76 protein-coding genes and 2 pseudogenes are annotated in these 96,434 nt (G+C 70.7%); 40 read left to right on the top strand and 38 right to left on the bottom strand.

Going from position 1 to position 96,434, the window contains the following annotated elements:
* Positions 1–603: 603 nt before the first annotated feature.
* Positions 604–1,092 (top strand): universal stress protein, encoded by a 489-nt coding sequence (locus tag MMF94_RS37390; RefSeq protein WP_241042203.1) that lies wholly within the window; start codon positions 604–606, stop codon positions 1,090–1,092.
* Between the two features lie 21 nt (positions 1,093–1,113).
* Here MMF94_RS37390 and MMF94_RS37385 read toward each other — a convergent pair whose 3' ends face one another.
* Positions 1,114–1,605 (bottom strand): hypothetical protein, encoded by a 492-nt coding sequence (locus MMF94_RS37385; protein ID WP_241042202.1) that lies wholly within the window; start codon positions 1,603–1,605, stop codon positions 1,114–1,116.
* 109 nt (positions 1,606–1,714) lie between these two features.
* Between MMF94_RS37385 and MMF94_RS37380 the strand changes: the two genes are divergently transcribed.
* Positions 1,715–2,557: an SDR family NAD(P)-dependent oxidoreductase gene (locus MMF94_RS37380; RefSeq protein WP_241042201.1), complete on the top strand. Its 843-nt coding sequence runs from the start codon at positions 1,715–1,717 to the stop codon at positions 2,555–2,557.
* A gap of 19 nt (positions 2,558–2,576) precedes the next feature.
* Here the strand turns inward: MMF94_RS37380 and MMF94_RS37375 are convergent, their stop codons facing one another.
* The gene (locus MMF94_RS37375; protein ID WP_241042200.1) at positions 2,577–3,008 is read right to left on the bottom strand and encodes an Ohr family peroxiredoxin; all 432 of its coding nucleotides are present in this window, start codon (positions 3,006–3,008) and stop codon (positions 2,577–2,579) included.
* A 242-nt stretch (positions 3,009–3,250) separates the two neighbouring features.
* Here MMF94_RS37375 and MMF94_RS37370 point away from each other — a divergent pair, with 242 nt between their 5' ends.
* On the top strand, positions 3,251–4,735 hold the full coding sequence (locus tag MMF94_RS37370) for a GMC family oxidoreductase (RefSeq protein WP_241042199.1): 1,485 nt from the start codon (positions 3,251–3,253) through the stop codon (positions 4,733–4,735).
* A 29-nt stretch (positions 4,736–4,764) separates the two neighbouring features.
* Here MMF94_RS37370 and MMF94_RS37365 read toward each other — a convergent pair whose 3' ends face one another.
* The 3 genes from MMF94_RS37365 to MMF94_RS37355 all read right to left on the bottom strand — a co-directional run bounded on the left by MMF94_RS37365 (position 4,765) and on the right by MMF94_RS37355 (position 11,803).
* Positions 4,765–5,718 (bottom strand): alpha/beta fold hydrolase, encoded by a 954-nt coding sequence (locus tag MMF94_RS37365; protein WP_379660319.1) that lies wholly within the window; start codon positions 5,716–5,718, stop codon positions 4,765–4,767.
* A gap of 199 nt (positions 5,719–5,917) precedes the next feature.
* Positions 5,918–8,674, bottom strand: a complete 2,757-nt coding sequence (locus MMF94_RS37360; protein WP_241042198.1) for an ATP-binding protein — start codon at positions 8,672–8,674, stop codon at positions 5,918–5,920.
* 165 nt (positions 8,675–8,839) lie between these two features.
* Positions 8,840–11,803, bottom strand: coding sequence for an ATP-binding protein (locus tag MMF94_RS37355; protein ID WP_241042197.1), 2,964 nt, complete (start codon positions 11,801–11,803; stop codon positions 8,840–8,842).
* 193 nt (positions 11,804–11,996) lie between these two features.
* Here MMF94_RS37355 and MMF94_RS37350 point away from each other — a divergent pair, with 193 nt between their 5' ends.
* Both MMF94_RS37350 and MMF94_RS37345 read left to right on the top strand, forming a co-directional pair.
* Complete coding sequence (locus tag MMF94_RS37350) at positions 11,997–12,272, top strand: hypothetical protein (protein WP_241042196.1); 276 nt, start codon at positions 11,997–11,999, stop codon at positions 12,270–12,272.
* Between the two features lie 69 nt (positions 12,273–12,341).
* On the top strand, positions 12,342–12,977 hold the full coding sequence (locus MMF94_RS37345) for a GNAT family N-acetyltransferase (RefSeq protein WP_241042195.1): 636 nt from the start codon (positions 12,342–12,344) through the stop codon (positions 12,975–12,977).
* Here MMF94_RS37345 and MMF94_RS37340 read toward each other — a convergent pair.
* From MMF94_RS37340 to fmdA, 3 genes are all read right to left on the bottom strand, one after another.
* Positions 12,952–13,830: an alpha/beta fold hydrolase gene (locus MMF94_RS37340; protein WP_241042194.1), complete on the bottom strand. Its 879-nt coding sequence runs from the start codon at positions 13,828–13,830 to the stop codon at positions 12,952–12,954. The two genes, MMF94_RS37345 and MMF94_RS37340, sit on opposite strands and share 26 nt — an antisense overlap.
* Positions 13,827–14,267: a helix-turn-helix domain-containing protein gene (locus MMF94_RS37335; protein WP_241042193.1), complete on the bottom strand. Its 441-nt coding sequence runs from the start codon at positions 14,265–14,267 to the stop codon at positions 13,827–13,829. The genes MMF94_RS37340 and MMF94_RS37335 overlap by 4 nt, the downstream gene beginning before the upstream one ends.
* A 230-nt stretch (positions 14,268–14,497) precedes the next feature.
* Positions 14,498–15,751, bottom strand: a complete 1,254-nt coding sequence (gene fmdA / locus MMF94_RS37330) for a formamidase (RefSeq protein ID WP_241042192.1) — start codon at positions 15,749–15,751, stop codon at positions 14,498–14,500.
* 414 nt (positions 15,752–16,165) lie between these two features.
* On the opposite strand from fmdA, the gene MMF94_RS37325 reads away from it, so the two are divergent.
* The 3 genes from MMF94_RS37325 to MMF94_RS37315 are packed head-to-tail and all read left to right on the top strand — an operon-like array spanning position 16,166 to position 19,865.
* Positions 16,166–17,674, top strand: coding sequence for a GntP family permease (locus tag MMF94_RS37325; protein ID WP_241042191.1), 1,509 nt, complete (start codon positions 16,166–16,168; stop codon positions 17,672–17,674).
* A gap of 8 nt (positions 17,675–17,682) precedes the next feature.
* Positions 17,683–18,930 (top strand): CaiB/BaiF CoA transferase family protein, encoded by a 1,248-nt coding sequence (locus tag MMF94_RS37320; RefSeq protein ID WP_241042190.1) that lies wholly within the window; start codon positions 17,683–17,685, stop codon positions 18,928–18,930.
* Complete coding sequence (locus MMF94_RS37315) at positions 18,927–19,865, top strand: hydroxymethylglutaryl-CoA lyase (protein ID WP_241042189.1); 939 nt, start codon at positions 18,927–18,929, stop codon at positions 19,863–19,865. The genes MMF94_RS37320 and MMF94_RS37315 overlap by 4 nt, the downstream gene beginning before the upstream one ends.
* 3 nt (positions 19,866–19,868) lie before the next feature.
* Here the strand turns inward: MMF94_RS37315 and MMF94_RS37310 are convergent, their stop codons facing one another.
* On the bottom strand, positions 19,869–20,654 hold the full coding sequence (locus MMF94_RS37310; RefSeq protein WP_241042188.1) for an IclR family transcriptional regulator: 786 nt from the start codon (positions 20,652–20,654) through the stop codon (positions 19,869–19,871).
* 250 nt (positions 20,655–20,904) lie between these two features.
* On the opposite strand from MMF94_RS37310, the gene MMF94_RS37305 reads away from it, so the two are divergent.
* Complete coding sequence (locus tag MMF94_RS37305) at positions 20,905–21,513, top strand: hypothetical protein (RefSeq protein ID WP_241042187.1); 609 nt, start codon at positions 20,905–20,907, stop codon at positions 21,511–21,513.
* 28 nt (positions 21,514–21,541) lie between these two features.
* On the opposite strand, the gene MMF94_RS37300 is transcribed toward MMF94_RS37305, so the two are convergent.
* Positions 21,542–22,798 carry an MFS transporter gene (locus tag MMF94_RS37300; protein WP_241042186.1) on the bottom strand — a complete coding sequence of 419 codons (1,257 nt, stop codon included), beginning with the start codon at positions 22,796–22,798 and terminating at the stop codon, positions 21,542–21,544.
* A 46-nt stretch (positions 22,799–22,844) separates the two neighbouring features.
* Positions 22,845–23,390, bottom strand: a complete 546-nt coding sequence (locus MMF94_RS37295) for a Chromate resistance protein ChrB (RefSeq protein ID WP_241042185.1) — start codon at positions 23,388–23,390, stop codon at positions 22,845–22,847.
* A gap of 389 nt (positions 23,391–23,779) precedes the next feature.
* Here MMF94_RS37295 and MMF94_RS37290 point away from each other — a divergent pair, with 389 nt between their 5' ends.
* On the top strand, positions 23,780–25,150 hold the full coding sequence (locus MMF94_RS37290) for an MFS transporter (RefSeq protein ID WP_241042184.1): 1,371 nt from the start codon (positions 23,780–23,782) through the stop codon (positions 25,148–25,150).
* A 3-nt stretch (positions 25,151–25,153) separates the two neighbouring features.
* Here the strand turns inward: MMF94_RS37290 and MMF94_RS37285 are convergent, their stop codons facing one another.
* Positions 25,154–26,083 (bottom strand): helix-turn-helix domain-containing protein, encoded by a 930-nt coding sequence (locus MMF94_RS37285; protein WP_277398914.1) that lies wholly within the window; start codon positions 26,081–26,083, stop codon positions 25,154–25,156.
* A 254-nt stretch (positions 26,084–26,337) separates the two neighbouring features.
* Between MMF94_RS37285 and MMF94_RS37280 the strand changes: the two genes are divergently transcribed.
* Complete coding sequence (locus MMF94_RS37280; RefSeq protein ID WP_241042183.1) at positions 26,338–27,501, top strand: FAD-dependent oxidoreductase; 1,164 nt, start codon at positions 26,338–26,340, stop codon at positions 27,499–27,501.
* A 99-nt stretch (positions 27,502–27,600) separates the two neighbouring features.
* On the opposite strand, the gene MMF94_RS37275 is transcribed toward MMF94_RS37280, so the two are convergent.
* Both MMF94_RS37275 and MMF94_RS37270 read right to left on the bottom strand, forming a co-directional pair.
* Positions 27,601–29,157, bottom strand: coding sequence for an AMP-binding protein (locus MMF94_RS37275; RefSeq protein ID WP_241042182.1), 1,557 nt, complete (start codon positions 29,155–29,157; stop codon positions 27,601–27,603).
* Complete coding sequence (locus MMF94_RS37270; protein ID WP_241042181.1) at positions 29,157–29,813, bottom strand: nitroreductase family protein; 657 nt, start codon at positions 29,811–29,813, stop codon at positions 29,157–29,159. The genes MMF94_RS37275 and MMF94_RS37270 overlap by 1 nt, the downstream gene beginning before the upstream one ends.
* Positions 29,814–29,917: 104 nt before the next feature.
* Here MMF94_RS37270 and MMF94_RS37265 point away from each other — a divergent pair, with 104 nt between their 5' ends.
* On the top strand, positions 29,918–31,084 hold the full coding sequence (locus MMF94_RS37265; RefSeq protein WP_241042180.1) for an RNA-guided endonuclease InsQ/TnpB family protein: 1,167 nt from the start codon (positions 29,918–29,920) through the stop codon (positions 31,082–31,084).
* Positions 31,085–31,225: 141 nt separating this feature from the next.
* On the opposite strand, the gene MMF94_RS37260 is transcribed toward MMF94_RS37265, so the two are convergent.
* The 4 genes from MMF94_RS37260 to MMF94_RS37245 are packed head-to-tail and all read right to left on the bottom strand — an operon-like array spanning position 31,226 to position 34,483.
* Positions 31,226–32,344 carry a 3,4-dihydroxy-2-butanone-4-phosphate synthase gene (locus MMF94_RS37260; RefSeq protein WP_241042179.1) on the bottom strand — a complete coding sequence of 373 codons (1,119 nt, stop codon included), beginning with the start codon at positions 32,342–32,344 and terminating at the stop codon, positions 31,226–31,228.
* Complete coding sequence (locus tag MMF94_RS37255) at positions 32,341–32,952, bottom strand: NADPH-dependent FMN reductase (protein WP_241042178.1); 612 nt, start codon at positions 32,950–32,952, stop codon at positions 32,341–32,343. Before MMF94_RS37255 ends, MMF94_RS37260 begins: the two co-directional genes overlap by 4 nt.
* On the bottom strand, positions 32,949–33,752 hold the full coding sequence (locus MMF94_RS37250) for an alpha/beta fold hydrolase (protein ID WP_241042177.1): 804 nt from the start codon (positions 33,750–33,752) through the stop codon (positions 32,949–32,951). The genes MMF94_RS37255 and MMF94_RS37250 overlap by 4 nt, the downstream gene beginning before the upstream one ends.
* 5 nt (positions 33,753–33,757) lie before the next feature.
* Entirely contained in the window at positions 33,758–34,483 is a 726-nt protein-coding gene (locus MMF94_RS37245; RefSeq protein WP_241042176.1) for an LLM class flavin-dependent oxidoreductase, read from the bottom strand.
* A 342-nt stretch (positions 34,484–34,825) separates the two neighbouring features.
* On the opposite strand from MMF94_RS37245, the gene MMF94_RS37240 reads away from it, so the two are divergent.
* The 17 genes from MMF94_RS37240 (at position 34,826) to MMF94_RS37160 (ending at position 54,623) form a co-directional block, all read left to right on the top strand.
* Positions 34,826–35,770: an ABC transporter permease gene (locus MMF94_RS37240; RefSeq protein WP_241042175.1), complete on the top strand. Its 945-nt coding sequence runs from the start codon at positions 34,826–34,828 to the stop codon at positions 35,768–35,770.
* Positions 35,767–36,732, top strand: a complete 966-nt coding sequence (locus MMF94_RS37235; RefSeq protein WP_241042174.1) for an ABC transporter permease — start codon at positions 35,767–35,769, stop codon at positions 36,730–36,732. The genes MMF94_RS37240 and MMF94_RS37235 overlap by 4 nt, the downstream gene beginning before the upstream one ends.
* Positions 36,729–37,772, top strand: a complete 1,044-nt coding sequence (locus MMF94_RS37230; protein WP_241042173.1) for an ABC transporter ATP-binding protein — start codon at positions 36,729–36,731, stop codon at positions 37,770–37,772. The genes MMF94_RS37235 and MMF94_RS37230 overlap by 4 nt, the downstream gene beginning before the upstream one ends.
* Entirely contained in the window at positions 37,769–38,818 is a 1,050-nt protein-coding gene (locus MMF94_RS37225) for an ABC transporter ATP-binding protein (protein ID WP_241042172.1), read from the top strand. The genes MMF94_RS37230 and MMF94_RS37225 overlap by 4 nt, the downstream gene beginning before the upstream one ends.
* Complete coding sequence (locus MMF94_RS37220; RefSeq protein ID WP_241042171.1) at positions 38,815–39,858, top strand: zinc-dependent alcohol dehydrogenase; 1,044 nt, start codon at positions 38,815–38,817, stop codon at positions 39,856–39,858. Before MMF94_RS37225 ends, MMF94_RS37220 begins: the two co-directional genes overlap by 4 nt.
* A 42-nt stretch (positions 39,859–39,900) precedes the next feature.
* Positions 39,901–40,698: an SDR family NAD(P)-dependent oxidoreductase gene (locus MMF94_RS37215; protein WP_241042170.1), complete on the top strand. Its 798-nt coding sequence runs from the start codon at positions 39,901–39,903 to the stop codon at positions 40,696–40,698.
* 254 nt (positions 40,699–40,952) lie between these two features.
* The gene (locus MMF94_RS37210; RefSeq protein WP_241042169.1) at positions 40,953–42,305 is read left to right on the top strand and encodes an MFS transporter; all 1,353 of its coding nucleotides are present in this window, start codon (positions 40,953–40,955) and stop codon (positions 42,303–42,305) included.
* A 224-nt stretch (positions 42,306–42,529) separates the two neighbouring features.
* On the top strand, positions 42,530–44,101 hold the full coding sequence (locus MMF94_RS37205) for an ABC transporter substrate-binding protein (RefSeq protein ID WP_241042168.1): 1,572 nt from the start codon (positions 42,530–42,532) through the stop codon (positions 44,099–44,101).
* A 142-nt stretch (positions 44,102–44,243) separates the two neighbouring features.
* Complete coding sequence (locus tag MMF94_RS37200) at positions 44,244–45,035, top strand: SDR family NAD(P)-dependent oxidoreductase (protein WP_241042167.1); 792 nt, start codon at positions 44,244–44,246, stop codon at positions 45,033–45,035.
* 9 nt (positions 45,036–45,044) lie between these two features.
* Entirely contained in the window at positions 45,045–46,292 is a 1,248-nt protein-coding gene (locus tag MMF94_RS37195; protein ID WP_241042166.1) for an LLM class flavin-dependent oxidoreductase, read from the top strand.
* Positions 46,293–46,302: 10 nt separating this feature from the next.
* Positions 46,303–47,076 (top strand): alpha/beta fold hydrolase, encoded by a 774-nt coding sequence (locus MMF94_RS37190; RefSeq protein ID WP_241042165.1) that lies wholly within the window; start codon positions 46,303–46,305, stop codon positions 47,074–47,076.
* A complete protein-coding gene (locus MMF94_RS37185; RefSeq protein ID WP_241042164.1) occupies positions 47,076–47,837 on the top strand; it encodes an SDR family NAD(P)-dependent oxidoreductase in 762 nt (253 codons plus the stop codon). Before MMF94_RS37190 ends, MMF94_RS37185 begins: the two co-directional genes overlap by 1 nt.
* 11 nt (positions 47,838–47,848) lie before the next feature.
* Positions 47,849–48,151: an EthD family reductase gene (locus MMF94_RS37180; RefSeq protein ID WP_241042163.1), complete on the top strand. Its 303-nt coding sequence runs from the start codon at positions 47,849–47,851 to the stop codon at positions 48,149–48,151.
* 30 nt (positions 48,152–48,181) lie between these two features.
* Positions 48,182–49,429 (top strand): LLM class flavin-dependent oxidoreductase, encoded by a 1,248-nt coding sequence (locus MMF94_RS37175; protein ID WP_241042162.1) that lies wholly within the window; start codon positions 48,182–48,184, stop codon positions 49,427–49,429.
* A gap of 316 nt (positions 49,430–49,745) precedes the next feature.
* Entirely contained in the window at positions 49,746–51,692 is a 1,947-nt protein-coding gene (locus MMF94_RS37170) for a helix-turn-helix domain-containing protein (protein WP_241042206.1), read from the top strand.
* Between the two features lie 95 nt (positions 51,693–51,787).
* Positions 51,788–52,552: an SDR family NAD(P)-dependent oxidoreductase gene (locus MMF94_RS37165; RefSeq protein ID WP_241042161.1), complete on the top strand. Its 765-nt coding sequence runs from the start codon at positions 51,788–51,790 to the stop codon at positions 52,550–52,552.
* Between the two features lie 40 nt (positions 52,553–52,592).
* Positions 52,593–54,623, top strand: coding sequence for a helix-turn-helix domain-containing protein (locus tag MMF94_RS37160; RefSeq protein ID WP_241042160.1), 2,031 nt, complete (start codon positions 52,593–52,595; stop codon positions 54,621–54,623).
* Positions 54,624–54,676: 53 nt separating this feature from the next.
* Here the strand turns inward: MMF94_RS37160 and MMF94_RS37155 are convergent, their stop codons facing one another.
* Genes MMF94_RS37155 through MMF94_RS37135 form a run of 5 tightly spaced genes read right to left on the bottom strand, consistent with a single transcriptional unit; the run spans position 54,677 to position 59,453 of the window.
* Entirely contained in the window at positions 54,677–55,474 is a 798-nt protein-coding gene (locus MMF94_RS37155; RefSeq protein ID WP_241042159.1) for an SDR family NAD(P)-dependent oxidoreductase, read from the bottom strand.
* Positions 55,444–56,331 (bottom strand): crotonase/enoyl-CoA hydratase family protein, encoded by an 888-nt coding sequence (locus MMF94_RS37150; RefSeq protein ID WP_241042158.1) that lies wholly within the window; start codon positions 56,329–56,331, stop codon positions 55,444–55,446. Before MMF94_RS37150 ends, MMF94_RS37155 begins: the two co-directional genes overlap by 31 nt.
* Positions 56,328–57,113, bottom strand: a complete 786-nt coding sequence (locus MMF94_RS37145; protein WP_241042157.1) for an enoyl-CoA hydratase/isomerase family protein — start codon at positions 57,111–57,113, stop codon at positions 56,328–56,330. Before MMF94_RS37145 ends, MMF94_RS37150 begins: the two co-directional genes overlap by 4 nt.
* 13 nt (positions 57,114–57,126) lie before the next feature.
* Positions 57,127–58,236, bottom strand: coding sequence for an acyl-CoA dehydrogenase family protein (locus MMF94_RS37140; RefSeq protein ID WP_241042156.1), 1,110 nt, complete (start codon positions 58,234–58,236; stop codon positions 57,127–57,129).
* Positions 58,233–59,453, bottom strand: a complete 1,221-nt coding sequence (locus MMF94_RS37135; RefSeq protein WP_241042155.1) for an acyl-CoA dehydrogenase family protein — start codon at positions 59,451–59,453, stop codon at positions 58,233–58,235. Before MMF94_RS37135 ends, MMF94_RS37140 begins: the two co-directional genes overlap by 4 nt.
* 116 nt (positions 59,454–59,569) lie before the next feature.
* Between MMF94_RS37135 and MMF94_RS37130 the strand changes: the two genes are divergently transcribed.
* A complete protein-coding gene (locus MMF94_RS37130) occupies positions 59,570–60,208 on the top strand; it encodes a TetR/AcrR family transcriptional regulator (protein ID WP_241042154.1) in 639 nt (212 codons plus the stop codon).
* A 2-nt stretch (positions 60,209–60,210) separates the two neighbouring features.
* Here MMF94_RS37130 and MMF94_RS37125 read toward each other — a convergent pair whose 3' ends face one another.
* Complete coding sequence (locus MMF94_RS37125) at positions 60,211–61,236, bottom strand: LLM class F420-dependent oxidoreductase (protein ID WP_241042153.1); 1,026 nt, start codon at positions 61,234–61,236, stop codon at positions 60,211–60,213.
* A 77-nt stretch (positions 61,237–61,313) separates the two neighbouring features.
* On the opposite strand from MMF94_RS37125, the gene MMF94_RS37120 reads away from it, so the two are divergent.
* Positions 61,314–62,456: an acetyl-CoA C-acetyltransferase gene (locus MMF94_RS37120; protein WP_241042152.1), complete on the top strand. Its 1,143-nt coding sequence runs from the start codon at positions 61,314–61,316 to the stop codon at positions 62,454–62,456.
* A gap of 61 nt (positions 62,457–62,517) precedes the next feature.
* Here the strand turns inward: MMF94_RS37120 and MMF94_RS37115 are convergent, their stop codons facing one another.
* From MMF94_RS37115 to MMF94_RS37075, 9 genes and pseudogenes are all read right to left on the bottom strand, one after another.
* Entirely contained in the window at positions 62,518–63,282 is a 765-nt protein-coding gene (locus tag MMF94_RS37115) for an SDR family NAD(P)-dependent oxidoreductase (protein ID WP_241042151.1), read from the bottom strand.
* Between the two features lie 63 nt (positions 63,283–63,345).
* Complete coding sequence (locus MMF94_RS37110) at positions 63,346–65,082, bottom strand: class I adenylate-forming enzyme family protein (protein WP_241042150.1); 1,737 nt, start codon at positions 65,080–65,082, stop codon at positions 63,346–63,348.
* Positions 65,079–66,038, bottom strand: coding sequence for an SMP-30/gluconolactonase/LRE family protein (locus MMF94_RS37105; RefSeq protein WP_241042149.1), 960 nt, complete (start codon positions 66,036–66,038; stop codon positions 65,079–65,081). Before MMF94_RS37105 ends, MMF94_RS37110 begins: the two co-directional genes overlap by 4 nt.
* 54 nt (positions 66,039–66,092) lie before the next feature.
* Positions 66,093–67,088 (bottom strand): AMP-binding protein, encoded by a 996-nt coding sequence (locus MMF94_RS43480; protein ID WP_277398913.1) that lies wholly within the window; start codon positions 67,086–67,088, stop codon positions 66,093–66,095.
* A 76-nt stretch (positions 67,089–67,164) separates the two neighbouring features.
* Positions 67,165–67,653, bottom strand: a pseudogene (locus tag MMF94_RS43900) (AMP-binding protein); the annotation flags it as partial.
* Between the two features lie 46 nt (positions 67,654–67,699).
* The gene (locus tag MMF94_RS37090; RefSeq protein WP_241042148.1) at positions 67,700–69,109 is read right to left on the bottom strand and encodes a phosphotransferase family protein; all 1,410 of its coding nucleotides are present in this window, start codon (positions 69,107–69,109) and stop codon (positions 67,700–67,702) included.
* Between the two features lie 22 nt (positions 69,110–69,131).
* Positions 69,132–69,770: a TetR/AcrR family transcriptional regulator gene (locus tag MMF94_RS37085; protein ID WP_241042147.1), complete on the bottom strand. Its 639-nt coding sequence runs from the start codon at positions 69,768–69,770 to the stop codon at positions 69,132–69,134.
* A 65-nt stretch (positions 69,771–69,835) separates the two neighbouring features.
* Positions 69,836–70,759 (bottom strand): cyclase family protein, encoded by a 924-nt coding sequence (locus MMF94_RS37080; RefSeq protein WP_241042146.1) that lies wholly within the window; start codon positions 70,757–70,759, stop codon positions 69,836–69,838.
* A 5-nt stretch (positions 70,760–70,764) separates the two neighbouring features.
* Positions 70,765–72,024, bottom strand: coding sequence for an acyl-CoA dehydrogenase family protein (locus MMF94_RS37075; RefSeq protein ID WP_241042145.1), 1,260 nt, complete (start codon positions 72,022–72,024; stop codon positions 70,765–70,767).
* A 70-nt stretch (positions 72,025–72,094) separates the two neighbouring features.
* On the opposite strand from MMF94_RS37075, the gene MMF94_RS37070 reads away from it, so the two are divergent.
* The 5 genes from MMF94_RS37070 (at position 72,095) to MMF94_RS37050 (ending at position 78,714) form a co-directional block, all read left to right on the top strand.
* Positions 72,095–72,868: an enoyl-CoA hydratase/isomerase family protein gene (locus MMF94_RS37070; RefSeq protein ID WP_241042144.1), complete on the top strand. Its 774-nt coding sequence runs from the start codon at positions 72,095–72,097 to the stop codon at positions 72,866–72,868.
* Positions 72,869–72,885: 17 nt separating this feature from the next.
* The gene (locus tag MMF94_RS37065) at positions 72,886–73,701 is read left to right on the top strand and encodes a crotonase/enoyl-CoA hydratase family protein (protein WP_241042143.1); all 816 of its coding nucleotides are present in this window, start codon (positions 72,886–72,888) and stop codon (positions 73,699–73,701) included.
* Entirely contained in the window at positions 73,698–75,290 is a 1,593-nt protein-coding gene (locus MMF94_RS37060) for a long-chain-fatty-acid--CoA ligase (protein WP_241042142.1), read from the top strand. Before MMF94_RS37065 ends, MMF94_RS37060 begins: the two co-directional genes overlap by 4 nt.
* Before the next feature lie 64 nt (positions 75,291–75,354).
* On the top strand, positions 75,355–76,944 hold the full coding sequence (locus tag MMF94_RS37055) for a flavin-containing monooxygenase (protein WP_241042141.1): 1,590 nt from the start codon (positions 75,355–75,357) through the stop codon (positions 76,942–76,944).
* Positions 76,945–77,664: 720 nt separating this feature from the next.
* Positions 77,665–78,714 (top strand): hypothetical protein, encoded by a 1,050-nt coding sequence (locus tag MMF94_RS37050; RefSeq protein ID WP_241042140.1) that lies wholly within the window; start codon positions 77,665–77,667, stop codon positions 78,712–78,714.
* 60 nt (positions 78,715–78,774) lie between these two features.
* Here the strand turns inward: MMF94_RS37050 and MMF94_RS37045 are convergent, their stop codons facing one another.
* The 5 genes from MMF94_RS37045 to MMF94_RS37025 form a co-directional block, all read right to left on the bottom strand.
* Entirely contained in the window at positions 78,775–79,539 is a 765-nt protein-coding gene (locus MMF94_RS37045; protein WP_420852493.1) for a crotonase/enoyl-CoA hydratase family protein, read from the bottom strand.
* A gap of 41 nt (positions 79,540–79,580) precedes the next feature.
* Positions 79,581–81,299, bottom strand: coding sequence for an N-acyl-D-amino-acid deacylase family protein (locus tag MMF94_RS37040; protein ID WP_241042139.1), 1,719 nt, complete (start codon positions 81,297–81,299; stop codon positions 79,581–79,583).
* A 37-nt stretch (positions 81,300–81,336) separates the two neighbouring features.
* Positions 81,337–82,926 carry an AMP-binding protein gene (locus tag MMF94_RS37035; RefSeq protein WP_241042138.1) on the bottom strand — a complete coding sequence of 530 codons (1,590 nt, stop codon included), beginning with the start codon at positions 82,924–82,926 and terminating at the stop codon, positions 81,337–81,339.
* 36 nt (positions 82,927–82,962) lie between these two features.
* Positions 82,963–84,555 (bottom strand): long-chain-fatty-acid--CoA ligase, encoded by a 1,593-nt coding sequence (locus MMF94_RS37030; RefSeq protein WP_241042137.1) that lies wholly within the window; start codon positions 84,553–84,555, stop codon positions 82,963–82,965.
* A gap of 145 nt (positions 84,556–84,700) precedes the next feature.
* Complete coding sequence (locus tag MMF94_RS37025) at positions 84,701–85,675, bottom strand: LLM class F420-dependent oxidoreductase (RefSeq protein ID WP_241042136.1); 975 nt, start codon at positions 85,673–85,675, stop codon at positions 84,701–84,703.
* Positions 85,676–85,876: 201 nt separating this feature from the next.
* Between MMF94_RS37025 and MMF94_RS37020 the strand changes: the two genes are divergently transcribed.
* From MMF94_RS37020 to MMF94_RS37005, 4 genes and pseudogenes are all read left to right on the top strand, one after another.
* Positions 85,877–87,079 carry an LLM class flavin-dependent oxidoreductase gene (locus MMF94_RS37020; RefSeq protein ID WP_241042135.1) on the top strand — a complete coding sequence of 401 codons (1,203 nt, stop codon included), beginning with the start codon at positions 85,877–85,879 and terminating at the stop codon, positions 87,077–87,079.
* 162 nt (positions 87,080–87,241) lie between these two features.
* Positions 87,242–91,708 (top strand): NAD-glutamate dehydrogenase, encoded by a 4,467-nt coding sequence (locus tag MMF94_RS37015; protein ID WP_241042134.1) that lies wholly within the window; start codon positions 87,242–87,244, stop codon positions 91,706–91,708.
* 183 nt (positions 91,709–91,891) lie between these two features.
* Positions 91,892–95,899 carry a Pls/PosA family non-ribosomal peptide synthetase gene (locus MMF94_RS37010; protein WP_241042133.1) on the top strand — a complete coding sequence of 1,336 codons (4,008 nt, stop codon included), beginning with the start codon at positions 91,892–91,894 and terminating at the stop codon, positions 95,897–95,899.
* Between the two features lie 50 nt (positions 95,900–95,949).
* A pseudogene (locus tag MMF94_RS37005) lies at positions 95,950–96,434 on the top strand (non-ribosomal peptide synthetase); the annotation flags it as partial.

Raw genomic sequence — 96,434 nt, 5'->3', positions numbered from 1 at the left:
CTCGCCCCCGACATGGGCGAGCGCTACCTCGACACCGTCTACCAGACCAACTGGGTACAGGAGCTCTACGGCAACGACGTACTCGGGTCCGACGACCACACCGGGCTCTACTCGGCCGCCTGACCTGTTGCAAGCCGCAGGTGGCACGTCACGCTCGGGCTCGGATCGCAGTGAATGAGGCACGCCTTCACCTCGAGAATCACACAAGGGCGCCGGGGGATCGACAACTCCCCCGGCGCCCTCACCATGTCCTGCACCGACCGGCAAGCCACACTGTCATGATCGCCACACCGGGACCCGCAACCACGTCACACACGGCTCCGGGGCCCGAACCGATGATCAACGGGTCCGGCCGCCCGCGCCCCGTGCCGCTGCCGGCGCCGGTTCAGGCAGTCCGAACCCGGCTTCTCCTCGCTTCCATGGGGCTGGCCCGCGGCGAGCCCGCGACTCGCACCGTCAGGGCCCGGCAACCGGCCCGCAACCCGGCAGGCTGTGCACCGCCCTGGACGAGGCGGCCGACTCACCGTCGTCGATTCGGCGCCACGATCGTGGGCTGAACTGCCCGAACCCGGTTGTGGCGGCCACTGCGGGGAACTCCGCTCCATGCCCTCTCGTCCGGTCGTGATCGCCTTCGACGGCTCCCCTGCCGCCCTGCGTGCCCTGCAGGAGGCTGCGGAGCTCCTGGCCCCGCGGCCCGGTCTGGTCGTGGTGGTGTGGGAGGCGGGTGTCGCCTACGACTACGCCACGATCCCGAGCACCGGTCTCGACCTCCCGCCTGCACAGTTCGACCTGCGGTCTGCCGCGAAGCTCGACGAGGCCGTCTACAGCAACGCCCTCGAGCTGGCCCGGAAGGGCGCCGGGATAGCCACCTCTCTAGGGATGCCGGCCGAGGCGATGGCCGTCGCCGACGAACTGACCGTGGGCGAGACGCTCGTCCAGGTGTCACGTGATGTCGACGCCGCCGCGCTTGTCATCGGCAGGCACGGGCACAGCGCGCTACGGGATGCCCTGCTGGGCAGCACGACGAAGCACCTGCTCCACAACACCCCGTGCCCACTGCTCGTCGGGCGGCACGCCGAGAACGACACCTGACCAGCGCCCGCCTCGCTCGCGTCAACCGAAGCTACCGACGAACCGATCCGGCGGGCAACCCAGCCGGTACGGCGCCGGCATCACGTCCTCGGGCCGGCCGGACGACGGCAGCACGATTCCCATCGTCTTCCACTGGTCGACGACCAGGCGGGTGCCGCGGCCGTCCTCGATGAGGGCCGTGTCGCGGTCGATTTCACGCACGAGAACGGATCGGCGGAACCGGTCCATCTCCACATGCGGGTAGTTGTCATTCCCGCGGCCCGCCAGGCTGGAGTACTGCGAGCACAGCGACATCTGCGCACGGAAGAAATCCACGGGGCTGGCAGGGATCTCGATCGGAGCGGGGCGAGGCGGGCCGGGCGGCGGGCCGAGTGCCTCGAGCGTGGCGACGACGCTTCCCTTGTCGTTCGCACCACCGGACGCAGCACCGAGCGCGTCCAACGATGGCTCCCCGGCGCACCCCGCAGTGATCGCGGTGGCCACTATGACGAGGGTCGCACCGCGAATCCGCACCCGGCGGACCCTACGGGCAGACGAGCACATGACCGGAAGAGGGTGACGGGGGCACCGCCGTCCTGATCCGATGTCGTCACGAAGGCGGCCGCGGTGAAGGAGATGCGTTGTGACAGAGCTGTCCGACTCGATCGTGCTCGTCACCGGGGCTGCCCGGGGCATCGGGCGAGCCCTGACGAACGGGTTCCTGCGCGAGGGCGCCGCCGTCATCGCGGTGGACCGTGACCCGGGAGGCGTGGAGCCGTTCGACGAGCCCGACCCCCGCCGGGTCCTGACCGTCGCCGCCGACATCACCGACAGCACCAGCATTGCGGCGGCCCGGGACGCCGCGATCGACCGGTTCGGCCGCGTCGACGTGGTCGTCAGCAATGCCGCGCTGCGTCAGCGGAGCCTGTTCGAGCCCACCGGGCTGTCCACGGTGCTCGACGCGAGCGACGCCGACTGGCGGGCGATGTTGGAGGTCAACGTCCTCGGAACCCTCACCGTCCTCCGCCGGTTCGTTCCGCTGCTGATCGGGGCGGGCGGCGGGAGCGTCATCGCCATCGGCACGATCGGCGCGATGACACGAGCGGTGACGCCCGGCGAGTGGCAGGCCTCCCGTTCGGCAGGGCTGAACCAGCCCTACGAGGCGTCCAAGTCAGCGCTTGCCAGCATGGTCCTCTCCCTCGCCGAGGAGCTGCGCGGCCATGACATCGCAGCGAACGTCCTGATCCCCGGTCCGACGATGACGACGGGTTCGGCCGAAATGGCCGCCGCGCGCGCCGCCACCGGGTTCGTGAACCCGCCCTACCTTCGCCCCGAGCACATCGTCCCGGCAGCGTTGCACCTCGCAGTGCAGCGTGGAACGACCGGGCGAACGGCCTCGGCGATCGACGCCGTCGCCTGGAACGACGAGCACGGGCTCGGCGGCCCGGAACTCTGGCACGCCGACACCGCACCGGATCACGGTTGAGGTCGGCGGGGCAAGCGGCTCAGACGACGGTCGCGTCGATGGTCACCGGAACGTTGTCACGGGTGGCCTTCGAGTAGGGGCAGATCTGGTGGGCGCCCGCGCCGAGCTCATCCGCGGTCTGCTGGTCGACGCCGCTGAGCTCGATGTGCAGCGCCGCGCTGAGCAGGAACTCGTCCAGTTGCGTGTCGTGGTGCAGGGTGACATCCGCGATCACAGCCAGGTTCGTCACGGGCACCTTCTTCTGTGCGGCGACGCGCTTGACCGCCCCGAGGAAGCACGACGCCCAGCCCGCGGCGAGAAGTTGCTCCGGATTGGTGGCCCCGCCGACTCCGCCCATCGCCTTCGGAATGGCGAGAGTGACGTCCAGAAGACCGTCATCGGACAGAGCACGGCCTCCGTTGCGACCCTCTCCGGCAGCGGTGACGACAGCGGTGTAAGTGTTCTCGGTCACGGCGAACTCCCTTTTGTCGGATTGATCCAAGGAGCGGACCTTTCCGACCGTAGGCAGCATTGCCCGGTGCTGCGCCCGTCGAACGACGCTGTCGGTGTAAGGCGCCCCCACGAAGTGACGTACACCGGCAGCGAAACCCGGCAGTTGCGGGCGCAAGCCCAACTGCATCTACGGTGCACCGGTGCCCGCGCAGCCGAAGACGCGGGGCATCAGATGCGAGCTGTGGGGGCGGGGGCGCATTCATGTCCAGTTATGACTACGTCGTGGTGGGCGGGGGCACAGCAGGATGTGTGGTTGCCACGCACCTGTCGTCGAATCCGGATGCGCGCGTGCTCCTCGTGGAAGCCGGCGCTCGTCATCCGTTGCCCGAGATGGCCACGCCGCCCGCGTGGCTCACGCTGCTGGGAGGCCCGGCCGACTGGAAGAGCGTCACCGTCGAGCAACCGGGCACCGGCACGGTCGTCCAGGTCCCGCGTGGGCGTGCGGTGGGTGGTTCGTCGAGCATCAACGGGATGGTCTTCGCACGGGGGCACCGTTCGAGCTATGACGCCTGGACGGCCGCGGGGGCGCCGGGGTGGGGATTCGACGACCTGCTGCCGTTCTTCCGTCGCAGCGAGAGCGCGACGGGTCGTGCGGCGGGCGTTCGGGGGATCGACGGACCGATGGTCGTCGCGCCTGCGGCACAGCCCCACCCGCTCGCCGCTGCCGGGTTGGAGGCCGCCCTGGAAGCCGGACACCTGAAGGCCACCGACATCAGTGGCGGACTGGAACAAGGATTCGGCTGGACCGACCTGAACATCGTCGAAGGTGCCCGGCAGAGCGTGGCGGATGCCTATCTCCGGCCCGTCGTCGACCGGCCCAATCTCGACGTCGTCACCGACGCGCTGGTACATCGGATCCGCGTCGAGAACGGGACGTGCGTGGGAGCCGACTACACCGTCGGCGGCGAGCTGATCTCGGCCGACTGCTCAGGCGAGGTCGTGCTCACCACCGGGACCATCGGGACGGCCCACCTGCTGCTCCTGTCCGGCATCGGGCCGCAGGCGCACCTGCATCAGGTCGGGGTCGACGTCGTCGTGGATCTCCCGGGCGTCGGCGAGAACCTGCACGACCACCCGGTTTCCGGAGTGGTCTACAGCGCCGGCCGGTCGGTCCCGATGGGCGTCAACAACCACATCGAGGTGCTCGGGCTGATGCGCAGCGCCGCCGACGTGGACGCTCCTGACCTGCAGGCCTTCTTCCTGACACCGCAGCCCGGTGTCGAGGACCAGTACATGATCGCGTTCTCCGCGATGGCGCCCCGCAGTCGCGGGACGGTGCGGCTGGCACGTGCACGGCCCGACGCGGCGCCGTTGCTGGATCCGAACTACCTCGGCGACAGCCATGACCTCGAGATGATGGTCACCGGACTCCGGCTCGCCAGGGAGATCGGAAACCAGAGCTCGCTGGGCAGCTGGCGCGACGCCGAGGTGGCGCCGGGCCCGGGCGCCGACGGTTCCACCTCGCGCGAGTACCTGCGGGCCGCTACACAGTCCTACTACCACCCCGTGGGCACCTGCCGTATCGGCAGCGACGAGATGTCCGTCGTCGACACCGACCTGCGCGTGCGGGGAATCAGCGGTCTTCGTGTCGCGGATGCCTCTGTGATGCCCTCGATCCCCTCCGCCAACACCCTCGCCACCGTCGTGGCCATAGCCGAGCGAGCGGCGAGCCTGATCCAGGAATGACCTGCCGCCGACGATCAGTGCGCCGACGATCAGGAACGATCGACGTCGATGACGGCCTGGGCGAACTCCTGCGGCGCCTCCTGAGGCACGTTGTGCCCGATGCCCTTCAGCACCCGGTGGGAGTACTTGCCGGAGAACTGTTTGCGGTACGCGGCTCCGTCCGCGGCGGCGCCGTCGAAGTCACTGGCGATCGTGATCGTCGGCACCGCGATGATCGGAGCTCCGGTGAGTTTCTGCTCGAGTGCGTCGAACTGCGGGTCGCCCTTGGCCAGGCTCAGCCGCCAGCGGTAGTTGTGGATGACGATGCCGACGTGATCCGGATTGCTGAACGATGCCGCCGTGCGCTCGAACGTGGCGTCATCGAAGTTCCACGTGGGCGAAGCGGTCTTCCAGATCAGCTTGTTGAAGTCGTGCCTGTTCCTGCTGTAGCCACTCACGCCGCGATCCGTGGCGAAGTAGTACTGGTACCACCATCCCAGCTCCGCTGCCGGCGGCAACGGCTCCAGGTTCGCCTTGAGACTGGTGATCAGATAGCCGCTCACGGACACGAGTGCCCTGCAGCGCTCGGGCCACAACGCTGCCATCACGCAGGCTGTCCGGGATCCCCAGTCGAAACCGCCGAGGATCGCCTTGTCGATCCCGAGGGCGTCCATGAGCGCGATGATGTCGGTGGCCACGGCCGTCTGCTGCCCATTGCGGAACGTCACCGGCGAGAGGAAGGACGTCGATCCGTAGCCGCGCAGGTAGGGGACGATCACGCGGTAGCCCGCCGACGCCAGCACCGGGGCGACGTCCACGTAGCTGTAGATGTCGTAGGGCCAGCCGTGCAGGAGAATGACCGCGGGACCGTCGGCGGGCCCGGCTTCTGCGTATCCGATGTTCAGAACTCCGGCTTCCACCTGCTTCACCGAACTGAACGACGTATGCGTCGGCGGATTCGGCGGCGTCGGTCGAGCCTCCGCACAACCGGTGACCGACGCAATCGATGCGGACGTCACTGCTGCCGCGACAGCCCGCGAAAAGGCTCTCCTATTCAGCACCCCGAACCCCGATGCGCAACTACCGCTCCCACCCCTGACGTCATCGCCACGGAAACAGTCTGAATTCGGCGTGTGACACACAAGTGACCATAGGTACGGGTCAGCCGAATTCGCTACCGTCGGATGACGCTGTCGGTGTACGTCACCTCGCCACCGTCGACGTGTCGGGCGCTTCGGCGGACGGCCGGAGCGCAGCCCCGAGCTCGACACGAGAACTGACACCGAGCTTGGGGAAGATCCGGTGCAGATGCGTGCTCACCGTCCGGTGAGACAGATAGAGCCGCTGACCGATCTCCCGGTTGGTCAGCCCGTCGGCGGCCAACTGGGCGATGCTCAGCTCGTGCGCGGTGAGCTGGTCGTGGGCGTTCGGACTGCGGTTCGGGCTTGCCTCGCCCGAAGCGCGGAGCTCCGCGCGTGCCCGTTCGCTCCACGGGATCACCCCGACGGCGTCGAACGTCTCGCGGGCCGCCCGCAGGTGCACACGGGACTCGGCCGCGCGCCGCTGACGCCGCAGCCACTCTCCGAAGGCGAGCAGGACGCGGCCGCGCTCGAGCGGCCATCCGGTGAGGTCGGCACCGAGCGCAGCCTTGAACAGATCCTCGGCCTCGTCACCCAGCGCGAGAACGGCCCGCACGTAGCGCAGGCCGATGTGCAGCGCCGGCGACGACGTCGTCGGTGCGAACGTCTCCAGCTCCCGCAGGATCTCGCGCATCGCGTCGGCCTGGCCCGTGCGGATGGCGGCCTCCGCCAGTTCCGCGACTGCGTAGCAGCGCAGGGCGAGCTGATAGGCCGGGTCGGCGGGGTCGTGCATCCGCCGCAGGTCCGCGAAGGCGTCGGCGTAGCGGCCTTCTCCGAACGCGGTCAGGCCGCGCGCCACCTGCACCGTGGCCAGCACCGGACGGGCCCCTGCTGCCAGGCCCACCCGTTCGGCCTCCGCGGCCAGCACCGTGGCCGAATCGTAGGTGCCGCGCAGCGCCGCGATCTCGGCTTCGACGGCCCTGGCCAGCCCGTACATGAACGGCTGATCGGTCTCCAGGGCGAGCCTGCCGGCCTCCTCCGCCGCAGGCAGCGCGACTGCGAGGTCACCCAGGCGCACCGAACTCCACGCCTGGACGGCCAGCGCCCTGGTCAGCAACCCGAGCCTGCCCTGCGCGCGCAGGCCGGACAGCGCGCCGGCGGAGAACCGTGCCGACAGGTCGAACGCTCCGACCTGCAACGCGGCGCTGCCGAGAAAGCGCTGCACCTGAGGATCACCGTCGGTGCGGCCCGCCAGTTCGCGCAGGGCTGTCACGACCGTCCCGCCGCGCTCGATCGGGGCGACGTAGGCCGAGATCGCCACCATGCGGGGGTCGGCGTCGTCGATCGGCAGCCGGTCCGCCACGGCCACGATGTGCTCACGCGCCACCGAGCCCGGCTCCGTCCAGAAACACTGCATCCCGGCGCCCCAGAGAATGCGCGTGGCCAGATCGACATCCCCATCGGTGGCGACCGTCTCGGCGAGGGTGGCGAGGTCCATCGGCCTGGCGAAGCCATCGCGCATCCCGTCATCGAAACCGCTGCGCAGCCAGGTGGCCCGGGCGCGTTGCTGCGCCGAGAGCTCCAACGTGGCGACCTGGGCCAACAGGTGCTCCACGACGTCCTTCCGGCCGGACTCGACCGCGAGGTCGGCTGCCCGCAGGAGCCGTTCGGCGCGGCGGGCCGGTGCGTCGCTCAGCCCCGCCGAGCGCTCCAGCGCGGCGATGGCACCGGCCACCCCACCCCGGCGTTGTGCCCGGTCAGCGGCCTGCTCCAGCTCGAAGGCGACACCCTCGTCCGTGCCTGCGGTGGCGGCCGCCCGGTGCCAGGCGCGCCGGTCCGGTTGCCCGCACAAGGTCTCGGCCAACGCCCGATGAGCCGTCTGGCGCTCGCCGGCGTCGGCGGCCTGCGGGATCGCGGAGCGCATCAGCGGGTGCCGGAAGGTCACTGTGCTCGGACCGAGCTCGATCAGCCGGGCTTCGACAGCGGGAGTCAGCACCGCAACGCCGACGGCGGTTCCGAGGGCCGACGCCGTGGCATCCAGCGTCTCGGCGAGGGAGCCGCTGTCGTTGAGCGCCGCGATCAGCAGGCTCGTGCGGGTGTCGGCGGGTAGCCCCGCCACCCGGGCGGTGAAAGCCCGTTCCAGGCGCGAGGTCAGCGGCAGGACGGCCGGCAGCATCGCATCGGCACCACCCAGGCACTGCACGGTGGCGGGCAGTTCGGTCAGCGCCAGCGGGTTGCCCGCCGCCTCCTTCAGCAGCCGCGACCGGACCGCCGGTGCGAGGCCGGGCGCGGCCGCGTCGAGAAGCGCAGCCGCGGTGTCCTCCGGTAGCCGCTCGACCCGCATCGACGGCAGGCCCACATCATCGAGGCGTGACGCCGCACCGTCACGCATGGTCGCGATCAACACGATGGGCTCGGACTCGAGACGGCGCGCCACGAAGGCGAGTACGTCGGCGCTGGACCGGTCCAGCCACTGGGCGTCCTCGGCGATCAGCACGAGCGGGGAGTCGGCAGCCGCGTCGGCCAGCAGGTTCAGTACGGCCAGCCCGACGAGGTAGACGTCCGGCACGGCCTCGTCCGCGAGCCCCAGCGCGGCGCGGAGTGCATCGCTCTGCGGGCCGGGGAGGGTGGTGATACCGGCCCGGATCGGACGCAGGAGTTGGTGCAACCCGCCGTAGGGCAGATGCTGCTCGCACTCCACCCCGGTGGTGGAGAGCATGCGCATGCCCGAACCGGGGACGCGCCGGCCGGCCTCGCTGAGCAGCGCCGACTTCCCGATGCCGGCCTCCCCCCGGACGATCAGAGCGCCGCCTCGCTTCCCCACCCCGTCGATCAGCTCGGCCAGGCACTTCGTCTCCGCTTCCCGCCCGAAAAGCGGCATTCGCCCCCCACTCCTACCTGTCCGCTCATTTACTGCCGCACGATGCGGTACGCGTTTTCGTCAACCGTACCGCCGCCCCGGAACACGGCGACGACCGACGATGAACGTCGACAGAAACCGGAGTCGATCCGTTCATTCAGGTAGGCGAATTCGGCGAGTCCGCTGCTATGCGGACTCCTCCGCTCCCGCGCATTCGGCGCGGTCGAGGGCATTGCGCAGTTGCGCTCGGTTCGCGATGCCGAGACGTGGATAAATGCGGTACAGGTGGGACCCCACCGTCCGGTGCGACAGATAGAGGCGCTCGGCGATCTGCCGGTTCGTGAGGCCGTCCGCGGCGAGCGTCGCGATCTGACGTTCCTGGGCGGAGAGCTGCCCACCGACCCCCAATGTTCGCCGGGAGGTCGCCTCCCCCGTCGCTCGCAGCTCCGCGCGAGCCTCGTCGGCCCACGGTCTGAGCCCGAGCTCGTCGAAGACGTTGCGCGCCCGCCGCAACGGCTCCTTGGCGTCCAACGGTCGCCGACGGCGCCGCAGGCGCTTGCCGTGATGCAGGTGCAGGCGGGCGCGGTACAGGGACCAGGAGCCGACTTCCCCGCGCAGAGCCTCCTGGTACCGGTCGTCCTCCTCCGCTTCCGGGGCGAGGACGGCCGCCGTGTAGCTCGTCGCGAGGAGCAGCATCGGCGTGGGCAGCCGGCGGGCCAGCGCCGGCAGGTCCGCGAGTAGCTCCTGGGCGTGTGCTGTGTTGCCGGAGGCGACGGCGGCATCGGCGAGATCCGGTGCGAGCCACCAGCGGATGACCGGGTGGTAGCAGTCCTGGTCGACGTCAAAGGTGGCTGCCAGGTGTTCGAATGCCTCGGTGGGACGCCCGTCGAGCAGTGCGAGCAGGCCGCGCGCGTGCCGGGCTCCGGCGAGGATGTAGCGCATCCCCGGCACCAGCCGGCTGGATGCGATGTGGTCGAGCTGTCGCTGCGCGGTGTGCTGGTCGCCTCGCAGCGCACTGACCAGCGCGATGTTGGTACGGGTGGCAGCTGCGGTGAAGTGCTCGCCGTTCTCACGGGCGATGGCGTGGGACTCCTGGGCCTCGGCGTGGGCCCGGTCCAGGTCGCCGAGCCAGATCCGCACGTATGCGTTCGCACCGAGCATTCTGGCGAGCATTCCGGCCCGCTCCTGGATCCGGCACACGTCGGCCGCCCGCGTGAGCTGGTCGACGCATCGGGGGAAGTCGCCGAGTACCAGGTGTGCGCTGCCCAGGAACCGCAGGCCGTCGGCGTCGAAGTCCCGGCCGTTCAACCTCTCGAGACGATCGAGGACATCCGGTCCACAGCGCTCGGGCGAGGCGTAGGCGAGAACGGCGAGCGCCAGGGGGTCCTGCTCGACGGAGTCGAGCGCCTCGGCCTGCGCGACGATCTCGGACCGCGCCGACGGCGACGCGCCCTGGAAGAAGCATCGCGTGGCAGCGCGCCACAACAGGCTGCCGGTCAGTTCGCGCTCACCCGCCCCGCTCGCCGTGCCCGCGGCCCGTGTCAGCTGTGTGATCCACCGGTCACCGTCGTGCGGATCGAACGCCACGACCTCGGCGACGTTCAGCAGGCGCGCGCGCCCGACCGCGCTCAGCTCACCCGGGTCTGCCTCGTCGAGCAGCGCCCGGGCCTCCCCGTGGGCACCGACCTCGGTGGCCAGTTCGGCGGCCCGCACGAGCAAGGCGCTTCGGCGTTCCGTGTCCGAGGCGAGTGCGGCCGCACGCTGCAGGGCGGTCAGTGCGACCGTCGCCGCCTGTCGCCCACTCGCCGCGCAGGCCAACTGCTCCAGCTCCTCCGCCAGCTGGTCGTCCGGGCCGAGCGCAGCGGCGGCGCGGTGCCAGATCGCCTGTGCAGGGCGCCGCCGCATCGCCGTGGCAAGTGCCCGGTGGGCAGCGAGCCGGGTGTGGAGTCCTGCGGTCGAGTAGATCGCCGACCGCGTCAGCGGATGCGAGAAGCGAAGACCGGCATCGGCGTACTCGACGATGCCGGCGTCGACCGCATGGTGGATGGCGTCGGTGGTCACCGGCTCCGGTGCGATCATCGACGCCGCGTCCATGACGACCCGAAGGCCGCACGCGGTGTCGGCCGCGAAAGTGAGCAGGAACGCGCGTGCGTCCTCGGGAAGGTCCCGGAGGCGCCCGGCGAAGGTCCGTTCGAGGCGTTCCGTGAGCGGGACAACGCTCCAGTTGCCAGGCAGCAGCGTTCGTGCGCTCGGGTACGTCCCGGGAAGTTCGACGAGCGCCAACGGGTGTCCTGCGGCGTGCGTGAGGATGTGAGTCCGCGCGCCGGCGTCGAGGTCGGGCGCCCGTGCGGTCAGGAGCCGCTCCGCGTCGTCCGGCGAGAGCCGGGACAGCGCGCGCTCGGGTAGGCCGCTGCGCCCGAGCGGTTCCCCGTGGCCGGACCGGGCCGCGACCGCCGCGACGATCCGGTGGCCGCCGAGCCTGCGCGCGACGAAGCCGAGGACCGCGGCACTCAACTCGTCCAACCACTGAGCATCGTCGACGAGAAGCAGAACGGGTCGTGCGGCGGCCGCCTCCGCGAGCAGTTCGAGCGTGGCGAGCGCAACCGTGAACTTGTCCTCCTGCATCTCCTCCACCCGGAAGGCACCGAGCAGCGCGCGACGCCGGGCCGGGCTCAGGCGCTCCAGCAGCCCCGCGAGGGGATACAGCAGCTGGTGCAGCGCGCCATAGGGGAACCGATCCTCCGCCTCCACGCCACTCGAGACCAGCGTCGACATGCCGCGGAGCTCCGCCTCGACCCGCAACGCCCGCAGGAGCTCGGACTTGCCGATTCCCGGCTCACCGCGGATGACCAGCGCCGAGCCCTCACAGGCCACCGCAGAGTCGAGCATGCAGCGCAACGCGGTGAGCTCTGCGGCACGTCCGACGAACGCGGTGCGGTGCTCGCGCACCGTCGACCAACTGGTGGAACGCCCGTCCTCCGGCGCCGCCGTCGCCCAGAGCGTCCTGCCCTCGTCGAGCGCCTCGGGAGCGGTTCGGGGCCACCTGGCGTATGCCACCTGCCCGGCGGGTGCCGGCGCCGCAGCGCCACCGGCATCGACGGCGGCGAGAATCGCACGATGCCGGCCCGGCTCGCTGGACTTCGACGACATGGTGAGCTCCCGACTGTGGACGGCGACGATGCGTCCGGCGCCGGGGGCCGAGGTCCGTCCCGCGGACTTCGGCCCCTGGAGCACTGTCGCGCGTCTCGCCTCACCTCGACCCCGGGCGACTCCCGGGCAGGAACCCTGGCCGCACCCGGGCTGCGGGAACTCGCGCGCCGCCGGAACGCTGTCGAGTTCGGGGATGGCGTCCGGATCGCACGGCGAGCGGCCGGTCGGTTGGTTCCTCGCGCGCGCGTTCGGGGCCCGCGAGCTCGCCATCGCGCTGGCCACCCTGCTCGGACCCACGTACCGCCCGCGGGCCGGCCTCAGGCTCGGGATGATCGCCGACACGGCCGACGTCGCCTCGATCCTGGCTCGGACGACGGCGGCGCGGCATCGCGGCCGGGGCCGCGCTCGTGATCGGTGGCGCCGCCGCACCCTTCGCCACAGCCGGCGCAGGCGTCCTCGCCGACGGTGACATCATCGAGCACCGCGGGCGGCGGGCGGAAGATCGACTCCAGCGACCTCGACAGGAGACCGCGCGGTCATGACCTTCTCCGAGCAAGCACCCAGCCGGGAGTTGCAGACGCCGACCGGCGAGGTGACCGACATCGTGCGCTCGGGCAGGGACAACGGCGGCGCCGACCTGCGTCAGGTGCGTACCCACGACCATGCGGTCTTGGTTCGCGCGATCCAGACCTGGTGGGGCGACTCGCGCACCCCGCAGGAGGCAGTGCAGCTTTCCTTGCTGCTGCCCCGGCTGTTCGTGGAGTTCTTCCGCGAAACCAGCTTCGTCATGGAGCGTGGAGATGTGCTCGCAGGCTTTCTCATCGGACTGCACCCGACCAGTGACCCGGAGGAGGCCTACGTCCACTTCGTCGGCGTGAACCCGAACCTACGGCGCGCCGGTGTCGCCCACCGCCTCTACACCACGTTCTTCGAACGAGCGCTCGCCGCGGGACGCCACCACATCCGGGCCGTCACCTCACCGGCCAACTCCGGCTCGATCTCGTTCCACCGCGCGATGGGGTTCGAACTCGAACCGAGCGACTACGAGATCGACGGTGTGCCGGTGCACCGCGACTATGACGGTCCGGGTCAGGATCGGGTTTGCATGCGGCTCACGCTGAGGGTGCCGGACTCCGGCCCGTCAGGACTCACGCGTGGTGCTCCCCCTGGATGACGCTCGTCAGGAACTCCAGTTCGACATCCGGCTGCGCGGGGATGAAATGACCGACGCCCGGAAGCAGCCGCACCGTCGCGTGCGGGACCGTGTCTTCGAGCCGCCGCTTGGTCTCCGCGGAATCCACCATGACGTCCCGCTCCCCGACGAGTACGTGCACGGGCATGGTCAGCCGTCGCAACGTCTCGTCGTCGAACACGGGAAGCTCGCCCATGCGGTAGCGGTAGTTCTCCGCGACGAGCATCACCTCCTCGACGACCATCGTGGCGACCGCGGGTTCCATGGTCGACAACCCTGAGCCGAGCACCTCTGTCACCGACTTACGCCGGCCCCACCGCCCGAGAGAATTCAGCAGGAGGGCCTTCAGCAGGAACCCCTTCTTCTGCCTGCCGATACCCGTCGGGCACGACAACGCCAGGCGTTCCACCCTGCCGGGCCGCCGCGTGGCGTAGTCCAGCGCGAGCCAGCCGCCGAGGGAGATCCCCATGATCCGGACCTGCTCCAGCCCGAGGAATTCCAGTACCCCATCCAGCCACACCGCGTACCTGTCGGACGCCATGGGCGGGCGGGACGGCGCGCTGAGGCCGCGCTCGCCGATCACGTCGACGGCGTACACCCGGAAATGCGTGGCGAGTTCCGCAATGCTGTCGATCCATTGCGCCGAGTTGCCTCCGGAGCCGTGGAGCAGCACCAGCGCAGGTGCGGTGGCCGGGCCGGATGCGATGACGAAGGTCTCGCCCTCGCGCGTGGGCACGTGGAACCGTTCGTTCTCGACCGGCCAGCGCTCCAGCGCCTGCAGATAGCGCTCGCGTAGCAGGCGGGCCCCGGCTTCCGACCGGTAGATCTCGCTCATGTTTCCGGCTCCTCGATCACGGCGCTGATCAGCCCGAAGATGTCCGCGCTCGTGGACAAGCTGCCGAGCACGACGATCTTCAGGTGGGCGCGCTCTTCGTCGTAGACGATGTTCAGGCGCAACTGCCCGTCGCCGTCGCGGCGATGGGCTGTGGCAGTGGTCAGTACGGTGCTCAGGCGGCTGACCGTCTCGGGGCTGATCGCATCGATCTCCACGATGCTCGACACCCCGACATGGCGACGGCGGACGACCGTGTCGCGGACGGCGGGCTCGGCAGGCCGCCCGGTGAACGCCTCGAGGTCCGCGCGCGCGATGCGGTACTGCTTGCCGATCCGCACGGCCGTGAGCCGCCCCTCGCGGATGTAGTTGCGCACCGTACGCACGTGCAGACCCAGCCGGTCGGCGACTTCGTCTGCCGTGAACAACTCTTGCGTCACGTAAACTACCGTATCAGACCTCAAACTTCGCCATCTCACGGGGCGGATAGGGAAGTTTTCGGTATGATCGACGGCGCGGTGCACGACCTCGATCGGTTCACCACGATCACGCAGGCCACCCTGCTGCTGATCAGCTCAGCGACCGGCGAGGTGCAGTCCCGCCTCATGAAGAGCCTGTCCCGGCCCCGGCCGAAGCCGGAGCCGGGACAGAAGGTTGTCCGTGTGTCAGATCAGAAGCTGGCCTTGGGCACGCCCTGGCCGGGGTCGACCTGGTGCGGCCCGCCCTTGCCCGGGCTGACGTCGAAGTCGAAGATCGCGGTCGGGATGTAGACCGTCGAGCACGAGTTCGGGATGTCGACGACTCCGGAGAGCCGGCCCTCGATCGGTGACGCGCCCAGAATCATGTAAGCCTGCTCCGGCGTGTAGCCGAACTTGACCAGATAGTCGATCGCATGCAGACAGGCCCGCTGGTAGGACAGTTGCGCGTCCAGGTAGTGCTGCTTGCCCTCCAGCGTCACCGAGGTACCCGAGAAGGCCAGCCATTCGCTGAACTGCGGATCCGTGGTGCCGGGCATGAAGATGGCGTTCTCGGAGACACCGTAGGTCTGCATCCCGCCCTTGATCAGGTCGACCCCGAGATCCATGAAGCCGCCCATTTCGATGGCTCCACAGAAAGTGATCTCACCGTCACCCTGGGAGAAATGCAGATCGCCCATCGACAACTTTGCGCCGTTGACGAAGACCGGATAGAAGACCCGGGTTCCCTTGGTGAAGTTCTTGATGTCCTGGTTGCCACCGTTCTCCCGCGGCGGCGCAGTGCGGGCGGCCTCGCGGGCGACCCGGTTGAACTCGTCACCCTCCAGCGTCCCGAGGATGGCCGAGTCGGGCAGGGGTGGCAGCGCGAGCGGTGGCACCCGTGTCGGGTTGGTGTCGATGAGCTCCTGCTCACGTGCGTTCCACTTGGCGAGCAGGTTCGCCGAGGGCGCGGTACCCATCAGCCCGGGGTGGACGATGCCGACGAACGAGACACCAGGGATGTGCCGGGAGGTCGCCACGCCACCGCGGAAGTCCCAGATCACCTTGTAGGCGTCGGGGAACTGCTCGGTCAGGAACCCGCCGCCGTTCTGCGTGGCGAAGATTCCGGTGTAGCCCCAGCCCTGCCCGGCGAGCGGCCCGGAGTCCTCCTGCGGCACGGGGCCGACGTCGAGGATGTCCACTACCAGCAGGTCCCCGGGCTCGGCACCCTCCACCTCGATCGGCCCGGACAGCACGTGCACGCCCGGCAACGGCGCGTTCAACACGTCGTCGGCGGAGTCGTCGTTGTGGATCGCGCCGTCGAACCACTCCCGGCAATCCACCCTGAACGTGTCCCCGGGCTTGACCCGTACATGCGCGGGGATGTCGGGGTGCCATCGGTTGTGGCCGACGATCTGTTGATCGGTGAAGCTCTTGCTGTTGTCCAGCGGGAACACGACCTTGGGCATTGGATCTCTCCGTAGTCTCCGATTCGCTGAAGAGAAATGAACGTGTCCGTCGACCCCGTGGACGCCGAGATGGCAGGGACCGCGGAGTGGATCACGTCGGCCATCGCAACGCTCCGATGGTCACACGGCCGTTGCCCGTGACCGGCTCCGCACGGCTGGCCGCACACGGGCAGCGGCGGCCTTTCGTCCACACAGGTTTCTCCGCCCGACGCCCATGGGCCTCACCCGATCCAGGTGAAATCAGCCGATCATCGACAGCGGCCCGCCCAGCGGCGCCCGATTGCCCACTCACGAGCGCCCCGATCCCGACCGGATCGTCCGATACGCCGTGTCCCGGACGGCACGGCACTCGCCATAGCGGTGCGTCGTTGATACCTACCCCGCGTGTTGCCCACATCGTGGATGTGTGTTCATATGGCGAACCTGACGACCGACTCCCCGCACTCGCTCGACGGCGAGCGACACCCGGATGGGATACCACCCTTGTCCGACACCGCGATCATCATCAACACGGCCGTCGCCGTACTCGCAGCTGTCCTGCTCATCGTCCGGTTCCGGCTCAACCCGGTGATCTCGTTGATCATCGGTGCGGCCTACCTAGGGCTGAGCACGGGAATGGGGGCCGAAGGCACCGTCAAGGCGATCACCACCGGGTTCGGCGAGATCATGGCCGAGGTCGGGCTCCTGATCGCCTTCGGCGTGCTGACAGGCTCCATGCTTCAGGAGGCCGGAGCGATCCAGCGGCTGGTCGGCACGCTGCTGAAGACGTTCGGCCCCCAACGCATGCCGTACGCGCTGTCCCTCACCCTCGCCACGGCCCTGCAGTCGATCTTCCTCGACGTCCTGCTCGTGATCTCGGCACCGCTGGCGCGCAACCTCGCGCCGCGGATCGGCAGCATGGGCACTGCACGGATGGCGACGGCACTCGCGATCGGCCTCGAGTGCGGGATCGTGCTGATGGTCCCCGGTGTCGGGACCGTCGCGCTGGCCGGTCTGCTCGGCGTGCCGCTGGGCAGGATGCTGATCTTCGGGCTGATCCTGATCATCCCCACCGTCGCCCTGTCGGTGGCCATCATGTCCTTCGTGTTCCGGCACGGCTGGTGGGACGCGGCGAAGGACGAGCAGCCTGGCATGTTCGGCGACGAGGCCACCGGTGCTCAGGCCGGGGAGCAGGGCCAGGAGCGGACCCACGAGCAGGCGCAGTCGACAGAAGCCGTGCAGCCGACCGTCGGCGCCACGCAGACCGCGCTGGAACTGCCCGAGGTGCAGCAACGACGTCACATCTCGCTGATCGTGCTGTTCCTGCCACTGATCGGGGCGCTCCTGCTGATCGGTGCCGGCGCCGTGCTCGACGTCGCAGGCATCGAGAACCCGGTCGTCACGTTCGTCGCCGACCCGGTCATCGCACTCCTCGCCGGGCTGATCGGCACGAGCCTCGTCACCCGCTACACGGTGGGCCGCCACCGGGTGGAGCGGTCGATCGCCACGGGGTTCCGCGAGAGCGGACAGATCCTGATCCTCACCGGGGTGGGGGGCTCCCTGGCCGCCACCATCTCGGCTGCCGGGCTGGGCGACATCCTCGGGAAGTACTTCACGGCGAGCACGGCAGCTCCGCTGCTCGTGGTGTGGGTGATCGCGGCCGCCCTCCACATCGCCGTCGGGTCGGTGAGCATCTCGGCCATCACGGCGGCCGGCATCCTCGCGCCGGTGGCGCCCGCCATCGGGCTCGACCCGGTGCTGATCGCACTCGCCGCCGGCGCGGGCTCGCTGTTCGCCGTGCATGTCACGAGCAACACGTTCTGGCTACTGCAGTCCCTCATGGGGCAGTCGACGCGAGGAACATTGAAGACGTGCTCAGTCGGGGTGTCCGTCGCCTCCGTCGTCGCCATCCTGCTGATCCAACCGCTGGCACTCATCGTCTAGGAGTATTCGTGACCGACGGCCCGATCCGGCCCCTGGACGGGGTCCGCGTGCTCGAGCTGGGCAACTACATCGCGGCTCCGACCGCCGGCAGGCTGCTGGCCGACTTCGGTGCCGAGGTGATCAAGATCGAGCGGCCGGGCACAGGCGACGAAGTGCGCAATTGGCGCTTGTACGCGGGGTCGACGTCGATGCTGTACCGGACGCTCAACCGCAACAAGAAGTCGGTCGTGCTCGATCTGAGGACGACGACCGGCCGGGACACCGTTCTCGGCCTGGTGCGCCACTGCGACGTCCTGCTGGAGAACTTCCGTCCGGGCACGCTGGAGAAATGGGGGCTCGGGCCCGACGAGCTGGACGCCGCGAACCCCGATCTGGTCATCTCGCGCATCTCGGCATTCGGCCAGACCGGCCCGCTCGCCGAGCGCCCCGGCTTCGCAGCCGTCGCCGAGGCCATGGGCGGATTGCGTGAGCTCGTGGGGGAACCGGACCGCCCGCCGGTGCGGGTCGGGGTCTCGATCGGCGACTCGATCGCCGGTCTCTACGCGGCGTTCGGTGCGGTGATGGCGCTGTACCGGCGCGAGGCAGGCCGCTCAGGGCACGCGCTCGGCCGGGCGCCCCTGACCGAACGCGTGATCGACGTTGCGCTCAACGAGGCGGTGCTGTCGATGATGGAGTCGCTGGTGCCCGACCACCTGGCCTACGGCGTGAACCGGAACCGGGTCGGTGGCCGGATGGAGGGCATCGCCCCGTCCAACGCCTATCTGTGCGGCGACGGCTCCAGCGCCATCATCGCCGGCAACGGCGACGCCATCTTCCAGCGCCTGATGGCGACGATCGGGCGACCGGACCTGGCCGACGACCCGTCCTTGAGCAGCAACGCCGGACGCTGGGCCCGCCGTGACGAGCTGGATGCCGCGATCGGCGAGTGGACGGCCACGCGGCCGCGAGCCGAGGTGCTCGAGCAGCTCGACAGGGCCGGGGTGCCTGCCGGACCCAGCTACACCGCGGCCGACATCTGCGACGACGAGCAGTACCGCGCCCGCAACATGATCCAGTACCTCCCGGTGGACACCGGTGGGGACGAACCCCGCGAGGTCGGCTTCCCGGGGATCGTCCCCGTGATCGGCGACGTCTCGCTGCCGGTCCGGACGCCCGGACCGGAGCTCGGCGAGCACACATCCGAGGTGCTCGCCGGTGTACTCGGAATGACCGACGAGGAGATCGCGGCGATCACCGCGGGAGAGGAGCAGTCATGACCGGCACGAGCACGGAGGAGGTCATCCTGCGGGACGTCACCCTGCGCGACGGGCTGCAGCTCACCGGCAAGCTGCTGTCCACCGAGCGCAAGGTGGAGATCGTCCGGGAGCTACTGCGGCTCGGGGTCCCCAGCCTCGAGATCGGCTCGATGGCCCGCCCGGATCTGGTCCCGCCGATGGCCAACACCCTCGAGGTGGTCGAGGCCCTGAGCCCCGACGAGCTCGCCAAATGCTGGATCTGGGTCGCCACGCCACGGCACGTGGAACGGGCCGTTGCCGCGGGCGCGCTCAACGTCCAGTACTGCTTCTCGGCCTCCGACGCGCACAACCAGGCCAACATCGGCCGCAGCACCGAGGCAAGCCTGGAAGCCATGCCCGCAGCCGTCGAGACGGCTCGCGCGGCAGGCGGCCGGATCCAGCTCTGCATCGCGACGTCCTTCACCTGCCCGTTCGACGGGCCGGTGCCGGAGGAGCGGGTGCTCGCCATCGCGCGGGACGCCCGAGCGGAGGGCGCCGAGGACATCGTGCTCTGCGACACGCTCGGGCAGGCGATTCCCGCCCAGGTCACGAGCCTCGTCTCGCGGGTGCGGGAAGAGACGCCTGCCCGCCGGATCGTCTACCACGGGCACGACACCTGGGGACTGGGCGTGGCCAACACGCTGGCCGCGATCACCGCGGGCGCCTCGGTGGTCGACGGGTCGCTCGGCGGGCTCGGTGGCTGCCCGTTCGCACCAGGTGCGAGCGGGAACACCTCGTCGGAGGACATCGTCTTCGCGACCCGGCCGTCCTGGCTCACGCCGACCGGCCTCGCGCACATGGTCGAGCTCTCCGAGGACCTGCTCGCCGATCTCGGTGAGCCGAACCGGTCGAAGACCGCGCAGGGCGTGCGGTCGACGGCGTCGGCGTTCGAGTGGGTGGCCGGGCCGCGCCACTGAGCACTAGCTCGGGTAGCGCCCGCCGAGGGTCCTGGTGAGCTTCTCGGCGCTCCCGACCAGCAGATCCACCCACTCCTCGCACCGGGCCAGCGGCATCCGGATCGTCGGTCCGCTGATCGACACCGCTCCGACGAGCTCCGCGGCGGAGTTGAACACCGGGGCCGACAACCCGGACGAGCCGTCCTCACGCTCGGCCGTGGTGATGGCGAACCCGTCGCTGCGCGTCTGCCGGATCAGCTCCCGCAAGAGCTCCGGGCTCGTGACCGTGGTGTCGGTGATCGGTTCCAAGGGCCGCGCCAGCACGGCCTCGGCGAGCTCGGGGTTCCACGCGAGCAGCACCCGGCCCGCCGACCCGGCGTGCAGCGGGAGGATCTTGCCGACGTACATGTCGCGCCGCAGGACGTGCCGGGTGTCGGCCACCGCCACGCAGACCCGGAACCCCTGCTCCTCACGGAAGAAGCAGCTCGTCTCCCCCGTGGCGTCGCGCATCTCGCGCAGCACCGGGTTGACGATCGTCAGCACGTCGACGCCCTTGACCGCTGGGGCCGCCCAGTACGCCATGCGCACGCCGATCCGGATCTGGTCGCCGACGCGGTCCAGCAGCCCCTGCGCCACCATGTTCGTCACCAGCCGCTGGACGGTCGAGGTCGGCAGGCCGGTGGCCTGCTGGATCTCGCTGAACGTCAGTGCCGGGCGGGCGAGGGAGAACGCGTCGAGGATCTCGGTGATCTTGCCGAGCACCAGCAGCGGCGTGTGCCTCGACGAGCCAGAACCCTCGTCCACGGACATGGTCGAGAATCTAGACCGTGCAGTGCCCGGGTTCACGTCACCCGGCTCGGTTGCGCGTGACGAGGGAGACGTGGCGGCGAGGCGTGGCGAGGACGCTTGCCGGACCGCCAGAACGGGAATGGCATGGCCATACAACCCGCGCCTGCACACCGTCTCATCCACTGCCGCGGTGCCCGGGCACGGGTCCGTACGACCGATGCACGCGCAAGTGCCTGCCCTCGCGGGCGGACCGAGAAGGGACGTGACCAGGATGACCGATACCGTGACGCGCACGGCGACACGCGCCACCGGCGGTGTGCGAAAGGGCGCCGGAGGGGCCGGAAGTCGTGTCGCGGGCGAGGTTGCGCGCAAGGCGATGAGCGACGCCGGCACCAAGGTGCTCGGCACCGTGGTCGACATGGCCATCGCGCGGGTCGACAGGGTCGCGAACCGGCTCGACGACTTCGCGGAGAGCGGCGGCACCGGGTTGCGCGAGGCGCTGACAGGCAAGCCCAAGCAGAAGAAGAAGCCCCGCGCGACCGGCACGGCGATGCCGGCGCGGATGGGCGCCGCGTTCAGTCTCGTGGTCGCTCGCGCCATGGCGCTGTTGCAACTCCTGCAGCGCCTGGCGTTGCAGCTGCTCGAGGCGCTGCAGCGGCTCGCCGGCCGACTCCGCACGGGGCCTGCGAAGAAGCAGACAGCCGACGCGGAGGACGCTCGGCCCGAGGCCGCGAACGAGAACGGCGGACCGCGCAAGCGCCCGGAGAGCCGCGGGGAACGCCGTCCGCGCACACAGCGCCGTACCAGGCCGGACGCCCAGGCGGAGCGGGCCCGCCCCCGCCCCCGCCGACGTCCGGCGGCTCCCGGAGGCAACGCGTAGTCCGCGGCGTCGCTGCCACGAATTCTGACTACGAGCGGGTCCGCCGACGTCCGCCGCGGCCGGTCGCGGCCACCCCGATCGCAGCGAGGACGACGGCGAACCCGCCCAGCCCTCCGGCGACCGTGGCGACCGACGCGAGAGCGCCGACGAACAGCGGGCCGCCCCCGTCTCCCAGCTCGCGCCCGACCTCGGCCGACCCCATCGTCTGGCCCAGTCGCTCGGGACGTGACCCGGCGGCGAGGTCGGCGAAGGCGACCGGCGTGATCGTCCCGACGCCCAGGCCGACCGCCACCGCGGCCGGGATCAGACCGCCGAGGCCCGGCACCGTCGCGGCGATGACGAACCCGGCCACGGTCAGCGCGAACCCCGCTGCCATCGCCTGCCGCGAGCTCAGCCGGCCGCGGTCGTGCGCCCGGCCCGCCCGTGGCTGAACCAGGGTCGAGGCCAGCGCCAGGCAGGCCACGACCGCACCGGTGGCGACCGGGGGCAGCCCGCTGCTCACCCCGATCACCGGGAAGAAGCCCACGCCGACGGACAAGGCGGCTGTCGTCGCCGCGAGTGCCGACGTCGGCCGCAGGAAACCGGGCTCGAGCAGTCTGCGTCCGAGGTCGGCCAGGGTCTGCCGGCGCCGCGGCAACGGGGCGACCACCGGAACCGTGACGGCGACCCAGATCGCCACGGCGGCCGCCACCGCGCCGAGGGTGGCGAACAGCGCCGCCAGCCCGCCAAAAGTGATGATCACGCTGCCCAGCAACGGCCCGGCGGTGTACCCGAGGCCTTTCCATGCGCCGTAGGACCCGAAGACCCGGCCCCGTCTCGTCGGGCCGACCAGCCTGCCGACCATCGCCCCGGCCGCCGGGGAGAACGCCGAGGCGGCCGCCCCCTGGCCGAGGCGCACCAGCGCCAGCGCCACGATCGACCCGGAAGCCGAGCTCACCAGGCCCAGCAGGTCGACAACGACGAACACACCGGAGACCAGCGCGAACACCACGAGGCCGCCGAGCAGAACCGGGCGTGGTCCCCACCGGTCCGCCAGCGACCCGAACACGGGCTTCAGCACCACCTCTGCGATGTCGTAGACGGCGAGGGCGAAGCCGAGGGCGAACAACGACACCTGCGCCGTCACGAACTGCGTGCCGAGGCTCGCGGCGACCGCGTGTGCCCCGAACGCGGTGACGAAACCCGCGCTGTACAGCGGTGCCAGCACGCGGAACGGGGTCACCTCGGCGGTAGTCGCGACGCCCGGTGCCCCCCGTTGCTGGCCGGATGCAGGTACGTCGTTCATCGGGTTCCTGGTCTCCTCGTCCCGCCGAATGCGGCGATCTCGCGGATCAGATCTGATGAAGGGCGGCGAAGACCTGCTCGGTGTATTCCTCCAGCCGCTCCGCGCAGTGCTTGAGCTGCTGGTCGGCCTCAGCGCTGTTCGGCGCGCCGAAGACGTCCCGCGTGCGGATGTCGCGGTGCCATCGGCGGAGCCGCTCGAGGCTCTGTTCCTCTTCCTCGAGCTCGGCCAGGGTGAACTTGCGGGTGCGGATCTCCTTGTCGATCTCGGCGTCGAACTTCCTGCAGTCGGCCAGGAACTCCACCCACTCGGCTGTCCGATCAGCGGTGAACAACGCCACCAGACGGGCCCGGTCCTGCTCCGTGCGACCGGCCCCCACGACGGCGACCGCCTCTCCGTCGCCTCGCTCCGCCATGTCCCGCACCCGATCGACGGCCGCGTTCATCGTCTGGACGTCCGGCAGGGCCCAGCACCCCTGCCCGATCGACAGGGCACCTGCCCGCCGCAGCTCGCGCCATATGGCGACGCGGTGCCGTGACGGCTGCGCAGGCACGCGAACCGACAACACCAGCCACTGACACTCCGCCGCCGTCACGACCAGGAATGTAGCAGCTGTTACATCGCAGGAGGTGCCTGCCGGCCGCTGTCTCCACAGCGTGCAGCAGGTGCGCCGGGACGAGGTGGGGTGTTCCGTCTCCTGACCGTTCGAATCCCCGCCACGCCCGCGCACCTCGCCATCGTCGAGGTCGCGGGCGTTTCGGCACGCGGGCGCATCGCTTCGTCTCCGCTTGACCACCCCATGAAGCGGTCGCTATAAAAAGAGGCCATCTGAATGCTGAAGTGGTGTGTTCATTCGACATCCGCGCAGCGTGTCGATCTGCCGCAGGCAGGCTTCTGCCGGTCGTTCGTCCCACCGGGTCCATTGATCATTCCCGTCCGGGAGCACTACCCGGTAGCCACGCTCTCAGGAACGGAAGCAACGGCATGGATCTTTCCGATCGGGCACTGGCCGAGGTACCACGCCTCACCATTCGGGACGTCAGGATCGCAACGTGGATCTGCTTCTTTGCGTGGACCTTCGCCGTCTACGATTTCGTGCTCTTCGGCAATCTGCTGCCCAAGCTCGCCGCTGACCTGGGCTGGACCTCGGCGGAGTCGACCGGCATCAACACCTGGGTGACGGCCGGAACCGCGCTTGTCGCGTTCGCCGTCGGCCCACTCGTCGACCGGGTCGGACGCCGCCGCGGCATCGTCATCGCGGTCGTCGGCGCCGCCGTGGCGTCGGCCCTGACCGCGCTGGCCGGATGGGTCATCGGCATCGTCGGTGGGGTCGGCGTGGTGCTCCTGATCGTCGTCCGGTCCCTCGCCGGTCTCGGCTACGCGGAACAGGCCATCAACGCGACCTATCTCAACGAACTGTTCGCGAACGTCTACCGCGACGACCCTGCCATGGTTCGGCGGCGCGGCCTCATCTACTCGCTCGTGCAGTCCGGGTGGCCGGTGGGTTCGGTCCTGGCGGCGGTGTCGATCTACCTGCTGTTCCCGCTCGGTGGCTGGTCGCTCTGCTTCATCGTCGCCGTGTTCCCTGCGGTGTTCATGCTGTGGGCGGCCCGCTACCTCAAGGAGAGCCCGCAGTTCGCCGCCCGCCACCGCGCGGAGACGCTGCTCAAGCACGGGCGCACCGACGACGCGCACCAACTCGCCGAGAGCGCGGGCGTCGACCTGACCGACCGCTCGGCGCCACTGGCCTCCGCCTTCAAGGGCGAGTCGCTGCGGTCGACCGTCGTGATCGGCACGGCGTTTCTGCTGAACTGGCTCGGTGTCCTCGTGTTCGCCATCCTGGGCACCTCGCTGCTGACGGCTCCCGACGGCAAGAACATCGCCTTCACCAACGCACTCGCGATCCTGATCGTCTCCAATGCCACCGCCTTCGCCGGCTATCTGTTCCACGGCTGGCTCGGCGACCGCATCGGCCGGCGCAACGCGATCGCGATCGGCTGGGTCTTCTCGGCGCTGTCCTTCGGCGCCATGCTGCTGGGACCGTCCGGGAACTTCGGCCTGATCATCGGCCTCTACAGCGCCGGCCTGTTCTTCCTGATCGGGCCGTACTCGGCGCTGCTCTTCTTCAACGGTGAGAGTTTCCCGGTCCACACCCGGGCGACCGGCGGCTCGATCATCAACGCCGCAGGTCAGATCGGCGCCATCATCGGCGGGCTGCTCGTCACCTACTCGTTGAGCAGGGGCGCCGGCTGGACGACCGCGGCGTTGCTCTGGGGATGCCTGCCGATCCTCGTCTCGGGCCTGCTGATCCTCGGAGCGCGCAACGTGGACCCCCGCAGGGCGAGGCTCGACTGACCCCTAGCCGCGCTGCCGGCGCAGCCGCCCCGGCGGCATGCCGTACCGGTCCCGAAAGACCCGGCTGAAATACGCCGGGCTCGCAAAACCCCAGCGTCGGGCGACCACGGCCACCGGCTCGGAGCCGAAGAGCAGGTCGTCGTGGCTGCGGGCGAGCCGCCGGTGCCGGATGTAGCTGCCGAGGCTCATGCCCAGCCCGTCGACCGACGAATAGAGGGTGCGTACCGACACCCCGTGTGCGGTGGCGATCTTGCTCGGGCACAGCAACGTGTCGTCGAGGTTGGCGTCGATGTAGTCGAGCACTCGCTCCCGCAGTTGCAGGGCGGGCCAGCGGGCGCGGTCCGGGCCGTTGCCGCCCTGTAGCCGGTCGAGCGGTCGGAGAAGCTCGGTGACGAGCAACGCCGATGCCTCGCGGGCTCCGTCGGCCATCGTGGGCAGCTGATCGTTCAGCACCGACAGCACCTGCACCAGGGACCGAGTAGGCGCATGGTCGCGAGGCAGCGTCCGAACGAACGACCGGCGGTAGCTCGGCAGTGCGGTAGCGGCCAGTGAGCGCGGCACGATCAGGGTGGTCTTGGTCAGCGGCTCCAGGATCTCGTAGTCGCCGGTGGCTGCGCCGTCCCAGATCATCGCGTCACCCGGACCGAGCACCACCCGCTCATCGTCCGACTCGACGGCCTGGCGCCCGGATTCGATGAAGTGCAACCCGACCACGTCGCGGGTGTTGGCCGTCACCTGCCGCCGGGTGCGCCGCCCGCGATGCGGGAACACCGACGTGCGCAACAGCGACATCGTGCCCATCCGGTTCTCCTGCACATCCGCGGCAAATTCCTGATTCGGGCGGCTGACCATGTCGATGGCGAAAGCCAGATGCGTAGCGGACAGTAGGTCGCACCATGCCCCGAAACGGGCCCGCGGTGGAATCCCGGACATGCTCCACCGCCGCTCGTGGTCCACGACCTCAACGGTACTGACCGACCGGCGCCCACATGGTAGGCCGTGCAGCACGGATCAGGCGCTGGACAACTCCGGCCGCTTCGCCGGCCATGGCGTCGACTCGCGGTGCACTCACGGAAGAATTCGCCGAGAAGCCGCCAGATTGTCCGTTCAACCTGATGAAGGAACTAGTTGGCGAGACCGCGAGAGGTGATCATCGGTAACATCGTTCCACGAACAGAGGGCTGCCGATGCATATAGCGATTGTCGGGGCAGGGCTGGGTGGACTGGCCGCGGCGGTGGCCGCGCACCGGGCGGGACACGAGGTCACGGTTCTCGAACGGGCACCCGAACTGCGCGAGGCGGGCGCCGGGGTCGCCATCCTGCCCAACGGGTTGCTGGCCCTGGACTCGCTCGGCGTCGGCGCGCGTCCGCGGGCGGGTGCCGCCTTGCACGACGGTGGCGGCTTCGCCCTGCGCGACCGTCACGGACACACCCTGCTCGCTCCCGAGCCGGCGGCCGTGGTCCGCCCGACCGGCTCACCGTTCGTGGCCGTGCGCCGGCCTTGGCTGCACGGCCTGCTGGCCGGTGCACTCCCTGCGGGCACCATCCGGACCTGGTCGGAAGTCACCGGAGTGCGGGAAACGGACGTGCACGTCGAAGTGGACGGGGTCCCTGACGTGCAGGCGGACGTCGTCGTGATCGCCGACGGTGCCGGCAGCCTGCTGCGCCGGGCACTGTTTCCCACCCATCCCGGCCTCGCCGGCTCCGGGGAGAAGGCGGCGCTGGCGATCGCCCCTGTCGCTCCCGCGGCCGCGGCGCCGGTCGTCGGTGAGCTGCTGGACGATCGCACCGGCGACCGCTTCGGCTGCCTGCCCATGGTCGAGGGCGTCTACTGGTACTCGCTGTGGCGGGCGAGCGCGGACAACGCGGCGGTCGATCCCGAGCAGCGCCATCGCTGGCTGCTCGATCGGCGCGCCGACTGGCACCCGTCAGTCGCGGCGCTGATCGCGGCCACCCCTCCCACCGGCGTCCACGTGGTCGAGACGGCCCAGCTCGTCCGGCCGCTGCCCACGCTCGCGGTCGGCCGGGTGGCGCTGCTGGGCGACGCGGCGCACGCGATGACTCCCGACCTCGGGCAGGGCGCCTGCCTGGCGTTCGAGGACGCCGTGGCGCTCGGAAAGGTCCTCGTCGACGCGGATCCGGCCTACGTGCCCGCAGCGCTGCAGATCTACTCAGCCCGCCGGCTGCCCCGCACCTCCCAGCAGCAGTGGGAGGCACGCCGGATGAACCGGATGCTGCGGCTCACCGGTGGCCAGGCACAGCTGCGCAACACCGCGCTCCGGTGCGTCCCGCGGTCACTCGCCACGCACGATCTGGCCGCCCAGTTCCGGTTCGACGAGGACGTGCCCTGACCGCGTCACGCAGCCGGGCCGACCCGCGACATGGACACATCTCGCGGAACGCGGCGCGCGTCGAACAGCGATACGTGTCCATGTCGCGGCTGCCGGGGTCTACGCAGGCGTCGCCCGGGCCGTCTCCCGCAGCACGTACTTCTGGATCTTGCCGGTGGAGGTCTTCGGCAGTTCGCCGAAGACCACGCGCTTCGGCGCCTTGAACCGGGCCAGGCGACCCTTCACGTGATCGATGATCTGCCCCTCGGTCACCGACGCACCCTCGTGCACGGTGACGTAGGCGACCGGGACCTCGCCCCACTTCTCGTCCGGCGCAGCGACCACCGCCACCTCCAGAACCGCCGGATGCTCGAAGATGGCCTGCTCCACCTCCACCGAGGCGATGTTCTCCCCGCCCGAGATGATCACGTCCTTGCTCCGGTCCCGCAGCTCCACGTACCCGTCCGGATGCAGCACACCGAGGTCGCCGGTGCGGAACCACCCGTCCGGCACGGCCGCTGCCGTCGCCTCCGGGTCGTTCAGATAGCCGAGCATCACGTTGTTGCCGCGCAACGCGATCTCCCCGATCGTCGTCCCGTCCGCCGGGACGTCCGTGCCGTCCGCGGCCACCACCCGAGCGCGGCACGAGATCATGTTCCCCACGCCCTGGCGTGCCTTCAGCCGGGCCTGCTCGTGGGCGTCGAGGGAGTTCCACTCCGGTCGCCAGTCGCAGATCATCACCGGCCCGAACGTCTCCGTCAGGCCGTACAGGTGCGTCACGTCGAACCCCAGGTCGCCCATCCGCCGCAGGATCGCCGGGCTCGGCGGCGCCCCGCCGGTCGCCACCCGCACGGGCGGCCCGGACAGCGGAGCGGCCTCCGGTGCGTAGGCGATCATCGAGAGCACCGTGGGCGCGCCGTTGAGGTGGGTCACCCCCTCCTCCCGGATCAGCCGCCACACCTGCGCCGGCTCCACCTTGGGCAGGCAGACGTGCGTGGCACCCGCGGCCGTGACCGCCCACGGGAAGCACCAGCCGTTGCAGTGGAACATCGGCAACGTCCACAGGTGCACCGCCGACGGCGAGAGGCCGGTGTGCGCCACCATCGCCAACGCCTGCAGGTACGCCCCGCGGTGGTGGTACATCACCCCCTTCGGCCGCCCTGTCGTTCCGGACGTGTAGTTGATCGACAGCAGCGCCCGCTCGTCGGACGGGGTCAGCGCAAATGGAGCAGCCGCGGCCAGGAGCTCCTCGTACTGCTCACCGGCGCGCACCACCTGCGGCGGCGTCGCCATCCGGCTCAGCACGTGGCTGACCAGCGCGTCGAACGCCGGGTCGTGGACGAGCACCGCGGCCTGCGAGTGCTCCAGGATGTAGGCCACCTCGCCCGCGGACAGCCGGGTGTTCACCGCCACCAGCGGCACCCCCGCCCACGGCACGCCGAAGTTGGCCTCCAGCAACACGTGGGTGTTCGGCGCCAGCACGGCGACCGGCCGGCCACCGGCGACCGGCGCCAGCGCACCTGCCAGGCGCCGGCACCGGTGGTGCAGCTCCGCGTACGTCCAGCGCTGCCCGCCGTCGACCACGGCGATGCGGTCACCGTGCGCGGCCGCCGCACGGTCCAGGTAGGACACCGGCGTCAAGGGCTCGAAGGAGAGCGCCTCGAGATCGGTTCCCATCACCCGGCCTCCTCGCGCGGGCGCTTGGCGCCCCAGCGGTCCCAGTGCACCACGTCCTCGACGGGGAGCCGCTTCGGCTCCGCCCAGCGTCCCTGTGTCGGGTACCCCATCGGCACCAGCGCCATCGTCAGGGCGTCCTCGGGCAGGCCGAGCATCTCCCGCAGCTCCTCCTCGTGGCCGCCGTAGAGCGTGGTCAGCGACGTGCCGAGGCCGTGGGCCCGGGCGGCGAGGCACAGCTGCTGCACCGCCCCGTAGATCGACGACCCGATGCGCGGGTTCGTGGCGTCCGCCACCCCGCGCAGCACCGGGAACACCCAGACCGGGGCCTCCGCGATGTGGTGGGCGAGGTGCTCGGCGCCGAGGAACCCGCGCTGGGAGAGCCCCCGCGATCCGGGCGGAGCGTTGAGGATGTCCTCGCGCCTGCTGCCGTACGCGGCGTCCCAGTTCTCCCGGTACCAGGCCGCGACCCGGTTCTTCACCTCCGGGTCCGTCACGACGACCCATCCCCAGCCCTGCTGGTTGCCACCCGACGGGCCGCGGATGGCGGCGTCGAGCACCGACCACAGGACGTCGTCCGGGATCGGGTCCGGGGCGAGATACCGGCGTGACGGCGTCGAGTGCAGCGCCTCCATGAGCGGAAGGGACTCCGGCGTCATTGGGTTTCCAAACCGGCGGATGCCCCGGCGTTCGCGCCGGGGAGGAGCCGCCCAGGTCGTAGGGGTGAAGGAGAGCTGACACGGTGACGCGTTATCGTGTGAGCGTGTCCGGTCGGGTGGTGAAGCGGGCGTTCAAGTACCGCTTCTACCCCTCCGACCAGCAAGCTGTGGAGTTGAACCGGACGTTCGGCTGTGTCCGCTTCGTCTACAACCGGGCGTTGGCGGCTCGCACCGCCGCCTGGTACGGCGAGCAGCGGCGAGTGTCCTACGTGCAGTCCTCGGCGATGCGCACCGAGTGGAAGCGCGACCCGGATCTGGCGTTCCTGTCCGAGGTGTCCTCGGTCCCGCTGCAACAAGGCCTGCGGCACCTGCAGGGTGCGTTCGCCAGCTTCTGGGACAAGCGGGCCCGGTACCCGCGGTTCAAGTCCCGCAAGCGGGGACGCCAGTCGGCCGAGTACACCCGTTCCGGGTTCCGGTACCGGGACGGGCAGATCACGCTCGCGAAGATGTCCGAGCCGTTGGACATCCGATGGTCGCGTCCCCTGCCAGGGGGTGCCGAGCCGAGCACCGTCACCGTGTCCAGTGACCCGCTCGGGCGATGGCACATCTCGATTCTGGTCGAGGCCACCGTGCACGACGCCCCGACCACGGACGCGACGGTGGGGATCGACGCGGGGATCACCTCGCTGGTCACGCTGTCGACCGGGGAGAAGGTCGTGAACCCGCGTCATGAGCGCCGCGACCGGACGCGTCTCGCCACAGCCCAGCGGGCGCTGGCGAAGAAGCAGAAGGGCTCGAACAACCGAGAGAAAGCCCGCAGGAAGGTCGCCCGCGTCCATGCGCGGATCACCGACCGCCGCCGGGATCACCTGCACAAGCTGTCGACTCGTCTCGTTCGTGAGAACCAAACGATCGTGATCGGAGACCTCAGCGTGCGGAACATGGTGGGTAACCACTCGCTCGCCAGGGCGATCTCCGACGCATCGTGGTCGGAGCTGCGAGCCATGTTGGAGCACAAGGCTGAGTGGTACGGGCGGGACCTCGTCGTGGTCGACCGCTGGTACCCCTCGTCCAAGGTGTGCTCCGCGTGCGGGGTGCTGCGGGACAAGTTGGCGCTGAACGTGCGGCAGTGGTCGTGTCGTTGCGGCAGCGTTCACGACCGGGACGTGAATGCCGCCATCAACATCAGAGCGGCCGGGCTGGCCGTGCTCGCCTGTGGAGACGGTGTCAGACCTGCTCGCGCGCAAGCGCGGGCGGGCAACGGTTGCTGAATCAGGAACTCTCGATCGCGAGGTCGAGAATCCCCGTCCTTCAAGTCGGGGAGTAGTCAAGCATGACCTCCAGTCGAGCAGAGCAGCAGCAGTGAGGAGACGAGTGGACCACGCCGGGAGAGTCCCGGCGCCGAGTGCTCCTCACCCGACCTCGGCCGGGGTCGTGAGCGGGGACCGCACCGGCCGGTGAGCGGCGACGATCACCCCGTATGCAACGAGGTCCGCCGACTCCGCGGGGTCGTCGGCGAGCACGAGCGCGCTCTGCACCCCGATGTCGAGAAGGATCTTCGCCGCGAGAGCGGCCGCATGCCGGTCGCCCGTCCCGCATCCGCGCACCGCCTGCACGCGCCCGACCCCGGACAGCTCTCGCCTGCGCAGGTAGACGAGCACGCCCCGCTCCGCGCGGTCGATCGCCGCGAGCGCTGCTGCGAGATCGGATGCGCAGCCACACCGCAGCGAACCCAGCACGTCCCCGGTGAGGCACTCGCGGTGCACCCGCACGAGCACCGGGCCGGGGCCGGCCGGCTCGCCACGGAGGAGTGCCAGGTGCTCACCGCCGTCGGCATCGCCGTAGCCGACCGCCGTGAACAGCCCGTGCACGGTCGGGAGCGTCGTCGACGGCCCGCGGTGGACGGGCTGCCGGACCGCACGCCAGGCGACGACGTCGGACACGCGCACGACGGTCAGCCCGTGCTGCTCGGCGAGCGCGCCGAGGTTCCCGGATCCGGCGACACCACCGTCCGCGTCGACGGCGGTCGCGAGCGCCGCGGCGGGGGCGAGCCCGGCCGCCAGGCACAGGTCGAGCGCGGCCTCGGCCGGGCGCGGCCGCTCGAGGACACCGCCGTCGCGTGCCCGCAGCGGTAGGACGTGGCCCGGCCGCGCGAGGTCACCGGCCGCCGTCGCCGGGTCGGCGAGCGCGCGCACCGTCGCGGCTCGGTCGCGCGCGGAGATCCCCGTGCTGACCCCGCAGCGGAGATCGACCGACACGGCGAACGCCGCCCCGTCGTCCCGCGAGCCCCCAGCCGTCGGGATCGGCGGGATCCGGAGCTCGTCCAGGCGCGCTCCGGTCATCGCCACGCAGACGATGCCCGTGCTCTCCCGCACGAGCAGCGACATGAGCGCGTTGTCGGTGTGCTCCGCCGCGACGACGAGTGCCCCCGACCCGCCGGCCGGGGGACCCGCCACGTCGTCGATCAGCAGCACCGGGCGCCCGGCGGCGAGGCTCCGGGTCGCGGCCTCGACGCCGGTCGGGGGTTTCACGCACCCTCCGCAGGCTGTGGCCCGGAGAGCACGCCGTGACGGCGGGCGGAGACGAGCTCGGCGAACCGCACCACCTCGTCGGCGACGGTCTGCAGTTGCTCCACCACCCGAGGCTCGGCGCACACGCCGTCGGCGAACCTGGTCTGCAGGGAGTTGACCGCCGCACCGTAGGGAGTGACCCAGCCCCGCAGCGCGTGCACGATGGCCCGCAGCGCGCTCAGCGTCGTCACTGACGCCTGCCAGCCGTACGCCGTGACGACGAGGCCCACCGAGCGGTCGGCCAGGTAGGGCAGGGCGTCGTCCCGCATCTCCTCGGTGTAGTCGAGGGCGTTCTTCACCAGCCCCGATATCGAGCCGTGGTAGCCCGGCGAGGCGACGATGACGCCATCGGCCCGGCGCAGGTGGGCCACGAGGTCACGGGCGACCGGCCCCCCGTCGCCCGCCTCGGGGGCGTACATCGGCAGCGCGGCCAGCTCGCTCCCGCCGAAGACCCGGGTGCTCGCGCCCTGCGCCGCGGCCCGCGCCACGGCGATCCGCAGCGCCTGCTCGCTCGACGATCCGGTGCGCACCGTGCCGCCGAGCCCGACGACGTGCAGGGGTCGGGTCATGGAGCACCGTTGCCGAGATACGCCGTGATCGCGGCGAGCGTGTCGTCGAGATACTCGAGCAGCATCCCGTGGCCGCCGCGGGGCAGCACCTGCAGCGTGGCGTTCGGCATCAGCTTGGCGATCTCCACCGACTGTGACACCGGCGTCAGCACGTCCTCCGCGCCCGCCAGCACGAGCGTCGGGGTGTGCGCCGAGGGCAGGTCCGGCCGGGAGTCGTAGCGGCGCAGCCCGGCGGCCTGGGCCTCGAAGCCCGCGAGCGTCGTCGGATAGGGGTCCTTGCGCGCGAGCTCGGCCTGGGCGGCGGCCACGGTGTGGTCGGACAGCAGCCGCGGCGTGAACGCCCACGGCATCGAGTGCATCCCGATCGCCACGGGGTCGACGCCTGCCCGCCGCAGCGCGAGTCCGGCGTCGAGCCAGCCGTCCTGGATCGCGGTGTAGGACGGGAACGCGTTGAGCAGCACGGCCTTGGAGAGCACCCGCGCGTGCCGGATCACCATCGACTGGAGCACGGAGCCGCCGAGCGACCAGCCGACGGCCGCGACCGGCCCGAGACCGAGGTGGTCTACGAGCGCGGCGGTGTCGTCGGCCAGGTCGTCGACGGCATACGGACCGGGCGGTACCTCGCTGCGGCCGGTGCCCCGGTTGTCCACCGTGATCACGGTGTAACCCTCGCGGAGCCGCGGGACGGCAGCGGCCCACGCGAGGGAGCTCGATCCGAGGCCGGCGATGAGCAGCAACGGCGGCCCGTCGCCCTCGACCTCGTAGTACAGGGACACGCCGTTGACGGTGGTGCTCGGCATGATGCTCAGCTCCCTCCCACGAGCGTCGACGCGCTCGCTCTCGCACCGACGCGCTGCCTGCTCACCTCGGGCGTCCAGTGGTCCGGCTCGTCGGCCCACAGATCACGCAGTTGCGGGATCACCTTGGTGCCGAACAGGTGGGTGTTCTCGGCCGCCGTCTCCTCACCCAGGTCGCCCATGTCCAGAGAGGCGATCAGCTCGGCCTCCGCGTCGGAATCGGCCACGCAGATCAGTTGCGTGAACGCCATGCGGTGCGGATTCAGGTCGCCGTCGTGCGCCGCCACATAATCCCAATAACAGTCGACAGGTGGTTTTGCGGCGCGCAGCCCGGAGAATGAGAGGTGACCGTAACAGTAGTTTTCCCGGGTCACCAGCTCCCAGGTTTCGACGCTGTTCGATCCCGGCACCCACACCGCGGGTCGCTCCTGCACCGGACGCGGCCACAGGTTGACGTAGCGCAGCTGCGTGAACTTCCCGTTGGGCGCGAACGGCTCGCGCTCCCGCCATGCCCGCAGCACCAACTCGCGCGCCTCGTGGAAGCGCTCACGCAGCTCCACAGGGGGCCGGGGGTACGCGAAGGCCGAGTCCATCGGGGCGCCGAAGACGAAGCCCGCAATCTCCCGGGGGTCGGCGAGGTCGACGGGAGCGTCCACCCACGTTCCGGCGCCAGGTGCCGGGAAGGCACCGGGAAGGCCGTCGTAGGTGACCTCCGCGAACCAATGGAACTTCACTGACACACCATCCTCGGCCTCGCGCCGGCTCCGACCCGGGGCCATGATGAGCCTCGCCCCGAAATCCGGACAATGGAGATCGGCACACTTTTCCGCGATGCGCGATGGGCAGCCTCACACATGCCCGTAAAAGCTGTTCGTTATCAGATCGTTATCTGAAGAGCCTGCGTGAGATCGTTGCTTTCCCGGCTTCCGAGCCTTTAGCGTCTGTGTCCGTCACCACAGCGTCCGTACCACCGGAACGTCCGGTGAGCGATCTGGAGAACCGTTACCGGCCTGCTGCCGGATGCGCAGTGTTCCCACCGAAAGAACGCACGACGACTTCATCGAGGAGGTACGCCCGTGCTCAAGTTCTTCCTCCTGCGCGTACTGACGACACTGCCGGTACTGGTCCTCGTGACATTCGTCGTCTTCGGGCTCGTCCTGCTGATCCCGGGCGACCCCGCAGTGACGATCGCCGGCCCCGACGCCACTGTCGCGCAGGTCGCCGCCGTGCGGACCCGGCTCGGCCTCGACCGCCCGATGGTGGTGCAGTACTGGGACTGGGTCACCGGCGCGATGTCCGGTGACCTCGGCACATCGCTGTTCACCAGCCGTCCGGTCGCGACGTCGATCGGTGACGGGCTGCCGGTCACGATCGCGTTGGCGTCGACGGCGCTGCTGATCTCGCTCATCATCGCCGTGCCGACCGCGATCCTCTCGGCCCTGCGCCGCGGCACCTGGCTCGACCGCGTCGCAACGGTCGGCTCGTCGCTGGGCATCGCCCTGCCGTCGTTCTGGCTCGGCCTGATGTTCGTGCTGGTCTTCAGCCTCACGCTCGGCTGGCTGCCGGCCACCGGGTACGTGCCGATCTCCGAGGACCCCGCCGCGTGGCTGTCGCACATCCTGCTGCCCGCACTGACCCTCGGGATCGCGGCCGCAGCCGAGAGCGCCCGTCAGCTGCGGGGCTCGATCATCGGCGTGCTGCAGCAGGACTACGTGCGCACCGCCCGCGCGAAGGGCCTGCGCGCCCGGATGGTGATCGGCAAACACGTCATGAAGAACGCCGGGGTCCCCCTCGTCACCGTGCTCGGGCTGCAGATCACCGCGATGCTCGGCGGCGCCGTGCTCGTCGAGCAGATCTTCGGGGTGCCCGGCCTCGGCCAGGTGGCGATCAACGCGGTCACGACGAGGGACATCCCGGTGATCCAGGGGATCGTGCTGGTCGCCGTGCTGGTCGCCATGGTCTCCAACCTCCTCGTCGACCTCACGTACGGCTATCTGAACCCGAAGGTGCGGCCCCGATGACCCAGCGCGAGCCATCCCCCGCAGACCCCTCCGTCCCCGAGGTGACCGTCGCCCCCGCGGCACCGGCCGCGTCCGCGATGCCGGCCGGGACTCCGGCCGCCGCGGTGCACGGAGGCGGCGCCTGGGCCGACTTCCGGCGCAGGGTCGGCAAGAACCGCGGCGCCGTCATCGCGCTGTGCGTCCTGGCGTTCCTCCTGCTCGTGGCCTTCATCGGCCCGTACATCACCCCGGCCGACCCGAACGCACAGAACCTGCGCGCGGTGCTGCTCGACCCGTTCTCGCCCGGCCATCTCCTGGGCACCGATCAGCTCGGGCGCGACATCCTCAGCAGGCTCATCGTCGGCACCAGGGTGTCGCTGCTGGCGATCGGACTGGCGCTCGTCGTCGCGATGGTGGTGGGCGTGCCGCTCGGCTTCCTCGCCGGCTACCTGGGCGGCCGGTTCGACGGTCTCGTCATGCGGCTGAACGACGCTGCGATGAGCTTCCCCCCGCTGCTCCTGGCGATCGCGCTGGTCGCGGTGCTCGGCCCCAGCCTGCGCAACGCGATGTTCGCGGTCGGGATCCTGATGGCGCCGCGGTTCCTGCGGCTCGTACGCGGCGTGGTGATCGGCCTCAAGGAGGAGACGTTCGTCGAGGCCTCCCGCAGCATCGGCACGCCCACCCACATGATCATCCTGAGGCACATCCTGCCCAACACGCTCTCTCCGCTCACGGTCGCGATCGCCGTGACCGCGGGCTACGCGATGCTCTCCGAGGCGGGCCTGTCCTTCCTCGGCCTCGGCGTCCAGCCGCCCGACGCGAGCTGGGGCTCGATGATCCGCGAAGGCTTCCTCTACTTCGGACGCTCGCCGTGGCTGGGGATCTTCCCCGGCGTGCTCATCGCGCTGACCGTCTTCACCTTCGTCACCCTCGGCGACGGCCTGCGCGACGCGCTGGGCCGGGAGGAGCGCACCGAGTCATGACCGGAGCCGCAGAACACGTACCCGTGGGCCAGACCCTGCTGCGCGCGCAGGAGAACACCCTGGAGGTCGAGGACCTGGTCGTCGAGGTGCTCACGGAGCACGGCTGGGCCACCGTCGTCGACGGCGTGACGTTCGGCGTGGCCCGCGGGGAGACGCTCGGCATCGTCGGCGAGTCGGGCTCGGGCAAGAGCGTGACGTGCCTGGCCGTCGCCGGCCTGATGCCGCCGCGGCAGACCAGGGTGCGCGCCACGACGCTGCGCGTGCTCGACCACGACCTGACCGCGCTCACCTCGCGCGAGATGGACGACGTCCGAGGCCCGAACATCGCGATGATCTTCCAGGAGCCGATGACGAGCCTCAACCCGGCATTCACCGTCGGCGACCAGATCGCCGAGGTCCTGCGCCGGCACGAGGGGCTGTCGCGCAAGGAGTCGAAGGCCCGCGCGATCGCGCTGCTCGAACGCGTCGGGGTGCCCAACCCGGCGCGCCGGTTCGGGCAGTACCCCTTCGAGTTCTCCGGCGGCATGCGCCAGCGCGTCATGATCGCCATCGCGCTGGCGTGCAGCCCTGACGTGATCATCGCCGACGAGCCGACCACCGCGCTCGACGTCACCGTGCAGGCGCAGATCCTCGAACTGCTGAAGGAGCTGCAGCGCGAACACGGAATGTCGGTCATCTTCATCACCCACGACCTGGGCGTCGTCGCCGACGTCTGCGACCGGGTGCTCGTGATGTACGCCGGGCAGATCGTGGAGTCCGCGCCGCTCGACGACCTCTTCGAGCACCCCGCGCACCCGTACGCGGAGGGGCTGCTCGCCGCGATGCCGCGGATGGACGACCCGTTCGCGGCGCTGTCCAGCATCCCGGGCCAGCCGCCGCGCGTCGGCGCCATGCCCGAGGGCTGCCGCTTCCACCCGCGCTGCGCCTACGCGCAGGACCGCTGCCGGACGGGCGCTCCGCCGCCGCTCGAGCTACCCGTCCCGACGCACGCCACCCGGTGCCTGCGGCACCCCGAGCTCACCCTGCGAGGCACGACGTGAGTGCGGATCCGGCTCCCCTCCTCGACGTCCAGGACCTCCAGGTCACGTTCTCCCCGCGCAAGAAGCTGTTCCGTGAGCGGGTCTCCGTCCGCGCGGTCGACGGGGTGAGCTTCCAGCTGCACGACGGCGAGACGCTCGGTCTGGTCGGTGAGTCCGGCTGCGGCAAGTCGACCACGGCACGCGGGCTGCTGCGCCTGGTCGAGCCGTCGGCAGGCTCGGTGCGACTGGCGGGCCGCGAGCTCATCGGGCTGCCGGCCAAAGAGCTGAGAACCGCGCGCCGCGACATCCAGATGGTGTTCCAGGACCCCTACTCCTCGCTCGACCCGTCGATGCTCGTACGGGAGTCGATCGGCGAACCGATCGACGTGCACCTGCGGCTGGGCCGGGCCGAGCGGACCGAGCGGGTGGCCGAGCTGCTGCGCCGCGTCGGGCTCTCGCCCGACTACATGCTCCGCTACCCGCACGAGTTCTCCGGCGGCCAGCGCCAGCGGCTCACCATCGCCCGCGCCATCGCGGCCGACCCGCGAATCCTCGTGCTGGACGAGGCGGTCAGCGCGCTGGACGTGTCCACACAGAACCAGGTGATCGGGCTGCTGGAGGAGCTGTCCGCCGAGATCGGGCTGACCTACCTGTTCATCGCGCACGACCTGTCGGTGGTGCGCCACATCTCCGACCGCGTCGCGGTGATGTACCTCGGCCGGATCGTCGAGCACGGCGACGCGGCCCGGGTGTTCGACGCGCCCGCTCACCCGTACACACAGGCGCTGCTGTCCGCGGTGCCGGTGCCGTCGCCGAAGGTCCAGCGCGCCCGTGAACGCATCGTGCTGGCCGGTGACCCACCCGACCCGTCGAACGTCCCACCGGGCTGCCGGTTCCACACCCGCTGCCCCTACGTCATGGAGGTCTGTCGCACCGTGGACCCACTGCTGTCCCCCGCCCTCGGCTCCGGCGAGGTCGCCTGCCACCTGCACACCGAAGGACCCCGGCTGGGCGGTGCGTCGGTGCGCACGATGCGGTCGGCCCGTCAGGCGCAGGTGCCGGCATGAGGTCCGCGCGGTGGCAGGGCATCGGCTCGATCGGCCTGATCGAGGAGCAGGCGCCGGTGCCGGGCCCGCTCGACGTCGTGCTCGACGTCGGCGCGTGCGGCATCTGCGGCTCCGACGTGCACGCCTTCGCCGAGGGCGCCTGGATCGCCGAGGGCTCCGCGATGGGACACGAGTTCGCCGGCACCGTCAGCGCCGCCGGTGCCGGCATCCGTGACCTGGCCGTCGGGCACCGGGTCGCGGTCAACCCGATGGGCCCCTGCGGCACGTGCGCGCAGTGCGCCGCGGGCCGCACCAACCTCTGCGCCGACCCGCACCGCAGCGCCCGCGGCGGGCTCGGCGACCAGGTGCTCGTCCCGCACGCCGAGATGGACGGCCGGCTGTTCCGCATGCCGGAGGGGATGTCCTTCGAGGAAGGAGCGTTCCTCGAACCACTCTCGGTGGCCGTGCGCGCGGTCCGGTCGGCCGCCCCCGACCTCGACGCACCGATCGTCGTGGCCGGGCTCGGCTCGATCGGCCAGTGCGTGCTGCGCGTACTGCAGGCAGCGGGCGCCCGCGACATGCTCGGGATCGACGTCTCTCCTGCCCGGCTGAAGGTCGCCGCCGCCACCGGTGCGGCTGTGCTCGATTCCCGCTCCGCGGACGCACACGAGCACATCCTCGACCGCTGGGGCACGTCGAACTCGCCGTACCAGCCCGGCAGCGGCAACGTGCGGACGTTCTTCGAGTGCTCCGGGGCCCTGCCGGTGCTCGCGCTCGCCACGGCCGTCACGCGCGCCGGCGGCACGGTCGCGGTGGCGGGGCTGACCAGCACCACACCGCCGGTCGACGTCAACACCATCGTGCAGAAGGAACTGCGGTTGCTCGGCAGCTTCGCCTACACGCCGGTCGACTCCACCGAGGCGTTCCGGCTCCTCTCCGAGGGCCACGTCCAGGTCGCACCACTGGTGTCGCACCGCGTGCCGCTCTCCCGGGTCGCCGAGGCGTTCGCCACCCAGCACGCCGTGGACGGCTCGGTGAAGGTCGTCGTCGTCCCCGACTGAGCCGCCCCCACGTTCATCCGCACGTACCGAAGGGAGACATCCATGGGCAACGCGCTCGAGGGCAAGGTCGCCGTCATCACCGGCGGGGCCAGCGGCATCGGCCAGGCCACCGCCGTCCGCTTCGCCGAGGAAGGTGCCGACATCGTCATCGGCGACCTGGCACCGGCCGACGAGACGCTGCGGCTGGTGGAGAAAGCGGGCAGGCGCGGTATCCAGCTCCGGACCGACACCACGAGCTCGGACGACTGCGATGCGCTCGTCGCGGCGGCCGTCTCCGAGTTCGGCAAGGTCGACGTGGGCGTCGCATCCGCCGGGATCGCCACCGCCGCGGGCCCGAGCAACGTCCAGACCCGCGCGGCGGGCGAGCGGGCGACGCACGTCGTGAACATCGCGACGGAGACCTTCCAGCGCGTGCTCGACGTCAACGTCGTCGGGGTGATGCAGACCGACCGGGCCCTGGCCCGGCAGATGCTCGAGCAGGGCACCGGGGGCTCGATCGTCAACATCGCCTCCAGCGCCGCGCGTATCCCGCTCGCGGGCGCGGCGCCGTACTGCGTGTCCAAGGCGGGCGTCTGGATGCTCACCAAGGTCATGGGCCTCGAACTGGCCGCCACCGGGGTGCGCGTCAACGCCGTCGGGCCCGGCTACACGGCCACGCCGATGATCGCCGGGATCGAGGACAATCGCCCCGCCTACGAGATGGCCATGAGCATCACGCCGATGAACCGGCTCGGCAGGCCCGAGGAGATCGCGGCCACCTGCCTGTTCCTCGCCTCGGCCGAGTCGTCGTTCATGACCGGGCAGCTCCTGCACCCGGCCGGCGGCCAGTTCACCGGCTGAGGCCGCCATCTTCGCCGCGCGGCCGCCCAGCGTGGTGTTCCCCGAGGGCTACCACCCGGCCTACGCACCGGTGTTCCGGGGAGTGAGCTGACCCGGTACCACCCCCCACGTTCCTGATCGCCCGGGCACGCCGGGCGGTTCGACGACCTGATGCCGCGCCCTGCCGGCGGGTGCCCAGCAAGCACCCGCCCCGCTCGAGCGCCTGACACTCGACCGCGATCCGCGGCCGATCCCGCTCCGACCGGAGGACGGCCATGGGAATCACTGCTCCCACTCCAGCACTACGCCTGCTCTCGGGCAGACGCGGGCTGATGCTCGTCACCATTCTCTTCGTCAACTTCGTCGTCTGGCTCGACAGCGCGAAGTTCAGCCTGCTGAACCCGTTCTGGTCGGCCGACCTGCACCTCACCCCTGTGCAGATCTCCAGCGTCACGGCGAGCTACCTGCTCGGCTACTTCCCCCTCCTGCTGCTCGCAGGTGTGCTGGCCGACCGCATCGGTGCCAAGCAGATGCTCATCATCTGCGTCGTCGGCGTCACCGTGCTCTCGGCGACGATGGCGTTCGTCCACACCTACGGCGAGATGTGGTGGCGCAACTTCGTCTTCGGCATCTTCTTCGGCTTCCTGTGGGCGCCCTCGCAGCGCCTGCTGTCGGTGTGGTTCCCGGGTGCGCTCGGGGCCAGGGCGACGTCGACGTGGATGAGCTCCACCCTGATCGCCGGGGTGATCGCGCCGGCGATCGCCCTCCCGCTGGCCAACCACCTCTCCTGGCGGGACGCGTTCCTCATCGTCGCTGCTCTCGGTGTGCCCGCGCTGGTCCTGCTGTTCGTCTTCACCGCCAACCGGCCGGAGAAGATGCGCGGCATCAGCGCGGACGAGGTGCTGCAGATCCGCGCCGAGCACCACGGAGCGGAGGTCCGCGAGAAGCTGACGTTCCGCGAGCTGGCGGCGGCGCTGAAGAACCGCAGCGTGCTCACGATGGTCATCGCGACCGGTCTGGCCACCACGCCGACCTGGCTGTCCGGTCCGTGGCTGCCCTACGGGTTGATCACCCTCGAGGGCGTCAACCCCGACACCATCGCGTGGGTCAGCCCGTTCATCGCCCTCATCCCGGTGCTGTTCGGACTGATCAACGGCAGCCTCGTGGCCCGTTTCTTCGGCGGCCGGACCCGCCCGTGGCTCGCTCTCGGACCGGCCTGCGGCGCGATCGGGTTCATCCTCGGCGTCGTCCTGCACGACTCGAGCTGGGTGGTCTGGGGCCTGTTCATCGGAGCGTTCGCCTTCCTGTGTGACCCGATGTTCTGGGGCACGGTGAACAGCTACTGGGCGGGCATCGCCCGGCCGGAGGTCACGGGCACCCTCAACGGCGCCGCGGCGGCGTTGCAGGTCGCGGTGGGCTGGTTCATCACCGACCTCAGCGGCAACTGGATGGACACCTCCGCCACCGGCAGGGCCCAGCTCGACACCATCTGGATCGTCGGCGCCGTCCTGTTCGCCGTCGCGATCGTCCCCGTGCTGCTGTCGCGGGAGGTCCGCGTCCACCAGGCGGTGGCGGCAGCGCCGCGCAGCGGCCCGTCAAACGTGCGGACGCCGGAAGTCGCCCCGTGAACCCGGCCGGTCACGACGCCCACCCGGCCTGCGGCCCACCCACCCACTAGTGCCGAGGAAACGAGGTCGTCTTACCCGCCTCCGGCGCCCAGGCGGCGCCTCGCGGCGTTGTCGTCGGCGCCGATACAACAGCGGTATCGGCGCCTCCTCCGCCTTGCGATCCATCCGCCTGGACACCGGATCCGGGCAAGGAACCCCGTTTCCACGACACTAGGAGATTCGACGTGCGCGGTACACCACCGACGTTGCACACCGCACGCGCCCGCTGGCTCATCAGCCTGCTCGCGGTGGTCGCCCTGGCTCTCGCAGGCTGCGGCGGCGGATCCGGCCAGAGATCCGCCGGCAGCGGGGAGATCGATCCGAACGGCACGTTCCGCTACGTGTTCGTGCAGAACCCCTCGACGTTCGACCCGCACAAGTCCGCGAACCCGTGGGACATGATCTTCTTCCGGCTGGTCTACGACCAGCTGATCATGGAGCAGGAGAACGGCGACCTGGGGCCCCAGCTCGCCACCTCGTGGGAGTTCGTCGACAACGAGACGGCGCTCGTGCTGCACCTGCGCGACGACGTCACCTTCATCGACGGCACGAAGTTCGACGCCGCGGCCGTCAAGGCCAACATCGAGCGGGCCATGACCCTCGACGGCAGCACCCAGAAGGGCGCACTGGCCCGCGTGGCGGGCGTCGACGTTGTCGACCAGTTCACCGCACGCGTCAACCTCAGCGGTCCGGGCGGGAACCTCCCGGCCCTGTTCAGCGGCACGACGGGCACGATGATCAGCCCGGCGGCCTTCACCAAACCCGACCTCGACCAGAACCCGGTCGGCTCGGGCATGGCGAAGCTCGTGGAGTACGTCCCCGGGCAGATCACGCGCTACGACCGCAACCCCGACTACTGGGACCCGGAGGCGGCGAAGGCCGCGCACTACGAGATCTACGTGCAGACGTCCGCGACGACACGGATGAACATGCTGCAGACCGGGCAGGCCGAGCTCACCTATCTCGACCCGTCGCAGGCCGAGCAGGCAGCCGCAGCCGGGCTCAACACCGCTCCGTCGAAGAGCCTCTCGATCATGTCGATGTACATGAACACCGGGAAGCCGCCCTTCGACGACCTCCGGGTCCGCCAGGCCATGCAGCACGCCATCGACCGCCGCGCGATCGTGGACGGCGTCTTCTTCGGGATCGGCGAACCCGTGGCGCAGTACATGCCGCCGAGCTACTGGGCCTATGACCCTGCCGTGTCACCCGACGGCCCGGACAACAACTACGACCCCTCCGCGGCGCGGCGGCTGCTGGCCGAAGCCGGATATCCGAACGGTGTCGACTTCGAGATGCTGGTGCCCAGCCTCGACGACCACCGCGCCGTGGCGGAGGCACTGATCCCGATGCTGGCCGAGGTCGGCCTGCGCGCCTCCACACGGGTCGTCGAGTCGCCCACCACCGCCAACACCTTCTACGGCCGCCAGGAGGGCAACGCCTTCCCGGGCATGGGCGCGCCGTTCCAGGACCCGACGACCGTCTACCAGGCGAGCCTGCCGGGCCAGTACGCGAACCCGTGGAACACCTCCACACCGGAGTTCCAGCAGGCATGGATGGACGCACTGTCCGGATCGGACAGACAGGCCCGGCTGCCTGCGATGCACCGGATGATCGAAGAGGAGAAGAAGATCCTCAAGAGCTTCCCGCTGCACGCGCACTTCCCACCCAGCGCGTGGACCGACACGGCCGTCTTCCCGGAGGGCTACCAGCCCGCCTACGCGCCCACGTTCCGCGGCGTCGGGGTCACCGGGTAGCCGCCGTGACGCATGGAGCCCTGCACACAGCATGACGGGCAGGGGTGGACAGCGTTCCGTTGTCCACCCCGCCCCCGCTCACCAGACTCGGGAGCAACGCACGCTCCGCCGCACCCACCTCTTCCAGCAGAAAGGACGAGACATGCGTCTCGACGGCAAGGTCGCCGTGATCACCGGGGGCGGCTCCGGGATCGGCGCGGCCACCGCACGCGCCTTCACCCGCGAGGGCGCCCGCGTCGTGATCGCCGACATCAACGAGAAGTCGGGGGACGCGGTCGCGCGGGAGATCCGCGCGACCGGCGGAGTGATCGACTTCCTGCACGCCGACGCATCCGACCCGGCCGAGATCGAGCGCGTCATCACCTTCGCCACTGACACCCACGGCACCCTGGACGTGCTGCACAACAACCACGTCGCCTTCGAGCCCGGCCGGATCGGCGATCTCACCCTCGACGGCTTCCGCCGCTCGCTCGACGTCGGGCTCACCGCGTACTGGTACGCGATCAAGTGCGCGCTCGTGCCGATGCTCGCCCAGGGCAAGGGCGCGATCGTCAACACGGCGTCGGTCTCGGGCCTGGCAGGCGACTACGGGCTCGGCGCCTACAACGTGCTCAAGGCCGGAGTGGTGAACCTGGCGCGGGTCACCGGGATCGAGTACGCCCGCAAGGGCATCCGCTGCAACGCCGTGTGCCCCGGCCCGATCGGCACCCCACCGATCGACCGCCTGCACGACGCCGCCCCGCAGATCTGGGAGGACATCCGCGGCGCCATCCCGATGGGCCGCTACGGGCGGGCCGAGGAGATCGCGAACGTGGTGCTGTTCCTGGCCTCCGACGAGGCCGCGTTCGTCACCGGGACGCACGTGGTGGCCGACGGCGGCCTGTGGGCCCACTCCGGGATGCCGCCCATCGGCGGGCTCGGCCCGGACTTCTGAGGGGCCGAGGTGAAATACCACTGGTTCGCCGAGGCGACCTACGACGGTCTCCCGGAGACATACCCGCAGAGACATCCGAGCGGCAGCGTCGACGTCCCGGCGTCGCTCGTCGACTCCCTGCACGTCGGCGCCCACTACCGGATGTTCATCCGGCTCATGCAGCAGGCCGACCGCCTCGGCTGGGACGGCCTGGCGGTCAACGAGCACCACCAGACGACGTTCGCGATGACACCGTCGCCGAACCTGCTGGCCGCGAGCCTGGCCTCCAGCACGGAGAACGCCGCGCTGCTGGTCATCGGCAACTCGCTCGCCCTCTACAACCCGCCGATCCGGGTGGCGGAGGAGATGGCCTACCTCGACTGCCTGTCCGAGGGCCGGCTCATCGCCGGCTTCGTCTTCGGCACCCCGATGGACACCGCGTTCGCCTACGGCGTGCCGCCCGCGGAGCTGCGGGCGCGCTTCCACGAGGCGCGTGAGCTGATCACCCGGGCGTGGACCGAGCCCGAGCCGTTCGCGTTCAACGGCACGTACACGAAGCTGCGCTACGTCAACGTGCTCCCGCGACCGGTGCAGACGCCGCCGCCGATCTGGGTGCCCGGCACCGGCAGCATCGAGACCTGGGACCTCGTGCTCGACGAGGACTACTGCTACGGCTACCTGTCCTTCTTCGGGCTGGCCAACGCCCGTCCGATCGTCCGGGGGTTCTGGGACCGCGTCGAGCAGCGCGGGCTGGACGTCAACCCCAACCGGATGGCGTTCACCCAGATCATCTGCGTGGCCGACACCGAGGCGGAGGCGGAGCGGCAGTACGGCGACGCCGTGCGCTACTTCTTCACCCGCCAGCGCGCCCCGCTGCACTTCGCCGCCCCGCCCGGCTACACCTCGATCGCCTCGCAGCGCGAGATGCTCGAGCGGGCGCGCGGCGTCAGCACCGAGGACCGGCTGCGCGCCACCCGCGGCGAGCTGTCCTTCTGGGAGTACGACGACCTCGGCTTCATCATCGCCGGCACGCCGGAGCGCGTGCGGCAGCGCCTGCGTGAGCTGGCCGTCGAGCTGCGGGTCGGGCAGTTGATCACCTGCATGCACATGGGTGACCTCCCGGAGGAGACCGCGGCGATGAACAACGAGCTCTTCGGCCTGCAGGTGGCACCGCACCTGCGCGATCTGTGGGCCGATCACGAGGACCCGTGGACCCCGTCCGTGAGCAAGGCACGCGTCGGCGCCAACGCCGCGGCCGTCCCCGTTACGACCCGCTAGGAGGAGGCACGTGACCACCCTGGAGATCCCTCACGTCGGCCGGTTCGACGTCGAGCTGTGGGAGTCGGGCAGCGGCGATCCGCTGCTCTACCTGCACGGCTACGAGCGTCACCCCGGCGGCGCCGGATTCCTCGAACGCCTGGCACGCAGCCGTCGCGTCCTCGCCCCCGAGCAGCCTGGCTACGGCCGGTCGACCGGGTTCGAGTCGTTCACCGACGTTCTCGACGTGACGCTGTACCACCGCGAGCTCGTCGAGTCGTGGGGCATCGAACGCATCGACGTCGTGGGCCACTCCCTCGGCGGCATGTTCGCCGCTGAGCTCGCCGCCGTCGCCCCGCAGATCGTGCGCAAGCTCGTCCTGGTCAACGCCTACGGCCTGTGGCTGGACGAGCAGCCCGCGCTCGACCCGTTCGGCCCGGCCGACGAGGTGAAGAAGGCGAAGTGGCACGGCGAGCCACCGAAGTCCGAGCCGTCGAACTTCGTGCCCGACCCCGACAACCCGCACGCGGCGATCCTGTTCGCCGCGCAGAACCTCGGCTCGGCGACCAAGTTCATGTGGCCGATCGCCGACCGCGGCCTGCGCAGGCGGCTGCCGCTCATCGACGCGCCGACGCTCGTGGTGCACGGCACGTCCGACGGTCTGCTGCCGCTGTCCTACGCCGAGGAGTTCGTGCGGCTGATCCCCGACGCGAAGCTCGCGCCGATCGAGGCGGCGGGCCACTACCCGATGATCGAGCAGGAGGACGCGTTCGTGTCCGCCGTGACGACGTTCCTGGAGGCGTGATGGGCAGGGTCGAAGGCAAGATCGCACTGGTCACCGGCGGCGCGGCCGGTATCGGGCGCCAGACGGCGATCACGCTCGCCCGTGAGGGCGCGCAGGTCGTGATCGCCGACATCAACCTCGACGGGGCCAAGAAGGTCGCCGAGGGGATCGGCGGCGGCGCCACGGCGATCCACTTCGACGCCACCGACCAGCAGTCCATTCAGGACCTGGTCGCCGCGGTGATCGCCCAGCACGGCCGGGTCGACGTGATCCACAACAACGCCGCGCTGGTGGGGCCCGACGCGTGGTTCACCGACGGCTCGGTGATCGACACCTCGATCGAGATGTGGGACCGGGCCTTCGCCACCAACGTCCGCAGCATCTTCCTGATGTGCAAGTACGCGCTGCCGCACATGGTGGAACACGGCGGCGGGTCCATCGTGAACATGGCCTCGGTCGCCGGGCTGCGCGGCAGTCCGGCGCTCACCGCCTACGGCAGCACCAAGGCCGCCGTGATCGGGCTGACCCGCTTCATCGCCGCCCAGCACGGGAAGCAGGGCGTGCGGTGCAACGCCATCGCACCGGGCGTGATCCGGACGCAGCAGCTGCTCGACGCCGTCCCGGACCTCCCCCAGCAGGCGCTCGCCGGGGTCGCGTCGCCGCGGGTCGGGGAGCCGAGCGACATCGCCAACATGGTGCTGTTCCTCGCCTCGGACGAGTCGGCGTTCGTCAACGGCGAGGTCTACCGCGTCGACGGCGGCGCCATGACGGCCGGACGCTGACGGAGGAGATCATGATCAAGCTGACCGTGCTCTACGACACCCCCGCCGACATCGAGGCGTTCGACGCCCACTACATGGGCACGCACGTCCCCCTCGCCAAAGCGGTGCCAGGCATCCACCGCGTCGAGATCACCCGGTTCTCCCCCGGCGCGGACGGCTCCGCGCCCCGCTACCACCTGATGGCCGAGCTCTACTTCGCCGACGCCGCAGCCATGCAGGCCGCCCTCGGCACGCCCGAGGGCAAGGAGCTCGGCGCCGACGTCGTCAACCTCGGTGGCACCCCGGCCACACACCTCGTCGGCACTGTCGCCTGAGCGGCACGACACCCCGCGGAGAGGAATCCCGTGAAGTTCCACTGGTTCGCCCAGCAGTACTACACCAAGCTGCCCTCGGACTACGGCGAGACCGTCCACAGCTCCTGGGTCACACCGCCGGCGGCTGTGGCCGACCCGGTCCAGGTCGGCGAGGACTACCACATGTACATCCGGCTGATGCAGCAGGCGGATGGCCTGGGCTGGGACTCCCTGCTGCTCAACGAGCACCACCAGACGTCACTGGCGATGACGCCGTCGCCGAACCTGATCGCCTCCGTGCTGGCGGCCACCACCGAGAACTCCGCGATCGCGTTGTGCGGCAACTCGCTGGCTCTCTACAACCCGCCGATCCGTGTGGCCGAGGAGATCGCGATGCTCGACTGCCTGTCGGGCGGGCGGGTCATCGCCGGGATCGTGTTCGGCACCCCCATGGACACCGCGTTCTCCTACGGCGTGCCCCCGATCGAGCTGCGTGACCGCTTCCACGAGGCGCGCGAGCTGATCACGAGGTCGTGGAAGGCGCAGGAGCCGTTCGCGTTCAACGGCAAGTACACGCAGCTGCGCTACGTCAACCCGTGGCCGCGGCCGGTGCAGCAGGAGATCCCGGTCTGGATCCCCGGCAGCGGCAGCCCGGAGACCTGGGACGTGGTCAACGACCTCGACTACTGCTACGGCTACCTGTCGTTCTCCGGCAGGCAGAGCGCGGCGCCGATCGTCGGCGGGTTCTGGGACTACACCGAGAGCCAGGGCGCCAACATGAACCCGAACCGCATGGCGTTCACGCAGATCATCTGCTGCGCCGACTCGGACGCGGAAGCCGAGCGGCAGTACTCCGACGCGGTCAAGTACTTCTACCGGCAGAACCCGATCGGTCTCGAGTTCGCCACACCGCCCGGCTACAACACGCTGCCCTCCATCCAGGCGAACCTCACCCGGGCCAAGACCCAGTCGGCCGAGGAGCGGATGAAGGCCCAGCGCGGCGAGCTCTCGTTCTGGGAGTACGACGAACTCGGCTACATCATCGCCGGCACCCCGGAGCGGGTGGAGCAGCGCGTCCGCGCACTCGCGACGGATCTCCGGATCGGTCAGCTCATCACCTGCATGCACGTCGGTGACCTGCCCGAGGAGGTGGCCGCGCAGAACAACCACCTCTTCGGGTCAGCGGTGATCCCGAAGCTGCGCGACGTGTGGGCCGACGAGGAGGACCGCTGGACGCCGAAGGTCAGCCAGGAACGCGTCGCGGCGAAGTTCGGCAGCGCGGCCGGGCTTCCGGCGTGACGGCCCGCGGGACGGTGCGGTGCATCAGCACCGTCCCGCGCGGCGGAAAGTGACACTCCCGCAGGCGCCACCAGGTCGCTTAGTGTCGCGGAAACGGGGTTCCTTGCCCGGATCCGGTGACCCAGGCGGATGGATCGCAAGGCGGAGGAGGCGCCGATACCGCTGTTGTATCGGCGCCGACGACAACGCCGCGAGGCGCCGCCTGGGCGCCGGAGACGGGTAAGACGACCCCGTTTCCTCGGCACTGACGTGATCCGACGATCGATGAGTGGTGACCTGCCGGACAACGGCGTACCGGACGGGAGACGTGAGCTCGATGATCCTGGGCGGAATGGGGATCCCGGCAGCGGACCAGACGATCGCCCGGCTGCTGCACCTGCTGGCCACGGAGGCTCCGGGCGAGGCGTTCGACCAGCTCGCCGAGATCGTGGAGGCGAGCGCCCCGGGCCCAGAGCGCGACGAGATGCTCATCGCGATCGCCCGCTCGGGTCGCATCCGCGACCTCCTCGCACACCGCAAGCGGCGGGAGAAGGAGACCCACGCGCTGATCGAGACCGCCCGGGACCTGGCGTCGCTGCGTGACGTGGACGAGGTGCTGGACGCGATCGTGCACCGGGCCCGCCAGCTACTCGGCACCGACGCCACGTACCTCGCCCTGCTCGACCCCGTCCGCGGGGACGTCTACATGCGCATCACCCTCGGCACCGTCACCCGGGCCATCGAGTCGATCCGGCAGCCGGTCGGGCGCGGCATCGGGGGCCGGATCATCGCGACCGGCGAGCCCTTCGCGACCTCGGACTACGTGAACGACACACGGCTGAACCGTTATCCGTCCGTCACGGACGCCGTGGTCGAGGACGGGATCGTCAGCATCGCGGGCGTGCCGTTGCGGATCGGCGACGCCGTGATCGGTGCGCTGTTCGTGGCCAACCGGTACGAGCGCTCCTACGACCGCTCCGAGATCGAGCTGCTCAGCTCGCTGGCCGACCACGCCTCGATCGTGATCGAGAACGCCCGGCTGTTCGCGCACGCCGAGGTGGCAGCGGGGCGGCTCAGGGAGACCAACGCGGAGCTCTCTCGGCAGGGCGAGGGCCTGGAACGGGCGAGCATCGCCCACGAACAGCTGATCCCGCTGGTGCTACGCCGGGCGGACCTCGGCGAGCTCGTCGAAGCCGTCGCAGTGATGCTCGACGGCACGGTCGCCGCGGTGGGGGTGGACGGTTCCGTGCTCGTGACCGGCGGACGCGGGACGCTGCCCGACACCCTGCCGGCGCCCGCCCGCGGGGCGGTGGCCGCGGCACGGGTAACGGGTACGTCCCGCACCTGGACGGTGCCGGTGCAGGCAGGCGAAGAACGCTTCGGGCACCTCGTGCTCGTCGCGACCACACAGCTGCTCGACCCGGACGTCCGCACGCTCGAGCGCGCTGCGCAGACCGCGGCGCTGCTGATGTTGATGGACCGGCAGGTGTCGGCGGCGGAGCAGCAGGTCCGTGGCGAGCTGATCGACGACCTGCTGGCCGAGCGGGAGCCGGACTGGACCGCGTTCGAGCGGCGAGCACGCCGCGCGGGCGCCGTCGACCTCCGCACTGCCCACACGGTCCTCGTGCTGTCGGCCACCGGCGTCCCGCGTCGTCACCTGCTGCGTGCGGCGGCGGACCTCGCCTCCCGCCATGGCGGCCTGGCCACCGAACACGCGGCCCAGGTGGTGCTCCTGCTTCCGCATATCGACCCCGGCGAGGCGGCGCGCACGGTGCCGGCGACGCTCGGCCGGTCGGCGGGTGGGGTGGTGACCGCAGGCGTCGCCGGTTCGGCGCGGTCCGCGCAGGAGGTCCGCCGGATGCATCGTGAAGCCGAGCGGTGCCTGCGCCTGCTGCTCGCGCTGGGGCGGGAGGGCGAGGGAGCCGGGCTGGCGGAGGTCGGGGTGCTGGGGCTGGTGCTCGAGTCGACCTCGCAGAAACAGGTGCGTGCACTCCTCGCGCAGACAGTCGCACCACTGCAGCGCTACGACGAGGAGCACAACACGCTCCTGCTGGAGACCATCGACGCCTACTTCGCCGCCGGAGGGAACCCGCGCGCCACCGCGAAGGCGCTGCAGGTACATCCCAACACGATCTACCAGCGGCTGGAGCGCATCGACCACGTGCTCGGGCACCGCGGCTGGCGCGAGCCGGACGGCGCGCTGAGCATGCAGCTCGGCCTGCAGCTGCAGCGCATCCTCGAGCAGATTCCCGTCGAGGAGCTCCTGCCGGCGGCCGGTGGCTAGCCCGCGTTGCGCTGGATCACCTGGCGGATTGACCACCGCACGGCCCGTACTTAGTGTCGACTAACGAACGATCATTTGCCCCGGGAGGGCCAACGATGACAGCGATGGTGAACCGGTTCTCGCTCGCGGGGCGCGTCGCGATCGTCACCGGGGCGTCGTCCGGCCTCGGCGTCGCGTTCGCGCAGGGCCTCGCCGAGGCAGGCGCCGATCTCGTCCTGGGCGCGCGCCGCGCGGACCGGCTGGACATCACCCGCAAGCTCGTCGAGGCCGCCGGGCGGCGCGCGATCACCGTGCCGACGGACGTGTCGAGCCCGAGCGACTGCCAGGCGCTCGTCGACGCGGCGATGGCCGAGTTCAGACGGGTCGATGTCCTGGTCAACAACGCCGGCATCGGCACCGCCGTGCCGGCGGTACGGGAGACCCCCGAGGAGTTCGAGCGGGTCCTCGACGTCAACCTCAACGGTTGCTACTGGATGGCCCAGGCCTGTGGGCGCGTCATGCGCCCGGGCAGCAGCATCATCAACATCTCGAGCGTCCTCGGGCTCACCACGGCCGGCCTGCCCCAGGCCGCGTACTCGGCCAGCAAGGCCGGGCTGATCGGCCTGACACGCGATCTCGCCCAGCAGTGGAGCGGGCGCCGGGGGATCCGGGTCAACGCCGTGGCCCCGGGCTTCTTCGACTCGGAGATGACCGAGCAGTACAAGCCCGGCTACCTCGAGCAGCAGATCCAGCGGGTACCGATGGGGCGCGTGGGCGACCCGGCCGAGCTCGCCGCTGCCGTTGTGTTCCTCGCGAGCGACGCCGGTGGCTACGTCACCGGGCAGACGCTGGCCGTGGACGGCGGCATGACGATCACCTGAATTCGCGGTCCGGCCGCGCCCGTGCGACAGGAGGTCACCGATGTCCCTCACCGCCGACGCACCCGCCGGGAGCTCCACCGTCACCGGCGTGCTGTCCCGCGTCATGCAGTTCCTCTCCGAGGAAGCGCCGATCGAGGAGCTCGAGGCGCTGGTGCGCGACGCGACCCCGGACGGGCCTGACCGTGACCTGCTCGCGCGGGCGGTCACCGACGCCCGGCGGATCCGCACCCTGCTCGACCGGCGGGCCCGCCAGGAACGGGAGGCGCAGGTGCTCTACGAGACCGCCCGCGACCTCACCTCACTGCGCGGCAGCGACGCCGTGCTCACCACGATCGTCGAGCGCTCCCGCACGCTGCTGGCCTGCGACTCCACCTACATCGCGCTGATCGACCAGACCACCGGCGACGCCTACATGCGTGTCACGTCCGGCACCCGGACCCGCCCGATCGAGTCGGTGCGCCAGGGCCCGGGCTTCGGGGTCGGCGGCTACGTCATCCAGTCCGGCCAGCCCCTCGCCACCGCGAACTACCGGACCGACCCGAGGATCCGGCGCGACCCGCTCGTCGCGGCGGCGGTCGCGGAGGACGACATCGTTGCCATCGCCGGGGTTCCCATCAAGCTCGGCACGGCGGTCGTCGGGGCGCTGTTCGCCGCCAACCGCCATGAGCGCACCTTCGACCTGGCCGAGATCTCGATGCTCACCTCGCTCGCCGCCCACGCGTCCATCGTGATCGAGAACGCCCGCCTGTTCGAGCGGGTGGAGGCCGCATCGGCGGAGCTGCGCGCCGCGAACGCGCAGCTGCGATCGCAGCGACAGGCGCTGGAACGCGCCGGGCGCGTACACGAGCAGCTGATGCCGATGGCGCTCACCCGCGTCGGCATGCCGGAGTTCACCCGCACCCTTGCCCGCATCCTCGACGGCACGGTCGCGGTCGTGTCGAGCTCGGGCGCCGTGCTCGCGATGGCGAGCGTTCCCGGCGCGCCACGTTCGGAGGACGTGCTCGCCGGCCGGGCCGAGCCACCCGTGGAGATCCGGGACGTCCCGGTCCGCGCCGGAACCGAGATGTTCGGCCGGCTGGTGTTCGGCCGATGCGGACCACTCGCCGAGGCCGATACGCGCACGCTCGAACGTGCCTCCCAGACCGCCGCGTTGCTGCTCCTCATGGAACGCCAGACCGCTCTCGTCACGCAGGAGCTGCGGGCCGAGCTGGTCGAGGACCTCCTCGCGGAGCGGGCCCCGGACTGGGCGGCGTTCCGGCGGAGGGCCGCCCGGCTGGGCGGGATCGACTTCACCCGACCGCACGCCGTCGTGGTGGCCGCCGCCCCCGGCGTCCCGCGACGGGCCATGGCCACGGCAGCCGCCGAGTTCGCGGCGGCACGCGGCGGGATCGCCGGGGAGCACGGCGGCAATGCCGTGCTGCTCCTACCGGACATGACCCCCGGCGCCGCGGCGCGCGAGGCGGCGGCCGAGATCGGCCGGGCCACCGGATGCACGGTGACCGCCGGTGGAGCGGGTCCGGCCGACTCCGCGCCCGCAGTCCGCAGCCTGCACCGCGACGCCGCGCGCTGCCAGCTCCTGCTGCTCGCGCTGGGGCGCGAGGGCGGCGCAGCGGACATCGCGGAGCTCGGGGTGCTCGGCACGGTGCTGGAGGATCCCGAGCCCGCGCAGGTGCAGGAGCTACTGGCACGCACCCTCGGACCGCTCCTGCGCTACGACCACGAACACCACGCGCAGCTCGTCGAGACGGTCCGGCAGTACTTCGCGTGCGGCCAGAACCCACCGGCCGCCGCCCGGCGTCTCGGGGTGCACGTCAACACCGCCTACCAGCGGCTGGACCGCGTCGATCACGTGCTCGGCGGCCCCGCCTGGCGGTCGCCGCGGGGCGCGCTGGAGATGCAGGTGGCGCTACAGCTGCACCGGCTGCTGGAGTGCATCCCCGATGCGCCCCTCGATGAGCCGGATCAGACGGCACATGACCCGGCGGCCCGTCCCGAACCGGCGATCATGCCGTCGGCCGGCACCGAGAGCCGAGCCCATGATCAACGTTTCAGGCCCTGCAGCAGGGTATGACCCGGCTCCCGACCCCCAACTGGTGATCATGAAGCGAACAAGCGGGACGGCGATCAGAAGATCGAGTAGCCCCCGTCGACGACGATGGAGTCGCCGGTGTGGAAACCACCGGTGCCCGACGCGAGGTAGACGGCCAGCCGGGCGAAGTCCCGTGGCTCACCCCAGCGCCGGTGCGGCATCCGCTTCATCACGTTGCGCTCGAACGTCTCGTCGTGCAGCTTCGGCGAGGCCAGTGGGGTCTCGGTCCAGCCCGCGACGATCGAGTGCGCGTTGATCCCGTACCGCGCGAGCTCGACGGCGCAGGCCTTGATCATCGCGGTGAGGCCCGCCTTGCTCGCGGCGTAGGCCTGACCGCGGGGCGCCCCGTGGATCGCCGACACGCTCGACGTACCGACGAGCACTCCCCCACCACCGCGCTCGACCATGTGCGCAGCCGCGGCCCGCAGTGTGAGGAAGGCACCGTCGAGATTGACGCGGGTGACCGCGCGGAAGTCCGCCAGGCTCGTCTCGACGAACCTCGTGCCCGAACCGCCCACGCCCGCGTTGGCGAAGCACGAGTCGACACGGCCGAAGTGCTCGATCGTCTCGGCGAAGCCCGACTGCACATCCGCCTCGTCACCGACGTCGCACCTGATCGCCCGCACCCGCGTGCCGTGCTTCTCCAGCTCCTGCACCGCGGCCTCGTTGCGTTCGACGTTGGTGCCCCAGATGCAGACGTCGGCGCCGGTCTGCGCGAGCCCGTGCGCCATCCCGAGCCCGATCCCCGAGTTGCCTCCGGTGACCAGCGCGACGTGCCCGGTCAGATCGAACAGCGGCGCGGTCACGGCATGTCCGGCGGACGGGTCGGCCACGCCGGCACGACGTCGAGGTAGTCGCCGACCCGGCCTGGGAACTTCGGCGGGCGCTTCTCCAGGAACGACGTGACGCCCTCCACGGCGTCCGGGGCCTGGCCGAGCCGGAAGATCGCCGCCGAGTCGACGCGGTGCGCCTCCCACGGCGTCGACGCGCCGAGCATCGACCACAGCATCTGCCGCGACAGCGCCACCGACACCGCGGAGGTGTTCTCCGCGATCTCCGCGGCGATCGAGCGGGCGGTCGCCAACAGCTCGGCGTCCGGCACCACCTGGGAGACCAGTCCCCCGGCCAGCGCCTCGGCCGCCGGGAACACCCGGCCGGTGGCCACCCACTCCATCGCCTTCGAGATCCCGACCACCCGCGGCAGGAACCAGCTCGACGCGGCTTCCGGCACCAGGCCACGACGGGCGAACACGAACCCGAACTTCGCCGACTCCGCCGCCAGCCGGATGTCGGCCGGAAGGATCATCGTGGCGCCCACGCCGACGGCCGGGCCGTTGACCGCCACGATCACCGGCTTGCGCGACGCGGCGACACGCAGCGACACGATCCCGCCGCCGTCGCGCGGCACTCCGTCGACGGTCTCGAAGTCGGCCCGCTCGGCAACTCTCGTCTCGTCGGTGGCGTCGAAGGTGCTCCCTCCGCGCCCGAGGTCGGCACCCGCGCAGAAACCGCGCCCCGCGCCTGTGATGATGACGACGCGGACCTCGTCGTCGGTGTCGGTCGCGTCGAACGCCGCCACGAGCTCGCGGAGCATCGTGGTGGTGAACGCGTTGAGCCGGTCCGGCCGGTTCAGGGTGATCGTGGCGACGCCGTCGGCCACGTCGAACAGGATCTCGCTGTACTGCGTCATCGGACCGCCCACTCCCCGGTGAACACGGGGTCCGTCTTCGCCGTGAAGGCCGCGAAGGCCGCGGGTGCGTCCGCGGTGGCGAAGTTGATCGTCTGCGTGCGCGCCTCGCTGGACAGCGCGTCGCGCATCGTGCGGTCGGCGCCCTCGTTGAGCAGCGCCTTGGACTGGGCGATCGCCACCGGCGGGGCGGCGGCCAGCCGCTCGCCGAGGTCGGTGACGAAGGCGTCGATCTCCTCGGGCTCGACCACCCAGGTCACCAGCCCCAGCCGCTGCGCCTCCGCGGCGTCGATCATCTCGGCGAGCAGCGCGAGCCGCTTCGCCTGCTGCAATCCGACCAGCTTCGGCAGGAGCCAGGAGCCGCCGAAGTCCAGGGAGAGCCCGCGCCGGGCGAAGATCTGCGAGAACCGCGCGCGAGGGGTGCAGACCACGAGGTCGCAGCCCAGTGCGAGATTCCAGCCGGCACCGACCGCGACGCCGTCGACCTTCGCGACCGACGGGATGGGCAGCTCGTGCAGCAGCAGGGCCACCTCGTTGATCCCGCGCATGCGGTCCAGCGGGTGCCCGGTGCTGACTCCGCCGGAGAGGTCCGCCCCGGAGCAGAAGTCCCCGCCCGCTCCGGTGATCACGATCGCGCGCACGTCGGGGTCGTTGCCTGCGGCGGTGAGGTTCTCGCGCAGCGCGGTCCACAGGTCGGCGTTGATCGCGTTCTTGCGTTCCGGCCTGTTCAGGGTGAGGGTCAGCACGCCGCCGTCGCGGCTGGTGAGCAGGACCTCGTCGGTCATTCGGTCTCCTCCCTCACACGCCGAGCCGGTCGGCGAGCCGCGTGCGGTGCAGCGCCGGGCTCCCGAACAGCAGCTCGGAGCTCTTGGCCCGCTTGTAGTAGAGGTGCGCGTCGTGCTCCCACGTGTAGCCGACCCCGCCGTGGTACTGCACCATTCCGGTCGCCGTCGCGAAGTAGGCCGGACCGACGTAGGCCTGGGCGAGCGCTGCCGCCAGCGGCAGCTCGGGGCGGTCGTGGTCGGCCACCCACGTCGCGTACCGCACCACCGACACGGCGTGCTCCCACGCGCTGTACATGTCGGCGCAGCCGTGCTTCACCGCCTGGTAGGAGCCGATGAGCCTGCCGAACTGCACCCGCACCTTCGCGTAGTCGACGGTCAGCTCCATCGCCCGCTGCATTCCGCCGACCTGCTCCGCGGCCAGTGCGACGGCGGCGAGGTCGGCCACGAGATCGAGCGCCGCCGCCGGGTCGGCGCAGGCCAGCGGGCGGGCCGGGGTGGCGGCGAACGTGAGCCGGGCGAGCCGCCTGGTCGGGTCGAGGCCGGTCAGGGCCGTGCGGGTGAGGCCTCCGGCATCGCCGTCGACGGCGAACCAGCCCGGGCCGCCCGGCGTGCGGGCGTAGACGAGCACCAGGTCGGCGGTGTCACCGGCGAGGACGGGCGTCTTGGTGCCGTCGATCTCCCAGCGACCGCCGCGCTCGGTGGCGGTGGTGGCACCGCCCTCGCGATCCCACCCGGCTCCGCCTTCGGCGACCGCGACCGTGGCCACGAGCTCGCCTGCAGCAAGCCGCGGCAGCAGCTCGGTGCGTGCGGCGTCGTCATCGAGTGCGAGCAGGGCGTCGGTGGCGAGCACCGCCGAGGCGAGGAACGGCGACGGCGTCAGCGCCCGGCCCAGTTCCTCCAGCACCACGGACCGCTCGACGTGCCCTGCCCCTGCGCCGCCGAGCTCGTCGGGAACGACCAGCCCGAGGACTCCCAGCCCGGCCATCCGGTTCCACAGGTCAGCGTCGTAGCCGCGGTCTGACACCATCGCCTCGCGCACCTTCGCCGACGGCGACCGGTCGGCGAGGAACCTGCGGACGGTGGAGCGCAGCTCCTGTTGCTCCGGTTCGAGGACGAGCTTCACCGCACACCGCCCTGTCGTTGCGTGCCGACCTTGAGTTCCGCGAAGGGGACGTCCCGATCGACCTGCGGCTCCTTCGGCAAGCCGAGGATCCGCTCACCGATGATGTTGCGCTGCACCTCGTTGGTGCCGCCCGCGATGCTCGACGCCGGCGCGGAGTTGATCCCCTGCGCCAGCTCGGCCGCGCGCGCGTCGTCGGGATCCCACGCGATGGCGTCGGCGCCGGCGAGCTCGCTCGCGGTCTCGATCGCGCGGCGCAGCAGCAACGCGCCCGCCAGCTTGGCGACCGAACCACGGGCCCCCGGCGGGTTGCCGGCCGCGGCCTCCTGCCGCATCCGCGCGTTGAACAGCTCCAACGCACGCTCGTGCGCGTACAGCTCCGCCAGCCGCTCACGCTGCGCCGGATCAGCGGCGACGCCCTCGTGCCGGGCGAGCTCGACGAGCGAGGCGAACTCCAGCGGGTTGCTCCGCGGCCTGCGGGTGGCCCCGATCGAGACCCGCTCGTGGCCGAGCATCGTCACCGCGGCCTGCCAGCCTCGGTTGACCTCGCCGATCACCGCGTCGTCGGGGATCCGGACGTCGTCGAAGTAGACCTCGTTGAACGGCGCGCGCCCGGACATGTCCTTCAGCGGCCGCACGGTGACGCCCGGAGCGTGCATGTCGACGATGAACATCGTCAGGCCCGCATGTTTGGGCCGCTCGGGGTCGGTACGGGCGAGGAGCGCACCGAAATCGGCCCACTGCGCGTTCGTCGTCCAGACCTTCTGGCCGTTGACCACCCAGCCGTCCACGTCCCGCACCGCGCGCGTCTGCAGGCTCGCGACGTCCGACCCCGCGCCGGGCTCGGAGAACAGCTGGCACCAGATCTCCTCGCCGAGCAGCAGCTCGGGCAGGTACCGCCGCTTCTGTTCCGGCGTCCCGAGGTCGACGAGGGTGGGGCCGCACATACCCATGCCGATGATGAACGGGTACGTCGGCAGATCGAACTCGGCGGCCTCCTCGCTGAAGATCTGCTGCTCCGCGGTGCCCAGCCCCTGCCCGCCGACCTCCGTCGGCCAGGTGATGCCTGCGTACCCGGCGCGGTAGAGCGCGGCCTGGAACTCCCGGGCCCGGCGCAGCTGCTCGTCGGGCGGGAGTCCGGCGGCCGGACCAGGGGCGTGGTCCCTGAGCCAGGTACGCACGCTGCTGCGGTAGCTCTGGGTCGCGTCGACCACGGTCATGCGCGCATCCCTCCACGACGTCGAGAGGCAGAGATCCTGAACCTACCGATCACTCGTTAAGTTGACAACGGGCCAGGAAGGCGCCCACCGCACGTCCCGCCCATATGCTGACGCCCGTGAGCACCGCTTCCGACCTGCCACCCGGCGCCGTTCATACCCGCGCGGGCCCGGTCATCCCCCGCGGTGGCGGCCGCGACGCCATCACCGGCGCCGCCCGCGAGATCTTCGCCGAACGCGGCTACCACGGCACCTCGATCCGTGACATCGCCAAGCGTGCGGGGCTCAGCCTCTCCGCCATGTACTACTGGCATCCCAGCAAGCAGCACCTCCTCGCGGCGCTGATCGAGGAGAGCACCTACGACTACTTCCACCGGTGCGACGAGGCGCTGCGCGAGGTGGGCGACGACCCGGCCGACCGCTTGCGCGCGCTCGTCCGGGCCACCGTGGAGTACCGCGTGCAGCGCCGCATCGAGAGCAACATCGGTGCGCAGGAGTGGCGCAACCTGGAACCCGACAACCGGGAGCGCCTCGCCGGGCTGCGCCGCTCGGCCACCCAGCTGTGGGCCGACATCATCGACGACGGCGCGGCACGGGGAACGTTCCGATGCGCGCACCCCGAGGACGCGCGACGATCCATCGTGGCGGCCTGCAACGCGATCGCACAGTGGTACGAACCGGCGGGCGAGATCGGCCTGCCCGATCTCGTGGAGCGCTACACGGAGATCGCGCTGCGGATCGCCGACCACCGCGGCTGAGCTCACAACCAGTCGCGCAGCTGCTCGAGGTCGGCGAGCGGGTCCGGCCCGACGGGCCGGACGTTGAGCATCGTCACCCCGGCCGCGCGGTAGGCCTCCACCCGCTCCTTCACATAGCTCGCGGGCCCGATCAGCGACGTCCGCTCGAGCAGGTCGGCGGGCACCGCGGCGGCGGCCTCGTCCTTGCGGCCGGCGAGGTAGTGCTCCTGGATGCGCAGAGCGGCGTCGGTGTAGCCGTAGCGACAGGCCGTGTTGAAGTAGAAGTTCCGCTCGCGCGCGCCCATGCCGCCGATGTAGAGGGCGTAGTAGCCGCGCGCCAGATCGCGCAGATGCTTCACGTCGTCGCCGATCGCGAGCGGGCCGCCCGCCACGACCTGTAGCGGTCCCAGTTCGGCCGGGCGCTTCGCCGCGCCCGCCGCCCGCGCGTCGCCCCAGATCTCGCCCGCCTGGTCGGGGACGAACATCGTGGGGATCCAGCCGTCCGCGATCTCCGCCGTGAGCGCGACGTTCTTGGCGCCGAGCGCGGCCACGTAGATCGGGATGCTCGACCGCACGGGGTGGTTGATGAGCTTGAGCGGTTTGCCGAGACCGGTGCCCTGCCCGTCCGGCAACGGGATCGCGTAGAGCCCGTCGTTCACCAGCCGCTCGCGCCGCCACACCCGGCGGCAGATCTCGATCACCTCGCGGGTGCGGGCGATCGGCTTGTCGAAGGGAACGCCGTGCCAGCCCTCCACCACCTGCGGACCGGACGAGCCGATGCCGAGGATCGCGCGACCACCGGACACGTGGTCGAGCCCCGACGCGGTCTGGGCGAGCAGCGCCGGTGTCCGGGAGTAGAACGGCAGGATCGACGAGCCGATCCGCACCCGCTCGGTGCGCCCGGCGAGGTACCCCATCACCGTCGGCGCGTCGTAGCCGTAGGCCTCGGCCACCCAGACGGCGTCGAGACCGGCCCGCTCCCAGGAACGCACCTGCTCCGCGGTCTCCCGGACGTCTCCCGCGTAGCCCACTGCCGAGCTCAGCTGCATCAGACCCTCCCGGTCCTGCGTGATCTGACTGTACGATCGTTAAGTTACCGTCGAATCCGCGACGAAGGGGAGATCCGGTGGCTGAGGCCTACATCGTCGGAGCCGTCCGCACGCCCGTCGGCACGCGCAAGGGGGCGCTCGCCGGCGTCCATCCCGCCGACCTCGGAGCGCACGTCCTGCGTGAGCTCGTCGACCGCACCGGGATCGACCCGTCCGCGGTCGAGGACGTGATCATGGGTTGCGTGGTGCAGCTCGGCCCGCAGGCAGGCGACATCGCCCGCACCGCGTGGCTCTCCGCGGGCCTTCCGCAGAGCGTGCCCGGGGTGACGATCGACCGGCAGTGCGGCTCGTCCCAGCAGGCGCTGCACTTCGCGGCGCAGGGCGTGATGTCCGGCACGCAGGATCTCGTCATCGCGGCAGGCGTCGAGAACATGGCGATGGTGCCGATGGGAGCCAACGCCGCCGTCGTCAAGGAGCTCGGGGTCTCGACGAAGGGCGGGGGGTGGGTCGAGCGGTACGGCGACCAGGAGATCTCGCAGTTCCGCGGCGCGCAACTGATGTGCGAGAAGTGGGGCTACGGCCGCGCCGACCTGGAGCGATTCGCCCTCGAGAGCCACCGGCGCGCGATCAGGGCGATCGACGAGGGCCGCTTCGCCGGGCAGATCACCCCGGTCGCCGGTGCCGACACCGACGAGGGCGCACGCCGCGACACATCCCTCGAGCAGATGGCGAAGCTCAAGGTCCTTCGCGAAGGCTGGGAGATCACCGCAGCGGTCGCGAGCCAGATGTCGGTGGGCGCGGCTGCGCTGCTGATCGCCTCCGAGGAGGCGCTGCGCACGCACAACCTCACCCCGCTGGCCCGGGTGCACACCCTCACGGTCGTCGGCGACGACCCCGTCTACATGCTCACCGGCCCCATCCCCGCCACCCAGGCCGCGTTGAACCGGTCCCGCCTCGGCATCGACGACATCGACCTGTTCGAGGTCAACGAGGCGTTCGCCCCCGTCGTGCTGGCCTGGGCGCACGAGACCGGAGCCTCGCTGGAGAAGACCAACGTCAACGGCGGGGCGATCGCGCTCGGCCACCCGCTCGGTGCCACCGGCGCGATCCTCGCCACGAAGCTGGTGCACGAGCTGCAGCGCACCGGCGGCCGCTACGGCCTGCAGACCATGTGCGAGGGCGGTGGCCAGGCCAACGCGACGATCATCGAGCGCGTCTGACAGAAGACCACGACCGGCCCGTTCACCCCTCGAACGGGCCGGTCCCTTCAGCGGCTGCCGGTCAGCGCGGTGCCATGCGCAGCGCGCCGTCGAGCCGGATCGTCTCGCCGTTGAGCATGGGGTTCTCGATGATCTGCACGGCGAGGCGGCCGTACTCGTCGGGCTGTCCGAGCCGGTGCGGGTGGGGCACCTGCGCGCCCAGCGCGGCCTTCTTCTCCTCGTCCATCCGGCCGAGCAACGGCGTGTCGAACAGGCCAGGCGCGATCGTGCACACGCGGATCCCGCGGCTGGCGAGGTCGCGGGCCGCCACCAGCGTCATGCCCACCACGCCTGCCTTCGACGCCGAGTAGGACGCCTGACCGATCTGGCCGTCGAACGCGGCGATCGACGCCGTCATGACGACCACGCCACGCTCCTCCCCGACCGGCTCCAGCCGGGCCATCCGGGCCGCGGCGAGCCGGAGCACGTTGAACGAGCCGATCAGGTTGAGCTCCACGATCTGGCGGAACCAGTCGACGTTGGCCGGGTTGCCCTCCCGGTCGACGATCCGCTGGGCCCGGCCGCTGCCCGCCGTGTGCACCACGGCGCGCAGCTCCCCCACCTCCGCCACGACGTCGAGCGCAGCCTCGATCTGCTCGGGCTCGGTGACGTCCGCTGCGACGAACGTGGCGGCGGCGCCGAGCTCCTTGGCCAGGTCCGCGCCCGACGACATCGGCAGGTCCGCGATCACCACCCGGCCGCCGCCCTCGACGAGCCGCCGTGCGGTGGCCTGGCCGAGGCCGGAGGCCCCGCCGGTGAGCAGGGTGGTCGTGTCCGCGATCTCCATGGTCAGCTCCTCATGCGACAGTGGACGGTGCCGCCTCGCGGCAGTCGTGCGTGACAGGTGGACTTACCTGCCCGCCAGCTCCGTGGCCACGGGGCCACGCAGGTCACGCTTGAGCACCTTCCCGCTCGACGTGCGTGGCAGCGGCTCGTCGCGGAACAGGACGTGCGCGGGCACCTTGAACGACGCGAGCCGCTCTCCGACGTGCGCGCGCAGGTCCGCCGCCGTGGCCGGCCCGGGCTGGGTACCGGGGCGCAGGTGCACCACGGCGACCGCCTCCTCACCCAGCGACGCGTGCGGCACCCCGACGATCGCCACATCGGCCACCGCGGGGTGGTCGAACAGCGCGGCCTCGACCTCGGCGCAGTAGATGTTCTCCCCGCCGCGGATCACCACGTCCTTCATCCGGTCGACCACGTAGATCCAACCGTCGCGCATCCGGCCCAGGTCACCTGTGTGGAACCAGCCGTCGGTGAACGCCGCCGCGGTGGCCTCCGGATTGTTCCAGTAACCGCGCACGACGTTCGGCCCACGGAACCACAGCTCCCCGACCTCACCGTCGGGCACGTCCTGCCCATCGACCGGATCGACCACCCGCACGTCCGCCCCCGGCATGCACCGCCCGACGCTGTCGGGGCGGGCCACGTAGTCGGCCCCGCTGTTGGACACGACCGCGGACGTCGTCTCGGTCAGGCCGTACCCGTTGGCCGATCCCACCAGCGAGGAGAAGCCCGTGTCGATGCTCCCGATCAGGTCCGGCGGCACCGGCGTGCCGCCCATGCTGATCCCGGTCAGTGTCGGCACCCGGCCGGGGTCGGCCGCGGCGTCCTCGGCGAACTCCCGCATGACGGTCGGCACGCCGGACACGTTGGTGAGCTTCTCGCGCCGCACCAGATCGAGGGCCTCGACCCGGTCCCACTTGTACTGCGTGGCGAGCTTCTCGCCGGTCAGCACCGAGTAGCAGATCCGGGTGATCCCCGCGATGTGGAACAGCGGGAAGGCACACAGCGCACCCTGCTGCGGCGCGTCCGGGCGGCGCGGGGGCGGCTCGCCGCCGCCCGCCATCGCGGCGGCGACGTAGGCGCCGAGCTGGATGTTGCGGACGTTCGTGCAATGGTTGCGGTGGCTGCCGATCGCGCCCTTGGGCCGCCCGGTGGTGCCCGAGGTGTAGAGGATCGTCGCGTCGTCGTCGGGCGCCACCTCGACGTCCGGGGCGCTCGCGTGCGGGTCGAGCGAGTCGAGCAGCTCCGCCCACCGGCGCACCCCCGGCGCCGTCCTGGCCCCGCCGCGCACCTCCGCCAGAGGGATGCCCCCGAGGTCGGCCAGCTGCGGCGCGATCAGCGCGGTGCGCTCGGCGTCGGCCACGACGAACCGTGCGCCCGAGTCGACGAGCGCGTAGCGCAGCTCCGGCGCCGTCCACCACGCGTTGAGCGGGACCAGCACGAGACCGGCCAGGTGGGCGGCGTAGAAGATCGGGGACCACTCCGGATAGTTGCGCATGGTCACCGCGAGCCGGTCGCCCCGGCGCAGGCCGTACTCCTCGACGAGGCACCGCGCCAGGCCGGTGGCCTGCCGCAGGTGCTCCGCGAAGGTCCAGCGCTGGGTGCCGTAGACGAGATAGTCGCGCTCACCGAACGCGGCGCTCGCGAGCACGAGCTCGCGCAGCGTCTGCGGACCACCGGAGTACACCCGCATGGGGATTCCCCACACGGTCTTCTCGACGATCTCGAACTCCGCCCCCGCAGCGGTGAACCGGGCCACCAGCTCGGCCCGTCGAGCAACAGCGCTACTGGCGGTGGTCATGCCGAGAACGCGAGGTCGATACCTGTGGTGTGCCACTGCGTGGCGTAGAGAAGCCCGCGACCGGACGAGGTGACGTACGCGGTGCGCGAGCCGGCTCCCGCGAAGCAGATGTTGGTGACGAACGGGTCGGGGTCGGGCACCGGCACCTGCCGCACGAGCGTGCCGTCCGGTGCGATCACGCTGACCGCCCCCGTGATCAGGGTGGCGACGCACACGTTGCCGTCGCCGTCGACGGCGAGCGAGTCGAGCAGCTGATATCCGGCGAAGCCGTGCAGCAGGGTGGCACCGCCGGGGCCGATGCCCCCGTTCGCGGGCCGCACCTCGGCAGGCCCGGCGACGTCCCAGCACCAGACCCGGCCTGGCCCGGTCTCGGCCACGTAGACCCGGGAGCCGTCGGGCGAGAGGCCCACGCCGTTCGGCTGCGTCAGAGGGTGCACCACCTCCGTGATCGACGAGCCGTCGGGCAGGGCGTAGTAGAGCGAACCGGTGTCGTTGTCGCGGGCGCGGCTCTTGCCGAGGTCGGTGAACCAGAACCCGCCCTGGGCGTCGAACACGATGTCGTTGGGGCCACGAAGCGGCCGGCCGTCGCACTCGGTGTACAGGTCGGTGACGGTGCCGGCGTCCGGCCCGTCGAGGACCACACGCTGGATGCGACCACCGATGTAGCCGGCGGGCTGGTGCCCGGGCGCGGTGATCCCGCCGCGGTCGTGCCACTCGAAGCCGCCGTTGTTGCAGACGTACGCGGCACCGTCGGGGCCGATCGCCGCGCCGTTGGGGCCGCCGCCGAGCTCCGCCACGACGGTGACCTTGCCGTCCGGGGCGACCCGCGAGAGGGTGCCCCTCTGGATCTCGACGAGCAGGACGCTCCCGTCCCGCAACGCGATGGGGCCCTCGGGGAACTGCAACCCGGAGGCGACCACGCGCAGCTCAGCGGCTCGGGGATCAACGCTGACCATGTTCCAGCCCTTCGTCGGGGGAAACGATTTACTGGCTGAACGTTCGTTAAGACGCTACGAAGGGGTCAGTGCGTTGTCAATGTCGTCGCGGACCAGCTCCCGCAGCTGCCGCTTGAGCACCTTGCCCACGGTGTTGCGCGGCAGCTCGGGCAGGATCATCACCTGCCGCGGGCACTTGTAGCCGGCGAGCCGCGGCCGGCAGAACGCGCGGATCTCCTCCTCGGTCGGCTCCTGACCGGCGACGGGCTCGATCACGGCGACCACCCGCTCGCCCCACACCTCGTCCGGTGCCGCGACCACGGCCGCGGCGACGACCCCCGGGTGGTGGTGCAGCACCTCCTCGACCTCGCGGGAGTACACGTTCTCCCCGCCCGTGAGGATGATGTCCTTCAACCGGTCGACGATGTAGAAGTAGCCGTCGGCGTCCCTGCGGGCGAGGTCGCCGCTGTGGAACCAGCCGTCACGGAACGCGTCGCTGGTGGCGTCGGGCCGGTCCCAGTACCCCGAGCACACCTGCTCGCCCCGGATCACCAGCTCGCCGACGACGCCGGGGGCGCACTCGGCGCCGGTGTCGTCGACCACCCGCACCGCGGACAGCGCCATCGGCCTGCCGACCGAGGCCAGCAGGTCGGTGCGGCCATCGAGGGCGGCGACGTGGTCCTCGGCGCTGTGCACGAGCACGTTGCCCGCCAGCTCGGTCATCCCGAAGCCGGTCTGGAACATCGCGTTCGGAAAGTGCGTCATCGCCTCCCTCAGCGTCGCCACCGGCATCGGGGCCGACCCGTACCCGATCCGCGTGATCGACGACGTGTCGTAACGGGCGAGCGAGGGATGGCGCAGGAGCATCGCCAGCATCGTCGGCGCCACCGTGGTGGCGGTGACCCTGTGCTGCTGCATGGCGGCGAGGAAGCCGTCCGGGTCGTAGCGGCGCAGCAGCACCACCGTGTCGGCGTGCAGGTGCGAGACGACCACCCCGTAGCCCGCGATGTGGCACAGCGGCCACGGGCACAGCGACACCGCGGGCCACTCGTCGCCGGTCTCCCAGCTCACGCCCGCGTTCGTCACCGCGGGCCGTGACGTTGCGATGGGTGAGCACGGCGCCCTTCGCCCGCCCCGTCGTGCCGGACGTGTAGAGCAGCCAGGCCGGGGCGTCCGGGTCCGAGGCCGCGGGCTCGGTCACCGGCCGTCCGTCCATGAGGGACGCGAGGGACACCGTCCCCGGCGCCGCGGAGTCGACGCTGACGATCGTGGTGACCGACTCGACCGCCTCGGCCGCCGCCCGCGCCGTCCGCAGGAACTTCTCCTCGGTGATGAGCACGGCAGGGCGCGAGTCCAACAGGACGTCGACGACCTCCCGCGGCGAGAGCCGGTAGTTCACGAAGACGAGGGCCATCCCGGCGAGCGGCACTCCGTAGTAGGCCAGGACGTACTCCGGGTTGTTCTCCGTCAGCACCGCCACCCTGTCGCCGGGGCCGGCGAGCTCGCCGAGGCCGTGCGCGAAGCGGCACACGTCCGCGTAGAGCTCCCGGTAGCTCCACGAACGGTCCTCGAACGTCAGCGCGGTCACCTCAGGGGCGCGCTCCGCGGAGAACGCCAGCACGTCGGAGATCCTCATCGATCCACTCCGCTTGTTCGGTCGGTGTTTCGGCCGTCCCTCCCGGTCAGCCCGGGTGGGACAGGTAACGCGGGTTCGCCACGGCGAGCCGGTCGGTCACCGCGGCCCGGACGGCGGCGAGCAGCGCCGGATCGTCCGCGTCGATCTCGCCGGAACGGATGGCCGCGGCCAGCCCGGCCTGGTCGGTGACCCCGAACCGGGCGAGCCGCTCGGCGTGGCGGCGTTCCTGCTCGGGCCCGAGCCGCAGCTCACGGCCGACGCCGTCGAGCACGTTGGCGGCCACGCGCGCCAGGAAGTTCAGCCGGCCCTCGGTGCCGGGCATCAGCTCCTCACGCAGGAAATGCACGACGGCGCCGACCAGGTCGGCGGAGGTGGGGCTGCCGTGCAGATCGGACTCGACGGCAGGCGGCCCGTACTCCGCGGGTTCGGCAGGCAGCCCGAGGGCGAGCAGCAGGTCGTGCTCCTGCTCGCAGACGCGCCTGCCGATGGCGGCCATCTCCACCGACGGCGCCCGGCCGGACAGGTGCCGCTCGGCCATCGCCCGGCAGCCCACGGCCCACCGTGCGGTGCCATAGATCTGCCACCACAGCACCGCCTGCGGGTCGGGCCGTGTGCCCGCAACCTCCGCGTAGCCGTCGAGCAGCTGGTCGACGGTGCCGAACCCACCCACCGGCAGCTCCGAGCCGAACCGCCAGCACTTCACGCACAACCAGCCGAGGTCCTCGCGCGGGTCACCGCGATGCACCAACTCCCAGTCGAGCACGGCGCGCAGCCCGTCGGGGCCGATGATCAGGTTTCCGGTGCGGAAGTCTCCGTGCACCACGGTCTCCGCCACCGGGTCCGGCCGGTGCCGCTCGAGCCACCGCAACGCGATCTCGATCGTCGGCAACGGCTCGCCCACCGCGTCGTAGCTCGCCAGCAGGTGCTCGAGAGGGTCGTGGGACTCCAGGTCCGGCACGGCATCGAGAGCCACGCCGTGGATCCGGGCGAGGGTCCGGCCCAGCTCGGCGGCCATCGACTCCCGCGCGCTCGCGTACTGCGGTTCGCGCAACAACCTGCGCGCGATCGTCTCGCCGTCGACGTACTCGGTGACCAGATACGGCGAGCCGAACACGGTCAGGTCGGTGCCGGAGTCGACGAGCAGCGGCACGGGCACGTCCGCGGTCTGCGCGGCGGCGATGGCGGCGGCCTCCCAGGCCATCCCCTCCGGATGGCCGCCCAGGAACCGTCCGGCACCGGGCGGGTCACGGCGCAGCACGAGCCTGCGGCGCGCGTCGCCGGTGCGTGCGGTGAACGACCACGTCTCCCGGCTCGCTCCACCGGTGAGGCGGGTGAGCTGCTCGACCGCCACGTCGGCACCCAGCACCGTGGTGAGCCTGCGCGCGAGCAGGCAGGCGAGCACGTCCGGGTCGGACGCGTCGACGGGACGCCCGTCGAGGATCGCGGTGGCCGTCATCGCGGCCACCCCGACCCGGGCGTCAGGACTCGTGCGCTCCCACCATGTCGAGCGCGAGCCGCTGGTAGCGGCGCACCACCTCGGCGCGGCTCATCCGGCCTCGCGGGGAGAACCAGCTCGCCACACCGGTGCACATCACGACGATCGCCCGCGCGGCCTCCAGCGGGATCGGCGTCGTGAACACACCGCGCTCCACGCCCTCGGTGACCACCCCGTCGAACAGGCGCTGCTGCTGCTGGCGCTTGGCGATGTGCCGGCTGCGCACCGGCTCCTCCAGCGCACGCAGCTCGCTCGTGCCGAGCAACGTGCCCCGCTGGTCCTGGAGGTGGAACAGCACCTGCACGTCGACGAGCGCCCGCAGCCTGGCCGCAGGCTCGTCGCCCGCGTCCGCCAGCGCCGCATGGGTGCGCTCCAGCAGCGCCTTGATCCCGCGCTCCATGATCGTGGCGAGCACCTGCTGCTTCGACGTGAAGTGGTGGTAGAGCGCCGCCGGGCTCACTCCCGCGCGCTCGGCGATGTCCCGCACCGACGTGCCGTGGTAGCCGTGCTCCGCCATCACCGCGAGAGCTGCGTCCAGGATCCCCGCCTCGCCCACCGGGCGTGCCGGCGTGGGCGCGGCCCCGCGCGCGCCGGGTCGCTCCGGCAGAGCTGGGCTCGCCACGCGGCCACCTCCTCTGCACCGCCCCGGTGGGGCGGGTCGACCAGGTTACCCGCACGTAGGTCCCCTTACTTGATCGCCAGTGGGTTGATGGGTGAGCCGACCGCGCGCCGGAACTTGATGGGCGGCGCCGTCAGGAGGAACTCGTAGCGCCCGTCGGCCGCGCAGTCCTCGGAGAGCTCCTCGAAGTCGAGGATCTCGCCGAGCGTCATTCCCATGTCCCGGATCAGCACCATGTGCACGGGAAGCAGCTCCCCTTCGACCTCGCCGGGGAGCACCTCGATCGCCCAGTTGTCCGAGCACACCGCGGCGACGTCGTGGCTGTGCAGCCACTCGCAGCACGCCAGGCCGAGCCCGGGCTCCCCCGCCATGAACGACGCGGCGTCGCCGTCGGAAAGGAACTTCCGGCGCCACCCCGTGCGCACCGCCACGATGTCGCCGCCTCGCAGCTCGGTGCCCTGCGCGGCCAGCGTCGCGTCGAGCTCTTCGGGGGTGATCACCTCACCCGCCTCGAGCCACTCGACGCCGCGCCGGCGCGCGACGTCCACCAGCACCCCGCGCCCCACGAGGCCCTTGGCCTGGTTCTCGATGGACAGGTGCTTCGCGCCGTGCGGCGAGACGTCCGATGCGGGGAACCCGTTGTAGAGCAGGTCGTCGTAGAAGACGTGCGCGAGCCCGTCCCACTGCGACGCGCTCTGCAGCGGCATGAAGACGTAGTCGTCGGCGTAGTGGAAGGCACCGGGGTAGTTCTGGTCGGCGCCGGTCTCGGAGAACAGCAGAACCGGGTTGATGCGCCCGCCCCCGGGCTGCGGGCCGCCCGGCCCGAACGGGATGCCGAGGTCGAACACCTTGCCGTCACGCACCAGTCCGGTGGCGGCGGCGATCCGCTCCGGCGTCAGCAGGTTCGTCGTGCCCCGCTCGTCACGGCGCCCGTCGACGTCCCAGCGGCCCCAGTTCGACAGCCGGCGTCCGATCTCGCGAAAGTCCTCCACCGTTCTCAGCCCTGTCCCTTCCGTGGTCCTGCGAAGCCGAACAGATAACCCGCGACCTTGCGCATCTGGACCTCCTCCGCACCCTCGGTGATCCGGTACCGGCGGTGGTGGCGATAGATGTGCTCGAAGGGCGTGTGGCGCGTGTAGCCGAGCCCGCCGTGCACCTGCATCGCGCGGTCGGCGGCGTCACACACGAACCGGTTCGCCCGGTAGTTGCACATCGAGACCTTGTCGCTGATCTGCATGTGCGGCACCCGGTCGAGCTCCCACGCGGTCTTGCGCACCAGGCCGCGGAGCATCTCGGCCTCGGTCTGCAGCTCCACGAGCGGCCACTGGATCGCCTGCCGGGTCGCGAGCGGCTGCCCGAACGTGACGCGCTTGCGCGCGTACTCGACGCTGCGGTCGACGCAGTACTGCCCGGCGCCGACGCCCGATGCCGCCTGCCGGATCCGGTTCTCGTGCACGAAGGTCTGAGCCACCGCGAGCCCCTGGCCCTCCTCACCGAAGATCGCCGAGTTCGGCACGCGCACGTCACGGATGGTGACCTCGGCATGGTCGGTGGGCATGTTGAAGGTCCACCAGTGGAAGTCGACGGAGAAACCGGGCGCGTCGACGGGCGTGAAGAACGCGGTGATCCCCCGCGCGTCACCGGGCTTGCCCGAGGTCCGCGCGAAGATCACGTCGTGGGTGGCCGAGTGCATTCCCGAGTTGAAGCGCTTGCCGCCGTTGAGGATCCAGTCGTCCCCGTCGCGCACCGCCGTGGTCTCCATCCACGTCGCGTCGCTCCCGTGCTCGGGTTCGGTGAGCCCGAACCCGATGCGCTTCGTGCGCGCGAGCATCGGCTCGAGGAACTCCTCCCTCTGCTCGCCCGTGCCGTACTCGAGCATCATGTGGACGAAGGGAAAGTTGCCGACCACCGACGACTCGTTCTGCAGGTCGTTGTGCAGCCCGAGGCCCTTGTGCGCCAGGTGCTCGCGGATCACCGCCATGTCGAGGTTGGTCCCGTCGGAGCCGCCCACCTCCTTCGGCAGCCCGAAGCGCAGCCATCCGGCGGCGTCGGCCCGGCGGAACATCTCGCCGAGCAACTCCTCCCACTCGCGTCGCGGCACGCCGCCGTTCTCGAAGTCGGTGCGGGAGTACTCGCGGCGGTGGTCGAAGAATCGCTCGTTGTCGTCCTGCGCCTGCAGCGGCACGATCTCCCGCTCGATGAAGTCATCGAGGTCGGCGAGGCGCTGGGTCAGCTCGACGGGCAGTTCGAAATCCACAGGCCCTCCTTAACGATCGTTCAGCTAGCATGGCACCGCCGCCGGCGTCGGGGGAAGAGGGAGACGGCACGTGCGCGAGATCCGCTACGAGGTCGCCGACGCAGTAGCCACGCTGACCATCGACCGGCCCGAGAAGCGCGGCGCCATGACCTACGCGATGCTCGACGAGTTCTCCGCGGGGGTGGCCCAGGCGGGCGCCGATCCGGACGTGGCGGTGCTGCTGGTCACCGGTGTGCCCGGCAGCTTCTGCGCCGGGATCGACCTCGCCGATCTCGCCTCGCGCTCCCCGGACGACCGGGGCCGGCGCCATGGGGATGACCCCGGCGACCCCCTGCTCATGAGTTGTCCGAAGCCGGTCGTCGCCGCCGTCGACGGCATGGCGGTGGGCATGGGGGCGGAGTTCGCCACCCAGGCCGACCTGCGCGTGATCTCCACCCGGGCACGGTTTCGCTGGAACTTCGTACATCGCGGCCTGGTCTCCGACACCGGCGCGGGCACATGGCTGCTCCCCCGCCAGATCGGCATGACCCATGCGATGCGGCTGCTCTACACGGGCGCGGACCTCGGGGCCGACGAGGCGCTCGCCCTCGGGTTCGCCACGGCGGTCGTCGAGCCCGAGGCTGTGCCGCAGGCGGCGCTCGACCTGGCAGCGCAGATCGCAACCGCGTCTCCGTTCGCGCTGGTCAGGACGAAGAAGCTCATGCTGGACGGCGCGGGCGCTCCCCTGCGGGCGCACGTCCACGCCACGCGCGCGGCCCTGGCCGAGTGCTTCGCGTCGGCCGATCATGCAGAGGGCGTCGCCGCCTTCCTGGAGCGGCGTCCCGCTCGATTCACCGGACGTTGAGATCAGGGAGGAACTGCATGCCCGACGAGGAGCAGCGGGTGTCCGTCAGCGTGACGGACGGGATCGCCGACGTACGCCTGAACCGCCCGGAGAAACGCAACGCGCTCGATCCCGCGATGTTCGCGGCGCTCGTCGAGGCGGGTGAACGGCTCAGGTCCGACGTCGGGGTGCGTGTCGTCGTGCTCTCCGGGGAGGGACCTGACTTCTGCGCCGGTCTCGACTTCACCTCGTTCCGTGCGATGACGGCGGGAGAGCGGCTGTCGGCCTCCGCCCAGCTCCCGCCGTCGGACGGGCCGGCCAAGGCGACCGGGCAGCGGGCCGCGTACGTGTGGGCGGAGCTGCCCGTCCCGGTGATCGCCGCCGTGCACGGGAACGCGCTGGGCGGCGGCCTGCAGATCACCCTCGGCGCCGACATCCGCATCGTGGCGCCCGACGCGCGGCTGTCGGTGATGGAGATCAACTGGGGGCTGGTCCCCGACATGACAGGCACCCAGCTGCTGCCCGAGCTCGTCGGCCGCGACGTCGCCAAGGAGCTGACGTACACCGGCCGCGTGGTCAGCGGGGAGGAGGCCGCCGCGCTCGGGTTGTGCACGCGCACCGACCCCGATCCGCGCACTGCCGCCCTCGCCCTGGCTGCCGAGATCGCCGCCCGCAGCCCGCACGCCGTCCGCGCGTCCAAGCGGCTGCTCGACCTGGCAGGCCGGGTGGACCTGGAGGCCGGGTTCGCGGCCGAACAGAAGGAGATCGGCGCCCTGATCGGCAGCCCCAACCAGGTGGAGGCCGTCACCGCCCGGTTCGAGAAGCGCGCCCCGAACTTCGAGGACGGGCGATGACCGCGGCGCAGGACGGCGCGGTCATCGCCGCGGCCCGGCGGATGTCCCACGGCGAGCAGCTCGCACGCACCGCTCGCCTGTATCCCGGCCGGGTCGCGTTCCAGTTCGAGGAGCAGCACCGCACCTACGCCGAGCTGGACGAGCGCGTGACCCGCCTGGCCAGAGCGCTCGCGGCCCGCGGTGTCGGCCGCGGCGACCGGGTGGCGGTGTTCATGCAGAACCGCCTCGAGCTCGTCGAGGCCTACTTCGCGGCGTGCCGCCTCGGGGCGATCACGGTGCCGGTGAACTTCCGGCTGGTCGCCGACGAGGTCGCCTACATCCTCGGCGACGCCGAGGCCGCTGCGCTGCTCGTCGACCACGACCTCGCCGCCACCGCGGCGGCCGTGCGCCCGAGGGTGCCCAGCCTCCGCACCGTCATCGCCACCGGAGGAGCCGAGACGACACCCGGCCTGGACGCCGAGCCGTACGAGCGGCTGATCGCAGGCGCGAGCGCCGAACCCCTGGTGATCGACGTGCCGGAGTCCGACGCGGCCTTCCTGATGTACACCTCCGGCACCACGGGCAGGCCGAAGGGCGCCGTACTCACCCACCACAACCTGGTGACCAACAGCGTCAACTGCGCCATGACGCAAGGCATCCGCGACCCCGACGAGGTGTGGCTCTCAGGGCTCCCGCTGTTCCACATCGGCGGGCTCAACGGAATACTGTTCCACCTGCTCGTGGGCGGGCGGTCGATCATCACGCGCTCGGGCAGCTTCGACGCCCGCGAGGTCGTCGACCTCATCGAGCGCGAGCGGGTCACCGGCTGCTACTTCGTGCCGACGCAGTGGAAGGCGATCTGCGAACTGCCCGGCCTGCGACAGCGTGACCTCGCGCTGCGGCGCATCTCATGGGGCGCGTCCGTGGCACCGCCGTCGGTGCTGCAGGCCATGGCCGACTCGTTCCCCGGGGTGCCCACCTTCAACATGTTCGGGCAGACCGAGATGAGCTCCGTGACCTGCGTGCTGCGCGGGGAGGACACGATCCGCAAGATGGGCTCGGTCGGCACCCCGATCATCAACGTCGAGGCGCGCATCGTGGACGCGGAGATGAACGACGTCCCGGTCGGCGAGATCGGCGAGATCGTCTACCGGGGCCCCACGGTGATGCGCGAGTACTGGCGCAATCCGGAAGCCACTGCGGAGGCGTTCACCGGCGGATGGTTCCACTCCGGCGACCTGTGCCGGATGGACGACGACGGGTTCATCACGGTCGTCGACCGCGCCAAGGACATGATCGTCTCGGGTGGCGAGAACATCTACTGCGCCGAGGTCGAGGCCGCGATCGACGCGCACCCGAAGGTCGCCGAGGTCGCCGTGGTGGGCGTCCCGCACGAGACGTGGGTCGAGACACCCCGTGCGGTCGTCGTTCCCGTCGACCCGGCCGACCCTCCCACGCTGGAGGAGATCGTCGAGCACTTCCGCACACGGCTGGCGTCGTACAAGAAGCCCACGTCACTGGTGGTCCTCGACGAACTGCCGCGCACGGCGTCGGGGAAGGTGCAGAAGTTCCGGCTACGGACCGCGCATACGGCCGTGGCGGATGCCTGAGCCCGCCGTGGCGAGGCCCGCCGTCGAGATGCCACCGCAGCCGTCACTGTTGGAAGGAGTGTCGATGAGTCGCCCCAGCTCTCCCGATGTGGTCGTGGTCGGCGCCGGAGTCGCCGGTCTCTACCAGCTCCACCGCCTGCGTGACCTGGGCCTGACCTACCGGGTCTTCGAGGCCGGCAGCGGCGTGGGCGGAACCTGGTTCTGGAACCGCTACCCCGGTGCCCGCTGCGACGTGGAAAGCCTGCAGTACTCCTACTCCTTCTCCGAAAAACTCGAGCAGGAATGGGAATGGACCGAGCGCTACCCCGCGCAGGCGGAGATCCTCGAGTACGTCGAGCATGTCGCGAAGCGATTCGATCTCGACCGGGACGTCGAGTTGGACACACGCGTGACGTCGGCCGTGTGGGACGGCGAGCGCTGGGCGGTCACCACGGACCGGCCCGAGACCGTCTCGGCCCGCTACCTGGTCTTCGCCACTGGCTGCCTGTCACAGCCCAAGGAGATCGACATCCCCGGGCTGGAGAACTTCCGCGGACGCGTCCTCTCGACCGCACGCTGGCCGCACGAGGGCGTCGACCTCACCGGCCGACGGGTCGCGGTGATCGGCACCGGGTCCTCCGGGGTGCAGTCGATCCCGGTCATCGCGCAGCAGGCCGCCGAACTCACCGTCTTCCAGCGCACGGCCAACTACGTCATCCCCGCACGCAACGCGCCGCTCTCCCCGCAAGCGCAGCAGGAACACAAGGCGAACTACCCCACCCACCGCCGGCTCGCCCGCGAATCACCAGCCGGCCTCCTGGGTGTGCAGGGCGAAGCCTCGGCCATGGACGCGACCGCCGAGAAGCGCCGCGAGGTGTACGAGCAGGCCTGGAACATCGGAGGCCTGGGAGCGCTGCGCCGCGCCTACAACGACATCTCGCTGAACCTCGACGCCAACCGCACGGTCACCGACTTCCTCGCCGACAAGATCCGCAGCATCGTGCGCGACCCGGAGACCGCGCAGGCACTGGCACCGTCGGACCATCCGTTCGGCACCAAACGACCCTGCCTGGACACCGGCTACTTCCAGACCTACAACCTCGACCACGTCCACCTCGTCGACCTCCGCACGACCCCGATCACCACGATCACCGCCGAGGGCATCCGGACGACGGACCGGCTCGTCGAGGTCGACGACCTCGTACTCGCCACCGGCTTCGACGCCATGACCGGAGCCCTCCTCGCCATCGACATCCGCGGAACGAACGGGCTGCGGCTGGCCGACGCCTGGGCCGACGGCCCCACGACCTACCTCGGACTGCAGGTCGCCGGTTTCCCGAACATGTTCACCATCACCGGCCCCGGCAGCCCGTCGGTGCTCAGCAACATGATGGTGTCGATCGAACAGCATGTGGACTGGATCAGCGACTGCCTCGCGCACGTCGACGGTCGCGTGATCGAGACCCTCCCCGCAGCACAGGAGGAATGGGTCGCCCACGTCGCCGAGGCGGCGGACCAGACCCTGATGAACCACGCCAACTCCTGGTACGTCGGCGCCAACGTCCCCGGCAAACCACGGGTCGTCATGCCGTATGTCGGCGGGGTAGGCCGGTACCGGGAGATCTGCGACGGCGTGGCCGCCGCAGGGTACGAGGGCTTCGTGCTCACCCGGTGATCAGACCGGGAGCATGATCAGGGGTAGCGGCGCGTGAGACGGATGTGCGCCGACGTGGGTCTGGTTGCCACCGGCGGGTCGGCGGCCGAGTGCCCTCGCCGGCCGCGCACGATGAGGGAGGTGGGGATCCTGGATTCGTAGGCGTACGAGACCGCTTGCCTGCCGCATCGCACCGTCGACCTCAGCCTGAATCCAGTTCTGGAATAGATCCTCGACACGGCACAGCGGTCATGTGACCGACCTCGTGCGGCGGCGGCTGCGACGTACACGCCGCCCGAGTGATCCCGAAGTCGGAAGATGCCGGCCCTGGAAGTCAGTGACAGTCGCGGCGGTAGTACTCCCACGGAGTAGCTCTCCGGTAGCACGACGAAGCCCAATCGTCGGCGAGGTCGAAGAAGATCCGCGCGACCTCATAAACTCGTCGCCATGAGGCAGCACGGGGCGCGCCCCGCCAAGCCGGCCCGATTTCCCGGGGACGATCGTGTCCGGCGCGCATCTGCAGCGGCGAACTCGGCTGCGTCGCTGCTCGCGTTGCAGAGACTGGCGGGCAATGCCGCGGTGACTCGCGCCCTACGCCGGCCCACGGCACTACGGCAGCCACCATCGACCCCTACGGCATCGACACCTACGGCACCGACATCCCTGGCCGTCAGCGTTCAGCGCGCGGCCTGGGTCAACGGCCAGCGCGTCGACCCCTCAGAGGCGGCTCTCACGCCCGAGATGCACAAGCTCGCCGCGGACCGTGCCGTCCACGACTATCAGGACGGGAACGAGTTTCGCCGCCACGCTGCCGGCCAGACCGACTACCTGGGGAACATCGAGCACCCGAGCGCGGAATACAACGGAACATGGGTCCGGTTCTCCCCAACCGGCTTCAACGTGATCGGCGAGAACCACGAGAAGGTCACGCTTGCCCACATCGTCCCGGCGGTAGGTACCCGCTCGTTCATCTACGAGCCCTTCTCGACCGACGACCTCACCGCAAATCCTGCGACGGCGGACGCCGCTCGCCGGGCGAATACAGGCCCCATGGCCGATTTCGGACTTCGCGCCACCGACGACACCCGACAGTTCGGCGCCGAGTCACTCTTCCCGAAGCTCGGGTTCGCGTTCGCGGGCATGATGCCGTTGATAACGCCGGCCGCACTGGGTCGAATGAACGGATTCACTGGACGGCGCCTCCAGCACTACCTCGTAATCGCCTGGACATATGCCGGCGAGGTGAGCGCGGAGGTCAGGTCCCGGAGCCAGCGGGGCCCGGTAGGAGTGACCGATGAGCTGATCGGGCAGCACCGCGCGGAAGCGCAACTCTCCAAGGTCTACGAGAACCTGTCGATCCTGGGTGAGTTCGTCAACGGGCTCCAGCCCGACGCAGAACTGGGCACGAGCTTGACGAGCTGGCGTACAGCACATCCCGAGTACGCCGATCAATTACTGACCGAGTTCCGCGAGTTCGGTCGGAACTTCATCGAGCTCCTGGCGGCGAGGGTGGACGGAGACGCAGGCATATCCGCATTCGACAAGAAGTGGGTAAAAGCCAAGCCGAGCATTGATCGGTTCCAATACTGGCGAGACATGAAGTTTCAAGAAAGCGTGCTCGACGCTCAGACCCGCGGACTTCGATACGCAGGAATGGGCGCAAACCACATGAGAGACCTCCGGAAACGACTGGGGCCGAACAAGGGGATCTATTTCTACAACTTCTCCGAGGAAGATCTGGTGAAAGCAAAGATGCTCACCCGCCGACGGGCTGGAGAGATCTTGCGCTGAGGCCACCTCCGCACACCTTGCCCCGACTACTGCGATGTCCCGTGAGCCGAGCGCTCGTGCTCACGTGCCGCTCCACACCGGCGGGCGCTTCTCCGCGAACGCCGTGGCGCCCTCGATCGCGTCCTTCGAAGCCGAGACCGGCCCGGCGATCTCGGCCTGCCGCTCCCACGCCTCGTCATCCGGCCAGGAAGCGGCCGACGCCACGATCTTCTTGCTGGCCGCCACGGCAAGCGGGCCGTTCGCACTGATCTCCGCGCCGAGCGCCAGCGCGGCGTCGAGCGCTGTGCCGTTCGGCACGAGGCGGTTGACCAGGCCCAGTTCCCGCGCCCGCGCGGCGGGGATGTGGCTTCCCAGCAACGCCAGCTCCATCGCCTGGTGGTACGGGATGCGCTTCGGCAGCCGCAGCAGCCCACCGGCCGCGGCGACGAGGCCGCGCTTGACCTCGGGGATGCCGAACACCGCGCCCTCCGCGGCCACCACGAGGTCGCAGGCCAGCACGATCTCGAATCCCCCGGCGAGCGCGTAGCCCTCGACGGCGGCGATCAGCGGCTTGGCCGGCGGCCGCACGGTCACGCCGGCGAACCCCCGGCCGGGCACGATCGGCCGCTCGCCGCGCACGAAGGCCTTGAGGTCCATGCCCGCACAGAACGTGCCGCCGGCGCCGGTGAGCACCCCGACGCGGAGGTCGTCGTCGGCGTCGAGTCGGTCCATCGCCTCGGCGATCCCCTGCGCGACGGCCGCATTGACGGCGTTGCGCGCCTGCGGACGGTCGATGGTCACGACGAGCACCCCGTCGGCGGGCGTGCTCATGAGCACCTCGGACAACACATCTCCTGTCGGTCGGTGGATCCTGTGGGTATCGGTCGTCATCCTCGCGGCGCGGGTGCGGGCCCGCGCACGAGCCTGCCCGGCAGCGCGTCGGTGGGCTCGCCGTCCCGGTACGTCTCCAGCCCGGCGACGACGGTGTGCCGGTAACCGTCGGCGCGCTGGAGGAGCCGCCGCCCACCCGCGGGCAGGTCGTAGCGCACCTCGGGCCGGTGCAGCCGCAGCGCGTCCATGTCGATCACGTTGAGGTCGGCCCGGTACCCGGGTGCGAGCACCCCGCGGTCGAGCAGCCCCACCGCCCGGGCCGTGTCGCGGGCCTGGCGCTGCACGACGAACGGCAGGTCGAGGCGCGCGCCGTCGCGATCGCGGGTCCAGTGCTGCAGCAGCGTGGTCGGGAAGCTGCCGTCGCAGATCGTGCCGACGTGCGCCCCACCGTCGGAGAGTCCGGGCACGGTGTGCTGGTGGGTGAGCATCTCGTGCGCGGCGTCGAGGTTGCCGTCGGCGTAGTTGAGGCTGGTCAGGTAGAGCATCCCGCCGCCCGCCACCACGTCGTAGGCGATCTCGACGGGTGAGACACCGGCCCGCTCCGCCCGGGCCGCGATGGAGTCCGACGCGGACGGTTCGTAGTTCGGCGGGTCGGCCAGCTCGTACATCAGCTCGTACCTGTGGATCAGGGTGCCGCCGAGGCGGCTGCGGTCCTTCTCCCCCGTCTGCGCGGCGACGATCTCCGACCGCAGCCGCGGCTCCGCCATCCGCGCGGCCTGCTCCTCCGGCGACAGGTCGGCCAGCCGCCGCCAGACCGGGTTGGTCATGAACGGGTTGAGCGTGTTGTGCAGGCCCAGCAGCATGCCGACCGGACGGGCCGCGACCTGCGCCAGGATCGGCAGCCCGTCGGCCTGCGCGGCGTCGATCAGGCGCAGCACCTCACGGTGCATCGCAGGCGCGACCGGCGACTGCACGAGCGACGCGGAGAGCGGCCGCCCCGACCGCGCCACCATCGCCCGGATCAGCGCGAACTCGGCCTCGGGATCCGGGAAGTCGCTGACCAGCTGGAACACTCCGCGGCCGGTCTCCCCGACCGCCGTGGCGATCTCGACCAGCTCGTCGGCTCCCACGGCGTAGGACGGCGTGAGCTCACCGCTGATGCTCTTGTGGTTGAGCGTGCGCGACGTCGAGAAGCCGAGCGCGCCTGCCTCCACGCCCTCCCGTGCCAGCCGCGCCATCAGCGCGATCTCCTCCGGCGTGGCCTCCTCGTGCGCGGCGGCCCGCTCCCCCATCGCCTGCACCCGGAGCGCGGCGTGCGGCACCTGGGCGGCCATGTCGATGTCGTGGGGCAGCGCGTCGAGCGCGTCGAGGTACTCGGGGAACGTCCGCCAGTCCCAGCGCAGGCCCTCGTGCAGGGCGATGCCGGGGATGTCCTCCACGCCTTCCATCAGCTCGATCAGGCGGTCGTGGTGCACCGGCTCGACGGGTGCGAAACCGACCCCGCAGTTGCCCATGACGACGGTGGTGACCCCGTGCCACGACGACGGCTGCAGTCGCGACTCCCATGTCGCCTGCCCGTCGTAGTGCGTGTGGATGTCGACGAACCCCGGCGCCACCACCGCACCGTCAGCGGTGATCTCCCGGCGCCCGCGCCCGCTCACCCTGCCGACCTCGGTGATCCGGCCGTCCCGCACGGCGACGTCCGCGGTACGCGGTGGGTTCCCCGTCCCGTCCACAACGGTGCCCGCCCGGACCACCAGGTCGTGCTCAGCCATGCCGTCCTCCTTCGTACGTCGGCTCAGGGGTTGTCACTCATCGACCGATGCGAAGCACGTCGTCACGGAGCCTGATTCGGCTGAGCTTGCCGGTGGAGGTCCGTGGCAGCTCCCGGAACTCGACGGAGGTGGGGCACTTGAAGCCGGCGAGCCGGCCCCGGCAGTGCTCGATCAGCTCGGCCGCCAGCCTGTCCGCGAAGTCCCCCGCGACGTCGTCGACCGAGCGCGGCTCGATCATCGCCGCAACACGTTGTCCCCACTCCTCGTCCGGCATCCCGATCACGGCGGCGTCCGCCACCGCAGGGTGGGTGAGCAGCACCGACTCGATCTCGGCGGGATAGATGTTCACCCCGCCCGAGATGATCAGGTCCGACCGCCGGTCGCTCAGGTAGAGCCAGCCCTCGTCGTCGAGATGGCCCAGGTCGCCGACCGTGAACATGTCGCCGTGGCGGGCGGCGGCCGTCTTCTCCGGCGCCTTGAAGTACTCGAACCGGTCGCCGCTGCGGAAGTAGATGTTCCCGATCTCGCCCGCGGGCAACGCGTTGCCGCCGTCGTCGAGGATCACCACCTCGGTGCCTGCCCAGGCGCGCCCGACCGTGCCGGGATGCTGCAGCCAGTCCTGCGGACCGACGTAGGTGCCGCCGCCCTCGGTGGCCGCGTAGTACTCGTGCAGCACCGGGCCCAGCCAGTCGATCATCCGTTGCTTGACGGCCACCGGGCACGGCGCTCCGGCGTGCACCACCCGCGTCAGGGACGAGACGTCATGGGCGGCCCGCTCGCCTGCGGGCAGCTGCAGCAGCCGGTGGAACATGATCGGCACCATGTGCGATGCGGTCACCCGATGCCGTTCCACGATCTCCAGGAACAGCTGCGGGGTCCACTTGTCCATCAGCACCACGGTGTGCCCGATCTGCAGGGCCAGGCTTCCGTAGGCGTTCGGCGCCGCGTGGTAGAGCGGCGCCACCACCAGGTGCACTCCGGAACCAGCGGTGTGGCCGAGCATCCGCGGAAACGCGGGCACCCGCGCCGCGAGGCTCTGTTCGGGTGTGACGGCGGAGAGCGGCTTGCGCACGCCCTTGGGGCGACCGGTCGTCCCGGACGTGTAGAGCATCACCGACCCCTGCCGCCGCCGCTGCGGCGCGGTAGCCGGCATCCCGTCGACGAGGTCGTCGAGGCTGCGGAAGCCGGGGAACGCGGGCATCCCGAACCGGCGCTGCGCGGGAAGGCCGGCCTCGTCGGCTGCGGCCACCGCGGCGTCGCCCACGCGCGGACCGGCGAGGAAAAGCTTGGCCTCGCTGTCGATCAGGATGTAGGCGAGCTCGGGCGCGGTCAGGTGCCAGTTGAGTGCCGTCAGGTAGAGGCCGAGTTGTCCCGTGGCCAGTTGCAGCGCGAGGAAGGCCCGGTGGTTGGGCAGCGCGACGGCCACGGTGTCACCGTCGACGAGCCCGTGGGCTCGCAGTCCGTGCGAGATGCGGTTGGCCAGGTCCCGCAGCTGTCCGAACGTGGTCTCCGAGCCGTCGACGTCGATGACCGCGATCCGGCCGGGATCGGCGTCGGCGATCTCCCAGAAGCCGAGGGCCCCGTTCACCCGGTAGGCCTCGATCAGGTCCGCTGCATCCTCCTGCACCGCCGCAGCTCCCCTCGTCTCAGTGGTCGCGCGCGTTCACGGTGACGCCGTGCCGGCGAGCTGCTCACGCAGGCGGAACTTCTGCACCTTGCCGCTGGCGTTGCGGGGTAGCGCGTCGACGACCACGACGGAGGTCGGCTTCTTGTACGAGGCGAGCCGGGTGCGGCAGTGCTCGATGATCTCCTGCTCGCCCGGTGGGTCGGCCGGGTCCACGGGCACGATGACGGCGCACGGTGTCTGCACCCACTTCGGGTGCGGAATGCCGACCACCGCCACCTCGGCGACCTTCGGGTGGGAGTCGATCGCGTCCTCGACCTCGGCGCAGTAGATGTTCTCCCCACCGGAGATGATCATGTCCTTCTTGCGGTCGACGACGTAGATGTAGCCCTCGTCGTCCATCCGGCACAGGTCACCGGAGTGGAACCACCCACCGGCAAACGCGGCCGCGGTCTCCTCCGGCTTGTTCCAGTAGCCGAGCATCATCGTCGGGCCCCGGTAGACCACCTCGCCGACCTCCCCGACGGGGACGTCACGCATCTCCTCGTCGACGATGCGAACCTCGATGCTCGGCAGCGGGGTGCCCACCGATCCCATCTTCCGCACCGCGTCCTCGCTGCGGAGCAGTGTTGTGGTGGGGCTCATCTCGGTCTGCCCGAAGGCGCAGTACGCCGGTGCGTCCGGAAAGGTGTCCTGCAGCGCCTGCAGCACCGACGGGGGTGCGGGCGACGCACCCCAGACGAGGTTGCGCAGCGCGAGCCGCCGGTCCTTCACCCCGGGCACCGCACAGATCGCCTGCCACTGGCTGGGCACGAAGAAGCAGTTGGTGATCTGCTCGCGTTCGAGCACGTCGACGACGCTCACCGGGTCGAAGTTCGCCGCGCTGTGGATCACCACGCGCCCGCCGTCGATGAGGCCGCGGATGGACGTGCTCAGCCCGGCGATGTGGAACATCGGCACGCCCAGCAGGGACACGTCCGCGCCCGTGCGCAACCCACCGGAGACCGCGAGACCCGTGAACGCCGCCATCACCAGGTTCAGATGGCTGAGGACCGCTCCCTTCGGCCTGCCGGTGGTGCCCGAGGTGTACATGATGAACGCGGGCTCGTTCTCGGCCACGTCGATGCCGGGTGGCGTGGTCGACGCGGACGCCAGAGCGTCGTCGTAGGACTCCGCGTGGGGCCCGGCGTCGGCCTCCCGCCCACCCGTCGCCAGCACCGTGCGCAGCTCGTCGATGCCGGTCATGGCCTTCGCCGCCACGCCGGCGAGCTGCTCGTCCACCAGCATCGCGGCCGCGCCGCAGTCGCCGAGGATGTAGGCGATCTCGTCGGGCAGCAGGCGGAAGTTCAGCGGCACGGCCATTGCGCCGAGCCGGCAGGCGGCCAGGTAGCCCTCCACGACCTCGATCCGGTTGTGCATCAGGATCGCGACCCGGCTGCCCCGCTCGACCCCGCGCTCGTGCAGCGCGTTGGCGAGCCGGGTGACTCTCTCGTCCAGCTCCGGGAACGTGACCGAGCGCGCCCCGTGCTGGAACGCCACGCGATCCGGGAACTTCCGGGCGCACCGGGCGAGCTGCTCCCCGTAGGACATCCGGCGAGCGGCGGACACGACCTGGACGTCGTGGGCCGGCATGCGCTCCTCCTTGTCGCTCCACTCGACGATGAATGGCTGATCGGGCTGCGCAGGCCGGTGGCGCGCTGCTCGCTGGGAGGCCGGCAGACCACGGAACTGATCGATCGTTAAGTCGAGCCGATCGCATCACGGCCACCCAGTGCTGTCAAGGAGTCGTGACGGCCCGGCCGACGGCCGGGAGGTGCCGGGTCACATCGTCTCCCGGCGGCATGACGTACATCAGCACGGGAGTGGTCACACCGGCGTCGACGTACCGCTGGACCCCGGCCCGGACGTCCGCGGGACTGCCGTGGAGGAACAGCTCGTCCACCAGCGCGTCCGGCACCGCCTCCACCGCGGCCGCGCGGTCACCCCGGCTCCACGCCTGCCACATCGGTTCGAGCTGGTCCGCCCGGCCCAGCCAGCGGTGGAACTCCGCGTACACGGGGACGTTCAGGTAGGCCGTGACCATGCGTTTCGCCGTTGTCCGCACGGCCTGCACGTCCTCGCCCGGCACCACGAACAGCCGGGCGACGATCTCCGCGTCGGCGTTGCCCTTCAGCACGTGGGGCAGCACCGTGTGCATGTCGTCGGGCGAGAGCCAATTGAGGATCACCCCGTCGGAGATCGCACCCGCCAGCCGGAGCATCCCCGGCCGCAGCGCCGCGACCAGCAGCTTGGGCTGCCGGGCAGGCACGCGGGCCAGGCGGAATCCCCTGATGGTGAAGCTCTCCGACTCCATGTCCACCCGCTCACCGGACAGGGCCCGCCGCACGAACGTGGTGACGTCCCGCACCCGCTGGTAGGGCCGGTGGAACTCGAGCCCGTGCCAGCGCTCGACGATCACGTCCGAGCTCGTGCCGATCCCCACCAGCACCTCGCTCGTGGCGACCTCCGCCAGTGCGGCGGCCGACATCGCGATCAGCCCGGGACTGCGGGTGTAGGCGGAGACGATCGCCGTGCCGAGGCGGAACCGCGGGTGCGAGACGGCGGCGGCGACCAGCGGCGTGAACGCGTCGGCGCCTGTGGCCTCGCCCGTCCACAGGTCCGTGTAGCCGGCGTCGGCCACGTCGTTCAGCAGTGCGGCCTGCTCGGCCAGCGGCACGCCGTCGAGCGGGATGGTGAGTCCGAGCCGTGTCATCCGTCCCCCATCTCTGCCCATACCGGTTCGATCACGCGTAGCCTCTCGAAGTAAACGATCGTTCAGGAAGGATCACGTCGGCACGCACCGGTGTCAACGCGTCGCGCGGCGCAGGCTCCCCGGGCCGGCCCGGCGGCCGGCAGCCCGGCACCGGTGCGGTCGGGTGTCCGTTTCTCGAAGCGACGACGAGAATGAGGGGTAATGACAGTCAGGTTGCGTCACGGAATCTTCATGGCCCCGTTCCACAAGATGGACGAGAACCCCACACTGCTCTTCCAGCAGGACATGCAGCTGATCGAACTGCTGGACAACCTCGGATTCCACGAGGCGTGGATCGGCGAGCACCACTCAGCCGGTATGGAGACGATCTCGTCGCCGGAACTGTTCATCGCGGCGGCGGCCGAGCGCACCACGAACATCCGGCTCGGCACGGGCGTGGTGTCGCTTCCGTATCACAACCCGTTGATGGTGGCCGACCGCATCGTGCAACTCGACCACATGACACGCGGTCGCGTCATGTTCGGCGTCGGACCCGGGTTGCTGGCCTCCGACGCGCTCATGCTGGGAATCGACCCGTCCGTCCAGCGCGACCGGATGGCCGAGGGCCTCGACGTGATCCTGCGCCTGTTCCAGGGCGAGGTGGTCACGGAGTCGACCGACTGGTACACCCTCGTCGAGGCCTCCTTGCACCTGCCGCCGTACTCGAACCCCTACCCCGAGGTGTGCGTCGCCAGTGCGGTCACCCCGTCCGGTGGACGGCTGGCCGGCAAGTACGACCTGGGCATGCTCTGCGTCGCGGCAGGCGAGAACGCGGGCTTCAACGCCCTCGACGTGAACTGGCGGATCGCCAACGAGGTGGCCGCCGAGCACGGCCGCACCATGGATCCGAGCAGGCTGCGTCTCGTGGTCGGCATGCACCTGGCCGAGACGCGGGAGAAGGCCATGGAGCAGGCCCGGTACGGCCTGCAGGAGCAGATCGACTACCTCAACAACAACATGCCGCGCATATCCATCCCGGACGGCGCCGACACGGTGGAATGGTATGTCGAGCAGGGCATCGGAGTGATCGGCACACCTGACGACGCCATCGCCCGCATCGAGCGGCTCTACCAGAAGACGCCCGAGATCGGCGCGATTCTGCTCAACGCGCACGACTGGGCCAACTGGGCCGACACGAAGCACTCCTACGAGCTGTACGCGCGGTACGTGATCCCGCACTTCGAGGGCTACAACAAGCCCCGACAGGATTCCTACCGCTGGGTCACGGCGCACCAGGGCGAGCTGACCGAGAAGCGCACCACCGCGGCGAAGGCGATGTTCGCCAAGCACGAGGCCGAATGGGCCGAGAAGCGCAACTCCGGCACGAGCCGCCCTGCCGAGGGCAAGGAGTCGACGTTCGGCTGATCATCTCGTCACGCATGTCCTTCTGCGCTCTCCGGCGGGGTCGGTGAAGCCCGGCTAATGTGACCGGTCCCCGATGTGCACGCGAGTCCCACGGGGAGGAGCGGTGAGCGAGCGCGCTGTGACGTCTACCGCTGGGCCGGCCGAGCGCAGCGGGTCCGTGCGGTGAGTCGTACGAGGCAGGAGACCGCCGCGTCCATCGACGCGGCGGATCCGCAGTCCGCCGAACTGCGCCGCCTCTACGCACGCCACACCCCTGCCGCGGCCCTCGGATCCGACGACCCGGCCGGCGCCACCGCCGCCCTCTCCGAGGCCGCCCGCACCCACCTGCGGCTGGCCAGGCACCGGGAGCCCGGCGATCCGATCGTCGAGATCCGCGGCGCGGTTCCCGCAGGTACCGCCGTCGTCGACGTGATCAGCGACGACGTGCCCTTCCTCGTCCAGTCCATGCTGGCAGGGGTGGGCCGGGTCGGATTGCGGGTCCGCCGGGTCATCCACGCGATGGTCGTCGTGCGCCGCACGAGCCGGGGCGAACTCGTGGAGGTGCTGCCCGCCGTCGCGTGGGAGGAGCCGCCCGCGGACACCCTCGTCGAGGAGTGGATGCGGCTCGAGCTGGACCCGATCTCGACCGAGGAGAACGAGGACCTCGGCGCCGAGTTGCACGACGTGCTCGGCGTACTTCGCGAGGTGGAGCAGGACCGCGAGCGAATCGCCGCGACGGTGCGACAGGTGGCAGCCGAGCTGGCCGAACGGCCCGGGTCGCCCGGCGACGAGCGGCAGGACGTCGCCGACCTGCTGGAATGGCTCCACGACGGTCGCTTCCTCTTCCTCGGGTACCGGCGCCACGAGGTCGACCGTTCCGTCGACCCGCCCCGGTTCCGCGCGGTGCCGGGGTCCGGCCTGGGTGTGCTGCGCCGCGACGACGTCCACGACGCCGTCGGCCGCGATCCCTGGCTGCCGGGCACCGCTCCCCCGGTGGTCCTCACCCGGTCCGACGCACCCAGCCGCGTGCTGCGCCCGGAGCATCCCCATCACCTCGACATCGCGATCGTCGACGCCGACGGAGACGTCGTCGGCGAACACCGGTTCCTCGGGCTGTTCACGGCGGCCGCCCTGCATGAGAACGTGCTGGACACCCCGGTCGTCGAGCGGCGGGTGCGCGCGGCGGTGCGGCTCGCGGGTGTCCCGCTGGAGTCCTGGTCCGGGCAACGGATGCTCGACGTGATCTCCCGCCACCCGCGTGACGAGCTGTTCTGGGCCACCGCGGAAGACGTGCACGAGACAGCGGTTGGCGTGCTGGGCCTCACCCAGCCCCGGCGGCTGCGCCTGTTCCTCCGCCGGGAGCCCTACGGGCGGTTCATCTCCTGCCTGGTCTACCTGCCGCACGACCGGTACTCGCCCCAGGCCCGCTCTGCCATGCAGACGGTGCTGTTGCGCGAGCTGGGCGGGTGGCGCATCGACCACAGCGTGGAACTCGGTGAGTCGGTGCCCGCGCTGGTCCACTTCACCGTCCAGGTCGAGCCCACTGCTCCGGCGCCGGACCGGGACCGGCTGCAGGCGCAGCTCGCGGCGGCCATCCTGACCTGGGACGACTGGGTCCTCGACGCCGCGGGCGCCGACGACGACGAGATCGCCGACGAGCTGGCCGGCGTCCCGCAGGGCTACCGGGACGACGTCGACCCCGTCCGGGCGCTCGCCGACCTCCGGCGCATCCGGGAGCTGGGCGACGAGCCCCACCTGGAACTGTCGAGCGAGTTCGGCGGCGGCGGTGACGAGCTGCATTTCCGCCTGTTCCTGCGCGGCGCGGGGATCTCGCTGTCCGCGGTGCTACCGGCACTCCAGAGCCTCGGCGTCGAGGTGCTCGACGAGCGGCCCTACGAGATCATCCGCCCGGACGGGCGCCGGTGCTGGATCTACGACTTCGGGCTCGGGGTCGACGCCGCCACCGCACGTGGCATGGTCGGGCGCCGTCGGCGGGAGACGCAGGAGCGGTTCTGCGCCGCCTTCCGGGCGGTGTGGGACGGCGACGCCGTGGCCGACCGGTTCAACGCGCTGGTCCTGCACGCCGGGCTCGACTGGCGCGACGTGGCGGTGCTGCGGGCATACGCGCGCTACGCAGCCCAGCTCGGAGGTCCGTTCGATCCCCCGTACATCGCCGACATCCTCCTCGCCCATCCCGCCGCGGCACGGGCGCTGGTCGGGCTCTTCCACGCCCGTTTCGACCCGCTCCCCCGGCCCGACGAACGGGCGGAGCGCACTGCGGCCGCCCTGGCCGAGGTCACCGCGCTGATCGAGGACGTCACCGGCCTCGACGCCGACCGGATCCTGCGCGGGCATCTCGCTCTGATCACCGCGACGGTGCGGACCAACTGGTTCACCGCGCAGCCGCACTTGTCGTTCAAGATCGACCCCGCGGCGGTGCCCGACATGCCCGCGCCACGGCCGCGGTTCGAGATCTTCGTCTACTCACCGCGGCTGGAAGGCGTCCATCTGCGGTTCGGTCCCGTCGCGCGCGGCGGTTTGCGCTGGTCGGACCGCCCGCAGGACTACCGCACCGAGGTATTGGGGCTGGTCAAGGCGCAGTCGGTGAAGAACGCGGTGATCGTGCCGGTGGGGGCGAAAGGCGGGTTCGTGGTCGCGGCGGCGGCGCCGGGACCGGACGAGGTCGAGGCGTGCTACCGCACCTTCATCTCGGGGCTGCTCGACGTGACGGACAACGTGGTGAGCTCCGCGGACGGCCTCGTGACCACCACACCTCCATCCGCAGTGGTGCGCCACGACGGCGACGATCCCTACCTGGTCGTCGCGGCCGACAAGGGCACGGCCCGCTTCTCCGACGTCGCCAACGACGTCGCAGCCCGATACCGGTTCTGGCTGGGGGACGCATTCGCCTCGGGCGGGTCGGTCGGGTACGACCACAAGGCCATGGGGATCACCGCGCGCGGTGCCTGGGAAAGCGTCCGGCGCCACTTCCGGGAGCTCGGTGTGGACACGCGGACCCAGGACTTCACAGCGGTCGGGGTCGGGGACATGTCCGGCGACGTGTTCGGCAACGGGATGCTCCTGTCGGAGCACATCCGGTTGGTGGCGGCGTTCGACCACCGGCACGTGTTCGTCGACCCGGACCCCGATCCGGCGCGCAGCTACGCCGAACGTCGCCGGTTGTTCGACCTGCCGCGCTCGTCGTGGGACGACTACGACCGCAGCGCGATCAGCCCGGGCGGCGGTGTGTGGCTGCGCACCGCCAAAGCGGTGCCCGTCGGGCCGGAGATGAGGGCGGCGCTCCTCCTCCCCGAGGAGGTGACCGCGATGAGCCCGCCGGAGCTGATCCGTGCGATCCTGCTGGCCCCGGTCGACCTGTTGTGGAACGGCGGCATCGGTACGTACGTCAAGTCGAGCGCCGAGACCCACGCGGACGTCGGGGACAAGGCCAACGACGCGATCCGCGTCGACGGCGCCCGGTTGCGGGCAAAGGTGGTCGGCGAGGGCGGCAACCTGGGGGCGACCCAGCGCGGGCGGATCGAGTTCGCCCGCGGCGGCGGGAAGATCAATACCGACGCCATCGACAACTCGGCGGGCGTCGACTGCTCCGACCACGAGGTCAACATCAAGATCATGCTCGACCGGCTGGTGGCCGCCGGCGAGCTCGACCGCGCAGGCCGTGACGCGCTGCTCGTGGAGATGACCGACGACGTCGCCGGGCTCGTGCTCGCCGGCAACCGGGCCCAGAACGCGGAGCTCGGCATCGCACGCGCGTACGCCTCCACGACGCTCGCAGTGCACGCCCGGATGATCGACGACCTGGCGCGGCGGCGCGGGCTGGACCGCGCTCTCGAGGTGCTGCCCGGTCCGGAGGAGATCGCCGAGCGGGAGCGGGCAGGCGAGGGGCTCAGCTCGCCGGAGCTGGCCGTCCTGCTCGCCCACACGAAGCTCGACCTCAAGGCCGAGATCCTGCGCAGCGACCTGCCCGACCTGCCCGAGTTCGCGCCCCGGGCCGCGGGCCTGTTCCCCTCGGTGCTGGTCGAGCGCTTCCCCGAGGGTGTGACCACTCACCCATTGCGTCGCGAGATCGTGACCACGGCGCTGGTCAACGAGATGGTCGACGGCGGCGGGATCACCTACGCCTTCCGGCTGGCCGAGGACACCTCGGCAACGCCGACGGACGCGGTGCGCGCGTACGAGGTGGCCACCGCGGTGTTCGGCCTCACCGGCCTCTGGGCCGAGATCGCCGCACTCCCGATCACGGCCGCGCTGACCGACGAGATCGTCCTCGAGTCACGCCGGCTGCTGGACAGCACGGCGCGCTGGTTGCTCACCAACCGTCCCACCCCGCTCCAGGTCCGCGCCGAGACCGACCGCTTCGCCCCGCTGGTCGACCGGCTCATGCAGCGACTGCCGTCCCTCCTGCGCGGGCGGGAGGCGGAGGCGGCCGCCGAGCGGGCTGCGACCCTGACCGGGCAAGGGGTGCCGAGCGGTCTGGCGGAGCGGTCGGCCGCTCTCCTGCACGGCCACGGGCTGCTCGACGTCGTCGAGGTGGCGGCATTGGCCGAAGGGCAGCGGGAGCGGCTGCCGATCGAGGAAGTCGCGAGCCTCTACTACGCGCTGTCCGAGCGGCGCGCCGCCGCTCGCTGACCGCGACCCGCCCGGAGCGGCTCACGGGGCTCGTGACGACGTGACCTGGGGCTCTCCCTACCCGTGTTCGGGGGTTCGCACCGGCAGGTGGCGGGCCTGCTCGATCGTGCGGACGGCTGCCGGAGCCGAAGCTGGTTCGTGACCGAGAAACCCGGCACCACCCTCGATGACTGAGGAGTTCGCGTGAGCACCCTGAGGCAGGCCCCCCGCTCGCAGGTCATGAGCGATCTGCCGGGCTCACGCTCGGCTGACCCGCTGACCAGCCGCGAGCTCGTGCCGATGTCCGAGCTCGTGCTCGTGGACAAGCACGAGGCGCAGGGCTGGCGCGTCCGCCAGGACGAGCGCCTGGACCACCTGTTCGAGGCGCGCTGCGACTGGGTCCGGACCTACGGCCGCGCAGGCCAGCTCGCGGTGGACTCCGACGAGCTGTCGCTCACCTACGACGAGCTGGACGCCCGGGCGAACCAGGTGGCCCGCTACCTGCGTCTGCACGGCGCCGGCGCCGGCGACCGCATCGGCCTGCTGTTCGACCGTCCGGCCGACTCCTACATCGCGATGCTCGCCGTGCTGAAGATCGGCGCCGCGTACGTCCCGCTGGACACCAGCTTCCCGACCGACCGGATGGCGTACATCGTCGAGGACGCCCACGTCCGCACCGTTCTGACGACGTCCGACGCGGCCGACCGCATCGACCGGCCCGAGCTGCTGACCGGGCGCGGCACCGAGCTCGTGAGCCTCGATCTGGCCGAGCGGCTGATCGACGAGCAGAACTCGCGCAGGCTCATCGACGCCGAGCGAGGGATCCTGGACGACCAGCTCGCCTACATCATCTACACGTCCGGCGCCAACGGCCGCCTGCGCGGCGTCGCGGTCGACCACCCCAGCATCTGCAACTTCGTCAAGGTCGCCGCCGAGGTGTACGGCATCCAGGCCCGCGACCGGGTCTACCAGGGGCTGACGATCGCGTTCGACCTCTCGGTCGAGGAGATCTGGGTGCCGTGGGCCTGCGGCGCCACGCTGGTGCCCCGGCCGTCCGGCGCGAGCCTTCTGGGCCGGGACCTGCACGCATTCCTCAGCGAGCGCCGCGTCACGGCGATGTCGACCGTTCCCACGCTCCTGGCCACCATCGAGGACGAGCTGCCGGACCTGCGGTTCCTGCTGGTGGCAGGCGAGCCCTGCCCGCAGGAGCTGACCGCGCGCTGGCAACGTGCCGGCAGGCGGCTGCTCAGCGTCTACGGCCCGGCCGAGGCGACGGTGACGGCCACCTGGACCGAGCTGCACCCCGACAAGCCGGCGACCATCGGGATCCCACTGCCCACTTACAGCACGGTCATCCTGGACGTCGAGGACCCGCACCACGCGCTTCCGCACGGCGAGATCGGTGAGATCGGGATCGCCGGGATCGGTCTCTCGTGCGGGTACCTGAACCGCGACGACCTCACCGACGCTGCGTTCATCCCGGACTTCCTGGGGCTGCCGGCGAACCCGTCGGGCCGGATCTATCGGACCGGCGACCTGGGCCGGGTCAACGTCGACGGGGAGATCGAGTACCACGGCCGGGTCGACCAGCAGGGCGCGATGCGCGGCTACCGCAGCGAGCTGGCCGAGCTCGAGCTGTTGTTGCGGGTGCCCGGGCTCGCCCAGGCCGTGCCTGCCATCTCGGAGCCGGCCGTGGCCCCCTCGCCCCCGAGCACCGACGTCGAGCCGAGCGGTGCGGAGAAGCTCCTCGCGGAGGCGCTGGCCGAGGTCCTGGGCATCGAGCACGTCCCAGCCGACGCCCACTTCTTCGACGACCTCGGCGCCGACTCCATGGTCATGGCCCGCTTCTGCGCACGGGCCCGCAAGCGCGCCGACCTCCCCACCGTCGCGATGCAGGACATCTACAAACACTCGACCATCACGAACCTCGCCACCGCGCTGGCACCGGCACCGGCCTCTGAGGTGCTCGCGACTGCGCCTGGCGAGTCCTCGACTTCCGAAGAGGTGGTCGAGGCGCTGCCCGACGTGGTGGCTCCTGTCGGGAGGTTCCAGTACTTCCTCTGCGGGCTGCTGCAGCTCCTCGTCTTCCTCGGCTACTCCTTCCTCACCGCGGTGGGCACCGATCGCGGCATCGACTGGGTCTCCGCCGGCGTCGGTCTGGCCGAGATCTACCAGCGGTCGGTCCTGTTCGGTGCGGCAACCTTCCTCGGACTCTCCGTGCTGCCGATCCTCGCGAAGTGGGTGCTGATCGGTCGGTGGAAGCCCCAGCAGATCCGCGTCTGGAGCCTGTCCTACGTCCGCTTCTGGACCGTCAAGCTGCTGATCAAGACGAGCCCGCTCGCGCTGTTCGCCGGGTCGCCGATCTACCTGCTCTACCTGCGCGCGCTGGGCGCGAAGGTCGGCCGAGGCGTCGCGATCTTCTCCAGGAACCTGCCCGTGTGCACCGATCTGCTCACGATCGGCGACGGCACCGTCATCCGTAAGGACTCGTTCTTCTCGGGCTACCGCGCGCACTCCGGCGTGATCCAGACGGGCGCCGTCACCCTCGGGAAGGACGTGTTCGTCGGCGAGCAGACGGTGATCGACATCGGTGCCTCGATGGGCGACGGATCCCAGCTCGGCCACTCCTCCTCGCTGCACACCGGGCAGGCCGTGCCCGCGGGCGAGCGCTGGCACGGCTCCCGTGCGCAGCGGACCGAGGTGAACTACCGACGGGTCGAGGTGGCCGGCAGCAACAGCCTGCGCAAGGTCGGCTACACCGTCCTGCAGCTGCTGAGCTTGCTGCTGGTGGGCCTGCCGCTGGTGATCGGCGGTGCGGTCGTGCTGTTCACGCAGGTCCCGCAGCTCGGCGCCCTGCTGGAGCCGGGTCCGATGGCGTTCACGACGTGGGCGTTCTACCGCGACGTCGCGGCCGCGTCCGTCGTGCTCTTCGTCGGTCTTCTGATCGTCGGCCTCCTGCTGCTGGTCGTCGCGCCGCGCCTGCTCAATCTCGCCATCACGCCGGACAAGGTCTACCGCTTGTACGGCTTCCACTACTGGGCCCACAAGACGATCACGGCGCTGACCAACCTGAAGTTCTTCCCATATCTGTTCGGTGACAGCTCCGCCATCGTCAACTACCTGCGTGTCATGGGATACGACCTTTCCCGGGTCGAGCAGACCGGGTCGAACTTCGGCCAGCGGGTGAAGCACGAGAGCCCGTTCCTGAGCTCTGTCGGCACCGGAACGGTGATCGCCGACGGACTGTCGATCCTCAACGCCGACTTCTCGAACACATCCTTCCGCGTGTCCCGCGCGTCGATCGGCGCTCAGAACTTCCTCGGGAACAACATCGCCTATCCGGCGCAGGGCAGGACAGGCGACAACTGCCTCCTCGCGACGAAGGTCATGGTCCCGATCGACGGAGAGATCCGAGAGGGAGTCGGACTCCTGGGCTCCCCGAGCTTCGAGATCCCGCGATCGGTTCAGCGCGATATCGGATTCGATCTGGAGAGCGCAGGCGAGCTGCGCAGCCGGCTCACCGCCAAGAACTGGCACAACACCGTCACGATGGGGTTGTACCTGCTGGTGCGCTGGTTCTACGTCTTCGCGATCGTCACGGTCGGCGCGGTCGCCGCAGAGCTCTACCACGTGTTCGGGCCGTCGGTCGTCGCAATCGCCAACCTGCTCGTCCTGCTGACCGGCGTCGCCTTCTTCGTGCTGGTCGAACGGGCCGTCACGCGGCTCCAGGCTCTGCGGCCGGACGGCTGCTCGATCTACGACCGGAGCTTCTGGCGGCACGAACGGTTCTGGAAGGTGCCGGCCACGGCGTATCTGCAGATCTTCAACGGCACACCGTTCAAGAGCATGATCTGGCGGCTTCTCGGGGTGCGCCTCGGGGCGCGCGTTTTCGACGACGGCTGCGCATTCGTGGAGAAGACCTTCGTCAGCATCGGGGACCACTGCACGCTCAATGCGGGAAGCATCGTTCAGTGCCACTCGCAGGAGGACGGCGCATTCAAGTCCGACCTCACCAAGATCGGTTCCGGCGTCACACTCGGGGTCGGCTCCTTCGTCCACTACGGAGTGACGATCGGTGACGGCGCGGAGATCGCGGCCGACTCCTTCCTCATGAAGGGCGAAGAGGTCCCTCCGCGAACGCTCTGGGGTGCCAATCCGGCCAGGGAGCTGCGGGGCGAAATGCCGGTCCTGCCGGAATGCACCCCCAACTGAACCACCCGTGGACGGCACACGTTCATGCACCGTGAGACGGAGGGAAGACCATGGGAAAGCTGACTGAGAGCGACCGGGAGTTCTGGCGTGGTGTGATCGTCGCAGGTGGGTTCACCGCGATCCCCCGGTGGCCTGCGGATACGGCCGCCACTATCGCCGAGCACGAGGCACCGATCGCGGACGACCTCGTGGAAGAGCTGCGCCGTGCGGCCGAGGACCTGGCGACACCGATCAGCTCACTACTCCTGGCCGCACACGCCAAGGTGCTGGCCACGCTGTCGGGCGAGCGGGAGGTCGTCACCGGTTACGTCGCGACAGCGACCGGACGACCCGTGCCGTGCCGGCTGACGACGGAGCATGCGTCGTGGCTGGCGTTGGTGCGTGAGGCGCGCCACACCGAGTCAGGGCTGCTGGCGCACCGGGGCTTCCCCGTCGACGACCTCAGGAAGGAGCTGGGTCTGTCCGAGCCGCCCTTCGAGACCGTGCTCGACCCGGCGGGCGCCGGCGGCGACCTCGCCGCGGACACCGTGTTGTG

Source organism: Pseudonocardia alaniniphila, from assembly GCF_022524485.1.
Lineage (GTDB): Bacteria > Actinomycetota > Actinomycetes > Mycobacteriales > Pseudonocardiaceae > Pseudonocardia > Pseudonocardia alaniniphila.
This window is presented reverse-complemented; position numbering and strand designations above follow the sequence as displayed.

Bases quoted from the DNA above. Each gene is read 5' to 3' on its own strand.
- fmdA (WP_241042192.1), bottom strand. From the start codon at position 15,751: ATGCCCAAGGTCGTGTTCCCGCTGGACAACAGCAAGAGCTTCACCGAT.
- MMF94_RS37065 (WP_241042143.1), top strand. From the start codon at position 72,886: ATGCCCGACGAGGAGCAGCGGGTGTCCGTCAGCGTGACGGACGGGATC.
- MMF94_RS37340 (WP_241042194.1), bottom strand. From the start codon at position 13,830: ATGAGCGAGATCTACCGGTCGGAAGCCGGGGCCCGCCTGCTACGCGAG.
- MMF94_RS37200 (WP_241042167.1), top strand. From the start codon at position 44,244: ATGCGTCTCGACGGCAAGGTCGCCGTGATCACCGGGGGCGGCTCCGGG.
- MMF94_RS37145 (WP_241042157.1), bottom strand. From the start codon at position 57,113: ATGACCGACGAGGTCCTGCTCACCAGCCGCGACGGCGGCGTGCTGACC.
- MMF94_RS37110 (WP_241042150.1), bottom strand. From the start codon at position 65,082: ATGACCACCGCCAGTAGCGCTGTTGCTCGACGGGCCGAGCTGGTGGCC.
- MMF94_RS37270 (WP_241042181.1), bottom strand. From the start codon at position 29,813: ATGACGCCGGAGTCCCTTCCGCTCATGGAGGCGCTGCACTCGACGCCG.
- MMF94_RS37345 (WP_241042195.1), top strand. From the start codon at position 12,342: ATGACCTTCTCCGAGCAAGCACCCAGCCGGGAGTTGCAGACGCCGACC.
- MMF94_RS37255 (WP_241042178.1), bottom strand. From the start codon at position 32,952: ATGACCCGACCCCTGCACGTCGTCGGGCTCGGCGGCACGGTGCGCACC.
- MMF94_RS37360 (WP_241042198.1), bottom strand. From the start codon at position 8,674: ATGCCGCTTTTCGGGCGGGAAGCGGAGACGAAGTGCCTGGCCGAGCTG.
- MMF94_RS37215 (WP_241042170.1), top strand. From the start codon at position 39,901: ATGGGCAACGCGCTCGAGGGCAAGGTCGCCGTCATCACCGGCGGGGCC.
- MMF94_RS37235 (WP_241042174.1), top strand. From the start codon at position 35,767: ATGACCCAGCGCGAGCCATCCCCCGCAGACCCCTCCGTCCCCGAGGTG.
- MMF94_RS37275 (WP_241042182.1), bottom strand. From the start codon at position 29,157: ATGGGAACCGATCTCGAGGCGCTCTCCTTCGAGCCCTTGACGCCGGTG.
- MMF94_RS37125 (WP_241042153.1), bottom strand. From the start codon at position 61,236: ATGCAGCTGAGCTCGGCAGTGGGCTACGCGGGAGACGTCCGGGAGACC.
- MMF94_RS37390 (WP_241042203.1), top strand. From the start codon at position 604: ATGCCCTCTCGTCCGGTCGTGATCGCCTTCGACGGCTCCCCTGCCGCC.
- MMF94_RS37285 (WP_277398914.1), bottom strand. From the start codon at position 26,083: ATGTCCGGGATTCCACCGCGGGCCCGTTTCGGGGCATGGTGCGACCTA.
- MMF94_RS37180 (WP_241042163.1), top strand. From the start codon at position 47,849: ATGATCAAGCTGACCGTGCTCTACGACACCCCCGCCGACATCGAGGCG.
- MMF94_RS37230 (WP_241042173.1), top strand. From the start codon at position 36,729: ATGACCGGAGCCGCAGAACACGTACCCGTGGGCCAGACCCTGCTGCGC.
- MMF94_RS37280 (WP_241042183.1), top strand. From the start codon at position 26,338: ATGCATATAGCGATTGTCGGGGCAGGGCTGGGTGGACTGGCCGCGGCG.
- MMF94_RS37055 (WP_241042141.1), top strand. From the start codon at position 75,355: ATGAGTCGCCCCAGCTCTCCCGATGTGGTCGTGGTCGGCGCCGGAGTC.
- MMF94_RS37290 (WP_241042184.1), top strand. From the start codon at position 23,780: ATGGATCTTTCCGATCGGGCACTGGCCGAGGTACCACGCCTCACCATT.
- MMF94_RS37165 (WP_241042161.1), top strand. From the start codon at position 51,788: ATGACAGCGATGGTGAACCGGTTCTCGCTCGCGGGGCGCGTCGCGATC.
- MMF94_RS37050 (WP_241042140.1), top strand. From the start codon at position 77,665: ATGCACAAGCTCGCCGCGGACCGTGCCGTCCACGACTATCAGGACGGG.
- MMF94_RS37185 (WP_241042164.1), top strand. From the start codon at position 47,076: ATGGGCAGGGTCGAAGGCAAGATCGCACTGGTCACCGGCGGCGCGGCC.
- MMF94_RS37150 (WP_241042158.1), bottom strand. From the start codon at position 56,331: ATGACGCAGTACAGCGAGATCCTGTTCGACGTGGCCGACGGCGTCGCC.
- MMF94_RS37090 (WP_241042148.1), bottom strand. From the start codon at position 69,109: ATGACGGCCACCGCGATCCTCGACGGGCGTCCCGTCGACGCGTCCGAC.
- MMF94_RS37170 (WP_241042206.1), top strand. From the start codon at position 49,746: ATGATCCTGGGCGGAATGGGGATCCCGGCAGCGGACCAGACGATCGCC.
- MMF94_RS37210 (WP_241042169.1), top strand. From the start codon at position 40,953: ATGGGAATCACTGCTCCCACTCCAGCACTACGCCTGCTCTCGGGCAGA.
- MMF94_RS37030 (WP_241042137.1), bottom strand. From the start codon at position 84,555: ATGCCGGCCCACGACGTCCAGGTCGTGTCCGCCGCTCGCCGGATGTCC.
- MMF94_RS37105 (WP_241042149.1), bottom strand. From the start codon at position 66,038: ATGGTCAGCGTTGATCCCCGAGCCGCTGAGCTGCGCGTGGTCGCCTCC.
- MMF94_RS37060 (WP_241042142.1), top strand. From the start codon at position 73,698: ATGACCGCGGCGCAGGACGGCGCGGTCATCGCCGCGGCCCGGCGGATG.
- MMF94_RS37250 (WP_241042177.1), bottom strand. From the start codon at position 33,752: ATGCCGAGCACCACCGTCAACGGCGTGTCCCTGTACTACGAGGTCGAG.
- MMF94_RS37040 (WP_241042139.1), bottom strand. From the start codon at position 81,299: ATGGCTGAGCACGACCTGGTGGTCCGGGCGGGCACCGTTGTGGACGGG.
- MMF94_RS37355 (WP_241042197.1), bottom strand. From the start codon at position 11,803: ATGTCGTCGAAGTCCAGCGAGCCGGGCCGGCATCGTGCGATTCTCGCC.
- MMF94_RS37025 (WP_241042136.1), bottom strand. From the start codon at position 85,675: ATGACACGGCTCGGACTCACCATCCCGCTCGACGGCGTGCCGCTGGCC.
- MMF94_RS37160 (WP_241042160.1), top strand. From the start codon at position 52,593: ATGTCCCTCACCGCCGACGCACCCGCCGGGAGCTCCACCGTCACCGGC.
- MMF94_RS37370 (WP_241042199.1), top strand. From the start codon at position 3,251: ATGTCCAGTTATGACTACGTCGTGGTGGGCGGGGGCACAGCAGGATGT.
- MMF94_RS37310 (WP_241042188.1), bottom strand. From the start codon at position 20,654: ATGTCCGTGGACGAGGGTTCTGGCTCGTCGAGGCACACGCCGCTGCTG.
- MMF94_RS37315 (WP_241042189.1), top strand. From the start codon at position 18,927: ATGACCGGCACGAGCACGGAGGAGGTCATCCTGCGGGACGTCACCCTG.
- MMF94_RS37305 (WP_241042187.1), top strand. From the start codon at position 20,905: ATGACCGATACCGTGACGCGCACGGCGACACGCGCCACCGGCGGTGTG.
- MMF94_RS37325 (WP_241042191.1), top strand. From the start codon at position 16,166: ATGGCGAACCTGACGACCGACTCCCCGCACTCGCTCGACGGCGAGCGA.
- MMF94_RS37350 (WP_241042196.1), top strand. From the start codon at position 11,997: ATGGCGTCCGGATCGCACGGCGAGCGGCCGGTCGGTTGGTTCCTCGCG.
- MMF94_RS37020 (WP_241042135.1), top strand. From the start codon at position 85,877: ATGACAGTCAGGTTGCGTCACGGAATCTTCATGGCCCCGTTCCACAAG.
- MMF94_RS37135 (WP_241042155.1), bottom strand. From the start codon at position 59,453: ATGACCGTGGTCGACGCGACCCAGAGCTACCGCAGCAGCGTGCGTACC.
- MMF94_RS37300 (WP_241042186.1), bottom strand. From the start codon at position 22,798: ATGAACGACGTACCTGCATCCGGCCAGCAACGGGGGGCACCGGGCGTC.
- MMF94_RS37115 (WP_241042151.1), bottom strand. From the start codon at position 63,282: ATGGAGATCGCGGACACGACCACCCTGCTCACCGGCGGGGCCTCCGGC.
- MMF94_RS37220 (WP_241042171.1), top strand. From the start codon at position 38,815: ATGAGGTCCGCGCGGTGGCAGGGCATCGGCTCGATCGGCCTGATCGAG.